Origin of the sequence: Staphylococcus chromogenes (genome assembly GCF_029024625.1) — a bacterium.
GTDB lineage: Bacteria > Bacillota > Bacilli > Staphylococcales > Staphylococcaceae > Staphylococcus > Staphylococcus chromogenes.
On sequence record NZ_CP118953.1, the window covers coordinates 403,701 to 519,043 of the forward strand.

Below are 115,343 nucleotides of genomic sequence, written 5' to 3' on the forward strand. Positions count from 1 at the left end.
GAGTACACTTATAGGCGCATTTACCATGTTTATGAATCCTAATTATTTAAATATTTTTGCGGGGCGCTCAAATTATCAAAAAGTCTCTGATGATGAAAATGGGATTTGGGTGAAAATGATAGGGACTTTTGGCTCACAGTTTCCGGATAAAATGATTTTTCAGCCCATTATTATTTTATCGATTTTGGTCATTATTTTAATGCTATTTATTAAACAAAGTGCGATGACAAAATCAAAACAATGGTTACTCATTGCTGGACTTTTTTCAGCACCGCTTTATACGATACTCGTACGGATACCATTTGATTTTGAAACAAAAAATGAAGACGTCGGAGTGGCCATTACGAATGTCATCGTTGCGCTCATTTATTACGTGGCGTTGAATATGACCTTAATGAACGTTTTACCTACTGGTCGTCTAAAACGTTATTGTTTAATACTGTTATGGGCAATTCCAGTGATGGTGGCACCGCTCTTAATTGTGCAACCGATTGGTCCCCGTAATTTTTATGCGGTGTATATGATTTACGTCATTATCACGATGGCGTTGTTTTCGCGGATGAATTTTAGACCTCATCGTGCTGTGGTGGGTCTCACTTGTAGTATGGCGTTAGGACTTATCGTCATTTTTAGTACCATTTTTGTTGCGCAAACCAACCGTATCCAAGCGCTAGAAACAGCGTTACAAGATGATCATCATATGACCGCGTACACAGTTGAACGGTTGCCTTTTGAATCTTTCATGCAACACTCTTCCCCGTATGACCAAAAAAAGACAAATATTTTCAAAACCTATTGGGGAGTTCCAGAATATGTAAAATTAAACTTCAAATGATGTTTTAAAGCTATCAATTTGTGTTATATCTATGCGCAAGTGATGGGGCGAGATGATATTACAGATGATCAAAAAGTTGCTTATGATCGTTGGTATTTAGAAAATCAATCTGCACTTTTAGATATTTATATTATTTATAAAACGATAAAAAGTACTATCAAATCAGAGGGTGTGAGTCACTAATGAAAACCCTATTAATTACTGGAAAAAACGGCTATGTTGCTAATCATTTGGCACAAGATTTAGGTGGGAAATATCGCATCTTAAGAACGGATGTGAAAACAAATGCGTGGGAACAAGAAGACTGGTCTCAGGTAGACGTCGTGATTCATGCGGCCGCATTAGTGCACAATAATCAGCCAGATGCCACGATGGAAGACTATATGAAAGTAAATTATGCACTCACTAAAAACATTGCGCAAAAGGCGAAAGCTTCAGGTGTAAAACAGTTTATTTTTATGAGTACAGCGAATGTCTATGGTCTGACGGGTCAAGTAGGGAAACCTGTGATGATTATGTCAGAAACACCAATACAACCGCGTACGGCTTATGGCATTTCGAAATGGTACGCTGAAGGGGCACTCAATGAACTCGCAAGTGCTGAATTTAAAATGGCACATTTACGTCCGCCTATGATTTATGGACCGGGAGCACCTGGAAACTTTAGTCGATTAGAAAAAGTAGCGAAACGACTTCCTATTATTCCAGATATTCAAAATCAGCGAAGTGCCATTTTTATTAAGCATTTCACACAATTTGTAGAGACTTTAATTCAAAGTGAAAACGGAGGAGTTTATCATCCTCAAGATGGGTTTGATTTAAACACGACACGTGTCATTCAAACGATACGAAAAATACAAGGCAAAAAAACACTCACGATACCTCTACCGAATCGTTTGATAAAAAGTTTAAATCGTGTAGGGATTGCTCGTAAATTATATGGGAATTTGAAATATGATCTGCATATTGATGAAGTGAGTCTGGACTATCCTCAAAAAGATTTTTATACCGTCATGGCATTGACCCTTAATCATCAATAAACCGAAGAGTCTAAAACCTGGGAAAAAGGTTTTAGGCTTTTTTGATTTGCATTTCTAATTGAAATCGATTATCATTTATAAAACGTAACTATTACGATTTGTAAGTGAGGTAGATTTATGTCGAAATGGGTAATTATTGGTGGTGGCGTACAAGCGACGACCATTGCGATACATTTGAGAGCGTTAGGGCTTTCTGAACACAATTTACATATTATTGATCCACATGACCATTTAATGGCACAGTTTGAGATGCAAACAACGCGCATTGGTATGACTTATTTACGGTCACCGATTGTGCATCATTGTCATCCCGCACCGTTTGATTTAAAAAACTTTGCACGTGACGAAAACTATGCTCAACCGTTTAAAGGACGACATCAACGGCCACGTTTGGATATGTTTTTCGACCACACCCGTCATTGGATTGAGACGTATCATTTAGAGGCATGTCATATTCAACAAGTAGCGGTGGATATCAAAAAAGAAGGGCACATATGGTCGATTGGCTTAGAAAATGGCGCATGGTTAGAGGCAAATCATGTTGTTTTGGCGATGGGCACACATCACCATCCCTTTATTCCTGAAATATTTCAAAATATTGAAGACGTCATGCATATTCATGATGCGAAGATGGCGCCTTGTTATGAAGCCTCCCATGTCGTGGGAAGCGGAATATCTGCAGGGCATTTGACGTTAAAGCTTTTAAAAGAACATTCTGAGCGAACAATTCATTTATGGATGAAAAAAGATTTTGAGATGTTTGCTTTTGATGCGGATCCTGCGTGGTTAGGTCCTAAAAATATGCGCGGGTTTCATCAAGAAACAGATATGGCCATGCGGATTAAAATCAATCAAAAAGAGCGTCATAAAGGATCGATGCCAAGAGATATGATTATGTCATTGAAACATTATCAACAAGAAGGGCGATTAGTTGTACATCAAGACCCAATTATCGCTTGTGAGAAGCATCATATTATCACTGAAAAAGAGCGGGTGCCATTTGATCGTATCCTTTTAGCAACCGGATTTAAATACGATGTCATGGAACAACCCTTGATGCGTCGCTTATGTGCGATGAAAGAGGCGCAATGTGTTGGGCAGTTTCCTAAAACGACGACAGAACTCGAATGGTTACCGAATTTATATGTTGCGGGAATGATGGCGGATTTAGAACTGGGACCGTTTGCGCGCAATATTATGGGAGGTCGACAAGCCGCATTACGCATTGGAGAGGCTTTTCAAAATGCTACGAAGCATCTCGCAAGTTAAGTTTTGAAGTTCGGGAGAGCATTACGGTATCATGAAGAAAAAAAGATTCGATTGAAAAGGAGTCGTTCACATGATACGTTGTGTATGTTTAGTGGAGCGTCGTGACCATGCATTGCGACTCGTCCAAGTGAGACATCGCAAGAAGATGTACTTTCCAGGAGGCAAAATTGATCCGGGAGAGACTTTAGAAGCCGCGCTCATTCGAGAGCTCAAAGAAGAACTTCAACTTGACTTAACTGAAGCAGACCTTGAATATATAGGTACAGTGGTGGGGCCTGCGTATCCTCAGCCAAATGAAACGACCGAGCTGAATGGTTTTCGCACACGTCAGCCGATCGATTGGGATAAGGTCTCTATTGATTCTGAAATTACACATATCGATTGGGTAGCTATGGAGGATGAAGCACGTATCGCCCCAGCGGTATTAGCGTGGATCAAACACTATGAAAAATAGCACAACGCGAACATTGTGATTCTAGCAATGTTCGCGTTGTGCTATTTTTGTTCAACATGCGTAAGATTCGGATACAAGCCCCATTGAGGCGCATTAAAGCCAATTGTTTCAATTTTAGCCGATTGTCCCTCTTTAATTTCTTTTTGAATATCTTCACTATCAAATTTTGGGCGTAATAAAATATCGGCATTCTCAATTTTTATTGTTTTGTTACCTTGTTGAACTTCTATAAAATACGTTTTCCCTGTCGTGACACTATGATTCTCAGCATATTTTTGAACAATTTTTCCTTCATACGTTTGACGATTAAGTTCAGGAATGACCGTTCCCATTCCAATGAACAAAATAAGCAAAATGAACGCAATAATGAATATCGTATTCATGGCTTTATGCCCTAATTTGTCCATGACGGTATAAATCACGTTTTTTAATTTTCGCAACATTAATCTGTCACCTCGGATCACTTTTTTTAAAGATACTATAGATTGTCAAAAAACGCTATATATACATTAAATAAGCGAAGAATCAAGACCTATAAATGAGAAAAAATTTAGTTTGGCTGTCTCAAGGTATCTAGAAAATTATGTTGTGCATTTGAATAAGCGTGCACAACTCACTTTTAAAGTAAAAGTTTCCAAAACTAAATAATTCAAAATATTTAGTTGTGCTCATTTGTGATTTTGTTTCTATAAAAAGACTGTTAAATCAATGTTTTAAGGTTTTGTTAAAACAAAGTGAAAATCGAAAAAAATATTTTTGGGAAATATTAAATGAATGTAAAGCGTGCACTAGGATGATCTAAGTAAAAATAGCGTCAAATTATTGTGCAACACGACAAATTATAAAATAGTCGAATGCTTCTATATATTAGTTAGAATTCAACATATATCAACTTATAAAACAATTATAAGCGTGTATAATCCATTCTTTAGAAAAAACAAATAAGTTTAACAATAATCATTAACGGTGATTTTTAAATAAGAAGTGGTAGACTTATAACTTGTAATATATAAATAGACACAATTATAGAGAGATATAATTGGGGAGGAATTTTTTGCATGACCAAAAAAAATAAAACGCGTTCGAGACGTTATGATTATTTACCAAATAGAGCAAATAAATATTCAATACGTAAATTTACAGTTGGGACGACATCCATTTTAATCGGGGCCACATTAGTATTTGGTATTGATCACGATGCTAAAGCGGCTGAAACGACAACACCACCTGCAACGAGCACAACGACTGCCTCTGATACGACAGCTCAGCCGGCAACGACAGATACAACAACAGTTTCCACAAATACGACAGATTCTACATCAACAGCCACAAGCACTGCACAATCGACAACAGCGGATAGCACAACACAATCGACAGACTCAACAAATACAACAAACTCAACATCGACAGCAGACACATCAACATCCGCAAGTACCGCACAATCGACAACAGCGGATAGCACAACACAATCGACAGACTCAACGAATACAACAACATCAACATCGACAGCAGACACATCAACATCCGCAAATACCGCACAATCGACAACAGCGGATAGCACAACACAATCGACAGACTCAACAAATACAACAAACTCAACATCAACAGCAGACACATCAACATCCGCAAGTACCGCACAATCGACAACAGCGGATAGCACAACACAATTGACAGACTCAACGAATACAACAACATCAACATCGACAGCAGACACATCAACATCCGCAAGTACCGCACAATCGACAACAGCGGATAGTACAACACAATCGACAGACTCAACAAATACAACAACATCAACATCCATTGCAGATACATCAGCTTCAACAAGCGCGACGTCATCAACAGTCGCTACTTCGACATCGACGAGCACCGCATCAGCAAGCACCGCGTCAACGACAGCTACATCTACCACGCTTAGTAACTTCTCGCTAATGAGTGCAGCAGCACCTATGGCAGCGACAGCAGTCGCACCTGCAACAATAGATGTAGCCGCAGAACAAAATAACATTATCACTGCAGATGCGATTGCGAATGGTTATATTAAATCAGCGACTGATGCGACAAATGCCGCGAATACGCTTTCAGGTCGAGCTTGGCTGATTAATTCAGGGACACCATCGACAATGGCTAATGGATTGACGCCTGTTCCAGAAGGTACACCTGTCTACATGCAGTGGATTGATACGGATGGCGCAGTTTCTCCAATTTATCAAGCGAATACGACGAATCAACTTAGTTCAGTTGATGGGAGTCAGGTAGGTCCAGGTGCGTATGCTTTTGACTTGCGCGAACCTTGGATCGATGCTAATGGTACAAGTCATACGTATCGTGCCATTGATGGTCAATATTACCGTTTATGGATTAATGACTTTACAACTGCAAATGGCAACACGGCAACGATGTTACGTCAAGCGGGTGGCTTTTATCCTAATACATTTGTTAACTCAGTCACAAGTAGTAACTTAGGACAGTTCCCTTTAATAGGAATCAACATGCAACGTACAGGGATATTTATGTCGATCGTGCCAACAAATAATTATATGACAACGGACAATTGGATTGTCGATAATCAAGGACCTCTAACAAATCCATCGACAACCACAAGTGTGAATGACTTCATCAGTGGTAAAGTTTGGATAGAGTCAGGGGCTGGAGACTATGCGAACTCATCAACGGGACCGAACTATAACGCACCTTCTGATGTCGCTGGTGAGGGTTACCAAGTTGTGATGTCTTCTTTAACTGCTGAAGGTGCTAAAGCGTATGACGCCTATGTAAATAGTTTACCGAAAGACCAACAAACTGCAGCAGCACGTACATTATTACAAGCCAACCCACAGTACATTTCAGCGACAGTGACAGGTTATACGGATGCCAATGGAAATTATACTTTACGATTTCCTTCTGGAGCACTTGATTTAAATCATGTTTACGGCTATGTGTTAGACCCTAAAGGAAACCTAGTCAAATCATATTCGGCATTTACAACACCATTATTCCGCCCAGCAGACGCAAACTTATCGTTCACTCCGCAAACAGCACCATACGTGAGACCTGTGAGACATGCATGGGTGAATGTCAATTTTGCGGTCGTCGGCACGAACCTTACGAATATTAATATTACGAACTTTGATGTGACTGCCAATCCTGCAAAACCAGGTGATGTGGCTTATGTTGATGTAACGACTACAGCACTTTCGCCACTCCCAACGTATGTCGAATGGCGAGATTCAGCGGGTAATGTCGTTCAACGAAGTGCACAAGTGACAACAGAACAACAAGCCGAAGCCGCTGGGACTTTTACAATTCCTACAAATGCGAAGTCAGGGGAAGTTTACACAGTTTATATCGTTTCAGGTGGCAACGATATTGCGGCGGATTCTTTGATTGTTCAAGTGGATCAAAATTCTGCGACATATCAACCGACTTATCCAACGACAACAGTCTCTCAAGGACAAACTTTAGTCGTGAATACACCATTAAATAGTGATGGTACGGCTTTACCAGCAGGGACATCTTATGAATCAGGAAATAATGTGCCAACATGGGCAACAGTCAATGCCGATGGGTCTATTACAGTGGCACCCGATGCTACAGTGACACCAGGAAGTTATAATGTTCCTGTAGTTGTATCATATCCGGATGGTTCTCGTGAAACAGTCTATGCGCCAGTGACAGTCAAAGCACCGGATGCGACAGTTTATAATCCAACAGCAACACCAGTGGACACACCATACGGCACTGCAACTACCGTAGACCAAGTGACAAGTAATGTAACGATTCCGGGATACCCAACAACAGGGCCACAACCTGTAATTACTTTGAATGATCCATCACAATTACCAGATGGGACAACACCAGGGACAGTGAACGTACCCGTGACTGTGACGTATCCAGATGGCTCAACAGATCAAATTACAGTGCCAGTGACAACAGGACAACCGCAAGCGACACAGTTTGATCCAACGGTGACACCTGTCAATAATCCATATGGAACGGCGACAACTGCAGACCAGGTGACAAGCAATGTAACGATTCCAGGTTACCCAACAACAGGTCCGCAACCTGTGATTACTGTGAATGATCCATCACAATTACCAGATGGGACAACACCAGGGACAGTGAACGTACCCGTGACTGTGACGTATCCAGACGGTTCAACAGATCAAATTACAGTTCCAGTCACAACAGGCGTTTCTCAAGCGACACAATATGACCCAACAGCAACGCCAGTGAACAATCCTTACGGTACAGCGACAACGGCTGACCAAATTACTGGAAATATTACAGTTCCAGGCTTCCCAACAACAGGATCACAACCGACGTATACGATTCCAGCGGGAACAGTGTTACCAGATGGAACAACACCAGGAACAGTGGATGTGCCAGTAACCGTGACGTATCTAGATGGCACGACAGATCAAATCACAGTGCCAGTGACAACAGGACAACCGCAAGCGACAACATATCAACCTGTAGGAGACCAAGTGAATAATCCATTTGGAACACCTACGACAGAAAATCAAATTGTTGATGCAGTGATTATTCCAGGTTATCCAACAACAGGTCCGCAACCTGTAATTAGTGTGAATGACCCATCTACACTTCCAGATGGGCAAACATCAGGCACAGTCGATGTTTCAGTGACTGTGACATATCCAGATGGTTCGACAGATCAAATTACAGTGCCAGTGACAACAGGTAATACGCAAGCGACACAATATGACCCAACAGCCACTGCTGTGACGAACCCATACGGTACACCAACGACGCAAGATCAAGTATTAACTAACGTTACTGTTCCTGGATTCCCAACAACAGGCGCACAACCAAGCTATACACTTGCAGATGGCGCGACTTTACCAGATGGCACGCAATCAGGTACTTATAATGTTCCGGTGGTTGTGACCTATCCAGATGGCTCAAAAGATACAATTTCGGTACCTGTAACAGTAGGAGACGCCCAAGCAGTCACATACGATTCAACGTCAACACCTGTAGATACACCTTTTGGTACGGTAACAACTGAAAACGATGTCGTAAGTCATGTGGCCGTTCCAGGATATCCAACAACAGGAGTACAACCGACAATCACAGTGGATAACGGAACATCATTACCAGATGGTCAAACGCCAGGCACTTACAATGTCCCAGTGACAGTGACGTACCCAGATGGTTCAGTTGACCATATCACAGTGCCGGTAAATGTGGGACAACCGCAAGCGACACAGTATGATCCAACAGCGACACCGATTTCTAACCCTTATGGTACAGCGACTACAGCAGACCAAGTCTTAGGTAATGTTTCAGTTCCAGGCTTCCCAACGAACGGGGCGCAACCAAGCTATACACTCGCAGATGGCGCAATTTTACCGAACGGTACACAATCAGGTACATTTAATGTTCCTGTCGTTGTGACCTATCCAGATGGCTCAAAAGATACGATTAATGTCCCTGTAACAGTAGGAGATGCCCAAGCGGTCACATATGAACCGAGCGCAACGCCAATCTCTAATCCGTATGGCACAGCGACGACGTCAGATCAAGTCTTAGGTAACGTCACAGTTCCAAGTTTCCCAACGAACGGGGCGCAACCAAACTATACACTCGCAGATGGCGCGACTTTACCGGACGGTACGCAATCAGGTACGTTTAATGTTCCAGTCGTGGTCACTTATCCAGATGGTACAACTGATACAATCAATGTCCCAGTCACAGTGGGAGATGCCCAAGCGGTCACATATGAACCGACATCCACACCAATTGATAAAAACTATGGTAGCGCAACTTCTGAAGCGGATGTTGTTAGTGCTGTGACAGTGCCTAATTTCCCAACAACGGGAGATCAACCGACAATTACTGTTGATGATCCATCTACACTTCCAGATGGTCAAACACCAGGAAACTATAATGTCCCAGTGACAGTCACATATCCTGACGGTTCCCAAGACCATATTTCAGTACCTATCACAGTAGGTCCAACAGAAGCGTCAACGTACCAACCAACGGCCACAGCTGTTGAAACACCATTTGGTACACCAACAACAGCGGATGAAGTGATAGGAAATGTCACGATTCCTGAATATCCAACGACAGGAGAACAACCTGTCATTACAATAGATGATCCGACGACACTTCCAGATGGTCAAACAGCAGGAAATTATACAGTTCCAGTGACAGTCACTTACCCAGATGGTTCCCAAGACCATATTTCGGTTCCAGTTACGGTGACACCATCTCAAGCGTCAACGTATAATCCGACGGCAGGGGTCGTGAATAACCCATATGGCACACCGACAACAGAAGCACAAGTGACAAGTGAAGTCACAGTAACAGGTTATCCTTCAACAGGCCCACAACCTGTCATTACCGTCGATAATCCAGCCGCTTTACCTGATGGTAGCGTTACTGGTACGGTGGACGTTCCTGTAACCATCACATATCCAGATGGCTCAGTCGATCACGTGACAGTTTCTGTGTCAACAGGAGACTCACAAGCGGTCACTTACGAACCAACCGCAACACCAATCAATAAACCATACGGTACGCGAACGACAAATCAAGATATGATTAGTCATGTGACAATCCCAGGTTATCCAACGACAGGAGAACAACCTATCATCAATGCGATTGATCCAAATACGCTACCAACAGGTTATACTTCAGGTACGTTTGAAGTCCCTGTGTTAGTGACGTATCCAGACGGCACTTCAGATTCAATCATTGTGACAGTCACAGTAGACGCTCAACCACAAAATAACCAATATGAACCAGTGACATCACAAGTGAATCAACCATATGGCACACCAACAACTGAAACAGATGTTGTGGGCAAAGTAACCATTCCAGGCTATCCAACAACAGGAGACCAACCTGTGATCACAGTAGACAATCCATCCGCATTACCAGATGGTAGTGTATCAGGCACATATGACGTGTCCGTGACGGTAACATATCCAGATGGCACTACAGATCATATTACAGTCCCAGTGGTTGTAGGCGCACAACCCCAAAACACAGCATACGAACCAACAACAACGCCATTGGAAAAACCGTACGGCACACTAACAACGACTGAAGATATTACAAGCAGTGTGACGGTTCCAGGTTATCCAACAACGGGAGACCAACCGGTGATTACAGTGGATAACCCATCAACATTACCAGATGGAACAACGCCAGGCACATATGATGTACCAGTGACGGTAACGTACCCAGACGGTACAACGGATTATGTGACAGTTCCAGTGACAGTCGGCACATCTCAAGCAACACAATTCGACCCAACTGTTACAACTGTTAATACACCATATGGTACGCCAACAACAGAAGCGGATGTTGTAGGCAATGTGACAATTCCTGGCTACCCAACAACGGGAGACCAATCGGTTATTACAGTGGATAACCCTTCATCATTACCAGATGGCACAATTCCAGGTACAGTTGATGTTCCTGTGACAGTGACGTACCCAGACGGTTCTGTAGATAAAATCACAGTGCCAGTCACAACAGGAGAAGCCCAAGCGACAACAAATGACCCAACGGTAGCGCCAGTGGAAAATCCATATGGCACACCAACAACAGTGGATGATATTACAAGCAGTGTGACAGTTCCAGGTTACCCAACAACGGGAGACCAACCTGTCATTACAGTGGATAATCCGTCATCATTACCAGATGGCACAACGCCAGGCACAGTCGATGTACCTGTAACAGTAACGTACCCAGATGGTTCTGTAGATAAGATCACAGTGCCAGTCACAACAGGAGAAGCCCAAGCGACAACTTATGAACCGACAACAACGCCAGTGGAAAAACCGTACGGCACACCAACAACGACTGACGATATTACGGGAAGCGTAACGGTTCCAGGTTACCCAACAACAGGAGACCAACCAGTTGTAACGGTAGATAATCCATCAACATTACCAGACGGAACAACACCAGGCACATATGATGTACCAGTGACAGTGACATACCCAGATGGTTCGCAAGATCATACAACAGTGACAGTAACGGTAGGTGAGTCACAAGCAACTCAATATGAACCAGTTACAGGTCCTGTCAACAATTCATATGGCACACCGACGACTGAAGAACAAGTCGTTGGTCAAGTGACGGTACCGAACTTCCCAACAACTGGCGATCAACCAGTGATTACGGTAGATAAACCATCATCCTTACCAGATGGAAGTACACCAGGTACAGTCGACGTTTCAGTGACAGTGACATATCCGGATGGCACAGTTGATCATACGACAGTGACAGTAAATACAAGTGATACACTAGCGACGCAATATGAACCAACTGCTACACCTGTCGATAATCCTTATGGTACACCGACAACAGATAACCAAGTATTAGATCACGTGACGGTTCCAAATTATCCGACAACAGGAGATCAGCCAACGTATACGATTCCAAGTGGTACGACGTTACCAGATGGTTCACAATCAGGAACATTTAACGTTCCAGTTATTGTGACATATCCAGATGGTTCACAAGATATGATTAATGTTCCAGTCACTGTAGGAGAATCACAAGCGGTTATAAATGAGCCAACAACAACACCGGTAGAAAAACCATTTGGCACACCAACAACAACTGACGATATTACAGGAAGTGTGACTGTACCGAATTTCCCAACAACGGGAGACCAACCGGTAGTAACAGTAGATAATCCATCATCATTGCCAGACGGCACAACACCAGGAACGTATGAAGTTCCAGTGACAGTGACATACCCAGATGGTTCAGAGGATCACACAACAGTGACGGTGACAGTAGGAGAAGCCCAAGCGGCTACAAATGAGCCAACAACAACACCGGTGGAAAAACCGTACGGCACACCAACAACGACTGAAGATATCACAGGAAGCGTAACGGTACCAAACTTCCCACCAACGGGAGATCAACCGGTAGTAACGGTAGATAATCCAACATCATTGCCAGACGGCACAACACCAGGAACGTATGAAGTTCCAGTGACAGTGACATACCCAGATGGTTCAGAGGATCACACAACAGTTACTGTAACGGTAGGAGAATCCCAAGCGGCTACAAATGAGCCAACAACAACGCCAGTGGAAAAACCATTTGGTACACCAACAACGACTGACGATATTACGGGAAGCGTAACTGTACCGAACTTCCCGACAACAGGAGATCAACCGGTAGTAACAGTAGATAATCCAACATCATTACCAGACGGTACAACGCCAGGCACATATGAAGTTCCAGTGACGGTAACGTACCCAGATGGTTCAGAGGATCACACAACAGTCACTGTAACGGTAGGAGAATCCCAAGCGGCTACAAATGAGCCAACAACAACGCCAGTGGAAAAACCATTTGGTACACCAACAATGACTGAAGATATCACAGGAAGCGTGACTGTACCGAACTTCCCACCAACAGGAGACCAACCAGTGATTACGGTAGATAATCCATCATCATTGCCAGACGGAACAACACCAGGAACATACGAAGTACCTGTGACAGTGACGTATCCAGATGGATCACAAGACCATACAACAGTGACGGTCACAGTAGGGGAATCCCAAGCGGCTACAAATGAACCGACAACAACACCGGTAGAAAAACCAAATGGCACACCAACAACAGTGGATGATATCACAGGAAGCGTAACTGTACCGAACTTCCCACCAACAGGGGAACAGCCTGTGATTACAGTAGATGAGCCATCAACATTGCCAGATGGAACAACACCAGGAACGTATGAAGTTCCAGTGACGGTAACGTACCCAGATGGCTCCCAAGACCACACAGTTGTGACGGTAACAGTAGGTGAGCCACAAGCAAACACTTACGAACCGACAACAACGCCAGTGGAAAAACCAAATGGCACACCAACAACAGTGGATGATGTAACAGGAAGTGTGACGGTACCAAACTTCCCACCAACAGGGGAACAACCAGTTATTACAGTGGATAACCCATCAACATTACCAGATGGTACAACACCAGGCACAGTCGAAGTTCCGGTGACAGTGACGTATCCAGATGGATCACAAGATCATACAACAGTTACTGTAACAACAGGGGTTTCTCAAGCTGAACAAAACAATCCAGGTTATCATGATGGCGTTGCTAAACCAGGTGAAACAATTCATATTCCACAAAATGGTGATTCAAATATGCCAGATGGCACAAAATATGAAGTTACGCCACATGTCCCTAGTGGTTGGAACATTACAGTAGATGAAACAACAGGAGAACTCACAGTGACGCCACCAAATAATGCACAACCAGGAACATCGATTGTGACAGAAGTTATCGTGCATTATCCAGATGGTTCAACAGAGGTTGTACAAATCATTATTACTGTAGGTGAAAAATCTGAGACACCATTACCAAGTCCAACACCACATGTTCCTTCGACACCAAATACAGACACGATTACGGGAGAACATGCGACACCAGGTCATTCAATTTGTGTGACATGGCCGAATGGCTCTGTGAAAACAGTTCCAGTGAAAAAAGATGGTTCTTGGTCAGTCGCAATTCCTAAAAATATTGAAAATCAACCAGAACAACGTATTAATATAGTAGAAATCAATCATCAAGGACAGGTTTCAAAACCAACGACAATTCAAAAAGAACATGCGCCTGAAAAAGCGGGTCAACATGAATTACCTGAAACAGGTCAAAATTCAGAAAAAACATCACCAATTTTATTAGGTGGATTGTTTGCCGCATTAGGTAGTCTGTTGTTATTTAGACGCAAAAAACAAGACAAAGAAACAAAATAAGAAGGATATAAAAAGAGGTAGCTGCGGCTGCCTCTTTTTTGGTTCTATACTTTTAATGGTGCGTGAGTGGTTCACTAGCCGTTATTTTTGTAGAAAAAGGACGCTTCATCAACTGATGTTGTTGACAAAGCGTCCTTAGTCATATTATTTCGTTTTTTTATAGAGTAACTGAGCGATGCGCAATAATACAATGCCATCGATAGTATTCGGATCCCAACCTGTAATGTCATGTATTTTTTTAATCCGATAGTTCAGTGTGTTGCGATGGATATATAAATCGTTGGCTGTTTTAACCAGCTTTCCATGATTTCGAAAATAAGCTTCCACCGTTTCGTTTAAATACTTATCCTCACCAAAATTCAGCAATTTTTTATAGTTCGTGACGAGTGACGTTTCATTACTCGGCGTATAGTGACTAATATTACGACAAATGGTTTCCAATTCATATTCTTTATACGTATGAACGCCCTCAGTTATGTCTAAACTACGAATCAGTTTTTGAAGAGAAATGGATTCATTGTAAGACTGTATCAAACCATGAATCCCAGTATTCATGGAACCTAACGTAATCAAAGATTTGTTTAAAATTTCATCTTGTTGATGTGTTTCTATAAAGTGTTTGATATCTTGTAACGTCGTGCCACGATTTTTATTGGTTTTAAAGATAAAGATGTAGTCTTGTGGCGTGATTTCAATCACATCATCGTTAGGGAGTTTCCAGTTATTAAGCGACTGTCGTAAATGTTTAATTTTTGATTTACTTATTGTATGAATTTGAATTAATCCGACAGTGAAAGTTTCATTTAAACCTAATTGTTCAAGAAGACCTTTTCGATTGTAACTTTGAATTTGACGGTCTTGGTTAAAAATAATGTGCGATAACATTTGAGTACGAGATAATTGGAAGTGATGTTCTTCTTCTCGTTCTTTTTCTTGTGTAATGATAAATTCTGCATTCAGTTTGAGTAAATGAGAATAGTCTCGCACAACGTCAGGATGATCTAAAATGATAACTGTACCATAAGCGACCCCTTCATGTTCAAAGGGTACAACAATGCATGGCGTCTCAGTTTGCCAAAATTTCATATCTTCTTCTTCTATTTCAATGGGTACATTTCGTTGAATTGAATGGAGCGCAGCCTTATGTGTATGTCCTAAAAATTCTGCTTTTGAGGCATCAATTACTTGACCGCTTTGGTTGGTGATAAGAATATCCTTCTTAATAATAGATGCTGTTTTTTTGAGTGCTTTATGTGCCCAATATTCTTTTCTCATTGAAGTTTCCATCCCCTGTCTAAAACAAAATCTGTATTTTCTAAATATTTGTTTGCTAGTATTGTTCATCGATCAAAATATATATAAATCATAGCAATATAGTAACATTTAGAGATTGAAAGGTTGAATAATATGCCCATTACCCTTTGTGCATTTATACAATTGTCTTGTATTCAAATTGATGCCTTCAATACTTTAAATAGCCCTAAAACATTGAGGGTAAACATTATTTTTAATAGAGTCAATAATCTTATTTATTAAGTAAATTTAAAAATATAATAGCCTGTTGTCAACTTTGGCCAAAATTTATGTTAAATTAAAACTATGTTGTCCTACTTATAGTTTTTAAAGTTATTAAGTAGGAAACAAAAACATTTTGGTAAAGGAGACCCATCGACTAATATGAAAAAATCAAACAAACGTCTTGATTTCTTACCGAATCGTCAGAATAAGTACTCTATTCGTAAATTTACAGTAGGTACAGCTTCTATTTTAGTGGGAGCCATTCTGTTATTCGGTGCACAAAATGACGCACAAGCTGAGGAAGCTCCAGCAGACAGTGCATCATCTACTACTGAAACTAAAGCATTAGATGTCTCTCCTGTGGAAGCGAGTACTGCAGAGGTAGCCCCAACTGCTCCAACAGAAACAACAGAAGCTACTTCTACAGAAGCAACAACAGAACCAACGACAACAGAACCAACAACAACTGAAACATCTACTACTGAAACAACAACTGAAGAAGCAACTGCAGAGAAAGCGACATCTGAAACGAAACCTGCAGATTCAACTGAAACACCATCTTCAACTGAAGAAGCGACGACAGAACCTGCATCAGCAGAACCAACGACAACAGAATCATCAACAACAGAACCAGCAACTGTTGAGCCTGCAACAACTGAACAACCTTCAAAAGAAGCAACAACTTCAAATGAAGTGACTTCAGAAGCACCATCTACTGAAAGTGCACCAGTTGATTCAACTCAAGAAGCACCTTCAGAGCCATCTACACCTGCAACTGAATCACCTGCAGTAGATGCACCGGCCATTACTAGTGAAGCAACTGCTGTTGACTATGTTGCGAATACAACATCATTATCATCAACAGAAGCAGAAACATTAGTGAGTGATTTAAATTTAGACTATAACAATTTAACACCAGAAGAATTACAAGCGGCATTAATAGATGGTTTAGTTGCTCAACAAAATGCGACGGCAACTGAGGCAACACCTCTAGATCGTCGTCAAACATCTGCATTATCTGATATTGATTCTGTAACTTATGGTACAACTGCTTTCCGTGCAGCTGTTACACCTGAGACAGCTTTAGCAGATAATGCTACTTACCAACCTTATGCGAAACAAGACCCTACAAACTATCGTTATGGTACATTAGGCGATGCAACAGAAGCGATTGCGAACACAGCTGAACTTCCAGCAGATACGCAATACACATTCAAAGATAACAATGTCTTCCAACGTGTCGGTAACCAATTAGCAACAGTTGTTGCAACTTATGCGGATGGTACAACAGACGAAGTATTAGCACCTATTTACGTAAGCTATGCTTATGAAAAAGATGGTGTTAGCTACTCAGGCGTCCCTTATTCAGCGGAAAACAACTTTACTCGTACTGAAGAAGATGTACACATCGTACCAAATTTAGAAGATTTAAGTTCAACTGAATCACGTGCAGATAATACTATTGATTTTGATTTATCAGCTGTATTCAACCTAGTACGAGTTAATTCAGGTATGGAAACATACATCGAATTAGATGAACGTATCGCACAATATGTGACTTCAATTGATGGTAATATTGCTTCAACAGCAGCAGGTGCATCACCAGATCGTCCATTTGTTTGGGAACGTGTTGTAAATGCGAAAGGTGAACTAACAAACACTTGGAAAATGCGTTCATTCAACGCCCTAGCTTATTCTGATGGAGAAACATCAGTATTCCTTGGAGACCAGCCGTCTGTTTCACAAGTAAGTAGTTCAACAATCAACTTAAGTGATACAGTAGAAAACATATTTGCGAATGATCCATTACTACAAAATGGAGATTTAGCCTTCAGAACATATACATTGACAGAAGAAGGACAAATTGTTAATACAACTGACCGTACAAATTACTTCCAAGTGGCACAAGATGAAAAAGATACGTTAACTGAAGCGACAGCACTTACAGAACGTAACTGGTTTACAGGTTCAGGTGCGATTACACGTTATGAAGCGCAAGCGGGTAACAATGGTGGTATCGTATTTGACCAATATTTCACAAAATCATCAAATGGTACATTAAATGGATATGGCGCGCAACCAAACCGTGACTGGACATATAATTTTGAAATTGATCCACGTCTATTACCATATATTGACGATGTTGAAATTCATTACTTAGACGAAAATGGTGTCGATTGGACAGCAAGTACTAAACTAAGCGATCGTTTTGCAAATGAATCTTCATTAACGAAAAACCAAGGTTGGAACAACTTTGAATATCGTTACAATAATGGTACTTCAATTGAATCTGCGTACACAACAGGCACAACATGGAACGATACACGTGACGGTGCACCTGACAAAGATGCATACACAGTTCCAGATGTAGAATTACAACCAGGTCAAGGTTACATGAGCTTAGACGCAGTAATGATTAACGTTGATTCTCGTCAGTTAAACTTTAGACCAGGCTTAATCCAACCGGCTAAAGTACGTGTTGTAGCAACGCTTAAAGATGGCGTTTCTATTAACGACGTTTTAGGTCAAAACCGTGATGAAAACTTTGGTTTCACAGGTTACTTAGTGAATGGTAAAAATGAAATCATTCCAAATACAGCAGGCACAGGTTACTACCAAGCAATGGATGTTGATGGAGATGGTATCGTTGACGAAATCGATCCAAGCATTGAAACACCTGTAGCACCACCTCAAACTGCAGATAACTTTACACCAGTAGGTCAACCTATTGAAACACCAGTGGGCGTCACACCAGATCCACGTGATGGTATTACTAACCTTGGAGAATTACCTCCAGATACGACTTACAATTGGGAAGTTGTACCAAATGTTGATACACCAACGACACCAGGTAACCCAATCCAAGCAGCAGTTATCGTAACGTATGTTGATGGTTCACAAGATCGTGTTGAAGTACCAATTACAGTAACGGACACACCAGTGGCAACACCACCGGAAGCACCAGTTGTAACTAACCCACAACCAAATGACGGAACAGTAACAGGTACATCAAATGAGCCAGGCGGTACAGTAACAGTGACATTCCCTAACGGAGAAGTCGTGACAGGTACAGTAGACGAAGATGGCACATGGACAGTAAACGTACCACCAACTGAAACGTTAGAACAAGGTGAGGTTATCACTGCTACAATCACAGATGATAATGGAAACACGTCAACACCAGGTAGTGGTACAGTGACTGATACAATCGCACCAGACGCACCAGTTGTGAACAACCCACAACCAAACGATGGTACAGTAACAGGTTCAGGAGAACCAGGTGAAACAGTAGTTGTGACATTCCCTAACGGAGATGTAGTTACAGGTACAGTTGGAGAAGACGGTACTTGGACAGTAAATGTACCACCAACAGAAACATTAGAAGAAGGCGAAGTTGTGACAGCGGTTATCACTGATGATAACGGAAATACGTCAACGCCAGGTAACGGCACAGTAACTGACACGATCGCGCCAGACGCACCAGTTGTGAACAACCCACAACCAAACGATGGTACAGTAACAGGTTCAGGAGAACCAGGTGAAACAGTAATTGTGACATTCCCTAACGGAGATGTAGTTACAGGTACAGTTGGAGAAGACGGTACTTGGACAGTAAATGTACCACCAACAGAAACATTAGAAGAAGGCGAAGTTGTGACAGCGGTTATCACTGATGATAACGGAAATACGTCAACGCCAGGTAACGGCACAGTAACTGACACAATCGCGCCAGACGCACCAGTTGTGAACAACCCACAACCAAACGATGGAACAGTAACAGGAACTGGCGAGCCAGGTGGCACAGTAACAGTAACGTTCCCTAACGGCGAAGTCGTGACAGGTACAGTTGAAGAAGATGGTACATGGACAGTGGATGTACCACCAACAGTGACATTAACTGAAGGTGACATCATTACTGCAACAGTAGAAGATGATAACGGTAACGTTTCTACACCAGGTAACGGAACAGTAACTGATACAATCGCGCCTGAGGCACCAGTTGTGAACGATCCGCAACCAAACGATGGAACAGTAACAGGAACTGGCGAGCCAGGTGGCACAGTAACAGTAACGTTCCCTAACGGCGAAGTCGTGACAGGTACAGTTGAAGAAGATGGTACATGGACAGTGGATGTACCACCAACAGAAACATTAGAAGAAGGCGAAGTTGTGACAGCGGTTATCACTGATGATAACGGAAATACGTCAACGCCAGGTAACGGAACAGTGACTGATACAATCGCACCAGATGCACCAGTTGTGAACAATCCACAACCAAACGATGGAACAGTAACAGGAACTGGCGAACCAGGTGGCACAGTAACAGTAACGTTCCCTAACGGAGAAGTCGTGACAGGTACAGTTGAAGAAGATGGTACATGGACAGTGGACGTACCACCAACAGTAACATTAACTGAAGGTGATGTAATCACTGCAACAGTAGAAGACGACAACGGTAACGTTTCTACACCAGGTAACGGCACAGTGACTGATACAATCGCACCAGACGCACCAGTTGTGAACAACCCACAACCAAACGATGGAACAGTAACAGGAACTGGCGAGCCAGGTGGCACAGTAACAGTAACATTCCCTAACGGAGAAGTCGTGACAGGTACAGTTGAAGAAGATGGTACATGGACAGTGGACGTACCACCAACAGTAACATTAACTGAAGGTGACGTGATCACAGCAACAGTAGAAGACGACAATGGTAACGTTTCTACGCCAGGTAACGGAACAGTAACTGACACGATCGCACCAGACGCACCAGTTGTGAACAATCCACAACCAAACGATGGAACAGTAACTGGTACTGGCGAACCAGGTGGCACAGTGACAGTAACGTTCCCTAACGGCGAAGTCGTGACAGGTACAGTTGAAGAAGATGGTACATGGACAGTGGATGTACCACCAACAGTAACATTAACTGAAGGTGACGTGATCACTGCAACAGTAGAAGATGACAACGGTAACGTTTCTACGCCAGGTAACGGAACAGTGACTGATACAATCGCACCAGATGCACCAGTTGTGAACAATCCACAACCAAACGATGGAACAGTAACAGGAACTGGCGAGCCAGGTGGCACAGTAACAGTAACGTTCCCTAACGGCGAAGTCGTGACAGGTACAGTTGAAGAAGATGGTACATGGACAGTGGATGTACCACCAACAGTAACATTAACTGAAGGTGACGTGATCACTGCAACAGTAGAAGATGACAACGGTAACGTTTCTACGCCAGGTAACGGCACAGTGACTGATACAATCGCACCAGACGCACCAGTTGTGAACAATCCACAACCAAACGATGGAACAGTAACAGGAACTGGCGAACCAGGTGGCACAGTGACAGTAACATTCCCTAACGGAGAAGTCGTGACAGGTACAGTTGAAGAAGATGGTACATGGACAGTGGACGTACCACCAACAGTAACATTAACTGAAGGTGACGTAATCACAGCAACAGTAGAAGATGATAACGGTAACGTTTCTACGCCAGGTAACGGCACAGTAACTGATACAATCGCTCCTGAACCACCAGTTGTAGATCCTATTAAACCAGGTGACACAGTAGTGACTGGTGAAGGTGAACCAGGTGGCACAGTAACAGTGACATTCCCTAACGGCGAAGTGGTGACTGGAACTGTAGACGAAGACGGAACTTGGACAGTGGATGTACCACCAACAGTAACAATTAAAGATGGCGACACAATTGTTGTAACGCAAACTGATAAAGGTGGAAATGAATCTGATTCAACAACTGTTGTTGTCACAGGTGATAAAGATGATTCAACAACACCACCAGTTGATAACAGTGGCAACAATGACGGTAATAATGATTGCCCTGTTGTGAAACCAATTCAAAATAATGACACTTCTGTAACTGGTCAAACAGAACCAGGTGCACCAGTGAAAGTTGAATTCCCAGGTGACACTACAGTAACAACTGAAGCTGATGATGAAGGTCAATTCACAGTATCTGTCCCTCAACATGTAGCGCTTAACGACGGTGATACAGTTAAAGTGACAGGATCTGAAGACAAACCTGCAACAGCTAAAGTAGGAGAATTACCTGAAACAGGTTCTACAACGAACCCAACATTATTCGGTGGCTTAATTGCTGCGCTTGGATCATTATTCTTATTCGGCAGACGTCGTAAAGAAAAAGAAGAGCAATAATTCATTTAAGCTCGAATAACCAGAGACCCGAAAATTTCGGGTCTCTTTTTTGTCGTTCGAACAACATTTGTGCAGTTGAACAATTATTTAGAACAACTCTATTTTTATAACTATCTATTGTGCTTGCCAATGTGTGATGTAACATAAATAAAATAAAGGTCAATATAATTGACGTTTATAAATAGATTGACTATACTGTAAGAAAAATAGAGAAAAAAGGTGAAAAAATGAAAAAGACAGTCAGTCAATTTATTTTTGATGAAATAGCGCGTCAAGGTGTAGATTCGATATTTGGCGTTCCTGGTGATTTCAATTTAGCGTTTTTAGATGAAATCATTGCACATCCGACACTCAACTGGATAGGGAATACCAATGAATTAAATGCTGCTTATGCGGCAGATGGTTATGCACGCATCAAAGGTTTAAGTGCACTAGTCACAACATTTGGTGTGGGTGAATTAAGTGCGGTGAACGGCATTGCGGGTTCCTATGCGGAGCGTGTCCCTGTCATTGCGATTACAGGTGGACCAACAACTGTGGTTGAAAATGCAGGAAAATATGTACATCATTCTTTAGGGGAAGGCCAGTTTGATGTTTATCAAAAAATGTTTGAGCCTATTACTGTCGCACAAACGTATGTGACACCAGAAAATGCGCTTACTGAAATTCCGCGTGTCATTCAAGCGGCAATAGATGATAAACGTCCGGTTCATATCCATTTGCCGATTGATACAGCGATGGTGGAAATAGAAGTGCCTGAACAAGTGGAATATCCAAAAAATCGTAGCAGTGATAAAACAGACTGGGTTTCTACAGTGGAACAAAAATTAAAACAAGCTAAACAACCGACACTGATTGTAGGCCATGAAATCAATAGCTTTCAGTTACACAATGAAGTGCGTGACCTTGTGGATCAGTTAAAACTTCCTGTTGCGCAATTATCATTGGGTAAATCAGCCTTTGATGAAACACATCCAAATTACATGGGCATTTATGATGGCAGTATTGCGCATGAACCGATTAAATCTTATGTTGATAACAGCGACTTAGTCCTAACCTTAGGCGCAAAGTTAACAGACTCTGCAACGGCAGGCTTTTCACAAAAATTTTCAAATGACAAAGTGGTTATGTTAAACCATAAGAATATACAATTCGATAATCAAACTATGTCACCGATGTCACTCTCTGACATTATTCAAACACTCAAAACAATGAATTATCAATTTGATGGTGAATTTCCTCAGTTTGCGCAATCTACTCATACTGAGGTTGACGTAGACGATAAACCGTTAACGCAAGAAAAATATTTTGAAGTAATGCAAAATTTTATCCAACCGAATGACGTGTTACTTGCCGAACAAGGGACATCATTTTTCGGCGCTTATGAGTTAGCTTTACCCAAAGATGTGACCTTTATTGGACAACCTTTATGGGGATCTATTGGTTATACATTCCCATCTACTTTGGGGACACAACTCGCTGATCGCAATCGTCGAAATGTGTTATTGATTGGGGACGGCTCACTACAATTAACTGTACAAGAACTTGCGACGATGTTGCGCCATGATTTACATCCAGTTCTTTTCATTATTAATAATGATGGATATACTGTTGAACGTAAAATTCATGGAGAGCATCAGCCTTATAATGATATTGGCTCATGGAATTATCGCTTACTTCCGACGGTATTTGGCAATGAAGATATTCCTACGTATAATGTCACAACGTCTCGTGAACTTAAAGCGGCCATGGATAAAGTCAACGAGCATCCTCAATCCATGCACCTTGTTGAAGTGCATATGGATAAACATGATGCACCTGAGAAACTCGCAAATATTGCGAAAGCTTTCGCTACACAAAATAAATAACTAAAACGTGTTGACAAGGCAAAAGGTTATCTGTATAGTATGAATTATCAAACAACTTAAGCAGATTGATAAGTAACGTTTGTAGTTGTAGCAACAAGAAAGCTAACGGGTGATGAGAGTTAGCACAATACATTCGTGAATTGGGCAATCGTTATGCTTACATTTAAATTATGTTTAAAGTGAACATGCGATGTGCATGTTAATAAAGGTGGCACCACGTTAACGCGTCCTTTCGAGAGCGTTAATGTGGTGTTTTTATATTTGTGAGGTAAGATGAAGTAGTTTTGTCATTGGGTAGTGTCAGAAAATGAACGGGTGATGCGAGTTCATACCTATACAAAATGAATTGGGTCTTACTATAAGCAACCAAATAAATATTGAGAGTGAACAGTAACAACTGTTAATGAAGGTGGTACCGCGCGTGAAGCGTCCTGATGAAGGACATTCATGTGCGGATTTTTTATTTAAAGGAGGTACAAGATGAAGATTAAATATCGAGTGGTCAACGCCCCGGTCAACCCTGAAACGTTTGCGAGACATCGTAACAAAAAAATTGTTTTAGAAAGTGCGACGACCCATCAAACGAAAGGGCGCTATTCTATTGTGGTCTTTGAGACATATGGGGAATGCACTTTATATAAAGAAAAATTATTTATCAAAACGCCACATCAAACCAAAAGTATCACTGACGCGCCATTTGATGCTTTGAAAAAATATATCGACGCGTATTATGCGAAGGTTGAAGAACCACAACTTAAAGCACTTCCATTTATTTCAGGATTTATGGGTTATTGCAGTTTTGATCTTGTGCGACATGCGTTTCCGGTTTTAAAAAAATACCCCATTGAAGGTGAGGGGTGTGATGCCTTATTTCATATGGTGGAATCGGTGTATGTTTTTGATCATTATAAAGAGCAAATCTACGTGATAACGACGAATTTGTTTTCAAATGCGACTGAATCAGAACTTGAGTCAAGATTAGACGCCATGATGTTAGAGTTTGACCAACTCCAATTGTTTGAAAATGAGGAATCCAGCGCTTTACCACAAAAGCATATTGAAACGAATGTTTCTGACGCTGATTTTATACAACGGGTTAAAATGTTTAAGCAACTGATTCAACAAGGGGATATGTTTCAAGTCGTGCCTTCGAGAGTTTATCGCTATAAACATTACTTTAATAAAGGGCTCAATACTTTATCGTATCAATTGTATCAAAAACTGAAGCGTAACAATCCAAGCCCTTATATGTTTTATTACAATATGGGCGCCCAAATATTTGTAGGAAGTTCACCTGAAAGTTTCGTGAAAGTGAAAGACCGAGAAGTCATGACTAATCCTATTGCTGGAACAATAAAGCGAGGGAAATCATCTCAAGAGGATTTAGACAATGAAGAGATACTCCTGACAGACGAAAAAGAGTTGAGTGAACATCGAATGTTGGTTGACCTCGGTCGCAATGATATTTTACGTATTGCAGAACCTGGTTCTTTGAAAATACCTAAATTAATGACGATTGAACGGTATGAACATGTGATGCACATTGTGAGCGAAGTGATTGGGACTTTAAACGTTCATGTTTCTCCGATGGATGTGATTACCTCTTTGTTACCGACAGGCACAGTCTCAGGTGCGCCTAAGGTGAGAGCGATTCAACGTATTTACGAAGCACATCCCTATCAACGCGGGGTGTATAGTGGTGGTGTCGGTTATATCAATTGTGACCATGCGCTTGATTTGGCGCTTGCGATTCGCACGATGGTCATTGATGAGACTTACGTCAATGTCGAAGCAGGGTGTGGGGTTGTCTATGATTCGATTCCAGAGAAAGAACTGGAAGAAACACGTCTCAAAGCAAAAAGTTTACTGGAGGTGACGCTATGATTCTTGTCATCGATAATTATGATTCATTTACGTACAATCTCGTGGATTTGTTCGCTCCATTTGATGAAGTGGTCATTCGTTACCCAGATGATGCGACAATTTATGATTTAAAACCAGATGTCCTTGTCATTTCGCCAGGGCCAGGCCATCCAGATGATACTTCTCACCTCAAAGACATCATTCATTATTTTAATGATTTGCCGATATTAGGGGTTTGTCTAGGTGCACAAGCACTGTACAGCTACTACGGTGGCAACGTCATCGTCGGCAAACGTGTGATGCATGGGAAAATAGATCAACTTTCCTATGACTATCCAACCGCATTGTACGAAAATATATCGGAATATTCTGATATTATGCGGTATCATTCTCTTATTTGTGAAGAAAGATCTTTACCAAAAACATTAAAGGTGACCGGTCGTACTGAAGATGCGATTCAATCATTTGAACACGATACACAATTACATTTTGGCATACAATACCATCCCGAATCATTTGCGAGTCCAAATGTTGCCCGAGTCATTCAAAATTTTATGAAGCTTGCCAAGAAAGGAGTGCTCCCACATGACATTACTTAATACATTACAACAACAACATTCACTAACACGTACAGAAACGGAGACATTTGTTCAAAATTTACTTTCAGAAACAGTCCATTTAGATGAAAAAGTCCGTCTCCTTGAAGCTTATACGGCGAAAGGTGAGACCGCAGATGAACTTTATAATTTAGCGCAATCTTTAATCCAAACAACTTATGACCCTCAACCCAAATATGCCGGCAGTATGTGTGTTTGTGGGACGGGGGGAGACGGTTCTAATAGCTTTAACATTTCAACGACCGTCTCGTTTATCGTTGCAGCGGCGGGTGTGCCTGTTATCAAACACGGGAACAAAAGTGTCACGTCACAGTCGGGGAGTGTAGATATTTTACAAGCGATGCATATTCCAACGACGCCAATGGCAAAGGTGACACAACAAGTAGCTATGACAGATTTAGCTTTTGTTAGTGCGACACAGTCCTATCCGATAATGAAACATTTACAACCTGTCCGTAAGCAAGTCGGCCGGCCGACCATTTTTAATATTGTGGGTCCTATCATTAACCCGTTTAAACTTGATTATCAAGTGATGGGGATTTACGACCCGACACGCATGCAAAAGGTGGCAGAAACGTTAAAACGACTTGGACGAAAAAAAGCAATTGTCGTTCACGGTGCTGGAGGAATGGATGAAGCGACACTTTCTGGAGAAAATCAAATCGTCGAAATTAACGCAAACGGTATACACACTTATACCTTGAATGCGACAGAACTAGGCTTACGTTATGCTGAGAATTTCGAACTGCAAGGAGGTACTCCAGAAGAAAATAAGGCGATTACTCTAGGAATTTTAAACGGGACGGACACTACGGTGCGTCGAGATGTCGTTATTTTAAACGCTGCACTTGCGCTCTATGTCGCAGAAAAGGTAATTAACATTCAAGATGGTGTCATCTTAGCAGCTAACTTAATCCAAAGTGGCCAAGCTTACTGTCAATATGAAAAAGTAACCGAGGAGGTGCCTCATGAACATATTGGATGAAATTGTTCTTTATAAAAAAAGACTATTAAATGAAGGTTATTATGAACAAAAACGTCAAACTTTACCTTCTGTAGATGTGAGTCATAAAAGCAAGCTCATAGACCAATTACGTGAGAGCGATTGTATCGAAGTCATCGCTGAAATCAAATCTAAAAGCCCAACAGTTTCAAACATTCCTGAACGCAACCTTGAAGAACAAATCTTAGCTTATCAAAAGGGCGGCGCGGCTGCGATCTCCATTTTAACGGATGAACATTATTTTAACGGTTCATTTGAACGGTTAGTCGATTTAACGAAGAAAACCACACTTGCTGTTTTATGTAAAGATTTTATAATTGATGAACGCCAAATTGATGTCGCCAAACAAGCGGGGGCGTCCATCATCTTACTGATTGTCCATATTTTAAGCGACGAAGCTTTACAGCGATTATATGATTATGCACGCCAATTAAACTTAGAAGTCTTAGTCGAAGTGCACAGTACCGAAGAACTGAAACGTGCCCATCAGCTACAACCGAATTTGATAGGTGTCAATAACCGCGATTTAGAACGGTTCATTACCGATGTGACACATACAAATACGATTTTAGAATCCAAAAGAGAGGATATCTTTTATATTTCAGAAAGCGGGATTAAAACCACGCGGGACATTGAACAACTCGTGCCTTCCGGTATTCATGGGGTGCTTATCGGGGAATCATTGATGAAAGCGTCTGACCCTGTGTCGTTACTCCAATCATTTAAATATCAAAGGATTTGAGGGATATGTATTTAAAATATTGTGGATTTACGCGAATCCAAGATGTGAGAGAAGCCAGTGCACTGAATATTAATGCGATAGGATTTATCCTTTATCCCAAAAGTGCACGTTATGTGGATTTAGATCATCTTCCCATACTTACAGAACAGGTGCCTGACCATATTGATCGCGTGGCAGTCACAGTCAATATGCCACTATCCATGATGGAACAAGTATTACGGAAAACAACGATTAATACCCTCCAATTACATGGGGAGGAACCTCCGGAGTTTGTAAGAAAATTAAAAAGACGTTATCCAGACGTCCAACTGATTAAAGCCCTTCCAGCAGCCCATGAGTTGGAACAAAATATTAAAAACTATAGGCCAGTCGTCGATAAAATCATTGTCGATACACCTACTGAAGCCTATGGAGGCTCAGGAGAAAGTTTTGATTGGCGACATTTAACAGAATTGAGCACAATCCCCATCATTGTAGCGGGGGGATTAAATTTACAAAATGTGAAAGCTTTAATGGACAATTTTCCACATATTGCTGGATTAGATGTCGCAAGTGGTATCGAACATGATAAAGGGATAAAAGATCTTACGAAAATGACACAAATCGCTATGCGCGTGAAAGGAGACCAATCATGAAAAATATTCAATTACAAGCAGATGAAAACGGGTTATTTGGAGGTTACGGAGGCCGTTATGTGCCTGAAACATTAATGCCTGCTATCCAAGAATTAAAAGCAGCTTATGATGAAGCAAAAGAAGATCCAGAGTTTATGAAAACGTATCACACATATTTGAAAGAATATGTGGGGCGTGAGACGCCATTGACGTATGCGGAATCATATACCGAGTCACTTGGAGGCGCCAAAATCTATTTAAAACGAGAAGATTTAAATCATACGGGTGCCCATAAAATCAACAATGCGATTGGGCAAGCGCTCATCGCCAAACGTATGGGTAAAAAGAAACTCGTGGCAGAAACAGGCGCTGGGCAACATGGTGTTGCGAGTGCCACTGTAGCAGCATTATTTGATATGGAATTGGTCGTATTTATGGGAGCGGAAGATATTAAGCGTCAACAACTCAATGTCTTTCGCATGGAATTACTCGGCGCAAAAGTAGAATCCGTAGAAGAAGGTCAAGGCACGTTATCCGATGCCGTGAACAAAGCGCTTCAATACTGGGTGTCTCATGTGGATGATACACACTATTTATTAGGTTCAGCCTTAGGACCAGACCCATTTCCGACAATGGTACGTGATTTCCAACGGGTAATAGGTGATGAAATTAAAGCACAACTTCAAGACAAAGAACAACGCTTACCTGATGCCGTCGTTGCGTGTATTGGCGGAGGATCTAATGCAATTGGAACGTTTTATCCCTTCATTGAAGATGATGTAAAACTCTATGGTGTTGAAGCAGCAGGAGAAGGAAAAGAGACAAATCGACATGCCTTAGCGATTTCTAAAGGGAAAAAAGGGATATTACATGGCGCTAAAATGTATTTGATTCAAAATGATCAACATCAAATTGAACTGGCGCATTCCATTTCTGCTGGATTAGACTATCCAGGTGTAGGTCCTGAGCATTGTTATTATCACGATATAGGGCGTGTCACGTATGAATCTGCCTCTGATGAAGAAGCCATGGAAGCACTCGTGCGATTTACAAAAGCGGAAGGGATTATTCCTGCGATTGAGAGTGCACATGCATTAAGTTATGTGGAAAAGCTCGCCCCTCAAATGAATAAAGATGAAATTATTGTGGTCACAGTTTCTGGACGCGGTGACAAAGATATGGAAACGATTCGTAAATATATGGAACAAAAAGGAGGTTCATCACATGCGTAAATATTTTGTAGCCTATATTATGGGAGGCCCTCAATTTATCAATGAACTCAAACTTTTAGATGAAGAAGGTGCTGATTTTGTCGAAATCGGTATTCCATTCTCCGATCCTGTTGCAGATGGTCCGACGATTAAAGCAGCCGGTGAAAAAGCTATTGAAGCGGGAATGACGGTGGAAAAGATTTTAGAGCAGTTGACGACACATCAAGATGAAATAAAAACGAAAACGATTTTAATGACGTATGCGCATATGATTGAAGCATATGGAGAAGAAGCTTTCATGCAAGCCGTCGATGAAGCGGGGGTGTATGGTTTAATTATTCCAGATATGCCTTTTGAATATGCTGAACAATTAAAAGCACGTTATCCTCAACGCCGTGTCAAAATCATTTCACTGATCGCCATGACAGCAAAAGAAGAACGCCTCAAACAAATTGCGCAACACGCTGAAGGTTTCATATATACGGTCACAATGAATGAAACGACAGGTCAAAATGGGCAGTTCCATCCTGAATTAAAAACTAAAATCCAACACATCCAAAATGAAACAGAGATTCCTGTAATGGCTGGATTTGGGATCAGAACGCCTGAGCATGTTCGAGAGATTAGCATTGTAGCAGATGGCGTTATTATAGGGAGTGAAATCGTTCGCCGTTTAGAGGAACAGGGCATCGAAGGCACACGGCCCTTTTTAAAACAAGTGCGTCAAGTGTTAGATGAAACATTATCATAAATTCCCTAACTTTTTGAGGTGATATTAAAAAATGAGAGGCGCGTAATGAAACAGAAGGCAATGGATTTGAGTTGAAATTGAGTAACATGATTTGTGTAAAAAGCATGAGAACGGGTTATAATAAAGAGTAACAAATTCATTGTCGAGAGGATGGGGCACTGATGGCATATACTTATATTTTTGATTTAGATGACACGTTGTACGATCAATTGGGTGCATTCAATGTAGCGTATCATTATCACTTTGCGGATAGCGATATTGGTGTTGAAACGTTGTACCGGCATTTTAGACATTATAGCGATATGGTGTTTGAACAAACCCAAGAAGGTCAAATGACACTGACAGAAATGCATATTTATCGGATAACCGAAGCGGTGAATGATTTTGATATCGCATTGCCAGAGAAAAAAGCACTCGATTTTCAAAAAGACTATGAAAAAGCGCAACAACATATTGCCTTGTCGCATCCTATTAAGACATTATTGTATGACTTAAAACAAAGCGGAGTTCAAGTCGGGATTATTACCAACGGTGAAGGGCATCATCAACGTATGAAATTCAAAGCGTTAGGATTAGATCATCTTATTCCAGAAGATCATCTCTTTATCTCTGCTGAAGAAGGAATGATGAAACCCGACGTCGCTTTGTTTGAACATGTCGCACAAACGTTAGAATTAAATCCTCAAAAAACGTTTTATATCGGTGACAACTTTGAAAATGATGTGGTCGGTGCCTTAGATGCAGGATGGCGAATGATATGGTTTAATCGCCGTAATCGTGCACGAACAAAGGAAGGCTATGAACCAGATTTTGAAGTAGAGTCAGAAGAAGCGCTAGTTGACTGCATTCGACAACTTCAAAATAAATAAAGGAATTTTAAAACCACCTAAGTGTGATTTCTCAACACTTGGGTGGTTTTGAATTTTATTGAAACATAAATAATTTCATAAATTTGATTGTTCCACAAAGCCTCGCTTTTCTGGGAGCATTACAGAAATCTATCTGATTTCGTAGTAATGCCTGCCGGTGCATGAAGACGTTAGGAATGTAATGAGTTACGTCTTCAGTACACCTATGAACTTGCGTGAATAGGTGGTCCTTATTTAAAGTTGCGTAAAGCTTAAAAAGCGCATGCTCAATCCAGTCAGCTACTGCCACTTTTTTATTGTAGCAAGCAAAAAACCTTAAAATGGATTTTCGGTTTCGGCTAGATGCCTCAGAAGTCTCGGCTAGGAACCAATCAAATTCGCTATATTTATTTACGAACCTAAGATATAAATCTTTTTAACGACTCGGTTTAACTGATTTAATTATTGGTGTCTTTTATGTCTAACTGCGTTTTTTTATTGTGCCATGATGTCGCGTGTGAAGCGTATGCCTTGTTCTGGTGTTTCATACATTGTAATCGCATTGAGGGACACATCGTCAGGAAGATGTGTGCTAAAAACTTCCCAAATCCAGTGAATCATATTTTCTAATGTAATATTCATATCAGGCAACGTATCATTTAAGAGCTGACCTTCTAAGTGAGGGGCAAGGTGTGTTTTATAAATTTTGTCAATAACTCTAAAATCGACACCCATGCCTAATTCATCCGTTTTCGACCATAATTCTACATCTAATAAATAGCGATTATCTTTTAAATCGTGATGCGCTGTTTCATTGAAAAAGATACGAGCATCAGCGGTAAATTCATAATGTCTTAACACTAAAATCGTTTTTTGATGACGCGCAAATTGCTTTGGCGCTTGGACATGATCAAACTTTGACATAACTTCGACCTCATTTCCTTTTTTATTAGCATAACACACGAAATGTGTCATAAGAAAATATATGAAATAGACGTAAATGTAAAAAAAATAGGCGATAATCATGCTAATCGTGTAAAATAATCGATAACATGTATATGCACTCTGTTGAAGGGAGGGCTTTGGTGCAAACTTATACTATGACGTATGAGCATCAGCTAAATGTCTATAATTGTTTAACCATGCGATATAAATGATATGGGTCATGATGAAGCGCTTGATCAATAGTAAATCCCTGCTTTTTGTAGAGTTGTTGGGCTTCTATGTTATCTTGCTTCACGGTTAAAGAGACTTTACGGTAACCATGATGATGCGCAAAGACGTCAATATGTTGTAACAGTTCAGTAGCAATGCCTTGACGATGGAATTCAGGCATCACCGCTAGGAGCGTAATGTGAAATTCGTCATCTTTTCCTTCTTCAAGTGCGAGTAATGCTCGGATATTGTTGGCATATTCATAAAGATGTTTGAAGACATTCCATTGTTTGAGTTGCAGGATATGCCAAAATGTGTAGACATCAGCTTTAACGATTTGTTTTGCAGGCATCGCCGTGATAATTCCAGCGACTTTGCCATCCACGTGAGCGACCCAACTGAAATCATAGCTAAATCGATTGTGTTTTTTCTTCCATAACGTATGAATATGCGCATAGATTTCATTTAATCGACCTGTACCAAAAAGGGGGTAACTCATTTCTTCTATGGCAAGTGTTGTTAAAAATCCAGATTCAGGAAGTTCCGGATAAGCAGGATGAATGTCAACAGTAGTCATAAAAGGGCCTCCTCCAAATTTAATGACATATATACCATGCCCTAGTTGGACATTTCTCAAACAATCAGTAATTCTTTTAATCGATAAATTATCTTATGAGTTGAGGTATAATAGTATTCACATTCATCTATCTATTTAAAGGAGGGAGACGATGAAGGTTTTTCGTGCGTTAAGCTGGTTTTTCAAACAAGAGAAATGTCGCTTTATCACTGCCTTTTTGGCCATGTTTGTGACCGCATTTTGTAGTTTGGTTCCACCTCAAATTATTGGGCGTGTCATTGACCATATGACTTCAAAAACGTTGACCTCACACTTATTAATGATGTATTTAGGTCTTATCTTATTCACAGGTCTGATGGTTTATGTGCTGAGATACTATGCACGTCTACAATTATTCGGTGCGAGTGCGAAATTAGGACGGCTACTTCGTCAGCAATTGTATGACAAATACATCAGTATGCGGGCCCAATTTTTTCAAACGTATCGTACAGGAGACTTAATGGCGCATGCGACCAATGATATTCGTGCGGTACAAAGTACGGCGGGTGTTGGGGTCATGACGATTTCAGATGCACTGATCATGGGTGGGATGACGTTAGTGATGATGGCAGTAACGGTCAGTCCTAAACTCACATTAATTGCCATGTTACCGTTGCCGATTTTAGTGATTTTGACGCAATTCTATGGGAAATTACTGCATAAAGGGTTTAAAGATGCGCAAGGTGCGTTTAGTGAACTCAATGATAAAACACAAGAAAGCATTGCGGGTGTCAAAGTGACGAAATCTTTTGGTTATGAACGTGCAGATGAAGAAGATTTCCGCGAGTTGAGTGATCGTGTTGTCGCGAAAAATCTTAAAGTGACGAAAATCGACGCACTATTTGACCCTACGATACAGCTCGTGATTGGGGCAAGTTATTTATTAAGTGTGGTATTTGGGGCTTATATGGTCATAGGAAAGGACATTACGATTGGCCAACTGATTACTTTTACGACATATCTCGGGATGATGGTTTGGCCTTTACTGGCGCTTGGATTTTTCTTTAATATTGTGCAACGTGGCAGTGCGTCGTATGAACGTATTTTAAAGTTATTGGCAGAGCCTGACGATACACATGACCAGGAGTCGTTATCGGTGGCACCAACAGGAAATATACGTTTTCAACTGAAAGAGTTTACGTTTCCAGAGGAAACGGACCCAAGTTTACACGATGTGACTTTCACAATAGAACCCGGAATGACGGTCGGCATTGTGGGGAGTACAGGTTCAGGGAAAAGTTTATTGATTCGTATACTCTTAAGAGAGTTTGATCCTCCTCGTGCTGAAGATGTCACTTTCGGGGGTTACCCTTTAAGTCAGTATCCCATTGACTTATTGAGAGCGCAGTTTGGGTATGTTCCTCAAGATCATTTTCTTTTTTCATCAACGATAAGAGGAAATATTGCGTTTAGTCAACCTGATATTGACGACGCGACACTTTATCATGCTAGCGAGATGAGCCGTATTCATCAAGATATTATGACCCTTCCTGCCCAATACGACACAGTTGTGGGAGAACGGGGCGTCTCACTTTCAGGAGGTCAAAAACAGCGGATTTCAATTGCACGGGCGCTCCTTGCAAATCCAGAAGTGCTCATCCTTGATGATTCGCTGTCTGCGGTAGATGCGGAAACAGAAACACAAATCCTCCAAAATTTAAAACAAGCGCGTCAAGGTAAAACCAACATTATTACCGCACATCGTATGAGCGCAGTTATGCATGCCGATTTAATTATTGTGATGCGAGAAGGGACAATTTTAGAACAAGGCACACATGAAACCTTGATGGCACAACAAGGTTGGTATGCGGAAACATTTCAAGCACAAGCGATGGAACACCGATTAACAGAAGCGCTCGGTGACACTGTAAAAAGGGGGGGAGGAAGATGAGTGAATCACAACCTCAAATGACGTCTAAAGATCAAATGAAAACATTAGGAAGGCTTTTAAAATATACATTCCCGTTCAAATTACTCATTACGTTAGCCCTTTCAATGTTAGTGTTAACGACAGTAGCGAGTATGTTGATACCATACATCGTAAAGGTCTTCATTGACCGTTACCTCGTCCCACAACATTTCCCGGGAAATGAAATCACCTTTTTGCTTATATTGTTTATTTTTGTAGAGCTAACAGTTGCAGTCACTGGCTATTTGAGCGTTTACTTTTTAGAGTATTTGGCATTAAAAGTCATACAACAACTTCGAATAGACGCCTTTCATGATATCTCAAGTTTGGGCATGCGTTTCTTCGATCAAACACCGAGTGGGAGTATTGTTTCACGTTTAACAAATGATACAGAAGCCATTGTGGAGATGTTTACGGGAGTTTTAGCGACCTTTTTAGTGGCCATTTTTATGGTGATTTCAAGTTTTGTGATGATGTTTGTCTTAGATTTCAAGATGGCCTTTTTTGCGTTAGGTTTCGTGCCACTCATTGCGCTCGTTTTAGGGTTATACCGTAAATATGCATCGATTTATTTTTATGAAACAAGACGCAAACTCTCAGATTTAAATGCGAAACTCGGTGAATCGATTGAGGGAATTAAAATCATTCAAGTCTTTAATCAGCAACGCCGATTGAAATCAGAATTTGCGGAGATTAATTCCTCGCATTATCACTATATGATGAAAACCATTCGGTTAGACAGTTTATTACTTAGACCTGCCATTACTTTGATTTCTACATTATCTATTATTGCGATTTTAGCGTATTTCGGCCTATTAAGTTTTAGGACAGCAGTCACAGCGGGGACAGTTTATGCCTTTATCCAATATATGCAACGTTTTTTCGAACCTATCAATCAGGTCAGTCAAAATTTAAATATTTTTCAACAAGCGGTCGTGTCCGCCAGTCGTGTGTTTCACATGATGGATAACCAAGATATTGCCCCTGCACAACACCAAGAAAACGGCCATATTCAAGAGGGGTGGATTGAATTTCGTGACGTCTCATTTAGTTATGATGGAAACCAAGACGTTCTGCACCATATCAGTTTCGTTGCTGAACCAGGACAAACAGTAGCACTGGTCGGACATACGGGGTCAGGGAAAAGTTCTATCATTAATTTGTTTATGCGCTTTTATGAATTTGAACGGGGAGATATTTTCATCGATGGACAATCGATTAAAACATTTCCGAAAGCGGAATTAAAAGAAAAAATCGGTCTCGTCCTGCAAGATCCATTTATGTTTTACGGGACAATTGAATCCAATATTAAACTCTATCACCCCACAATGACATTCGAACAAGTCGAAGCAGCCGCAAAATTTGTTCATGCGCACGAGTTTATTATGAACTTTAAAGAGGGATACCAACACCCTGTGATTGAAAAAGGGAGCACACTTTCAAGTGGCCAACGTCAACTGATCGCTTTTGCGAGAACGATGGCCATTGATCCCAAAATATTAATATTAGACGAGGCGACTGCGAATATTGATTCAGAAACGGAAGAACTTATCCAACAATCGTTGACAAAAATGCGCCACGGTCGAACAACTATCGCCATTGCCCATCGCTTATCCACAATTCAAGATGCAGATTTAATACTCGTTTTAAACCGTGGGGAAATTGTGGAACGAGGCACACACGATGAGTTAATTCGAAAAGGGGGCATTTACGAAAAAATGTATCAATTACAACGACACGGAGAAGTGACCTCGTCGGAATAACAGAATAAAAGCGCTCAAAATTCAGAAAGAATGGATTTTGAGCGCTTTTAAAATGATAAAATCTAACAAATTTCATCGAGCTTTAAAGCGAGGAGTTTAGGCATAATGGTAGATGATTTTGGCCAAAAGTTCCGGGGCACCTTCACCTGCCAGATGAGTGTAATATTGCGCAAAGCGTTCATCATGGACATAAAGGTCGGCCATTTGAAGGTGATAATTTTTAGAATAATAAGGGGCCATAGCTTTTAACCAAGATTGATGAACATTAAATATAAAGTGTGCTTTTTCATGTTTAAGTGACACGGGATTTTCTAACAAATCTTTGAGTGCCGTGCAAAGTTGACGTTCAGCTTCTTCAGCGTTTTTAAATGTAGTGTAGTCTAGGTTTAAATAATGTTGGTCGAAAGCTTCAAGTGTCGGTGCGTCATATTTTTCATTTAATTCATTCTCATATTGTGCTTTATTTTTTCTATATTCGGTTTGTTTAAAATGTTCAAAACGTTGTTCCACAGTCATAGTGGTTCCTCCTAATTGTCGTTTGATGTGTTGGATTTTTTTACTTAATTCCTCTTGTTGCTTCAATAACATCTCTAAATGATGGTGTAATGTCTGATTTAAATCACACGTTGGCTCATCCAATATTGCTTTAATTTGTGATAGTGGTACATTCATTTCTTTGTAAATTAAAATTTGTTGAAGCCGGTCTAAATGCGCATTATCATAATAGCGATAATCAGAGTTCGGGTGACGGTGTGCTTTTAATAAACCTATTTGATCGTAGTACCTTAATGTACGGGTCGAAATATTTGTTTTCCTAGCCAATGCTTTAATCTGATACATCCTGTTCACCTCACTTTCTATGATAAATGTACAGGTTGACGTCACGTCAAGGTCAAGCACAAAAAAGAGAGACGCAAAATCTTGAAGATTTACGTCTCTCTTTTAATATACGTTCAAAATAGGATTAGCTTCTAACCGCAAAGTAGTGTCCTTCGTCGTCTGAAAAATTGAAAATAGTGCCTCCTGGCATATCTACTTTATCACCGACTGTGACACCTTTTGCTTTTAATTCGTCGTACAGTTGGTCAATATCTTGCGTGACAAACATCAAGGAAGGAGTTCCGGTATTGACACCCATACCCATCGCTTCTACTTTTGCTTTATCGTGTAAGACGATAGAAGTTTGCGCGTCGGTAGTCGGGCTTAATATGATGACACGCATATCGTTCGCCACATCGTCAGAAATGACTTTGAAGTTTAATTTTTCAGTCCAAAATTGTTTTGCGTTTTCTTGATCATCTACATATAACATGACTTCTTGTAATCGTTCAATCATAGTGAGGCTCCTTTATGTTTTAAAATAAATTATGTGTTGGTCTATATATTAAAGGTTACTGACATCAATTTCAACCGGTGCACCTTGTGTTTTAGAATCATGTAACAGTATCGTTTCAGGAATGATGCGCAAAACAACTAAATCAGGATCCTCTTTGGAATCGAAAAACGTTTTGTCTTGTGATTGCCACAATTCGTCGATGATTTCTTGAGATGTAACCAATTCGATTGTGCCTTCGATTTCAACGTAAGGTAAATTATTTTGTTCTTCATAACCTAATAAAACATGTGTTTTAGGGTTGTTTTTAAGTTCTTCAAATTTGCGAGATTGCTTACTTGTTTTTGTATAAAGTTCTAAACCATCATTATAAAAAATCATATAGCGACTGTTCGGTTGATCTTGGTAAGACGTTGATAAAACACCAATGCGTGATTGTGCAATGACTTCGTTTATTTTTTGAATGGCTTGTTGTTCCATTTCATATCACCTCATTGTCTGTTTACCCTAGCCAAAGATAAAAAAACAATGCAGGGAAGTAGACTATTTTAATTATTTGATTGTTCCATAAAGCCTCGCTTTTCTAGGCGCCTTACCTCTGCATGAAGACGTTACGAATGAAATGAGTTACGTATTCAGTACACCTATGAACATACGTGAATAGCTAATCCATAGTTTAAGATTGAGCTAATCTCAATCTTAAAATGGATTTTCGGTTTCGGCTAGATGCCTCAGAAGTCTCGGCTTAGGAATCAATCAAATTTATTGTATTTGTTCATCAGTGCATATTATAAAACATAACTTATTGATTTTTTACCTAATTAATTATATTAAAAGAGCCATCAAAATTTATCTTTAGATAAATCTTGATGGCCTACTCACTTAAGATGAAATCCATAGTTCTAACTCTTAATCAAAATTATGAATTAAATTGTTTTGTTGATGGTTTGAAGTAATCTTCTGTTTCTTGGCGAATAACTTTATATAAGAATAAAATACCGATTAAGTTTGGAATCATCATGAGTGCGTTCGCTGTATCTGCAAAAGCCCATACTAAACGTAAATCAGCGACAGTACCAATAAAGGTCGCAATGACATAAATCACAGCGTAAATCATCATGAGTTTGACACCAAATAAATATTCAAAACACTTCGCCCCGTAAACAAACCAGGCAATAATTGTTGAGAATCCAAAGAAAATAACCGATAACGAAACCACATATTCACCGACAATCCCTAGTGAAGACGCAAAGGCTTGACTTGTCAGTGCACCGGCTTCAAGGCTTGGATCGTGTTTAACACCGGAGAGAAGACCTCCTGAAGGATCCCAAAAGCCCGTTACAAGTAAAACAAGAGCCGTCATTGTACAAACGATAATCGTAACGATAAAAGTACCAGTCATTGCGACAAGGGCTTGAATCACGGGGTGGCTCGTTTTCGCGTTACCAGATATTAAAGCCACCGTACCAAGACCTGCTTCGTTTGAGAAGATTCCTTTTGAAACGCCGTGTTGTAAAGCTTGCATCACCATAATACCTGAGAATCCGCCAGCAGCAGAAACAGGTGTGAAGGCGTGTTCAAAAATTAAACCAAAGGCAGGTAAAATTTTGTCGTAATTAAGCACGATGATTAAAATAGAAGCACCAATATACAAAATGGCCATCATCGGTACAAAAAATCCTGCGACATCACTGATACGTTTAATCCCACCAAAGATGATGAAAGAAATCAAAATGACTAATACAATCCCAGTGATAACGCCATTAACATTAAAGCTATTCGTCATTACGTCTGCAATTGTGTTAGATTGAACGCTATTACCAATACCTAGAGAAGCAAATGCGCCAAAAATAGCAAACGCAATGGCTAAAAATTTAAATTTTGGACCTAATCCTTTTTCTATGTAATACATGGGACCACTAATATATTCGCCAATTTGGTTTTTATCACGATATTTCATCGCAAGTAAAGCTTCGGCATATTTTGTCGTCATGCCAAGTAAACCGACGACCCACATCCAAAATACAGCACCAGGACCACCCAGCGTAACGGCTGTTGCCACACCTGCAATGTTCCCATTACCAATCATACCAGCGAGGGAAGTCATTAACGCTTTAAAGTTACTGATATCGCCTTCACTTTCATCGGTATCCTTTTTATTTGGGACGAATGCAAGTTTAAACGCATGGCCTAACTTGCTAAATTGTAAACCTTTCAGTACAAATGTTAAAAATAACCCTGTACCCACTAATAAAATTAAACTCGGTGCACCCCATAAAACCGCATTAATTTTATTTAACACTTCTAACACAAAAAACCCCTCCATTTGTCATCGTTAAAGAAAACGCTTTCATTATTATAAGATAGTTGCTCGTTGCTGTAAATTCATATTTGATGATTTTAAGTCAATGCATTTCAAGTGCTACGGACATATAAAAGGGGTGTGATTTCACATGTCGATAGGCTTGAAGGATGCTATTGATTTTCTTACGCTCTTTGACGCAAGAGATATCAATTTTAACTATGAGAAACCTCAAAATTCACATTACTAAATTTTACACTGATATGATAAAAATTGCCAATTATATTTTAAGAAAGAGAAAAATCACACTATAGCTTATAAAAGAGGGGAATCATGGGGATGACAAAGTGTCCTCAAAAATTACAAAGCCATCCCAATTTATCTGAAAATAAATTGGGATGGCTATTCTTATTAGATTATTTTTTCATATATCGATAGGCCATTAATGCTCTTAACATATCGATTTCTTTTTGGAGTTCCAGGCCTTTATTCGTATCGCGAATCAGTTTACGTTCTAATTCTTCATCAACGACACGTCTTATAGAGTGCTCATCTTCTCCCGTTTTTAAAACAGTTTCTTTTGAGTTGAACTCCTGGTGCGCCACAAGTTGCATACCGAATGAATTGTACAGTAACGTATATCCTGCGATACCTGTCGTACTTTGATAGGCTTTAGAAAATCCACCATCAATTACAAGCATTTTGCCATTCGCTTTAATAGGATTTTCACCGTCACGTTCTTTGATAGGGGTATGTCCATTGATAATACGCCCTGTTTCAGGATCCATCTCAAATTCAGCTAACATTTTCTTAACCATTTCTTCATCTTCACGAAGGTGATAGTAAGGGTTTTTGACTTCTTTATGTGTGGCTTTATCACTAATGAAATAACGTTCGAATGTCGTCATGGCACGTTTACCGAAAAGGGAAGAATATTTTCCTGTCCATAAATACCAAATTAAATCTGTCGATAAATCATCTTGCGTATCTAAGTCATTGTAGGCTTTGCGTACATGATATTCAAATTCATCAATCAATGCGCGTCCCGCATAATGTGTTCCTGCAATTTCCATGCCTTCCATGTTGCCATCCTCATCTACTGGAATACAACCATGGATTAATAAATTACCATTGTAACGCAAGTAGAGATTGCCTTTTTTCATTAAGAAATCAATATGACGACGGAGTTTCTCAGATTCTTGGAAAGAGACGATTAATTTGTCCATGACTTCTCTTTCTTCTTCAAGTAAGGCCGTTGGGTTACGGGGATCAATCGTTTTAAAACATGTGTTTTCGAGTTGATATGTTTTACCCCCGATGTCTAAAGTATGGTTTTGGTAGTTCACACGGTCGAGTAGAAGTCGACTCGCCATCTCAAATTCTGGACGACGTTTAATAATGGGTCCTTCAAGTTTGAACTGAATCATCGCGATTGCTTGATGTATTTTAGTGATTTGGAGTTGTTCTAATTCTGATGACGATTTTTCGGGATGCTTTTTAGGACGAAACGCTGGGTTATCGTCATAATATTTTTCAGCTAAGGTGAGCAAAGGACGTAAGTTAATCCCATAAGCATCTTCAATAATGTCTAAATTGTCATAACGTGCACAAATGCGCAATAAGTTCGCAAGACAGACTTGTGAACCTGCATAAGCGCCCATCCATAAAACATCGTGATTCCCCCATTGGATATCGACAGAATGATAGTCAATTAAAGTATCCATAATTTTATCAGGGTCTGGTCCACGGTCGTAAATATCTCCAACGACATGAAGATGATCTACAACAAGGCGCTGAATAGTATTAGATAAACTAATAATTAATTTATCGGCTTGATGCAGTTTAATAATTTGTCTAATGATGTTGTTGTAATAATCGTTTTTGTTATTGTACTTGTTACTTTTATAGAGTAGCTCTTCAATAATAAACACGTATTGTTTAGGTAAAGCTTTACGTAATTTTGAACGTGTATATTTAGAAGATGTATATTTAATCAATTCAACAAGACGATGAATCGTGTCTTCATACCACGAATCACGTTCTGATTTTGTATGGAAATCATTTTTAATTAATTTGATTTTGTCTTCGGGATAATACACCAAGGCTGTGAGTTGATTCATTTCGGCCACAGTTAAACGCTCGTTAAAAATATCATGAATTTTCGCTTGCACATTCCCAGAGCCGTTTCTTAACACGTGTTGAAAGGCATTAAATTCCCCGTGCAAATCACTCACAAAATGTTCCGTTCCTTTTGGTAATTCTAATATAGATTCAAGACTAATAATTTCGGTTGCTACTTTTTCTTCTGAATCAAATTTTTCAGCAAGTAAGTCTAAATATTGCTTTTTTAATTCAGATTCGTTAATCGATTGCATCAATGTGTCACCTCTGCTTCAAGTTATGTCTGTAAATCATACAGTAAAAGATTCCCATCTTTCTATGAATTGAATTGGATGTATGTATAAAAAAATTAAGCGCTTCCAACTCTATTAAATCATATTTGTGTAGGAAATTGAATTCAGATTTCTTACAATTTTGCTTTGCCATAAAAATCTCTTATTTGCAAATTATTTCACTTAGGTTTAGAATAAGACGGCAATAGTTAGTTAGGCTTACTAATTTTAGAAGGGGGGAATATGGATGGCGCATTCTAAAACGCCACTTTTAACAAAAAGTTATGTAGTGAATTTTCTCATAAGTTTATTACTCTATTTAACGATGTATTTGCTTATCGTTGTTATTACCCAATATACCGTCAATCAATATCATGTTTCTGACAGTTTGGCTGGATTAGTCATGGGATTATTTATCGTCGGTTCACTGTTAGGGCGGTTTATGATTGGCCGTTTTATTAATGTTATTGGACCTAAAAAGATTTTAGTCATTGGGTTAATCGCTTTTATATTAACGCAATGTCTTTATTTTTTTGAAGGGTCACTTATTTTCTTAATGGTGACACGCTTATTAAACGGCTTTGCCTTAGCGATCGCAACAACAGCGACAGGAACCATTGTCGCGTTAATCTCACCTGTTGACAGACGCGCTGAAGGTATCAGCTTATTTAGTCTGAGCCTTGTGGTAGGCGCTGCTGTTGGACCTTTTGTCGGTTTATTATTGTCACACATTTATCCGACGGTGGTGTTATTTGTACTTTGCGTCATTATCGCATTTATTGCGTTATTCATGTCTTTTACCTTACATATCGATTTTACGGTGGAACCCTTAAGGGCAGAGGACAAGCAATTTAAACTTTCACAATTTGTTTCTATTCCAGCTTTACCGATCGCGAGTGTCATTCTCGTTTGTGGTTTAGGTTATGCCTCGGTGTTATCTTTTATTCAAATTTATGCGGAAACGCTAAATCTCGTTACAGTGGCAAGCTATTATTTCATCGCTTATGCCATTGCTTCAGTCATTACACGTCCTATCGTAGGGAAAATTATGGATCGTTATAATGAAAACAAAATCGCTTACCCTGCACTCATTTTGTTTTGTCTCAGCTTAATTACTTTAGCAGTGGTGACGACTTCAACAGGATGGCTCTTACTCATTTCTGGCGCACTATTAGGTGTGGGATACGGTTCAATGACTGCTGTTTGTAATGTTGCAGCCATCAAAGTGTCCGACAAAGACAAAATGGGGATTGCAACCTCTACGTTTTATATTGGTCTCGATTTTGGATTAGGATTTGGTCCATTTGCCTTAGGCTTTTTAACGTCGTCTGTAGGTTTCAGTAAAATGTATGCGGTGACTGCGTTTATTTTAGTACTTTGTATCGGGTTATATTGGATGGTTCATGGCCGTCATATTCAAGCACGGGGACAGGAAAAATAAACATCAAATTGATTTGCTATTAAAGTATCCATGAGTTCTATAGACGTGTTAATTCATGATTTTTCAGATGAATGGTTTTTGAATATAATTTTTTAGACTTTTTCAAATTTGTTCATAAAATATTCAAATTTTTTATTGTAACCGCTTTCTTCATGTGGTATATTCAAAAAGCTAACTGAAAAGGTCATCTGATGACCTAATGAAAAAGAGGGGGCAAATCATGAATCAACAACGTGAAAAAAGAACTAAAGTTCGTTGGATGTTTGCAGGAATGTTTTTCTTAATTGGGGTTATTGCTTATATGGACCGTGCGAATATTTCATATATTGCAACGCCGATGATGGAGGATTTGAATTTATCAAAAACACAATTCTCCTTACTTGCAACATTCTTCTCATTGGGATATGCATTAATGCAAGTTCCGTCTGGATTTTTAGCAGAAAAATTTGGACCTAAGAGAATGTTATCCATTGCATTAGTATGGTGGAGTGCATTTACCATTTTAACAGGGGTCATCAAAAATCATGGTGTCCTTTTTGCAGCACGTTTCTTATTTGGTGTTGGGGAAGCACCAATGTATCCATCAAACGCAGTATTTAATACATTTTGGTTTACTAAAACAGAAAAAGGACGTGCCTCAAGTGCATTATTAGCAGGTTCTTATTTTGGTCCTGTACTTGCGCCATTTATTACTGTAGCGATCTATAATACATTTGGTTGGCAAGCTGTATTTTTCATCTTTGGGGCTGTCGGATTTGTAATTGCGATTCTTTGGGCAATTATAGCGAAAGATTTACCAGAACATCACAAAATGGTTAATGAAGCTGAAAAACTTTATATCATGGAAAACCGTGATGTGGTGGAAACTGAAAAGTCAGTGGCACCATGGGGACGTTTCTTCGCAAGATTTAGTTTCTATGCGATTGCAGCACAATATTTTGTCGTTCAGTTTGTGATCACTTTATTCTTAATTTGGTATCCAACATACCTAATTGAAACGTACAAGATTGATACAATGACGATGAGTAAACTCGCTGGTATTCCTTGGTTACTCATGTTTATTTTAATCATGGTTGGTGGCGCAATTTCAGATAAAATTTTAAGCACAGGCAAATCAAGATTTATTGCTCGTGCGACGATTGCCATTTTAGGCTTTGTCGTCTTCGGTATTTCTTTAGTCTTTGCAGTGTATGCCGAGTCATTAGCGATGAACATTTTCTGGATGTCACTTTGTTTAGCAGGTGTAGGTCTTTCTATGGTTATGAGCTGGGCTTCAGCGACAGACATCGGGCGTAACTTCTCAGGATCTGTTTCAGGTTGGATGAACCTTTGGGGGAATGTCGGTGCAATGGTAAGTCCACTTGTAGCTGCAGTCTTAGCTGAACGTATTGGATGGACATCAACGTTATTATCTATGCTTGTATTAGTCGTTTTAGCCATTGTGTTATGGTTCTTCGTTAGACCAGACCATCCTTTAGTAAAAGACGAATCTGAAAAAGCAGTATAATGAATTAAGTGAAAATATAATAGATGCACAAATATAGGGGACATCGCTTTCCCTATAGAGAGAAAGCCATCAAAATTTATCTGAACATAAATTTTGATGGCTATTTTATTTTTTTAAGGTGTTCGAACACTACGCACAGAATTCCGAAAGGGTTTTAATGTAAAAAAGACATCTCTTTATAATAGAATAATATTGGTCAGCCAACCTATATTAAATCCACGAGGAGATGCCATAATGGCTAAAGACATGGATAGAGTAGTACATATAAAATAAAATTGTAAGTCTCTCTTATTTAACTTAGGAGCGTTAGGTAATTTAGGTGGAAATTAAAAAAATTCCGACATCATTTAAGTGCGCTATATTAGAGAAAAGAGGATAAAAATGTTGATGTCGCAAATCTTTATTTGATTTGTTTTCTCATTTAATATGGTAAAATATAAGCAATACTTTTTAGAAAGGCGTTCGATGTATGAAACGATTATCACGAATTTTAATGCCATTATTAGGTGTCATTTTAATACTTGGTGGATTATACTTAGTTTTTCGTCCTCAAGTGGATGCATTTTTTACAAAACAAGAAAATAACAATAAAATTGAAGAATACCAAGCTTCTCAGAATAAAAGTTCATTTCAAAACACAAACATCTCTAAGGATAAGTCTAAAGTGGTAGGGGTGTTAAGCGTACCTTCAGTCGATATTAAAGAGCCTGTCTATCCAGGACCTGCCACACCTGAACAATTGGACCGAGGCGTGAGTTTTGCTGAGGAAAATGAATCTTTGAAAGATCAAAACATTTCGCTTGCAGGCCATACAGATTACTCCATGAACTATCAATTTACGAAGTTACATGGGGCAAAAAAAGGGGATGAAGTCACGCTCAAAGTCGGCAAAGAGACACGTAAATATAAAATCACCTCTATTAAAGATGTCGATCCTTATGCCGTTCAAGTGTTGGATGAGATGAATAAAGATAAACAACAACTCACATTAATTACGTGTGATGATTATGATGAAAAAACAGGAAAATGGTTAACACGTAGTATTTACGTCGCAGAGGAAGTAGCTTAATCAAAGAGACGAACCGACTCTAAATCGAGTCAGGTTCGTTTTTTTCTGTGCTATAGTAGAGAAAAGGAGAGGATCTTCATGAAACGACTACTGATAGCACCGGATTCATTTAAAGAAAGTATGACTGCACTTGAAGCGGCGTATGCGATAGAAAGTGGATTTCACCAGGTCTTTGGGAATGAAATCGAATGCATCAAAATCCCAATGGCGGATGGTGGCGAAGGGACGACACAATCTTTACATGATGCGTTACAGGGCCGATGGCGAATGGTCATAGTCACAGATCCTTTAGGACGTCCTATTCAAGCCGCATACAGTATTGCGAACAAGGGGAAGACGGCTGTCATTGAGATGGCCTCAGCTTCAGGACTAGGACTTATCGCTAGAGATGAACGCAATCCTTTAAAGACCACCACTTTTGGAACAGGCGAACTTGTGATTGATGCTTTGAATCAAGGGGTCTCTCATATTATTTTAGGGATTGGTGGGAGCGCAACGAATGATGGGGGTGCTGGGTTCATTCAAGCGTTAGGTGGACGTTTATTAGATAAACACGGTCAAGATTTACCATTCGGGGGAGCTGCGCTTGCGCAATTAGCAACGATTGATTTAACGCATTTCGACCCACGGTTAAAAGAAATCACCTTTGAAGTTGCTTGTGACGTTGATAATCCTTTATTAGGTGAAAGTGGGGCGACGATGATTTATGGGCCTCAAAAAGGCGCGTTAGCCGAGGAGATTCAAAGCCTTGAATCCGCACTGGTTCATTACAATGAAGTGATTCAACGTGATTTGCATCAATATATTGCGCATGAACCGGGAGCAGGTGCTGCCGGAGGATTAGGGGCTGCACTTCTAGCAACAATAAATGTTCAGTTACGTCCAGGCATCGATATTGTCTTGGAAATGACACGATTTAAACATCACGTTTTAAACTGTGATTTAGTCATTACAGGTGAAGGGAAAATAGACGCGCAAACGATCTATGGAAAAACGCCTATAGGCATCGCAAAAGTGGCACAATCTTATCACAAACCGGTGATTGCGGTTGCCGGCATGTTAGGTGAGGGGTATGAGGCAGTTTATGATTACGGGATTGAGGCGGTCTTTTCACTTGTTCCTGGACCAATTTCACTCGAAACCGCATTAAATGAAGGCCCACAACATTTAGAACGCTTGGCGTACAATATCGCAAAAGTGTATAAAATGCAATTTTAAAAAGCACCATCAAAATTTATCTGAGCGTAAATTTTGATGGTGCTTTAACTGAAGGTAGTGTTATGTCTTAACCTATATTTGAATGATTTTCAACTTTAGGGAATAACACATGATTTTCTAAGTGGACGTGTTGATGTGTTTCTTTTTCTAATGAAGCTAGGCGATTATAAACTAAACGCCAAGTTCCACATGCTTCCATTGGAGGTTGATAGTCGTTGGTTAAACGACGCATGTGCTCTAGTTTTTCTCCAGCGCCATCATGGTCATCCACGAGTGATTGAATAGCTGCTTCTAAGTCTTCAACTTGTTCCCCTTGATGTGCTTGAATTAATTTTGGAAAAGCACGTTGATCCTCCTCATCGGTATGTGTGAGCATCGCAGACTTAAATGAATCATAGATTTCTTTTAGTTCAACAAGATAAGGATGATTGGGCCCATGAACCCGTGCGAGTTTTGTCACATACGGTGTGAGCTGTACAAATTCTTCCTTTAATGTTTCGTGATAACGCGCTTGGATGTATTGGATAAGCGAAGGCACATCCAAATAACTTGGGTTAATCCCTTCGCCTTGAAGTTGGCTGGCTTCTTCTAATGCTTCGAGTAACTCTGGTAAAGTGATTCGTTTGGCTTGATTTGCAGCCGTTTCGATAGAGACATTGCCCCCGCAACAAAAATCAATGCCGTACTTGCGGAAAACATCAGCAGTCTTAGGATATTTCGTTACGACATCGGCTACGTGTGATTGTGCATCGATCATATTATCGCTTCCTTTACTAATATAAGTTACGCTTAGTTTAAAATGTTTGTGAGAAATTGAACATTAGGGAAAGGGCTATATCTCTCCAGGGAAATGGCCTATTTTTAACGTGTGTTTAAGCACAGTGAAATTGAATCAATATTCTGCCATTAAAACATAACAATGAATTTAATCTTAGGGTATGATAAGATAAAAAATAGAGATTGTAAACGCTTGCATACTATCGTTTTGAATCTTAATAAGGGGCTGTACGATGAGCATTCTTTGTACATAATTAAGATTGGAACGGGCGGAAACACATCTCAAGCTTGTAACATACAGAGGAGGAATGGAAATGATTTTTGAACAAATGGCACACGCAGACTATGAGCAATTAGTGTTTTGTCATGATAAAGCGACGGGACTTAAAGCAATCATTTGTATTCATGACACGACACTCGGACCTGCATTAGGAGGTTGCCGTTTTTGGAATTACGCATCAGAAGAGGAAGCGATTACCGATGTGATGCGCTTGGCTAAAGGAATGACTTACAAAAATGCGGCAGCAGGTTTGAATTTAGGCGGTGCCAAAACAGTGGTGATTGGTGATCCTAAAAAAGACAAATCTGAAGCCTTTTTTAGAGCGCTTGGCCGCTATATTAATAACTTAGATGGACGATATATTACGGCGGAAGATGTCGGGACAACGGTTGAAGATATGGATATGATTTATTTAGAAACACCACACGTTTGTGGTGTGAGTGAATCGTATGGTTCAAGTGGTAACCCAAGTCCAATGACCGCTTTAGGTGTTTTTTATGCGATGAAACGTACCGCCAAAGAAGCTTTTGGCAATGACAGTTTAAAAGGTAAAACTGTTGCGGTACAAGGTGTCGGCAATGTCGCTTATCATATGTGTCGCTTTTTACATGAAGAGGGAGCCTCTCTTATTGTGGCTGATATTAATGAAGAAGCAGTGCAACGCGCAGTTAATGATTTTGGGGCAAAAGCCGTTCATGTTGATGAAATACATCGCGTTGAAGCGGATATATTTGCACCTTGTGCCTTAGGTGGTATTTTAAATAATCAAACGATACCTGAGTTAAAGGTGAAAGTGGTTTGCGGCAGTGCCAATAATCAACTCTTAGATGAGGAAACACATGGTCAAATGTTGAAAGAACGCGGTATTATTTATGCCCCAGATTTTGTCGTCAATAGTGGTGGCGTTATCAATGTGGCTGACGAACTCAATGGTTATAACCGTGAACGTGCAACGAAAAAAGTTCAGGGCATTTATGATCAAATGGATAAAATCTTCAATATTGCGAAAGAACAAAATATTTTACCATTACAAGCAGCGGAACATTTGGCTGAGGATCGTATCGAATCAATGATGCGTGTTCATAGTAAATTTTCAGCGAAACCGAACAATCAAATTCAACGTTAATTTCACTGTTAACCATATGTCAAAGTGTGTCTGTAGAGGCACACTTTTTATTTTCAAACATAAATGTGATAAAATTCACAAAATAACTATTGAATTTTCATGGTAATTACTTTAACCTACTTGTAATACATCGTATACATTCACGATAGTATGGAACTGAGACAAAATTTGACACGATTGTCTCGTTAGACGAATACATAAAATATGAGGGGGAATGTAGATGGAAGCAACAAAGAAGAAAATGACATTTAAGACCTTTAGCTTTAATGTGTTAAATGGTCTTGCGGTAGCGATTGTAGCGGGATTAATTCCGAATGCCGTGCTCGGTGGTTTGTTTAAATATTTAGGACAATATGCCGATATTTTCAACACGTTATTTAATGTGGTCATGGGCATTCAACTTATGCTCCCGATGATGGTCGGTGTGCTCATTGCGATTCAGTTTAACTTATCAGCACTTGCGACGGTCATTGTCGGCGCGGCCTCTTATGTCGGTTCTGGGGCGGCTAAAGCGACAGAAACAGGATGGCAAATTGTAGGGATTGGTGATTTGATTAATACCATGATCACTGCAGCCATTGCGGTACTTTTAGTCTTATGGTTAGAAGATAAATTAGGAAGTTTGAAAATTATTTTACTCCCAATTATTGTGGGGGGGATTCCTGGATTAATAGGAATTTTTACACTTCCCTATGTGAGTAAGATTACGCTTGCCATTGGTGAATTGATTAATACCTTTACGACGTTACAACCGGTGTTGATGTGTATTTTGATTGCTGTTTTATTTTCGTTTATTATTGTTTCACCTGTCTCAACGGTTGCGGTCGGTTTGGCCATTGGTATTTCCGGGTTAGCTGCGGGTGCCGCTGCAGTAGGTGTTGCGACAACCGGAGTCGTACTCTTCCTATGCACAATGAAAGTGAATAAAATTGGTGTCCCTATTGCGATTTTATTAGGGGCGATGAAGATGATGATGACTAATGTGATTCGCTATCCAATCATGCTGCTCCCTATTGGTTTGTCAGCGGCGTGTGCTGGTGCTGCCGCAGGAATGATTGGAATTATCGGTACGAAAGAAGCAGCAGGATTTGGACTTGTTGGATTAGTCGGACCGATTAAAGCGATAGAAATGTTAGATGGACCTGTAGGCTTGAATATATTTTTAGTCGCACTCGTCTTTGTTATTATTCCAGGCGTCGTTGGGTTTATCCTTAACTTTGTCTTTACGAAAGTATTAAAACTCTATTCTAATGATATTTATCGCTTCCTAGCCGCAGAAGAGACTAAATCATAATTAACGCAATACGCCTCCATTGAATTGAAAGCACTCAATGGACCATCGTCGGAGGCTAAAACCTCCACCTATAATGAGAACGCCATCAAAATTTACACGTAGATAAATTTTGATGGCCATTTTTTTATTCAATTAAAGGAACGATGGGAGAATTTTTAATGTACATTGAAACTGTAGACTGAGGGCTTCCTTAGCCACAGATGCAGGTCATCGATGCCTGTCACCACACGCTCATGGTCCATTACAAAAAGCCCGGAACCATTGTGCTATGCTTCCGGGCCATCATTAAAGGAGTGATGTTAGTATTTACATGATTTTGTGTACATCAACAAGTGGGTAGGGTATAGGCTTGTTGATGAATTGAAAAACAACGCATCTATTGGACTAGTGATGTTTGTGTTGTTTTTCCTTTGAACTGAATAAGATCATAGGCTTTTTGAACATCTTCATCTGAAGGGGGCTCAACAGATGAGAGTTGATATGGAACACCAAGCGCTTGCCATTTATGCACGCCGAGTTCATGGTAAGGAAGTATTTCAAACTTTTCGACGTTATCTAGTGAATTGATAAACTCACCTAGTTTGCGCAAGTCTTCGGGGGCGTCTGTCAGACCTGGGACAAGCACATGGCGGATCCAAATGGGTTGATTGTGTTCATTCAAATATTGAATGAATTTTAAAATGGCTTTGTTAGACTTTCCAGTTAAATGCCGGTGTTTTTCATCATCGATATGTTTAATATCGACCATGAATAAATCAGTATGTTGACGTAACGCATCAAAATGATTTTTAAAAGCTTCTGTATCATTGGCACAGCCTAAGGAAGTGTCGACACATGTGTGGATTCCGTGTTCATGACACAATTTGAATAGCTCTGTAATAAACGGCATTTGGAGTAGGGGTTCTCCACCGCTCACCGTTACGCCACCACCGGAACTTTGAAAGTAGGGAAGATAAGGCGTGATCTCATGGATAAGTTCATTTGCTGATGCTTTTCTTGAGGGTGTGTTTATTTTCCACGTGTCAGGATTATGACAATATAAGCAGCGCAGCAAACACCCTTGTAAAAATAGGATGTAGCGTAGGCCTGGACCATCAACTGTTCCTAGACTTTCTACTGAATGAATATGACCTTGAATCATGATTATCTCCCCGTTTTCTCAATCTTTTTCCTGTTTTTGTTACATTGACTCGTGGAATGTTCTTGAAATGACATCTAGTTGTTGTTCACGTGTCAATTTAATAAAGTTTACTGCATAACCTGATACACGTACGGTTAATTGAGGGTATTCTTCTGGGTGTTCCATGGCATCAAGTAATGTTTCTCGGTTAAATACGTTAATGTTTAAATGGTGACCATGTTGCATTGCATAACCATCCAAAATGCTGACTAAGTTTTGTTGTTGCGTATCGTCTTCTTTACCTAATGATTTTGGAACGATACTGAATGTGTTAGAAATACCGTCTTTACAGCAGTCGTATGGTAATTTCGCAACAGAGGATAATGAAGCAAGCGCACCGTGTTCATCACGACCGTGCATTGGGTTTGCACCTGGAGCAAAAGGTTCTCCCGCTTTACGTCCATCTGGTGTGTTACCTGTTTTCTTACCGTAAACAACGTTAGAAGTAATTGTGAGTACACTCATTGTATGTTCTGAATCACGATAAGTTTTATGTTTGCGAAGTTTACGCATAAAGCTTTCTACAAGTTGTACCGCGATGTCATCGACGCGAGGATCATTATTACCATATTTAGGGTAATCGCCTGTCGTTTCAAAGTCGACCACTAAGCCATTTTCATCACGGATTGTTTTTACCTGTCCGTATTTAATTGCTGATAAAGAGTCCGCTGCAACTGAAAGCCCTGCGATACCTGTGGCCATCGTACGGTGAACATCTGTATCGTGAAGTGCCATTTCGATACGTTCGTAGCTATATTTATCATGCATGTAGTGAATGACATTGAGTGAGTTAATGTAAACACCCGCTAACCATTCCATCATTTCATCGAAACGTGCGTAGACATCGTCATAATCTAAAATTTCATCTTCAATCGCTTTGAAGTTCGGTGCGACTTGTAGGCCTGATTTTTCATCTTTACCTCCGTTAATCGCATAGAGTAAAGTTTTAGCAAGGTTGGCACGTGCACCAAAGAATTGCATTTGTTTACCGATGCGCATTGCAGATACACAACATGCAATACCGTAGTCATCGCCATAGCTTTCACGCATTAAATCATCGTTTTCATATTGGATAGAGCTTGTTTTAATACTCATTTTCGTACAATATTTTTTGAAGTTTTCAGGTAAGCGTGTAGACCAAAGAACTGTTAAGTTTGGTTCAGGTGCTGGACCTAAATTATCTAGTGAATGTAAGAAACGGAATGAGTTTTTAGTAACCATCGCACGTCCGTCAATGCCAACACCACCGATAGATTCAGTGACCCAAGTTGGATCTCCTGAGAATAATTCGTTGTAGTCTGGTGTACGTGCAAATTTAACGAGACGTAATTTCATAATAAAGTGGTCAATGATTTCTTGAACTTCAGATTCAGTGATTGTGCCATTATCTAAATCACGTTGTGCATAGATATCTAAGAAAGTAGATGTACGTCCTAAACTCATCGCTGCACCGTTTTGTTCTTTAATCGCAGCAAGGTATGCAAGGTAGAGCCATTGTACAGCCTCTTTAAAGTTTTCAGCTGGACGGCTTAAGTCAAATCCATAAATTTCACCTAATTGTTTTAACTCTTTTAATGAACGGTATTGTTCAGAGAGTTCTTCGCGTAAACGAATAATATCTTCAGACATCGTTGTTGATAAGCTTTCAAAGTCTTTTTGTTTTTCTGCCATTAAGAAATCAACACCGTATAGTGCAACACGACGATAGTCACCAATAATACGACCACGGCCATATGCATCTGGTAAACCCGTAATGATACCGGCTTTACGGCAAGCTAACATTTCCTTAGAGTAGGCATCAAAAACACCTTGGTTGTGTGTTTTACGGTATTCTGTAAAGATATGTTCTGTTTCTTTATCTAATTCATAGCCATATGCTTCACAAGCAGCTTTAGCCATACGAATACCGCCAAATGGTTGCATTGAACGTTTGAATGGTTTATCCGTTTGTACCCCTACAATTTGTTCAAGCGTTTCATTTAAATAACCTGCATCATGAGAAGTAATTGTAGAAGGCACTTTGGTATCCATATCCCACATACCACCACGTTCACGTTCTTCTTTTGAAAGTGCCATCACTTGGTCCCAAAGTTGTTTTGTCGCTTCAGTAGGTCCTTCTAAAAATGAGTCATCTCCTGTATAACCAGTAAAATTCAATTGGATGAAATCACGGACATCTACACGGTGAGACCAAAGCCCCGTTTTGAACCCTTTCCAAGCGTTTGTTTGTGTTTTAGCTTCATGTATCATGATCAAACCTCCATTGTTCATCATTTCACAATCAGTATACCAACTCTTGTGAAATTTATCACTTGAAAATTGAAAGCGTTTGCTTATTGTCATTTTTTGTATATATTTTGTATGAAAAACCGACACATTTTATTTGAAACAATCAAATTGTCTACGTAGCGTGAACATTTCTTTTTCAAAAAATGTAGAATAAAATAAGATAACTAAAGACATGCTATAAACACTTCCTTCTTTAAAGATGAGATGATATAAGTAAAACGTTGTATAAGCACATGATGTGAGTTTTTATGAAATGTGTTATACGATGGCATTATCAAATGAATGGAGGGTTTCATATGGTCAAAACAATGGTGCTCGGTGCAAATGGTGGCGTTGGACGTTATCTCGTTCAACTTTTAAAAGAAAACAACCAATCATTTACAGCTGGTGTACGTAAACAAGAGCAAAAAGAAGCGTTAGAAGCACAAGATATTCAGGCAGCATTGATTGATGTTGAACATGACAGTATTGAAACGTTACAATCGCAATTTGAAGGGTATGATCAAGTTGTATTCTCAGTCGGTTCAGGTGGAAAAACCGGTGCAGACCAAACACTCGCAGTAGATTTAGATGGTGCGGTCAAAGCCATTAAAGCGAGTGAGGCAGCGAACGTGCCTCATTTTGTTATGGTCTCTACATGGGATTCAAGACGTGAAGCGATTGAAGAAGGCGGAGATTTGAAACCATATACCATTGCCAAACATTACGCAGATGATTATTTAAGACACAGTCAATTAACAGCAACTATTGTCCATCCAGGTGGTTTAACAGACGAAGAAGGTACGGGTAAGGTGCGTATTGAAGCACTATTTGATCAACCTAAAGAACGCAAAATTGCACGTCAAGATGTTGCGCGCGTATTGTATGAAATTGTGACACAACCTGAAAATCAAGGCAAAGAGTTCCAAGTTCTAAATGGAAATCAAGATATTCAAAAAGCATTACTCGCCTATCAATCGTAAGGATGTCTTTTTGAGAAGAAAATATATATATAAATTTATGCACAGATTGCATGATGTTTTAAGCGTTTAAAGCATTCATGTTGATTTGTGCTTTTTTTGTTTTTACTTTCCTCGTGAACAACAAATTTGAGAAATTTAAATAAAGTTTCTTTATTACATTAAATGATATTAAAATGTTTAATGACAGTTCTGTATTAAAAAAAGATTTAAGCATATGTTCATTTGCATTTTATGGTACGGATAGTACAATGAAAGTAACTATTAATCGAATAGGTGATCAAAATGTCTATAAAGGATGAAGAATTGCAAACACTTTTTCAAGATAAAGAAGTCATGAAAAAGCTGAATTTGGAGAGAATGTTTATGGATTTGTTACATGGTGCGCCCAATACCATAATTAATTTACTAGGCAATCCAACGGTTAAAGAATTAAAACAATTATGTAAAGAAAATGGTGTGAAAGGCTACTCCACATTGAGGAAAGAAGAAATTGCTCATTGGTTTATTACCTCCCTCGTCACAGAAGACTATTTTAATGAAGCGGTTGCACAAATGGATGAAAATCAAAAGCGCTTATTGATTCAAGTGTATGCCTTCAATGATTTAGATACCCCGATTGAAAGTAATGTGTCATTTCCAGAGTCGTACTTAATCTTTGAGACAGAAGAAGATGACAGAGGAAAGCATTTATTATGGATTCCTGACGAAATTCTTGAGCAAGTTGGAAAGTGGATTAAAAAGCACGAAACACTCAAACGCTATCAACAAGAACAAGATTTAATTGAAGCAGCAACAAACTTATATGGATTATATTCCTTTGCGCAACTTCAAAAAGTTTTGAATCGCTATTTAGAGCACGACTACTCATTATTAGAAACGCGAAGTATCCTCATGCGTTTAAATCGCTTGATGCCCGAGATATGTAACTTTAATGTAGGTGAAGGTTTGATTTCGAGTGTCGGATTAGAGCTAGAGCCTGATGAATTGCATCATTTCTTAAGAGATGCACATTATTATGAGCCTGAGACGCTTGAAGAGATGCTTTTTTATAAAACACATGTTTTTGGCATTGATGAAGACACGTACTTTAACTTCTTATCGTGGTTAGGTAAAAACATGCGTGAAAATAACGACTACAATGTGACGCCTGATGAATTAGCGGTAGAAATTTTAACAATGATGAAGCATGCCATTGAATACGAGATGGTGGCAGATGTGATGTACTCTTTAGTACAAGATGGTATTTTACGTAAGCGCGTAGAACAGACAGCCATCAATAAAGTAAAACCTGTTTATATGAAAATGCGTAACTGGATCTATCATGGGCACACTTTTGAAGAATATATGGAAATTATGAATCAAGAAGAGCGCCATCAAAATGGGAAAGTGATTGATTTTAAAGCGTATAAGAAATAAAAAGAGAGCTACGAAAATGATTTTGCATTTTCGTAGCTCTTTTTTGTGGTGTCCTTTTTGAAATTATTGGTTACTTTCAGAGGCATAAACTTTGTTGCGCTTTTTCATTTCATACGCGTACCATAAGAAGAGAAGTAAGTACGCAATAAGTGCTAATAGTGCATAAATGATAAATTGAACTTGCCCTTCTGACGCATGACCAACAAGAAAACCTAAGAATTTTTCAATAGGTCCTTCCATAGTCGTATGAGAAATGAGTGTCGATTCAGAGAGGCCTGAAGGGAAGGCGCCCACTTTTTTAGCGGTTTGTGTCACAAAATCTGCAATCAGTGTCCCCGACCATAAGAAAATCGGCAGTTGGATTGCACCAATAACAATCATTCGAATGAGTTTTCCACGTGTCACTACGAGTAGTGCAGGGGTTAAACCCATTGCGATGATTCCGCCTAGAGGTAATAATAAATTCCCTGGTAAAATCATCGCTTCTAATAACATAATCGGCGCAAGAACGTTAGCGGCTGCCCATATTTCCGCACGCCCTGCGATAAACGGCCAGTCTAAGCCGATATTGAGTGTTCGCCCTTTAAGTTTTTGGCTCGTGAAATCTGCAATCCCTTGAGATAGAGGTTCTACAGAAGCAATAAACCAAGAACCAATGATTGAGAACAACTCTAAACACACGGCAGCTGTAAAGGCGAGTGCTAAAATTTCTGTAGGAGATTGTCCGGCAAGTAAACCTACGAAAACGCCTAAATACATCCCAATCGCAAACTTTGAACCCCAAAAACCGATCTTGCTATTTAATTTTGCGGCATCGAAATCATATTTATCCAACCAAGGGAAAAGTAAATCAAATAGTTTGTCGAAAACCATAATAATCGGATTAAGCATAAAATTCATATGTGTTGTTGTCATTGGGTTCGTTGCAGGTGCATTGAGTAAATCATTGAATGTGGGTTTCATTAAGTCTGAGTTGATGATTTTGAGTACACCAATAAATACAACAAGCAATGTGGCTATGAATAAATTAGCACCGCAATAAATGGAAAATAATCCTACAATTGATAGATGCCAAATATTAAAGATATCGACATCGAGTGTATTGGTTTTCTTGAGTAATAATAAACCAATATTTAAAAATACAGTAATTAATAGGAAATACAAAGTATAGGGCGAACCCCAAGTGATGGTTGCGAGCGGTGCCCAACCCACGTCAGTGATCGTTAATGCAAGTCCTGTGCGTTCAACGAAAGACTTTAATGCGTCTGCAAATGCGGTAGTTAATATTCCAATGATGGCCCCGATCCCTGTTAATGCAATGGCTAATTTTAAACCGCCTTCTAAAGCTTTTGAAAATTTAACTTTAAATAATAAGGCGATAATCGTTAAGATAATGGCCATTAAAGGCGCGGCTCCTAACTGGATTAATGGTTCAAAAAGGGTATTTGAAAAATCAATGATTTGTTTCATTTGGCTTCCCCCTCACGATGATGACTTAACGTTGCATACTTTTAATGATGTTTTCAATTTCATGATAAACAGGTTCTGCCATTGCTGGAATGCGATATAAAATGGCCCCGGCGTCTACAACAGGTATGTCGATGTCAAATCCTAAATCTGTATTGGCAATTTGCGCAAAAATATCGTATTTAGAAATTAAATCTTTAGTCACGTCTTTAATCATGACTGCGTCACAACTGACTTGATAACCTCTCGCTGTAAGTTCACTTTCTAAGGCAGATTTAATTTGATGGCTTGAATTCACACCTGCACCACAGGCTGCTAAAATTTTAATCATGGTCTTCACTACTTTCTTTTTAATTTGTTAGTATTTCAAAAATTTCTTGTGAATCTTCTGAGCTGAATAATTTTTGTAATTGTGCGTGATCTGTTTGATTCAAATAATCCATTATTTCTGCGAGTATATTCGCTTGAGCCTCTGTATCGTGATTCAAAATAAGAAATAAAAAAGAGACCTCTAAAGCTTTGTCTGGAGAAATCATATTCTGAAATGCTATCGATTGTTTAAGTTGAATAGGAACGATACGCGTTTCGTTCACAAACTGACTTTCAGTGTGTGGGATAGCAATATCAGGTAAATCGTGATGAATGGGTGATAAATCGAGTCCTGTCGGATAGTTTGCTTCTCTTTCGAGTAAATGCTTCAAAAAGTCTGTTTTCACTAGAGACAGGTGAGACAACTTTTCAGATATCAACTCAAAAACTTGCGACTGTGTTGTTGCATCTACAACAAATACGGTATCTGAATGAATGTACTGTTGAATAGACATCGATGGACCTCCTTTGTATCAAATTGTAAATGTTTGATATTGTTTAATAATGTTTACTTAATGATAAAGCGCTTTCATTTATTTGTCAATATAAGAGGAAAATGTTCACAAATTAAACAATTTAAGGATGGGTGTTGAAATGTGTGTGGTTTTTAAAAATATAAAAATACAAAATTATCTGAAAAAGGGTATCTTTTCAACATCTTTCGTGGTATAACATGTATAAGACAAAAAAAGGGGAACAAAGGGGTGAGATGATGCTTAAAAACTTCTTATTTTTATTTATTGCATTGGTCGTATCAACAAGTATTGCGGAGAACTATTTGATTGCAGGGACTTGGCAATATTTGTTTATGCAATCAATTTCATTGAGTATCATCATCTTTTTTATTTATCATTTTATAAGATTTAAGGTGAAAGATCGCCAAACTGAAGAACAACAGGAACACACACCGACCTTTCATCAAGAGACCTATCAGCATCACTTGTTAAAAAAAGATAAATAATAAAAAAACGGGGTTAAAGGCATCATCAGATGCCCTTAACCCCGTTTTGTTTACTGTTTATGAAAAGACTTGTTCTTGATTTGAACTGCCGAAGATTTTTTCTTTAATCGCTTGACCTGTTGGTGTTCCTGCTAAACCACCGATACCTGTTTCGCGTAAAGAAGCAGGTAAGTTACGGCCAACTTTATCCATTGCCATAATGACTTCATCAACTGGGATACGGCTTTCAACGCCTGCTAATGCAAGGTCAGCTGAAATTAAACCATTACCAGAACCGATAGCATTACGCATCACACATGGAATTTCCACAAGACCAGCAACAGGGTCACATACAAGACCTAATAAGTTACTTAAACTGATAGCAATAGCATGGCCTGCTTGTGAAGGTGTCCCTCCAAATGTTTCAACTGCAGCCGCAGCCGCAATAGCTGATGCTGTACCGACTTCAGCTTGACAACCTCCCGTTGCACCGGCAACAGAGGCATTATTGGCAATGATTAAGCCACACATTGAAGCCGAGAATAAAAATTTAATCATTTGTTCATTATCAAGGTGATGTGTTTTTTCTAATTTAAAGAGCACGCCCGGGATCGTTCCCGAGGAACCAGCTGTTGGTGTGGCACAAATGATACCCATAGCAGCGTTAACTTCATTTGTAGCAATCGCACCTTGAACGGCTGTAATCATATCATGACCAGAAAGGGCTTGGTGTGTTTCATTATATTTAGCGACTTTAATCGCATCTTGTCCTGTATAGCCAGTCACACTTTTTACGCCTTCGCCTGTTGAGCCTTTTTCCACAGCATTGCGCATTGTATCTAAATTTTGTTGCATCATTTCAAAAACTTCTTCACGTGAAAGCCCACGTGTCATCATTTCGTGTTCAATCATAATTTCTGAGAAGGATTTGGAATGTGTTTCAGCGTATTCGATTAATTCTTTCATTGAATCAAACATATCGATTCCTCCAGACTATTGTATATATGAGAATTTTAAGTTCGTATATTTTTGACGTATTTCATCTAATAATTCCGGTTTAATAGCTTTATTTAAATGTAGCGCCAGTAAACAACGATCTTGGCTCATTGTTTTAATTTCTTCGTTAATATCTACACTTTTTTCAACGAGATCATTAATTAAATGGTTGATTTGAGACATATCACATTCACCGTCAATAACTAATAAATTTGGTGTATGTGACAGTAAGATACACATGTTATTGACATGAATACTTTTGACTTTAAAAGCACCGCCACCAATGGAAATTCCATTCAGTTCAACGTGACGATCCCCTTTATCAATAATAATTAAAGCGCAGTTCGGATGTTCGCCAAGGCTCGCACCTTTTTCTTCAATAAATTCCAAAGGGATCCCTTGTTCACGTGCGATAGTTGTAGATGTTTTGATACGTGAATCAAATGTACTAAAGCCAAGTAAGCCACCGATAATTGCTAAATCTGTGCCATGTCCTTTATGTGTTTCAGCAAATGATTCATAATAATGTACTTCAATACGTTCAGGTGTATCTCCTAATACAGCTCGCGCTGCTTGTCCGATTTTAACTGCACCTGCAGTATGTGAACTAGAAGGGCCCATCATAACTGGACCAATCACGTCAAATGCACTTTGATAATCTTTCGTACGTGCCATATATATTCGCTCCTTTAATTTACTTGTTTGTTAAGTTTTGGTGTATTTAAATTAATGCCCATTTGTTTTTTATTAATGAATGTACCGATGATGAAACTTAAAATCAAACTGATGATAGCAACAACAACAATCGTAATGACTGTGCTTGTCACATCATTGAAACCTAAGGCAACAATCGGTCCTGCAATCGGTGTAGCCATACCTGGTTGGTTCACGACGATGCCCATGTAAGTGACAAAGAGTCCATTAACCATTCCGACAATGGCATTTGTACCATACAACTGAACAGGATATTTAGCAATTATATCGATTTGAGTGAGCGGTTCAATTGCAACGGCAAACGCTTTACCTGGATTGCCGATTTTAAGTTTTCTAAACATTACAAAGTTAACGAATGAGCTTCCCATACAACCTAGCGCACCGATGGCCATTGGCACACCTGTTAAGCCAAGAAGACTTGTGAATACCATTGAACTTAGAGGCGTCATACCTACGACAGGCACAATCGCACCAATCACTAAAGCTAAAGCATATGGGTTGTTATCTCCAACAGCAGTAACAGCAGTACCAATTTGTTTAAGGACAGCAGTCACACTTGGAGAGACGATAGAAGCGATACCATAAGTAATGGCAGGAGAGAGTAAAATCACAACGATGAGATCCAATCCTTCTGGTACTTTCTTTTCTAAATATTTAAGACCAAACGCTACAAAATAAGCTGCAATAAATGCAGGAAGAAGTTTAAAATCAAAAAGCACCAAACCTGTTAACACAGCAAATACTGGATTTACTCCAAATTTTAAACACGTTAAAATACCTACGGCAACACCACTTAAACTCCCAGCGATTTCACCAAGTTTTGTGAAATATTCTAAGTGAAATACGCCACCAATCGCATATTTTAAGAACGCTTCAGGTAAAAATGTCGCACATGCTGCTCCCGATAATGCTTGTAAACTGACTTTTCCATTAGGGGCAAATTTCAAAAACAAAGTCATTGCAAGTAAAACAACGAGTAATGTTCCAATACCTAAAATAAAATCCATAATCTTTCCTCATCTCAATTAAATTTTAGTTTTTTTATAAGCGCGCTTTATTTCCAAATCAAATATAGACTTTTTTGAAAGCGTATGCAATAGCCGTATTTCAAGGGATGAAGGCATTTTTATTAGTTGAAAATACTATTAATAAAAATTTTATAGAGATTGTGAAATGTTTTTCAAACAAAGGACTATTATACCGCAACGCTTTGACGCTTTTTCACATTAAAGTAATAAATTTTACCGCATTTTTATACTAAAATGACATATTTGTGACATTGAAAAGTTCTAATTATGATAATTTTCAGAAATAGATAATATGCAATATATGAGTAAAATGTAAATGGTGTCAGTATACTCTTTTCTAGTAATTGGAACGTATGAGATAATAAAAATGGAGGGGTAAAAAATGAAATTGGGTGTGATATCGGATTTACATATTGATCGTCATCAAACTTACAGTTCTGAAATATATTTAAAATATTTAATCGAAGTGATTGAAGAAGCGAGGGTCTCTTTAATCATTATTGCAGGAGATATATCGAATAACAGCGAGCGAACGCTAGCTTTCATCAATCAGCTAGATGCTGCGATTACAGCACAAGTGGCCTTTGTCCCCGGTAATCATGATATTTGGCGGAATAAAGAAGATACTACTACGACGGAGGCGATATTAAAGCGATATCGTGAGCACCCACTATGTTTAATGCATGCACCTATCATTCGAGGGGATTGGTGTATCGTTGGGCATATGGGATGGTTTGACTATGCGTATGCTGATGCGCGGTTTAGTGATGAAAAATTACAACGAGGTAAACATTATGGAGCCACTTGGCAAGATTTAGTCCATACGGATTTTACTGAGGAGGCAAGCGTGCGCGCGATGCACTATGCCGATGAAGTCAATAAGCAATTAGAGCAATATCAAGGAAAGAAAGTTATTCTTGTGACGCATTTTGTTACACACCCTGCATTTTTAGTGCCAACACCGCATCGCGTGTTCGATTTTTTTAATGGATTTATAGGGACACAAAGTTTTGATGCGCTATTTGAACGTTATCCAATACGATATAGCATCATGGGGCATGTCCATTTTAGAAAGGTGGTCCATGAGGAAAATACGAGTTATATTGCGGCATGTTTAGGTTATCCAAGAGAATGGAGAACGCCTGATTTGAAAACAGAACTAGAACGTACGATACAAGTCATTGATATAGAGGAAGAGGCGTAGACGGCAAGTCTACGCCTCTTATTTAAGGTCAACTTAGTATAAACCTTTTGTTTCATTACTTGTATCGATATAAATGTTTTTCACTTGTTGATAATTTTTAATCGCTTCTTTATAAGTTTCGCGTCCGATACCAGATTTTTTATATCCGCCAAATGGTGCCCCTTCAGGTACTTGGTTGTATGTGTTAATCCACATACGGCCTGTACGAACATTTTTAGCAATATTGAGGGCACGATTAATATTTGTTGAGAATACGCCACCGGCTAAACCGTACTCTGAATCGTTCGCAATTTCTACAGCTTCTTTGTCGTCTTTAATTTTAATAACGACAAGCACAGGTCCAAATATTTCTTCTTGTGCTAGTTTATTTTTATTATCGTTTAATTCAATAATTGTCGGTTGGAAGAAATGACCTTTATCTAAACCATTGTCAGTGATACGTTCGCCTCCAGCTAAAATGTTGGCGTTATTTTCTTTAGCGAAGTCGATATAGCTTTGGATTTTTTCGATTTGATCTGGACCAGTTTGTGAACCCATTTGTGTGTTCATATCTAATGGGTCGCCAACTTTAATTTTTTTGAAGGCTTCCACTAATTTTGGAACAAATTCATCATATATATCCTCGTGTACGAGTAAACGTGAGCCAGCACTACATACTTCACCTTGGTTAAATAAAATACCGAGTTGACTGCCTTCTAATGCCACTTCTTGATTGGCATCATCTAAAATAATGTTGGCACTTTTACCGCCAAGTTCTAATGTTGCAGGAACAATACGTTTTGCTCCAGCTTCAGCGACTTGGTAACCTACATCTGTAGATCCAGTAAATGATAATTTATCGACACCTTCATGGTTGAAAATGGCGTTTCCGGATTCAGAACCTTTACCTGTTACGACATTCACAACGCCTGGAGGTAAAACTTCTTGGAAAATTTTAGCTGTTTCAATTAAGCTCACAGGTGTTGATGATGAAGGTTGGATGACTACAGTATTACCGGCAGCAAGTGCAGGTCCGAGTTTCCATGCTGCAAGTAGACTAGGGAAGTTCCAAGCCACGACAGCGCCTACCACACCGATTGGCTCATGAGTAATAAGGCTGAGTGTATGTTCGTCCATTTGATTGACAGATCCTTCATCTAAATCTGTCACGCTCGCAAAATATTGATAATGACGTGCTGCAAGCGGAATATCTAACATAGAAGCTTCGCGTAATGCTTTACCTGTATTAATACTTTCGATTGTTGCAAGACGGTCTTTTTGATCTAAGATGCGACGACTGATTTCACGTAGTAAATCAGAACGTTCTTGTTTAGAGATACGTGACCAAGATGGAAAGGCTTCTTGTGCTGCTTTAACAGCTTTATCAACGTCTTTCTCATTGGCTTTTGCAATTTTTGTGATGACTTCACTTGTTGCTGGGTTGTGGACTTCTAAATATTCACCAGATTCTGGTGCCACAAATTCACCGTTTATAAATAAATCATATTGCTCTGAGATATAGTCTTTTACTTGAATTGACATCTATTTCAGCCCCTTAGTTTTAGAGCGATGACAAAGGTCAAAACGCTCCTTAATATTAATCTTGCTCTTTCATTATTTTAACGCTTGTAGGAAAATAGGTAAATTTATATGACTTATATACAACATAAAAGAAGATTCATATGGAAAATTTAAAATTGGTAGTGAATTAATTTTAGAATGCTAATAAAAACCCCTCTTTATGAAAGACATAGAGAGGGGATAAGTATGGGGTGGAATGAGTATTATCGCTATGAAAGATAAGTCTCGATTCCGCTTCAACTTTTCAATGGGGAAAAATTGAAAGACTCATGTTTGAAAATGACTGATTTACATCCGTTTAAAGCCATTGTGAAGAGTGTGTAAGTGTAAGTATGTTGCACAATGTCTTTAAGAGATACAACTTTTATAGAAATAAAAAATTGTATCTACTCTACATTATAAAGATTATTCTGATATTTGTAAACAGTAATTATTACGATTAATGCAACTCGAACTAAGGTCTTAGAAAAAGAGCGTTCTATTGTCCGATGTGAGTCGGAATAAAATGGGGTATTCTATGTATAGAACAGTTAATCAAACAATTCCCAATCCTAACTGTTCAATCCCAATTAAGATAAAAGATACACCCCAAAAGCAAGACCTGTAAGACCTCCTTAAATAAAGTAGAACTAAAGTTGATAAAGCGCACTGTGTTCCCCGCACAGTGCGTTTTTGTATGTATAAAACGCGTTTATGTAACTGAAAATTCAGTGTCCTCGGTTCAAAAGTTCTATGGTAATATAAAACTTGTATGGTTCAACTGTACAAATTCATTCAGGGGGAGAAGAGACATTGAAAACATTATTACATAGATGGTTTATCGAAGGGCTTAGTTTTATGACCTTAGGCCTATTTTGTTCTCTTATTATCGGGCTTATTTTAGAGACGATAGGCAAACAAACGTTATTTCCTAATATAGATTTAAGCTTTTTAGTCAGCATTGGTAATGTCGCTAAAGGGTTAACAGGTGCAGCAATTGGGGCTGCGATGGCATACGGATTTAAAAGTAAACCTTTAGTCATATTTTCAGCACTCATTGTCGGGATGATGGGATACGAAACATTTGCAGGCGGCGCTGTGGGTGCATTTTTTGCGACGCTTGTAGCCGTTGAACTGAGCCGACTATATGCACAAAAAACGAAAATTGATATTATCGTAACACCGATGATGACGTTGGTGATTGGAGGTATTGTCGCTAAACTTTTAGGACCATTGCTCAATCAATTAATGAAAGCGATAGGTGCTGTCATTATTTCAGCGACGGACCAACAACCGATCATAATGGGGATTATTGTGGCAGTTGTTTTTGGATTGTGTTTAACGGCACCCATTTCAAGCGCAGCCCTTGCGTTAATGCTAGAGTTGTCAGGACTCGCAGCAGGTGCAGCAACTATAGGATGTGCGTGTCAAATGGTGGGTTTTGCAGTAATGGGATATAAAGACAATGGCATTAGTGGTTTGATTTCAATAGGAATAGGTACAAGTATGTTACAAGTTCCGAATATCCTTTTAAAACCATTGTTATTACTTCCACCAACACTTGCGAGTGCGATGATTGCACCGATAATGACGGTCTTTTTCCCAATGACGAATAATGCTGCAGGGGCAGGCATGGGAACGAGCGGTTTTGTCGGCCAAATTATGACCATTCACACGATGGGAAGTTCTTTAAACACATGGATTTTGATAGGTGTGTTCCATTTTATATTGCCAATGATTGTCACAGGGTTAATTTACTATGTGATGTCGAAAAAACAATGGATTTGCCCAGGCGACCAAACGTTAAGAACGGTCGAATCATAAAGATAGAAAGAGATAAGGGGATGGGTTAATGTTTAAAGATTTTAAGGGGTTTACATTATATGAGAAATGGTTCTTTAGTCTTTTTCTCATATTGCAATGTTTTGTATTTGTTCTTCCTTTATTAGTTGGTGAAGCACAAGGGATTGGAAAAGAGGCGATACTTAACCTGATTGCAAGTATTTCAGGTGTGGTTTGTGTATTTATGGCCGCTAAGGGGCGTTTGTCTACCTATTTTTTCGGAGTGATTCAAGTATGTACCTATGGCTATTTAAGCTTTAAGGCCCATTTTATGGGAGAAGTGGGCATGCAAGTGATTTTTCTCATTTTTCAATTTATAGGACTCGTGGTTTGGTGGCGCCATATGAAACAAGATCCTGAAGTCAAAAATGCGAAAGTCAAAGAAGTCGATGCCAAAGGGTTAACCCCATTGACGTGGATAGTGACATTAGTGTTGACAGTTGTTCTTTATTTAGGACTTGTCGCGCTTTTATATCAACTTTCAGGCGATTTTTATGCCCAACATCCATGGGTAGACGGGGCTTCTACCGCTTTATCTATTGTGGGGCAAACGTTGATGACTCTTCGCTTTAAAGAGCAGTGGTTATTTTGGATTGCTGTCAATCTCATTACCATCGTTTTATGGGCACAAGCTTTCAATGATGCCATACAGACGCATACGGTCTCTTACGGCGCAATGGCGATGATTTTAATGTGGATGGCCTTTTTAATCAACAGTATATACGGATATAGACAATGGCGACGCAATCAAATGACTGGAAACGTTTAGAAATCCAACTTATTTTAAACTAAAAATAAATGTAAAATTTTTGTGAATGTTTGAACATGAGTGGGCGACAACCTCTATTTATTGGTACACTTAGGGTGATTAAAATAAAAGGGGTTGTTTTTTATGGCAACGGCGGCAAAAAATCAAAAAAAATCGACCTTTAAACCGCTATGGTTTGGGTTAAGTTTTGTTGTATTATTCATTATTTTACTGTTACCCACTTCTGATAGTTTACCCGTAATGGGAAAATGTGCGCTTGCCATTTTGGCATTTGCGGTTATTTTATGGGTGACTGAAGCGGTGAGCTATCCTGTATCTGCAACGATGATTGTCGTTTTAATGATTTTGTTACTTGGGTTTAGCCCAGTTCAAAACTTAACAGAAGCATTAGGCAATCCGAAAGTCGGCAAAGATGTTTTAAGTGGCGGAGATTTATTAGGGACAGCCAATGCATTGAAACTCGCATTCAGTGGTTTTTCTACAAGTGCAGTCGCCCTTGTAGCAGCAGCGCTCTTTCTAGCAACAGCGATGCAAGTGACACAATTGCATAAACGTTTAGCGTTATGGGTGCTTTCATTGGTTGGGAATAAAACGAAACGCATCGTTATTGGCGCGATTTTGGTTTCGATTATTTTAGCGTTCTTCGTGCCATCAGCAACGGCACGTGCAGGCGCAGTGGTTCCGATATTACTCGGAATGGTCGCGGCATTTGGGGCTGCAAAGCAAAGTAAATTAGCGGCGCTATTAATTATTACAGCGGTTCAAGCGGTGTCCATTTGGAATATCGGGATTAAAACCGCAGCCGCGCAAAATATCGTCGCAGTGAACTTTATTAATGAACAACTCGGACATGATATTTCATGGGGAGAATGGTTCTTATATGCGGCGCCTTGGTCAATCATTATGTCTGTCGTGCTCTATTTTGTGATGCTGAAAGTCATTCCGCCAGAACAAACGGAAATTGAAGGTGGAAAAGAGCTTGTCCAAAAACAATTACAAGAGCTTGGCCCTATTTCAGGTAAAGAGTGGCGTCTCATCATTATTTCTGTGGCTTTACTCTTATTATGGTCTACTGAAAAAATACTTCATCCAATTGATTCTTCGTCAATCACATTGATTGCTCTTGCGATTATGCTCACACCTAAAATTGGGGTCATGAGCTGGAAAGAAGCAGAAAGTCGTATTCCTTGGGGAACAATCATTGTCTTTGGTGTAGGGATTGCATTAGGTAATGTCTTACTTCAAACAAACGCTGCACAGTGGTTGAGTGATAAAACATTTGGATTAATGGGCTTACAACATATGCCTATCATTGCAACGATCGCACTCATTTCATTATTTAACATTTTAATCCATCTCGGTTTTGCGAGTGCCACAAGTTTGGCGTCGGCGTTAATACCGGTGTTTATTTCTTTAACATCTACGTTACATTTAGGAGATATGTCCATCGGTTTTGTATTGATTCAACAATTTGTGATTAGTTTTGGTTTCTTATTACCCGTCAGCTCACCACAAAGTATGTTGGCTTATGGAACTGAAACATTTACAGTTAAAGATTTCCTTAAAGCAGGGATTCCAATTACAGTCATCGGCTATATTTTAGTCATTATTTTCAGTATGACTTATTGGCAATGGCTTGGATTATTATAAAAGATTAGGGAGTTGTCCTATCCAATATAGGCAACTTCCTTCTTTTTAATTATTTTGATTGTGATAAAGTGAACTTGTATCAATCTTGAGAATGACTAAAAATGATAAAGTAGCGGTTCTAATGCATATAAACAATCTTTATCAGTGTCATTCAACTTTTAAAGTATCAGAGGTGAAAAGAATGAATCAACGCTATATGAAAGTGCTCGGGTTATATGTCTTAAGCACGGCAATTGCCACTGTAGTCACACGCATATGTCATCATGAACACTTCTTAAAATGGTTTACACAAACAACGATTGGTTACGGTGTATTTGCTTATGGTTTGAAAGCTATGAAACGTGCAAAAACAAAAGGCTAAATTTCTTGACCAACAATACAATAAGGAAAAGACTGGAACGTATTTAAGTCGGTTTAAAATAGTCATCCAAATTTATCTATAGGTAAATTTGGATGGCTTTTCCTTTTTAAATGAGTATTCTATCTCAAGGTCATTTCGGTCTTATTGATATTATGAATTGAAATGTTTTTTAAGCATATTATTCCTATTTTTAGCTGATTTTGACTATCTAGTTTAAATGTTATCTTGTAATATAAAAGGGTAGTTAAAAATGAGTGGAGGGGTATGAATATGGGAATTGAAAAACCAACAAAACACCTCAAAGATACCTATGCATCGAGAGAAATTGTAGAAGCCATTGTCAGCTCAGTGGCCATGAAAGAAGTCATGTTAGATCGTGCCTTACCAAGATACATATTGAAATCGATGATGTCTGGCTTTTTACTCGCCATTGTGACAGTTTTTATGCTTGCCATGAAAACACAATTTGCTGGGGCACTGCCTGCGGTTGTCAACTTAATGGGGGCCATAGCCTTTAGTATCGCCTTAGTTTTTATTGTATTAACGCATTCAGAATTGTTAACAAGTAACTTTATGTATCTTACTGTAGGGGCTTATTATCGCGCCATTTCAATTGGAAAAATGCTTTGGCTCTTTACAGTATGTTTTATTGGAAATATTTTAGGTGCATTCGTGTTATTTGGTTTAATGATTTTTACGAAGGTCATGACGCCTGAAATGATTCAAGCACTTTCAGCTACGGTTGATGCAAAAACGGTCGCTTCAACATGGCACGCCATACTTGTTAAAGCGATTTTTGCCAACTTCTTTATCAATATTGGAATATACGTTTCCATGATGTTTAAAGAGGGGCTCTCAAAAACATTTTTTATTGCCGTTGGTGTAATTATTTTCGTGTTTATGGGTTATGAACACGTGGTTTATAATGCGGGATTGTTTGTCGGTATGATTTTTTATAATATCGATGCCGTTTCATGGTTAGACGTGCTTAAAAATATCGTCTTTGCTTTTATCGGAAACTACATTGGTGGCGGTATTTTAGTCGGTTTACTCTATGCTTACTTCAACGGAAGTCGCAAAAAATATTAATCAGTTTAAAGTCCGAGCACTGTGCTTGGACTTTTTTGTTTTGAACGTCGATGAAATCTGTTACGCTAAGGTTAACATGACAAAGGGGGGAAACCTATGAGTTCACCACAAATTAGAATGGCCACGCTACAAGATGCACCCGAATTACAAAAACTCATGCACCGTGCGTTTACACCGTTACGTGAAGCGGGGATTGATTGGCCATCCGTGAATGCAGATTTAGAAATGATTGAAAAAAACATTAAATATAACGCAGCGTACGTCCTAGAACAAGATGGACGTTTGATTTCCACATTGTCAATTCGTTTTCCTTGGGAGCCTAAACATAAAGTATCACAATTTCCATTTGTGTGGTGGTTTGCGACTGATCCTAATTTTGGAGGCAAAGGCTACGGAAATCAACTCATGACATACATCGAAGAAACCATTTTAAGAGACACATTAAAAGCACCTGCTGTGGTTTTAGGAACTTCAGCACGTAAAATGTCATGGCTTAAAGACGTTTATGAACGTAGAGGATATACCTCCTTCTTTGAACTTGAAGAACCAAGTGGCGATCGTGGTGCCATGATGGTGAAAGTACTCATTCCAGAACGTTATAATGAATCATTGCTCACACCACCGCCGTGGTATGAAGGGGAATAAAAAGAGATAGGGAAATCCCTTAGCAATAGGAGAAGGGAATTCCCTATTTTTCATATATGTTGTGAAACCAATCACATTTAATGTCCATTTTCATTTACAATAAACATGTAGGGGGTGTCGTCATGCATAAGACCATTTTAGTCGTGCATGGGATGCGAAAAGGTAAATTAAATGAAACGTTGTTACACTTTATTGACCAAACATTTGAAGATATAGATGTGGATTATGAAGTGGCATTTTTAGAGAGTGAAACGATTCAATTGGATGAGGTCATTCAAAAAACAGTAGATGCAGGCTATACGCGTATTCATTTAGTGCCGTTGTTGTTATTTACTGCGTCACACTATTATGAAGATATCGAAGCTATTTATCATGATTTTCAACAACAAAATCCCAATGTTCAATTTGTATTAGCCAATCCATTAGGAACACATCCTAAAATGGCGGATTGGGTCGCTGATCAAATGCAAGCCTATCAAAATGACATCGATAAAGCCACGGGCATTGTGATATTGGCACATGGGAATGCGAGATTTAACGAACCAGACCTTGCATTGACTGAAATTTGTGACAAATTGTCGACGGTTGAGCATCCATGTTATCCATCCATGGTATACGGAGAACTCGAATTTACAAAAACATTGCCAAAGATTGCGAAAAAGCATCCAAAGCTACTTATTATTCCATTTTTCTTTTATGATGGTTATCTTGTCAATAAAACAAAACAACGTATTGAAGCTTTGAATTTAAGTAATACACTCGTTTTTACATCGGCGATTAATTTCCATCCTGTACTCAAAGAAATCGTTCAGATTAGAATCGCTGAATGTGAGGAGGTGCCTGATGTATCCGGTACAACTCAATCTTAAGGATAGGCATGTGGTCATCATAGGTGGTGGCAAAATTGCTTGGCGCAAGTTCAGTAAGCTAGTGACCGAGCCTTGTACAATTGACGTTGTCAGTCCCGAATTTCATGAGGCTTTTGAGACAGTTCAATCTTCAGAACGATTTCGATTGATACGAGAAAAATACGATGCGACTAAAATAGCTCATGCCGATTTAATCGTGATTGCGACGAATAATCCCCAAATCAACAACCAAGTGGCTCAAGATGCTTTACCCACGCAATGGATAAATCATACTGGAGACCAAACACAATCAGACTTTTTTAATATGTTAACGTTTGAGCACGATGGGCTGACCATCAGTGTGAGTTCAAAAGGGCAGAATATAGAACGGACGAAACGATATGCGGCGAAAATTAAAGAGATTTTAGCTGCAACTGAGGAGGATATGCATGAGTAAGACAAAACTTTTGATGATTGGTAACGGGATGGCAGGCGTACGCACAATTGAAGAAATTTTAGAACGTGACCCAGACAAATTTGACATCACGATTATCGGAAAAGAACCTTATCCGAACTACAACCGCATTATGTTATCGAATATTTTACAAAATAAAATGACGGTTGAAGAAACGATTATGAATCCGTACGAATGGTATGAAGAGCGTGGCATTCGTTTAATAACAGGAGATAAGGTCGTGAAAATTGATCGTGAGGCCCAACATGTTGAAACAGAGCAAGGCCAAATTGTGTCGTACGATCAAATGATTATTGCGACGGGTTCTGATTCATTTATTTTACCTATTGACGGATCTCGACTTGAAGGGGTCGTTGGCTTTAGAACGATTGATGATACTGAAAAAATGCTCGAAACGGCAAAAACAAAGAAAAATGCCATCGTTATCGGTGGAGGATTGCTTGGACTTGAATGTGCACGTGGACTTGTTGACCAAGGTATGAACGTGACGGTGGTGCATTTAGCAGAGTGGTTAATGGAAGTCCAACTCGATCGTAAAGCAGGAGAACTGTTAAAAGCGGATTTAGAAAAACAAGGGATTCACTTTGAACTACAAGCGAACACACAAGAGATATTAGGTGAAAAACACGTCGAAGGGATTCGTTTATCTGATGGACGCGTGCTTGAAGCGGACATGGTCGTTATGGCAGTCGGGATTCGACCTGTCACAAAAGAAGCACGTGCTGCTGGGTTAGAAATTGGCCGCGGTATTGTGGTTGATGATTTTATGAAAACAAGCGATCCTAATATTTACGCGGTCGGTGAATGTGCAGAACACCGTTCAAAAGTGTATGGTCTCGTGGCACCATTATATGAACAAGGTAAAGTTCTTGCGGATCATATTACAGGTATTCCGACTGAAGGATATAAAGGTTCGACAACCTTTACCTCTTTAAAAGTCTCTGGCTGTGATTTATTCAGTGCAGGTTGGATTACTGAAAGCGACGGTATCCGTGGGATTGAAACATTTAATGGTGTGGACAACATCTACAAAAAAGTCTTCGTCAAAGATAAAACGATTGTCGGTGCCGTATTGTATGGAGATACTGAAGAAGGGAACCGCTTCTACAATATGATGAAAAAAGGCGACACTATCGACGAATATACACTCGTGTCCCTCTTGCATAAAGCAGGAGAAGTCGATGCCATCAGTGTCGCTGACATGGACAACGATGAAACGATTTGTGGCTGTAATGGTGTTTCTAAAGGAACCATCATTGAAGCTATTCAAGACCAAGGCTTAAAGTCTGTGGCAGAAGTGACAAAAGCGACAAAAGCAGGAAATTCATGCGGTAAATGTAAAGGTCAAATTGCTGAACTATTAGAACATACCCTTGGAGAGGAGTTTGTCGCAAGTGCACCAACAGGAATTTGTGCATGTACAGACTTAACAAGAGACCAAATCGTGACCCAAATTCGTGCGAAAGGTTTAAAAACGTCTAAAGAAGTCCGTCACGTCTTAGATTTCAAAGATAAAGGTGGATGTCCAAAATGTCGTCCAGCGATCAACTACTATTTAAATATGGTGTATCCTCATGAACACGAAGATGAAAAAGCCTCTCGTTTTGCGAATGAACGCTACCATGCCAATATTCAAAATGACGGAACATTCTCAGTCATTCCACAAATGCGTGGGGGCGTAACAGACGCGGATCAATTAATACGTCTTGGAGAAGTAGCGAAAAAATATAACGTACCTTTAGTCAAAGTGACAGGTTCACAACGTATCGGGTTATATGGCGTGAAAAAAGAAGAATTACCGCAAGTATGGGAAGATTTAGATATGCGCTCAGCTTCAGCTTACGGTAAGAAAACACGTTCAGTAAAAAGCTGTGTCGGTAAAGAGTTTTGTCGTTTCGGTACACAATATACAACAAAACTCGGCATTCGTTTAGAAAAAACGTTTGAATACATCGATACACCCCACAAATTTAAAATGGGGGTTTCTGGTTGTCCACGAAGCTGTGTAGAATCAGGCGTGAAAGACTTTGGTGTAATTGGTGTTGAAAATGGTTTCCAAATTTATGTTGGGGGTAACGGCGGTACAGACGTCGTTGTCGCTGAGTTATTAACAACGGTTGAAACAGAAGACGAAGTGGTGAAATTATGTGGTGCGTACATGCAATATTATCGTGAAACAGGCATCTACGCTGAACGTACAGCCCCTTGGTTAAAACGTTTAGGATTTGACCAAGTGAAGTCCGTCGTTCTAGATCCTGAAAAACAAGAAGCATTGTACCAACGTATTATGGATGCGAAACGTGCTTATGAAAACGAACCATGGCACGAAGTAGTGAAAGACACTGAGAAACGTACAATTTTTGAAGTGGAGAAGGTGTAAGTATGGCAATAACGCATGAAAAAGTAAAAGTGGCACATATTTCTGAATTAGAACCGTTAATCGGTAAAAAAGTCATTGTCGGTGATTTACAAATCGGTTTATTTTTAACAGAAGAGGGCGACATTCGCGCGATTAATAATGTATGCCCACATAAACAAGGGCCTTTATCTGAAGGGACAGTGAGTGGACACTATGTTTATTGTCCGTTACATGATCAAAAAATTGATTTAGAAACAGGTCAAGTTCAAGAGCCTGATGAAGGATGCGTAGCAACGTACCCTGTTGAAGTGATAGATGGAGAAATTTATTTATGTCTTTAATAGCACCTCCTCAAGTCTATCTTGTAGGAGCGGGACCTGGTCATCCGTTGTTGCTCTCTAAAAAAGCAGAGCGCTGTATTCAACGGGCGGATGTGATTTTATATGATCAACTGGTTAATCCATTCATACTGCAATTTTCATCCCCGAAAACTGAATGGATTCATGTTGGGAAAACACCTTATTCGACGTCTATGCGCCAAGAAGAAATCAATGCACTCATGGTCGAGAAAACGAAAACGCATCAAACTGTGGTTCGCTTAAAAGGGGGAGACCCTGCGATATTTGGAAGATTGGCAGACGAGGTGGATGTGTTAAAAAAAGCGGGTATTTCTTTTGAAGTCGTTCCTGGCATTACTGCAGCAAGTGCCGCAATGAGTCAACTGCATCGTGGCCTCACTGAACGCGGTGTCGCACGAAATATTACATTTACGACAGGACATTTTAAAGATGACGAAGAAGCGTCCATTGATATCACAACACTAAAAAATGGAGGAACGCTCGCCATTTATATGGGAGTGAAACGACTCCCTCATTTAATGGAAGAAGTTCGTTCGACGATACAAGAAAATTTACCAGTAGCAGTTATTTTTAATGCGACATGTGTGAATCAACACGTGATTGCAGGAGACGTCTCAACCATCTCAGAAAAAGTAGCGAATGCAGAGAGAACCGGTCCAGGGATTACTATTGTAGGTCACGTCGTTCGGGATATTTTAAAAGAACTCCCCGCGAACAAAACGATGGAATATGTATGTTTTCATGGGACGCGCACGGAAAATATGGACAAAGCGTTAGATATATATGAAGCTGGCGGATGGGCCATTATCGATAATCGAGATGTGGAAGATTTGCATCCGACACAAACAGCGCTTTTGACTGAATTAATGAACACGACCACATTTACACAACATTTATAAATTTTAACCAACGTCTGCTTTTTAAGAAGGAGGCGTTGGTTTTTTTACATCTTTTTCAAGTAAATTTCATAATGGTTTCATATTTTTATAAAGAGTTGTGCTAGGATAAAAGTGTACAACCTATTTGTACGATTCTTTTAGGGAGGTTACATATGAAGCGACGAAGTTTATACAGTGTATGTTTTGTCCTCTTGTTGTTTGGGATTTTCATGTGGCTTTTACCATCACAGTCCTATGCAAAAACAACACTACAGGAGACAACAAACACGACGATAGCACCCGCCGCAACTGAGCCGTTACCACCAACGAACAATCAGACGCCATCCACAAATAATGGCACGGCGATAACAACACTGGACAATCAGACATCATCTACGAATGACAACACGGCGATAGCACCATCGAACGCTGACACAGGTGCATCAGATTCATCAGATTTATCAGAAACACAGCGGACAACGAGTGAGCGTCCAGGAACTATGAGTACGACTCAAACTGAGGCCACGCCTTCGCCCCCTTCACAACCCGTTGAAGCTGTCGAAAATAACGTGCCAAAGTCAAACGCGCCACAAGTTGCGAAAGAAGTGACTCAATCTCAGGCACCCGCAACATTAACGGATGTCCAAAGAACCGCTCAACCTAAACAAGCCGTTGCATCCGCATCCACAGAACATACTATTTTACATACGAATGATATGCATGGCCGTTTAGTTGAAGAACCGGACCGAGTTATCGGAATGGCTAAAACAAAAACGATTAAAGATCAAAATCAACCAGACCTCATGCTAGATGCTGGAGATGCTTTTCAAGGGTTGCCATTATCTAACCAATCCAAAGGGGAAGAAATGGCAAAAGCAATGAATGCGGTAGGGTATGATGCGATGGTACCCGGAAATCATGAATTTGATTTTGGGTACGATCAATTGAAGAAATTGGAAGGCATGTTGAATTTTCCGATTTTAAGTTCTAATATTTATAAAGACCATCAATTGGCGTTCAAGCCTTCCACAATCATCGAGAAAAACGGAGTGCGTTACGGCATTATCGGTGTGACCACACCGGAAACGAAAACAAAAACAAGTCCAACTGGCATTCAAGGTGTCACATTTGAAGATCCTTTGCCAAGTGTCCTACGCGAAATGAATCAACTGAATGGGAAAGTCGATGCCTTTGTCATTCTTTCACATCTAGGCGTTGATCCAACGACACAACAAACGTGGCGTTCAGATTATTTAACGCAACAAATTAGTCAAAATAAGCAGTTTACAGTGCCAACGATTGTTATTGATGGCCATTCGCACACCGTGATGCAAAATGGACAAACGTATGGCAAGGATGTATTGGCGCAAACTGGAACGGCCTTAGCTAATATTGGGAAAATTACATTTGATTTTAATCCACCTACGATTCGAAATTTAAAAGCATCCTTGATTAATGTCAATGATGTCGCAGATGTAGTGCCTGACGCAACAGTGAAAGCACAAGTGGACAAAGCTAATGCTGCGTTTTTAAAAGAAACATCAGAAGTGGTCATTCCTAATAATACTGTTGAATTCCAAGGTGAGCGTGACGATGTTCGCCGTCATGAAACAAATTTAGGAAATGCCATTGCAGATGCGATGGAAGCATATAGTCTGGAGCATTTCAGTCATCCGGCTGATTTTGCTGTGACCAATAGTGGCGGTATTCGTGCGTCTATCGGAAAAGGGAAAGTCACTTTAAACGATATTATTACCGTATTACCTTTTGGCAATACAATCTCTCAAATTCAAGTCAAAGGGAGTGACGTCCTCGCTGCATTTGAACACAGTTTAAGTGCACCTCTAGAAAATAATGAGGGCAAACAACAATTGTCTGCAAATGGGGGCTTATTACAAGTATCGAAATCCATTCGTGTCTATTTTGATATGTCTCAAGCGCCGGGACAACGTATTAAAGCCATCCATATTTTAAATAAAGCGACGGGACAATACGAAGCATTGGATCCAAATCGCACGTATCGCGTGGCGACAAATGACTTTACCGCTTCAGGTGGAGACGGATTTACAATGTTTGGTGGGCCGAGAGAAGAAGGACTGTCTTTAGATAAAGTGTTTGCGGATTATTTAAAACAAGCCGATCTATCTCAATATGAAACAACAAAACCAACAAGGATCATCAATGGAGAACCAGAAGTTTTAAAAGCAAATCAACCAGAAAAAATCATTCCATTTCCAAAACTGAGTGATAAAGCCAACTCCTCTTCCAAACAGAACCATGGCTATCACACACAAGGGCCTGGGACATGTATATTTGATCAAAAAGGGAACCTTATCCACAGAAAATCTGGAAAAATCATCATACCTGCTTCACCTGTAACGTCATCTATTCAAGAAGGTGTGATTGTCCAAAATCAACAAGTGATTTCAAAACGTACGGGAAAAGCATTGTTTCCTAAGTCTGCTTTAATACATTATCATGGTCAACCTGCCTATATAAATGACAAAGGCGCACTTGTGTCATTTAACACAGGTAAGACCATGTTAACTGCACAAGAAGTTCAACAACATTCGACGTCGACGTTACCGAATACTGGTGAGACACAACAAGCCCCTGTATTCTTAGGAGGAATATTGATTGTCAGCGGACTCGTGCTTGTGAGACGTTTTACAGCATAAAATGGATATGAAAAATTGATAAACCCCAGGTCAACAATCCCTTTAAAGAGGGACGACCTGTGAATAGAGACAAACCTTACTTACCGCAAGTAAGGTTTGTTTTTTATGTCATTTTTTATTTTTTTCTTAGTGGAATGGGAATTGAACACATCATCTGAAGAGGCACCCACAAAAGTATGTGAATTTTTTAACATTAGGGGATTTCACCTAGGAATTAGGTATTTCCCTAATGTTACGAATGGTTGAACGATTATACAATAAAAGTAATTCGGAAAGCCTATGTATTAAGGAGGATGAACATGGTTAAATTTGGATTGAATTTCTTTAAACCGACTGAAAAGTTCAATGGCAACTGGTCAGTTTTAGAACATAAAAGCCGTGAATGGGAAAAGATGTATAGAGAAAGATGGAGTCATGACAAAGTCGTTCGTACGACGCATGGTGTGAACTGTACAGGTTCATGTTCATGGAAAGTATTTGTTAAAAATGGTGTCATTACATGGGAGAACCAACAAATTGATTACCCAAGCTGTGGACCGGATATGCCTGAATTTGAACCCCGTGGTTGTCCGCGTGGCGCTTCGTTTTCATGGTATGAATACAGTCCATTACGTATTAAATATCCATATGTACGAGGAAAATTATGGGATTTATGGACGAGCGCATTAGATGAACATCATGATCCGATTAAGGCATGGGCTTCCATTGTAGAAAATGACGAAAAAGCGAAAATATATAAATCGGCACGTGGTAAGGGCGGACATGTACGTGCCAACTGGAAAGATGTTTCTCAACTCATTGCCGCACAATTAATTTATACGATCAAAAAAGACGGCCCAGACCGTATTGCTGGATTTACACCTATTCCTGCGATGTCGATGATTAGCTATGCTGCGGGTGCACGATTCATTTCATTACTTGGTGGAGAAATGTTAAGTTTCTATGATTGGTATGCGGATTTACCACCAGCTTCACCACAAATTTGGGGTGAACAAACAGACGTTCCTGAATCCAGTGACTGGTATAACTCTTCATACATTATGATGTGGGGGTCTAACGTTCCGCTTACACGTACACCAGATGCTCACTTTATGACTGAAGTCCGTTATAAAGGGGCGAAAGTCATTTCAGTTGCGCCAGACTATGCTGAAAACGTGAAGTTTGCGGATAACTGGATGGCACCTAATCCAGGGACGGATGCCGCTATTGCTCAAGCGATGACCCACGTTATTTTACAAGAATTTTATGAAGATCAACCGTCTGAAATGTTTATCAATTATGCCAAACAATATTCAGATATGCCATTTATCATTCGCTTAGACCAAGATGAAAAAGGCTATAAAGCAGGACGTTTCTTACGTTCAAGTGATTTAGGAAGCACAACGCCAAACAGCGAGTGGAAACCGGTGGTTATCGATGCTTTAACAGATACGATTCAAGTACCGAACGGGACAATGGGACAACGTTGGGAAGAAGGCAAACAATGGAATTTGAAACTTGAAAATGAACAAGGTGAAAAAATTGATCCGAGTCTATCAGTCGTAAGTGGAGACCACGACATTGTGACAATTCAATTCCCATTTTTTGATAACGCAGGCAATGGTGTTTTTGAACGTCCGATTGCGGTCAGAAAACTGACATTAGCAAACGGTGAAGAAGTGTTAGCGACAACGATTTATGACTTAATGACAAGTCAATATGGCGTTAAACGTTTTAATCATCCGCTTGAATCAAAAGGCTTAGAGGATGCGGATTCATTCTACACACCAGCATGGCAAGAAAAAGTGACAAGTGTCAAAGCAAATCTAGTGACACAAGTGGCCCGAGAATTTGCGCAAAACGCGATTGATACGGGTGGCCGTTCGATGATTATTATGGGTGCGGGGATTAACCACTGGTTCAACTCTGATATGATTTATCGTTCTATTTTAAACCTCGTCATCCTTTGCGGTTGTCAAGGGGTTAACGGCGGGGGCTGGGCACATTATGTTGGCCAAGAAAAATGTCGCCCAATTGAAGGATGGAATACGATTGCTTTTGCGAAAGACTGGCAAGCACCGCCACGTTTACAAAACGGCACAAGTTGGTTCTATTTTGCGACAGACCAATGGAAGTATGAAGAATCTGGCGTTGATCGCTTAGCTTCACCACTTGCAGACAGCGTGAAGTTACAACATCCCGCTGACTACAATGTACTCGCGGCTCGTAACGGTTGGTTGCCTTCATATCCACAATTTGATCGTAACAGTTTATTGTGGGGCGAAGAAGCAAAAGATGCAGGTGACTTTTCAAATGAAGCAATTTTACAACGTGCGTTAGAAGATGTGAAATCACGTGAAACGAAATTTGCAATTGAAGATCCAGATTTACGTAAAAATCATCCGAAAACGTTGTTCGTTTGGCGTTCAAACTTAATTTCAAGTTCTGCCAAAGGACAAGAGTATTTCATGAAACATTTACTTGGTGCCAAATCAGCATTAATGGCAGAACCGAATGAGACTGAAAAGCCAGATGAAATTACGTGGAGAGAAGATACAGTCGGAAAATTAGATTTACTTGTATCATTGGATTTCCGTATGACTGCGACACCGTTATATTCAGATATCGTGCTACCAGCAGCAACATGGTATGAAAAACATGACTTATCATCAACAGATATGCATCCTTTCATCCATCCGTTTAATCCAGCAATAGATCCATTATGGGAATCACGTTCGGACTGGGATATTTTCAAAACGATCAGTAAAACATTCTCAGAAATGTCGCGTGTCCACTTAACTGGAACATATAAAGATGTTGTGACCTCACCACTTGCACATGATTCTAAGCAAGAAATTGCGCTTGCTTATGGTAAAGTACATGACTGGACAAAAGGTGAAATTGAACCAATTCCAGGTAAAACAATGCCAGGATTTGCGGTGGTTGATCGTACGTATACAGATGTATATGACAAATTTATTTCTGTCGGTCCATTACTTGAAAATGGTAAAGTTGGCGCGCACGGCGTAAGTTTCTCAGTTAAAGAACAATACGATGAATTACGTAGCATGGTTGGCACATGGGAAGATGATACGGTTAAAAATAATAAACCAAGAATTGATACAGCACGTAAAGTGGCAGATGTCATCTTAAATGTGTCTTCTGCGTCTAATGGTCGTGTGTCACAAAAATCATATGAAGATTTAGAACAACAAACAGGCATGGAACTTAAAGATATTTCCATCGAACGTGCGTCTGAAAAAATCACGTTCTTAAATATTACATCGCAACCACGTGAAGTGATTCCGACAGCTGTGTTCCCAGGATCAAACAAACAAGGTCGTCGTTATTCACCATTCACAACAAACATTGAGCGTTTAGTTCCATTTAGAACATTAACAGGGCGTCAAAGTTATTACATCGACCATGAAGTGTTCCAACAATTCGGAGAGCAATTGCCTGTCTATAAACCGACGCTCCCACCAATGGTATTTGGTACGAAAGACAAACAAGTCAAAGGTGGACAAGATTCACTCGTCTTACGTTACTTGACACCGCATGGGAAATGGAATATTCACTCCACATATCAAGATAACCAACATATGTTAACGCTCTTCCGTGGAGGCCCAACGGTTTGGATTTCTAATGAAGATGCCGCACAACATGACATTGAAGATAATGATTGGCTAGAAGTTTATAACCGAAACGGTGTGGTGACAGCAAGAGCGGTTGTGTCACATCGTATGCCAAGAGGCACAATGTTTATGTATCATGCACAAGATAAACATATTGAAACGCCAGGATCAGAAATTTCTGGCACACGTGGAGGCTCACACAATGCGCCGACACGTATCCATTTAAAACCAACGCAGCTTATGGGAGGCTACGCACAAATCAGTTATTCATTTAACTATTATGGCCCGATTGGGAACCAACGTGATGTATACGTTGCAGTGAGAAAGATGAAAGAGGTGGATTGGCTTGAAGATTAAAGCACAAGTGGCAATGGTGTTGAACCTAGACAAATGTATCGGTTGTCATACATGTAGTGTGACATGTAAAAGCACATGGACCAATCGACCTGGTGCAGAATATATGTGGTTTAACAACGTAGAAACAAAACCAGGAATCGGTTACCCAAAACGTTGGGAAGACCAAGAGCACTACAAAGGCGGATGGACACTCAATAAAAAAGGGAAATTAGAATTAAAATCAGGGACACGTATTAATAAGATTGCACTTGGTAAAATTTTCTATAACCCGAACATGCCTGTCATAAAAGATTACTATGAACCATGGACATACAACTATGAACATTTAACAACAGCCAAAGCTTCAGAACATTCACCTGTGGCGAAAGCCCATTCTGTAATGACTGGTGAACGCATGGATATTGATTGGGGTCCAAACTGGGAAGATGACTTAGCGGGAGGTCACGTGACTGGTCCACAAGACCCTAACATTCAAAAAATTGAAGAAGAAATCAAATTTAACTTTGACCAAACTTTTATGATGTATTTACCACGTTTATGTGAACATTGCTTAAATCCAAGCTGTGTAGCGTCATGCCCTTCAGGTGCAATGTATAAACGTGATGAAGACGGTATTGTTCTTGTTGACCAAGAAGCTTGTCGTGGATGGCGCTACTGTATGACAGGTTGTCCCTACAAAAAAGTGTACTTCAACTGGAAAACAAATAAAGCTGAAAAATGTACCTTCTGTTTCCCACGTGTGGAAGCAGGGATTCCAACCGTATGTTCTGAAACATGTACTGGCCGTATGCGTTATTTAGGTGTATTACTTTATGATGCAGATCGCGTTCAAGAAGCGGCATCGACTGAAAACGAACAAGACTTATACGAAAAACAATTAGAATTATTTTTAAACCCGTTTGATGAAGCAGTTATTGAACAAGCGGAAAAAGATGGCATTTCTCAAGAGTGGATTGAAGCAGCGCAAAATTCACCGATTTATAAATTGGCCATTGAATACAAATTAGCATTTCCGCTTCACCCTGAGTACCGTACGATGCCAATGGTTTGGTATTGTCCACCACTCAGCCCAATTATGAATTACTTTGAAGGGAAAAATGCGGGGAATAATCCGGATGCCATTTTCCCAGCAATTGAAGAAATGCGCCTACCTGTTCAATATCTTGCAGAGCTCTTTACAGCAGGGGATACAACAGCTGTTAAAGGTTCATTACAACGTATGGCGATGATGCGGAGTTATATGCGTGCCCAAAATACAGGTCGTGAATTTGATATCTCTCGTTTAGAACGTGTCGGTTTAACAGAACGTCAAGCTAAAGATATGTATCGTTTATTAGCGATAGCCAAACATGAAGATCGTTTTGTTATTCCAACTTCTCACAAAGAACAATATATGGACACTTATGCTGCCCAAGGAAGTCAAGGTTACGGTGGTGAACATTTCGGCGCGAACTGTGATGGTTGTGGTGTACCTGTAGGTGCGGGCGGCAAAACAGGTCAAGAAATCTACAACGATAACTTCTATGGAGGGATTTTCCGTGATTAATCTTGAAACGCTCAAATATTATAAAGAGACTTTTGCTTATATGAGCCAACAGTTAAGTTTTCCGGAAAAATTGACCTTTCATCCTAAAACATTTGATGCGATTTTCAGTGAGGATCACCCTGCGTATCCTCACGTGAAAGCGTATCGTGAGCGCATGTACGAACTCAGTTTGTCTGAAATCAAGGCGCTTTATACGGACACATTCGATTTTAATAAAAAAACGACACTTTACATGACTTACAATAAATTTGATACACAAAAAGAACGTGGACAAATGTTGGCTAAGCTAAAAGTTTTATACGAAATGTTTGGCCTACAAATGCCTTCATCCGAGCTGTCAGATTTTCTGCCACTAATGTTGGAATTTTTATATGCGGCACCTGTGGATGGAGATGATCGTGCACAAGAAAATATGCAATTAATTATCATGATTATTGAAGATGGAACGTACCCGATGATGAAATATTTAGAGGAAAAACAAAATCCATATAGTCATTTAATAAGAGGCTTACGTGAGACGCTCAAGCGTTGTATCGTACAAGACAATGAGGTGACACAACATGTTTAATCAATTTTTATGGGTCATATTCCCATATCTTTGTCTTGCAATCTTTATCATTGGTCATATCGCACGTTATAAATTTGATCAATTTTCTTGGACTGCAAAATCAAGTGAGTTTATTGAAAAAAAGCAACTTAAATGGGGAAGTTTATTGTTTCATTTAGGGATTATTCCCGTCTTCTTTGGCCACGTGGTCGGATTACTTATTCCCGCACATTGGTTAGAGGCGGTCGGCGTGAACAATCACATTTATCATATTGGTGCTGTGTATATTGGAAGCATTTTTGGTATAATAACACTCATCGGTATGTTCTTGCTCACTGCGAGACGGGTAACGAAAGCCAATGTTCGTCGTTTAAGTTCAGCCTCAGATATTTTAGTTAATTTCTTTTTATTAGTTATTGTATTTGCTGGACTTTATGCGACTTTAGTTGTCAATGCAACGACGCCGGACTTTGATTATCGTCAAACGATTTCAATTTGGTTTAGAGGACTATTTATGTTAAGCCCAGATGCGAACTTAATGACAGCAGTTCCATTTGCGTTTAAATTACATGTATTGCTCGGTTTTTCAATTATGGCATTATGGCCATTTACACGACTTGTTCATGTATGGAGTGTGCCGTTATCCTATGCCAGCAGAAGTTATATTATTTACCGTAAACACAAAGTATAAAAAAGAGGTGAAGACCGTGAGCCCTATTGATTTTTCAAAACATGACTATCAATCAGAATTAGACCAGTTGCGCATACGTTTTGGCTTTGATTTTGCAGGACTCGCATTGCCAACCGAAGATCATGTTGGAATGAAAATCAAGTGGCGTTACGTGTCAGGTAATTTAAATAATAGATATCAACGCATCGTTCTTCGTAATGGCCGTGGCATTGCTGGAACTGTCATGAAAACAGGTAAACCGATGGCGATTGCGAATACAGATAGAGATGAAATTCAGCAATCATTATTTAATTTTCCAATACTTTTGAGTGAACAACTAACGGCGCTCATAGCGATACCGCTTTGGCACAATCATCGTGTCAAAGGGGTCTTGTTATTTGGTCAAAGAAATGGAAATCCATTGCCTAACGAGATACACGACGCCATAAGAGTTGAAGGAATTGGTGCTTTAACAAGTGAAGATAAGGTGATATTGTGATGCAACCTAAAATTGAAAGCCCAAATTTATCAAATTTACTTTTATCGCATTTTCAAAATACATCAGAAATGATTTTATTTATCAACCGTGAAGGTGAAGTCATATTTATGAATGATGCCGCAAAGCGTGTGTTATCTGAGGACAATAACCTTCAAGCGATTACTTCCAATACGATTTGTGGCCGTTGCGAAGGATTTACGAGTGAACATGCGTTAAAGACGTGTTATAATTGTTTTTTACATTCGAATGAAATGGGAGATTCAACATTTCAAGTGTTTATGAAAACACGAGAAAATAAAGTCGAACCCTTTACCGCATCTTATCAAGTAATCGATGAAGATAATGACATCAAAGCCTTTACTTTACAAAATGTGACTCCCCAATTGGAACGACATGAAAAATTGCATCAACGTCATATGATTCAAAAAACGATTGCCGCACAGGAAAATGAACGCAAGCGTATTTCTCGTGAGCTTCATGACGGGGTGGTGCAAGAGTTGATTAATGTTAATGTAGAAATGCGTTTACTTAAATATCAACAAGATATGGAAAGTATGGTGTCACAATCGCAAAATGTCGAAGGATTAATGAGTAAATTGATAGATGATATTCGCAATTTATCGTCAGAACTTAGACCTTCTTCATTAGATGATTTAGGGTTAGATGCTGCATTTAAAAGTTATTTCAAACAATTAGAAAATAATTATGGTTTAGTCGTGAATTATCATTTTGATATGCCACCGCAACGTTTCGATAGTGAAATTGAAACAGTAGTTTATCGCGTCGTACAAGAAGCTGCGTTTAATGCGATGAAATATGCGAATGTGGACGTCATTGACATTAACATTCGAAAAGATAAAAATCGCCTCTTTGCAGAAGTGTCAGACCAAGGAGAAGGTTTTAATCCGAAAGACCACCCTAAAGGTTCGGGGCTTGGTTTATATGGTATGAATGAGCGCGCAGAACTTGTGAATGGTAAACTAGAGATAAAGACAGAAAAAGGGAAAGGTACAATGGTGACATTAGAAGTACCACTCGAGTAAATTGGGAGGCGTTGATTTTGAAAATCGTCATAGCAGATGACCATGCCGTCGTACGAACAGGCTTTTCTATGATTTTAAACTTCCAAGAAGATATGGAAGTGGTCGGTACAGCCGCTGACGGTGTGGAAGCCTATCAAATGGTGATGAAATATGAACCTGACGTGTTAATTATGGATTTAAGTATGCCACCGGGGGAATCGGGACTCATTGCAACGAGCAAAATATTAGACAGTTTTCCTAAGACTAAAATTTTAATTTTAACGATGTACGATGATGAGGAATATTTATTTCACGTATTGAGAAGTGGCGCAAGAGGCTATATTTTAAAAAATGCGCCTGACGAGCAGCTTTTACTTGCGATTCGTACAGTATACAAAGGAGAAACATTTATCGATCCTAAGATGACCACATCTTTAGTGAAAGAGTTTGTGCAATCTTCGGATGATGCCTCTTATTCAAATGACCCGTTTAAAATTCTTTCTAAACGCGAATTAGAAATTTTACCTTTAATCGCAAAAGGGTATGGCAATAAAGATATTGCTGAAAAATTATTTGTTTCGGTAAAAACAGTAGAAGCCCATAAAACGAGAATTATGGATAAGTTGAACTTAAAATCAAAACCTGAGCTCGTTGAATATGCATTAAAGAAAAAATTATTGGATTTTTAAAAGAAAGCAATGGAAATCAACAATTGAGATTCCATTGCTTTTTTATGGTATTAATGAAAATCTTGTAAAGAATAGTATTTTAAGGATGCGAATGGAGCAAACATTTTATTAGGGGATGCCCCCTATGTGTTTAGGGGAAGTCCTTATGTTATAAATTTCACAAAAGAGCTAAACTGAATATGAATTAAATAACACGTATTAAAATGACAAGCAAATGGAAGAAACGCGCACATTTTAGTACATAGTGAAATTTATAAAAAAGGGTGAAAGAGAATGAATAAGTCAAAAGGTGGTCTTCAGCTCGGATTACAAACGTTAAGTCTCGTAGCTGGATTTATGGCGTGGAGTATTATCTCACCACTCATGCCATTTATTTCTCAAGATATTAAAATTTCAAGTGGACAGTTATCTATCATCTTAGCAATACCGGTTATTTTAGGATCAGTACTTCGTGTGCCATTCGGCTATTTAACAAATATTGTAGGTGCGAAATGGGTGTTTTTTACGAGTTTTATCGTATTACTCGTTCCTATTTTCTTACTTAGTCAAGCGACATCCCCTGGCGCATTAATGTTTGCCGGCTTCTTTTTAGGGGTGGGGGGCGCCATCTTTTCAGTAGGTGTAACATCCATTCCGAAATATTTTTCTAAAGATAAAGTCGGTTTAGCTAATGGGATTTACGGGATGGGGAACTTAGGTACAGCTGTATCTTCATTTTTAGCTCCGCCAATTGCTGGGCTTATTGGTTGGCAATCTACAATTAAACTTTATTTAATTGTCATGGCGGTATTTGCGATTATTATGTTCTTTTTAGGAGATAGTAAAGAACCAAAAGTGAAAGTGCCACTTGTTGAACAATCTCGTAAACTAATGGCCAATTACAAACTCTATTACTTAAGTTTTTGGTATTTCATTACATTTGGTGCTTTTGTCGCGTTTGGATTATTTTTACCGAACTATTTAGTAACACACTTTGGAATTGATAAAGTAGACGCAGGGATCCGTACAGGTGTATTCATCGCTTTAGCTACATTTTTACGTCCTGTCGGCGGCATGCTTGGAGATAAATTCAACGCGGTCACAATGTTGAAAATTTTCTTCTCAATTATGATTATTGGTTCATTTATTTTAGGTGTTTCACAAAATATCTTTTTCTTTACATTAGGCTGTTTAACTATCAGTGTATGTGCAGGTATCGGCAACGGACTTATTTTCAAACTCGTACCCCATTACTTTACGAAAGAAGCGGGTGTGGCGAATGGTATCGTTTCTATGATGGGCGGTCTCGGAGGATTCTTCCCACCCCTCGTGATTTCTGCGGTAACATCAATGACAGGTTCAAGTCATCTAGCATTTATTTTATTAAGTGTGTTTGGTATTATCGCTTTATTAACGATGATGAACTTATCAAAACGTGAAAAAGCAACGCTATCATAAAAAAAGAGGTGTGCGACAGATATCAATGAGATATCTCGGTCGCACACCTTTTATCTATTTTAAGAAATGTTTTTGAATGATTGCTTCTAAAATGACGGGTAATTCTTCAAAAGCACTTTGTTTATGAATACGTTCTGTCACTTTATGGGCATCTTTTCCGATAGGACCACAGTTGATGAGTGGAGCTTGAATGGCTTCAATCTCTTTAAAAGGGATTTTATACGTTCGATTAAACACAGGAGTATTATTTTCAAAGGCGTCAAATCCCGATCCATTAGGGGAAGGGGCCACATAACTTAAATCACTAATCCCATTAAAATAATGAATCCGCTTAGAACCACGCTTGAATTTGGATAAGGCTGTTTCACGAATCGTTTCACCAACAGCTTCTGTCATCTCATTAAATGACGTATTGGTTGCTGGATAATATGGCGGTGTAAAAAACGTAATGACTGAAGGCCCAAGGTCTCGACACATATTCATGAGCAAATCGACAATCATCATCGATTGTTGATGAGGGGCCGACTCTTGTGAAATCATATCATCAATCATTTGTTGTACCGTGTTTTCATCGTGAATATCGACCGCATGGGCATAAAGTTCTTGATACGTCATAAAATTAATATGAATGTTGGACTCTGCATTTTCAGCATGGATGCGTTCCTCATAAATCGCCATTCCTTTATTCACACCAGTCTTCACTGCTTGATTAAAGCGTTCGAACACTTCATTAGCATTACTTTTGAATAAAAAGAGATTAAATAAAGCGACCGAACGGAACGGTGTTTGTACGTCATAATAATCTTTAATGTCAGTCACTTTTAAACTGACCGGCATCGGTGTATATTCACCTTCAAAATCCTCTTTGAAATTTAGGCTATATTCGATTTCTTGTTGAATGAAACTCATTAAAAAGTTTGAACTTAAGCCGTTAGAAGGTGTGCCGACATGCGTTTCACGACCATAAACTAAGACACTCGGCATAATTTTTCCGATAGACCCCGTGTAATAATAATGATGGTCATCATCTTGCGCTTGTTGGAAAGTAGGTTCACTATTTAAATGTAAACGCATCGACAATTGATGCTGTTGTCGCAACGCATTAACGTATTCAACGGCCGCATGCATTCCTTTTGATGTGACTTCTTCGTCCGGAACAGTCATCAAGATTAAATTAACATCCCACTGTTCGAGACTCGCTTTTTCAATTAATGCCATATGTAACATTAAGCCAGGTTTCATATCCATAGCGCCACGACCAAATAAATAGTCTCCCGATTCTAAGTCTCCACGCCCCACTTCTCCCAAATACGTATTATCTTCCTTGAATGCTTGTGTTAACTGATCCATATCAAATGCTTGTCCTTGAAATGGGCCATAATCATCAATGCCAACGGTATCGAAATGACTAATGAGTGTGACAGTTTCTTTAGATTGAGGTGCTTGATAAAAAGCAACGACCGCATGGCGTTTATCGTTCGTTGCGACTAGCTTCACCAGTTCAGGTCGTGCTTTAAAATAGTCTAATGTCAAAAGTTCTTCTTGTATCATGTAGGGAAATTCCTTTTCACCTGTAGAATGTGTCACACTCGAATGTGCCACCAGTTGTTTAAGTAAAGTCTCCCGATCTGCGGCAGTTTGCCATTTCATCATCATAAATCCCCCTTGTTCTAACACTTAATCGATTATACAATTTCAATTGTAAGGGTTTTCATACTATGAAGACAACAACAAATTTACAATCTGCTTTTTGAATTTTATGTGACGCTCCTTTTACAATTACCGCCAAGAAATGATTATGTGATAAGATAGATATAATGACTATGAAGAGAAAGTTGGAGAAGAATGGCGAAGAAAATTTTAGGTTTCATTTTGGCTGCCGTACTTTTATTCGCAATTGTAGCTGTCGGCTTCTTTGCCTATAAGGGATATCAAAAAAGCCAAAATTTTAAGCTAATTGATCAATATTTAGTAGAAAAGAACTTAAAATCTAAAATCATTGATGAGAAAAGTGATTACGATCAACGTAAAGGGATTTTCTATAAAGAAGTACGTTTAAAAGGTGACGAAAAAAATATTTATATCGCACAGCCCATCCATTTAAAACGTGGATTATTCTTGCAAGGCTTTGATGCAAAAACGAAAAAGCACGATAAAAAAGCGAAATACAATTTCTTTGATGAAAATTATAAAATGAAATAACGATAAGCGAGTTGAACAGATTCAAGTTCAACTCGTTTTTTTATAGTAGTGCTTATCATCATCCATTAAAGCGTTAAATGTTTACTGTGAGTTTGTATGAGGTATCGGACAATCAATTTTTGATATACTAGTATTAAATATTTTAGGAAGGGGATACATAGCATGAAAGATACAAAAACTTTATTGAAACAACTTACAGACATTGATGGTATTGCAGGTCATGAATATGACGTTAAACAAGCGATGCGTGAGTTGATTGAACCTAACAGTGATGAAATGATTTTCGACAATTTGGGAGGCGTGTTTGGTAAAAAAAGTGCCGAATCTGGAAATAAAACGGTCATGATTGCGGGACATTTAGATGAAATTGGTTTTATGGTGACTAAAATCGACGACAATGGCTATATCAAATTTACGCCAGTCGGTGGTTGGTGGAACCAAGTCATGTTATCTCAAAAAGTGACTATTACTACAGAAAAAGGTGATAAAATTAGAGGCATCATCGGTTCAAAGCCGCCTCATGTTTTAAGTGCTGAAGAACGTAAAAACACTGTAGATATGAAGGCGATGTTTATTGATGTCGGTGCCAAAGATAAAGCTGAAGTTGAAGCAGCAGGAATCGAAATTGGAAATATGATTACACCTTATTCTGAGTTCGAAACATTACTCAACGATAATTACATGACAGCAAAAGCTTTTGACAACCGCTATGGATGTGCCTTAGCTGTCGATGTTTTAGACGAATTGAAAAATGAAAAAGTGGATGTGAATGTCGTTGCAGGCGCAAACGTTCAAGAAGAAGTCGGTCTTCGTGGCGCAAAAGTTGCAGCACACAAAATCAAACCGGACTTAGCGATTGCGGTAGATGTCTGTGTGGCTTATGATTCTCCAGGAATGGAAAAAGATGGGGATGTGAAATTAGGACAAGGACCAACAGTGATGGCGCTTGATGGCTCAAACATAGGGCATGTCGGTTTATTCCGCCACGTTAAAAAAGTCGCTAAAGCCCACAACATTGATTTACAATTTGATACGATGCCAGGTGGAGGGACAGATGCAGGTAACATTCATACGGCATTGGATGGTATTCCTTCTATCGTGATTTCAGTGCCATTGCGCTACATGCATTCTAACGTTTCTGTATTGCATCAAGACGATTACAAAAAAGCCGTTCAATTAGTCACTGAAGTGGTTAAAGCATTAAATGATGAAACGGTAGAAGATTTAATCTGGTAAATATCTCATTTATCGTCATAAGACTGTCCTCAAAGTTTTGACTTTGGGGACAGTTTTTTTATGTATTAACCTATTTTTACGGTTTTTAAAATAGTTATTGTCATTATAGGAGTATTCATGTTAGATTAATTGAAATACATCGAAGAAGGGGCGATATTATGCGACAAGCACAAAAGCGATGGATAGGCTATTTGCTCGTTATTATTGGAGCGTCGTTTTGGGGTGTTGGGGGTACTGTCTCACAATGGTTGTTTCAACATGCACACCTTGATGTCGGTTGGTTTGTCGCTGTCCGACTTATCATTTCCGGAGTGCTACTAATCGCCATCGCTTTTTTTACACAAGGCCCCAAAGTATTGATGATTTGGTGGGATAAACGCGCGTCATTCCAAATCTTCATTTATGGTATTTTTGGAATGCTCGCGGTGCAATTTACATTCATGTCCTCTATCAGTTATGGAAATGCCGCAGTGGCTACACTCTTACAATATTTAGGTCCTATTTTTATGATTTTTTATTTAGTAGTTACAAAAATGACGACTTTTGGGCGTAAGGAAGCTATTGCTGTCATATTAGCGTTGCTTGGCTCTTTTTTATTACTTACCAATGGCAATATAGAAAATTTACAAGTTCCGAAAATAGCGATTATTTGGGGGCTTTTATCGGCGATCGCTTTAGCATTTTATACGATTTATCCTGTGAAATTATTGGCCCGATGGGGATCGTTAAACGTTGTCGGTTGGGCGATGTTAATTGGGGGAATCGCTTTAAGCTTTATTCATCCGCCTTGGAATGTAGACCTTACACTTTGGACAGTTGAAACACATCTTTTCTTTTGGTTTGCGATTATTTTTGGGACGATGCTTGCGTTTTGGTTTTATATTGATAGCTTAAACTACTTATTTCCTCATGAAGCCGGTCTTCTCGGGACTATCGAACCGTTGATGGCACTTGTGACTTCTGTTATTTGGTTACATATTGGTTTTGGCGTATGGCAATTGATAGGCGTCATATGTATCATTATGATGATCGTCGTATTATCAGTGATGAAAAAATAGATTTAATGCGAAACGTATTTTTTAGACAAAGATATGAATAAGCGTAGAAGCGGTAAGAAATGGGAATAAGATTTCTTACCGCATTTTTATTTATGAACCCAACTTGATGACGTTAATGTAGCCTCTAGGTTATAGAGAAATGTTGGTTTATAGGGTATCATTCCAAAAAGTAATCTAAATGTTCACGAGGCATTAAAAAACGCAAGGTGAGAGACGATACTCAGCCTTGCGTAAAATTTAGTGGTGCATATTACCCATATCATGAATTTTCATCATTAAACCGTGGGGCACGTCGTCATGAGAGACAACTTCTTTTTTTACATAATGATGTTTGTCATATTTATCTGCAACAAGTTTTACGAAATCCCCTTTTTTAGGTTGGAAATCGCTGTCAGTTGGAAGTTTTACATTTTTTTCAACTGTTTTTTCAGATTCGCTAATCACTTTTTCTGCTGTTGTGTTATCTTTCATATAACCGTAGTAAGTTTCTTTTTGTCCTGACATCATAATTGCCACGATGACGATAATTGTTGCAAGGACCATAACTCCAATTAATATAAAACCTAATGTTTGTTTGTTTTTCATAGGTATGAAAGCTCCTTTTTTGAATATAATGCTATTGTATAGGAATATTCCTAAAAGCAAAAGGGGTTGAAATATCGACAAAATTGTGACGAACCTTTTTTGATGACAAAGATGAGTTTTTTAGTATGATTTTATTTCAAAACAATTTCATCAATGCTAAAATAAGCGTTAGCTCATCATGTAAGAGGTGATGATATGAGCTTTTATGAGTTTATGTTAGGATTTTTAGGAGATAAGACCCCTTTAGGAGAATTGGCGTCATTTGTAGTGAATGATATTGATTTTCCACGGGACTTAGTACATCCTCATGAAATACTAGCATATTTTCATAAACATACTACCGTGGATAATGATTTAATGAATATCATTAAACGCGCATTACATTTGTATAGCCAAATTTAAAGGGCGTTAAAGGGTGGTATGAGGCAGTTTTTTACATATAAGATTCACTCTTTATTGTAAAAACATGCCTTCACCTCTATAAATGTAAGGGCTTAGACAGTGTCTAAGCGCCTTATTTTTTTATGATAAAATACATATAGAAGAGTTGAAGGGGGAAGGGCGAATGGAAGGTAGAAAGGGCTCGTTAAAAATACAAGATCAGTGGTTCGTCGTCATAGGGATTGTCTTGATTGCATCCACACTACGCGCACCGCTTACAGCCGTTGGTCCTGTCATTGACAACATTCAATCTGACTTACATATCAATCATTTTATAGCGGGATTCATTACAACCATTCCTCTTATTATTTTTGGTTTGGTCTCAATGTGGGTGACACGCATTTTAAAACGGTTTGAAATGACGCATATTTTATTTGTAGCTGTCATTGTGACCATTATTGGCTTAGTCATTCGTATTTCTGGAGACTTATTGATGTTTGTGATTGGGACGATTATTATAGGCGTCTCTATTGCATTTTGTAATGTCACTCTGCCTGCTTATGCAAAGCAATATTTTCCATTGCAAATAGGTCTGATTACAGGAATTTATAGTGCCACGATGAATTTCACCGCAGGGCTAGGTGGGGGATTAAGTTATCCACTCTCGAAAGTCAGTGGTTGGGACTATCGTTTATCTCTCTCGTTTTGGGTGGTCTTTGCAGTGGTCGCAATTTTATTTTGGCTTCCTCAACTCAAAGTTAAAGTCAAAGCTGCTTTACAAAGGGACGAACCTCATGCTTATCCAATCATAAAGTCAAAACTGGCTTGGGCTGTAGCGTTATTAATGGCATTTCAGTCGATGTCATTTTACTGTATTGTCGCATGGTATCCCTCTATTTTAATAAGTAAAGGGATTTCACCTGAAACAGCAGGATATATGTTGATGCTTAACCAGTTTGCGCAACTTCCGATGACATTTACATTCCCAATCATTGCGGCAAAAATGAAAAATCAGCGTCGACTTATCCAAATGATTACAATCCTATTTTTAATAGGATTCAGCTTATTATGGAGTCAGCATGTAATGTTACTCATTCTTGCGATGATATTTTCTGGTTTGGCAATTGGTGCGTGCTTTAGTTTGTGTATGACACTATTTTCAATACGGGCAAAAACGACGCAAGGCAGTATGCAACTCTCTGGATTTGGGCAGTCTGTCGGTTATTGGATTGCGGCGATAGGCCCCTTTTTAATGGGGGCGTTATATGACTATTCGAATAATTGGAATAGCGCCATAGTGATGTTTTTAATCATGACTGTGATCATCTGTTTAGTTGGACATTATGCCACGCGAGCGGCAGTGATAGAAGATGAATTCGGAAAACAATAATGTATAAATAGAATAATGGCCACTTTCCAAATCATTCCAATTTGTGAAAGTGGCGTTTTTTTATTGGGAGGCAGTGTCTTCATTTAAGAGGTCTTTAATATATCGTGTCATTTCTTCTTTCATAGAGGGGTCATTGAGCGCAAAATGTAAGGTTGTTTTGACAAAACCAATCTTTTCACCGACATCGTAACGCGTGCCGTCAAATTCATAAGCATACACAGAATCATCTTGATTGAGACGTTCAATGGCATCGGTTAATTGAATTTCGCCACCTGCACCGACATCTTGCGTGTCCAAATATTTGAAAATCTCAGGGGTCAGGACGTATCTTCCCATAATTGCTAAGTTAGAAGGCGCAGTTCCTGGAGCCGGTTTTTCTACGAACTGGCTTACTTCATAACGTCGGCCTTGTTTTGTTTTAGGTTCTACAATACCATAACGATGGGTTTCTTCGTATGGTACTTCTTGAACGCCTATAACAGACTTTTGTGTTACTTCATATTGCTCGATTAATTGCTGAATCGCAGGTGTTTCAGACTGAACAATATCATCACCTAATAAAACGGCGAAAGGTTCATCGCCAAAAAATTGTCGTGCGGTCCATATCGCATGTCCCAACCCTTTTTGTTCTTTTTGACGAACGTAAAAAATATTTGCTAAGTCGGTGGAGTGTTGGACTTTTTCAAGTAAATCTAACTTGCCTTTATCTTTTAAGGTGGATTCGAGTTCTTTTTGATTGTCAAAATGATCTTCAATGGCACGTTTATGCTTTCCAGTAACGATAATAATATCCTCGATGCCAGCTCGTGCCGCTTCTTCAACGATATATTGAATCGTAGGGGTGTCGAGAATAGGGAGCATCTCCTTTGGCATTGCCTTTGTGGCAGGTAAAAATCTTGTGCCTAGACCTGCAGCTGGAATGATTGCTTTCTTTATTTTTGACATAAAAAAATAGCCTCCTAGCTCAATCTTTGTCATTAATTCCATTATAGTATAAAACTATGAGAATTACTAAAGGGAGCTAGAAGGCATATCTTATTCTAAATCATTGAATAAAGAAGTCGGTTGTTTATAAATATGAATGACTTTGAGTTGTGTCGGTAGCACCTTAATTTCTAAGGGGCCATTATTAAAATCATGAATACAAATATTTTTTCTTAAATGTTGCGTTTGTTGAATGTCTTGAATATGTTGTATTGGAATGTAAGTTTGATCATCATATTGTATCAAATTCCGGATGTTCATTGTTTCATCATCATAAGTCCGAATAATGACCAAATGTTTATCTCGAATAAAATCACTTGAGAGTTGATAGTAGGTGGGTTCATTTTGAAATTCTCTTTGACCGCCTAGCGTATTTGGCGTCAAAAAGATTGTATAATCAATATCTGTTTGTTTGTACATCGTATGATGCTGAATTTTAATATAATTATCTGTAAAAGGATGTAACAACTCTGAGATGAATGGCAACATCGTTTGCATATGGCGTGCGGTCAAGTAACCAAACTCATTCGTGTCGTCTGTTACTAACGGGATATTCATCGAAGTAAATGTTGGTGCCGTATGCATCATAAAATGCAACCAATCGCTAGGTTGATGAATGATATTTTTGTAAAACAATTTTTCAAACGCTGTTGATGTCAACCCGATTAAGGATAATGATGGCACGGATTTTTGAAGAGATGGATAGCTCATCAATTGTTGCCATTCATGCGTCATATGTTGGAAAGAGGTACTCGCATGAAGCTCATCATTGATAAAGTCGTTCACATCAAAAGTGTAGCCTGATATGGTCGTATTAAGTTTTTGCGCTTCTTCTAAAAAAGCATTTCGGTGATGAATCACGTCATGTGAGACGAGTAATTCGACTTCATATGTGTGAAATACACGAGCTAAGCGTTCTGATAAATAATCGATATCTTTAAATGTTAAAAAGCGCATATCAAACAATACGTTAACTTTAGGCAGCGCATGAGTTAAGGTAGGAATGCAATGTAAGAGCTTTTTCACCCCGTTTAAAAATTGTACTTCGAGTAAGTCAAACTCATAAAGTGAAGCAATCTTAAAGCTAAAATGTAAATGATGTGCGTTCATAAATTGAATGAGATGTTCTAATTGCTGACCTTTATTATGGGTGAGTGTCACATGTGATGCTTCTTCAAAATATAAGTAGTGCGGTTGTTTGGCGAGAACGTCTTGCATCGAATCGAAAAATTGTTGATAATGCCATAAGTCCTCCAAGCGATTCAAAGCGACTCTTATTTTAGGTAATTTAAATCTTGAGGGCTGAAGGATGGCATCAAGATCCAATTGAACTTTAGCCCCTTGTGTATGCGCTACAAATTGTTGATAGAGTCGTTGGAAAATATCTGAATTTTTTTGATGTATGACTATTTTTGAATTAACATTGGCTTGTGTTTTTTTATAAGTATATGGACTTACGCCAATGTAGTTTTTAAATTGTTTAGAGTAATTACTGTAATTTGAAAATCCAAAGTTCTGCGCAATATCATAAATTGAGTCATTATTCCATAGTAAATGTGGTAAGGATAAACTTAGCTTTAAAGTGACGGTATAGCTTTTAAAATTAAACCCGAGTTGTTCATTAAATAATATAGAGATGTAAGATGAAGACACAAAAAAACGTTGTGCTAAATCTTGAAGGGTGATTTTTTGTTCAATCTTTTCATGAATAATATTAAGGACATTGATGAGCATGTCAGATTCAACATGCATGTGTGGTAAGTATACGTTATCACAAGGCATGTAGCATTCTTTTAACATCAATTGAATGAGCGTATGTAACGTCTTAGATTGGTGTTCTGGGTTGTCATATATTAGCATAGACTGAATGTGTTCACGGAGTTGTTCATGTGCGTACAGTTTTGTATCATCAAAAAAGCCATTCATAAAATTAGACTGAACATCCATTAATAAATGGAGGGGGAGTGTTACTTTTATTAAAGCTTTTGCATGATGAATTTTAACCAAGTCACTATGATTGATAATGGCAACTTGGTAATATTGTTCTTTATTTAATCCGTTATGTTGAATTTTTAACTTTCCATCGAGAGAAAAATACAATTCTACAGCATTAAAGCAACGATATGAATCTGATTGAAATTGTTCAAATAATTCAATATGAACGCTTTGCATGTATGTGACCTCACTTACTCAAAATGTATTCTTTTGGATGACGTAGTTTAAATTTTTGCTATAAATAATTTGTATTATAGGACTTAATATATTGAGAAACAATATTCTCTCTTTTATTTTAATTTTTTCAGTACTTATTGATATAATTAGACATATAAACTTGACGTTCAAGTTAAGATAAGGATTATTTATTAAATTTGGATATAAAAAATAGATATGGAACTTCTATACGGAATGATGGAAATTGAATTTTAGAATAATGTATCTAAAATTAAGTTTTTGATGTAAGATTAAAGGCATTTGAGGAATGAAAACGAAGTGCAAGATGTCTAGATTTTAGTTTGTATTTTATAGAGAAGGCAAATAGCGTATTAAAGTAATATTTATGCAGCGAATTAAAAGTGATTTCTACGAGAAACTATCGTTGCGTGTGGCTATTATATATCATCAACGCACAACATAAGGTGAAAATTAAGCATGTGGGGTGCTGATTTGAAAGTTGGGAAAGAGATAAGCGAGAGGAAATAGCTGTTTTAGTGAAAAAATAACGAATTGGGAACGGCCCCAATTCGTTATTTTTATTTGAGCCGGTTACTGTGCCATAATAGAACTGAAGTTACAATGACTAAAACGAGCGAAATCGCAATGACGATAATCCAAGATAAACCTGATTGCGCATCAATTGGTAACGGCACGTTCATTCCAAAAAAGCTGAAAACAAGTGTCGGTAATGTCAGTAACACGGTAAAAATAGTTAATGTTTGCATCGTAGTATTTAATTGGTTTGAGAGCAATGAAGCATAGGAATTTGTCATACTCTCAACAATACGTAAATACAATTCTGTTGTTTCTATCGCTTGTTGATGTTCATTTAAGACGTCTTCCAACAACTCATCATCTTCAGAAAATCGCTTTAAAGTGGATATTCGGTACAACTTTCGATGAGTTGAGGCATTTGTCTTGAGTGATGCAATAAAATAAACAAGGCTTTTTTCAATTTCACTTAAAAAGTAAAGACGTAGATTTGTGACACGCTTTTGTAATTTAACATCGACTTGCAAACGTTCTTTATTAAGTAAGCGTAGTGCACGGTTAAACTCAGAAGACATTTCGTATAATAAATTTAAAGCAAAACGACTTTTGAACTTGAGATTAATACGTTGATAGAGCAAATGATCAAAATAATCAAAGTTGCGACTACAAATGGTAATGATCACTCCTTTACCGATAATAATCCCTAAGGGGGCAGTATGGTAACTTTTAATTTCATATTGATCATCTTTTAAAATAGGAAAGTCGCTAATAATAAGTGAATATCCGCTTTCATCGTTTTCAATACGTGAACTTTCCTCACTATCGAGCGCATCTTCTAAAAAGTCTTTTGGAAACGGAAAGTATTCTAATAAGGCCTGACTTTCCTCTTGCGTAGGTTTAACGACGTTAATCCATTGGGCATGAGACCATTCACTTGTTTCCACAATAGATAAATCTTCATTGTTACGATAGGCTTTAATCATGAGTGTCTCCTTCTTCATGGTTTGATTTTAAGTGACGTATATCTTGAAAGCCTTGCCTCACTTCTGCAAAGCCTTCCATTATGTCGTACCAATTCTCACCACGGGCATTTTTTATCTTTTTAAATAACTCACTTTGAGCTTGGTTTAACTTTGCAATCAATGCTTTACCTTTTTCTGTAGGATATAAACATTTTAGTCGTCGATCCCTAATATCAGGTTCTTCGTAAATCAAATCACTTTCTTTTAATAACTTTAATGTCGCATGTGAACCTTGTTTTGAAATCTCTAAGTTCTCAAGTAGTTTTTTAATTGTAATCCCTGGAAGTTTATTAATGAAAAACAAAAAGCGGTGATGTTGTCGGCTTAAACCGTATTCCTTAATGATATCATCCGCAGTTTCTGTAAAAGTCATATAGGCATAATAAAATAATAAGAGTTCATAATCATTTTGTTGGCTCATAATCGACGTCCTTTTTTTCGATAATGATTTTATTATAATGGAGTTTACGCTTGGTGTCATGGTAAAGTCGTAGGATTTTTGATTTTGGATTGTGTATTTTATGTAACTAATGTAAACTCAAAAGATGTGTCATATTTATAGTAAATTGTTAGTTAAGACGAATGACTTCACATTATTAGTGGCATAATCCACGCAATGTAATCATTTTTTACGTAATCTTAACATTAAATTTACAAATATAAGCGATAATCGAACTATAAAGCTTAATAGAGGTGAAATAATGGAAATGTCGGTTATGGAAGTCATCTTTTCCTTTTTAGGCGGTTTAGGGATTTTCCTTTACGGTTTAAAAGTTATGGGAGATGGGCTTCAAGCTTCAGCAGGAGATAGGCTACGAAATATTTTAAACAAGTTTACTTCGAATCCTATATTGGGTGTCATCGCAGGGATTGTAGTAACAGTTTTAATTCAAAGTAGCTCAGGAACAACAGTGATAACAATTGGACTCGTCACAGCAGGTTTTATGACATTGAAACAAGCCATAGGGGTCATTATGGGCGCCAATATTGGTACGACTGTCACAGCTTTTATTATTGGTATTGATTTAGGAGAATATGCAATGCCAATATTAGCACTTGGAGCTTTCTTAATCTTTTTCTTCAAACGATCTAAAGTGAACAATATCGGCCGCATATTATTTGGTTTCGGTTCTTTATTCTTTGGTTTAGAGTTTATGGGCGGTGCTGTAAAACCTTTAGCAGAGTTAGATGGATTTAAGCAATTGATGCTGGATATGTCGTCTAATCCATTACTTGGAATATTTGTGGGTACGGCATTAACAGCCGTCGTTCAAAGTTCAAGTGCAACGATTGGTATTTTGCAAGAGTTCTACCAACAAAACATGATCAGCTTAGATGCTGCGATCCCTGTGTTATTAGGAGATAACATTGGTACAACGATTACAGCCGTACTAGCAAGCTTAGCAGGCTCACTTGCAGCAAAGCGTGCTGCATTCGTACATGTTATTTTCAACGTGATTGGTGTCATCATCTTTTCAATCTTTTTACCTATCGTCACCCATCTGGTTGGGTTGTTACAAGAAACGTGGCATTTAAAACCAGCTATGGCAATTGCTTTTGCGCACGGTGCATTCAACGTGACAAATACATTAATTCAATTGCCGTTTGTGGCAGTGCTTGCATGGATTGTTACTAAGATTGTTCCAGGTAAAGATATTACTGAAGACTATAAACCGCAACATTTAAATAAAGACCTTGTTTACCATGCGCCTGGCGTGGCTTTACAAGAAACACAAAAGGAACTACAAAATGTAGGGAATATTGTGACTTCAATGTTTGATGACGTGAAACATACGTCAAAAGTTGACAAAAAGCTTGTCAAAAAACTAGAACAAAAACATCAAGCGGTTGAAACCATCAACGACAGTATTCGCAGTTATCTCGTTCGAATTTCGACTAAAGATATCAATAAAGGAGATGTCGAACGCTTAGCCGTGATGTTTGATGTGAATCGCTCAATTTTAAAAGTGGCCGATTTGATTAAAGAGTATGTTGAACAAATTGACCGCAAACATCAAAAAGAGATTTATTTAACAGATGATGCGCAACGTGGCGTTGAAAAGTTACTGCATCATGTTACGGAATCTTTTGATAAATCGATTGAAATGCTAGACGTCTATGACACAACGAAAAAAGATGAAATCGTCGAGCGCAGTCGAGAATCATTTAACATTGAACATAAATTACGTAAAGGGCACATTAAACGTCTGAATCGTGGGGAATGTTCGACTGATGGCGGTTTAATCTACATCGATATGATTGGAGTATTAGAACGTATCGGTTACCATTCACGAAATATTTCTGAATCATTAGTAGGATTAAATGATGACGTACCTACAGATGAAGAAATTGCGACACATGAAATATAAAATTTCAAGAGACTTGACTCACAAAAAGTGAGGCCAAGTCTCTTTTTTACAATTCTTTGAACGTTATTAAAAGTTATTGTTTTCAATAAAGGGTTTGATAAAATTGTGCTTATGTGAACTTTAAGGGGGGGTAAGATGAAGCATTTTCAAATGTACATAAAAGGGTTGCTTTTTGTGTTTATGCTCGTTTTTGGGATAGGAGGGCAATTCAATGTCGCGTCCGCGCATGCATCACTTGAACATGCAGAACCGTCAGAAAAAGCCGTTGTCTCTTCTTCACCAAAAGAAATCAAACTTGAAATGAGCGAACCGGTCAATATGACCTATACACATCTAACGCTGTACAATGATCGAGGAAAAGAAATCAAAGCGATTCAACCCAATGAAAAAAACTATTCCAAGGTGATTACGTTTTCCACAGAGGAATTACAAGAGGGGACTTATCTTGTGGAATGGGAAACGGTGGCACAAGATGGGCATGATATGAAAGGACACTACCTCTTTTCAGTGGGGCATGAGACGGCCTCTTCAGTTGAGCCGACCTCTTCGCTTTTAACGGATACAACATTTTGGTGGGGCGCCATGCGTTTTATTTTGCAAAGTCTCTTACTCGTACTTGTGGGATTCCATGCTGTGAATCGTCTCATGGAAAGACAAGAATTACCAACTTATTCCATCAAATCTCGTGCGATGACGTGGATTTTATTTATGGTGACCTTAGCCACAGGAATTTTGTATTTAATGACGTTACCGCAACAAGTGATTAATGAGATTCTGACGCTTAATTTTGGCACGTGGAAACAATTTCCATTTATTATTTCAGTCGTTGCGCTTATGACACTCATCATTTTATACGCTTTACGGAATATGGAAAAAATTTGGTATGATTTGATGCCGATTTTAATCATCATAGCGATGGCGATTTCTGGACATGTTTGGGCGCAAACGTATCCGATATATTCCATTCTTATTCGCTCATTGCACCTATTTGCAATAGCGTTATGGTTAGGGAGTTTAGTCTATTTAGTATTTTACATATTTGCACGACATCGTCATTCATATGTACTAATTTTGAAAGATATTTTATTTAAACTCAACGTGACTGCAGTGACAACGATTATTTTAACAGGTTTACTCATGACGTTAGATTTAACGTCTTTACCACGTTTATTAAGCCATTTCTCGACGTATAGTGGTTTATGGTACACAAAACTTATCGTGACTTTTGTGATGATGGCACTAGGAGGCTTCCAAACGTTTAAAGTCATGAAAAATAAAAAATCCATACATGGGCCATTACTCTATATTGAACTCGGATTAGGAATACTTTTAATTCTTGTCGGCGTTGTGATGAGTCAAATTGAGATTTTATAAATGAAGAGGTGGACAAATTGAAAAGTTTAAAGATGATTGGTAGTACTATTTTTGCGAGTATTTTATTAGGGACATTTTCTCAAGCGGAAGCGCATGTGACGTTAAATCCAAACCAAAGTGAACCGGGATCATATGATGAATATAACGTGCGTGTTCCAGTTGAACGCTCAGTGCCAACGACGAAACTTGAACTAGAAGTCCCAGATGAGCTCTCTTTATCTAGTGTAGAACCTGTACCAGGTTTTAAACATTCTTTTAAAAAAGACAAAAAAGACAATATTAAAAAAGTGACATGGGAAGCGACGGGAAAAGGAATTGGAGAGCATGAACATGTCGATTTTCCTATTGTGGTTGCTAATCCCGAAAAAGAAGGCGAGTATAAATGGAAAGCTATTCAAACATATAAAGATGGTAAACAAGTAAAATGGGTCGAAGATAATCCGGATAGTGAGCATCCGGCTCCCGTAACGGAAGTTAAAAAAGGAAGCGGTGATGGCAGCGGGCATTCACATCATCAGGAAGAAGAGACCAAAGCACAATCACAAGCGGTTAGTCCAGCACTGTGGATCGTTTCAATATTAGCCTTAATTTTATCGCTAGTAGCCTTATTTAAACGTTATTTACCTAGAAATAAAGACAAATAATTGACATTGACACGTCTTTGGGGAGTCGTCATAATGAATGTGAATAAGATTGGAGTTGAATCCTAAATGAAACGTATTTTGTACACATTCATGTTTTATACGACACTCGGCTTACTAAGCGGTTTTGCGTATCGTGAAATTACAGTTCATTACAATTTTACGGGTGACACACAGATGAGTGTTATGCATACCCATCTACTCACATTAGGAATGTTTATGTTTTTAATGTTAATCCCTATCGAAAAACTCTTTAAAATCAGTAGTTATTATCTGTTTAATTGGTTTTTCATCATTTATAATATCGGGGTACTTGTGACGGTAGGCATGCAGTTTACAAAAGGATTTATGCAAGTTTCGCACCAAACCATATCACCAAGTCTTGCTGGTTTTGCAGGCATCGGACATGTCACAATTACAGCAGGATTTATTTTGTTGTTCTTTTTATTAAGACAAGCGATTTTAACAGAACCTCGTGACGGCGAACCTCTCGTAAAACGAAAAAAGAAGAAAAAATAATGATGAAACATGAGAAAGCGTGGCACAGACTTCTTATCCAAGAGGTTTGTGTCACGCTTTTTTTGAAAGTAGATGAAATTTTAAGAATGGTATGTATAATGATAAGACATTCCTCTTGAGAGAGGTTCAGTCAAGCGAAAGCCAAATTGTGCGTATAAATTTTCAGCTGGATGATCTGCGATGAGGCTAACATAGGTGCCGGGAAGCTTAATGTTGTCGATATAGTTCATGATGTCTTGCATGATTTGTTTGGCATAACCGTGACCTTGATAATGGGGATGCACCGCAATATCGATAATTTGAAAAGCTGTGGCGCCATCTCCAATAATACGTCCCATTCCGATGAGTTGTGTATCGTCATAAAGCGTTACCGTATGCCAAGCGTGTTGTAGACCTATTACCGCTGCCTCAAGACTTTTTTCACTGAGCCCGCATACTTTACGTAAAGCGCAATAATCTTCTGGCATTGGAATGTGGTGGGTAAGCTGTACCGACATTGTTAATCCTCTCCTTTATTTAGGTAAAAATGCTTTGTTAGCCTGTTTGAAAACAGGGTTATGGCTAGACACATAACCTTCTTTTGGGTCTTGTGGGCTAATATAATTTTTAGCGCTATTCGCCGCATGACCGGCATCACTAAAGGCACTTGTGATGAGATGAATTTTTGCTGGGTGTTGTAAAATATCGCCACATGCAAAGACACCGTCAATATTGGTTTTAGAGTTGCCGTGACCTTGAATATAAGTGTGATCTACCATATTAATTTTGAGTGAAGCCTCGTTCAATAACTCGAGTTGGCGATCAAAACCATGGCTAATAATCACTTCGTCAGCTTGGACTTTTATCTTTTCCCCTGTGAACAGGTGCGTTAACGTAACCTTCTCAATCAAATGGGAAGCGTTTGATGGGCTTTCTAAGTCGGTAATCATCATATTCGAATGACATTTCACCTTTAAAGACTTCAAATTTTGCATCGTCGCTTCATGACCGGAGACGTCGTTACGCCGATAGACCAATGTGACTGATTGCGCAATAGGTGCGAGTGCTTCTGCCCAATCAAGCGCTGTATTGCCTCCTCCAGAAATCAAGACGTTTTTGCCTCTGAAATGCTCATATCGAGGGACTACATAGTGTAAATTCATGAGTTCAAATCGATGGGCATGTTCAATTTCAAGGCGCTGGGGCTTAATAATCCCAGCACCAATCGCAATGATGACAGATTTTGAAGTATAAACTTTCCCAGATTCAGTGACGACTTCAAAATGATGCTCGGCCATTTTTCTTATATCAGTGACTTTTGTTTCTAAAATAACTTCAGGATTGAAATGTAGCCCTTGTTCAATAATATCTTGTGTAATGGCTTCACATGTTTTAGGTGCCACACCCCCAATATCCCAAATTATTTTTTCGGGGTATAAGCGCATTTTTCCGCCTAGTTTCTCTTGAGCGTCAATGATTTGCACGTCCATTCCACGTAATCCTGCGTAAAAACTGGCATATAAACCAGCAGGGCCGCCCCCGATAATTGTGACATCTTTCATAATGATTCCCTCATTTCTTATAGTGCTTTTATTATCTTATAAATGAGAATAATTATCAATGAAGAGACTAAAAAAGCATCTGCCTACTTCACCCGAAAGTGAAAGGCAAATGCTTTGTCTAATTATTTTTGTGCAGATTGACCACGTAAATCCGCCTCAATTTGTTCTAAGCTGCGACCGCGTGTTTCCGGTAAAAACTTCATTACAAAGAAGAATGCAATAATACCAATAACAGCAAAGATGAGGAAGACTTGTTGGACGTTTAAAACACTGCTGATAATTGGGAACAAGTAAGCTACGAGTAAACTTCCGATAGATAACACAAGTGCTGCAATCCCTGTTGCCGCACCACGTGCACGCATTGGGAATAACTCTGGTAACATTACCCATAATACTGGACCCCAAGAAAGGCCAAAGAACACGATAAATAACGCTAAGCAAACAATGATAATCCATACGGAAGCATCAACGCCTAAAAGCCAAATCAGTAAACTCATCGCTAATAATGAGAAGACCATGCCTAAGTTACCCATCATTAACAATTTCTTACGGTCAATTTTATCAATGATTAAAATCGCTACAATTGTAACGAGTACATTCACTACACCGATACCTACAGTACTTAAAATAGATGCGGAGTCACCGAGACCCGCTTTATGGAAAATCGTCGGTGCATAGTGAATAATCGCATTAATTCCAATCAATTGTTGAAGTAAAGCAAACACAGAACCAATAATAATTGTTGTACGTAACCATGGTGATTTCAAGACATCCCAAGTGCTTTCTGAAATAGAACTGATTTTTTTCATGTTCGCAATTTCGATATCGATTTCATGATCAGGATATGTGAGTTTCATCACATCACGTGCTGCTTTTTCTCCACGTTTTTCTAAAAGCCAACGTGGACTTTCAGGCATAAAGATAACACCTATCATTAAGATTAAAGAAGGGACGACAGCTAAACCTAACATCCAACGCCACGCTTCAAAGGGTGATAATGCATAGTTGACGAGGTATGAAGATAAAATCCCAATCGTAATCATAAGTTGGTTTAATGAACTTAAAGAGCCACGCGCATCGGTTGGCGCAAGTTCAGATAAATACACAGGAACAATAGCTGTTGAACCCCCAACAGCGAGTCCAATAATGAAACGACCTAAAACAACGATTTCAACCGTTGGTGCTAAAGCGAGGACGAGTGTGCCAACAATAAAAATGATAGAAATTATAAAGACAAGACGACGACGTCCTAATTTTTCTGATAAGGGTCCGCTAAATCCGGAACCAAAAATAGCACCAAATAACATTGAAGCAACCACGAGTCCTTGCATACTTGGTGTTAACGGAATGTCATTTTTCAAATACAATAACGCCCCTGAAATGACGCCCATATCATACCCATAGAGCAATCCGCCTAAAGCTCCAATAAAGAATATAAGCTTTTTATTGATTTTCATCAGGTAACCTCCAATTAATTCAGTATGGATATAAGTATACGCTTTCAACAATAATACGTAAATTATAATTTTCCAACATATGAGAATAATTAGTGTTTTATTTTATCGAATTTATGACAATTGAAAACGCTAAAAATAAATACTTTCGTTTGTTAGATGTATGAAATGAAAAAGTGAAACACAAATGATATTAAAAGTGCCCTCAAAATAAGTTATGAAAACCAATGATGAGGGCAAATATACGTGGTTTAAGTTGTCATTTTAATGACAATACGACCATGGACTTGATTATCTTTTAATGCTTGGAGATGTGTTTCTAGCTCTTCAAAAGGTACAACTGTTTTTATATCATGTAACTGTTGTGGTTTTAAATCAGTAGCTAAGCGGCGCCATAGAAGAAGACGACGTTTCATTGGGAAATTCACTGAATCAACACCTAATAGTTTCACGCCGCGTAAAATGAATGGGAATACAGAACTTTGGAAATCTACACCACTTACATTCCCGCTTAATGCAATCGCACCATGGGGTAAAACATGTTTTAAACATTCTCCTACAGTAGGCCCCCCTACTGGATCGACAATCGCTTGCCATTGTGATGATTGAAGCGGTTTGTCTGTAACTTCTTCTAAACGGTCGATGACTTCACGTGCACCGAGTGATTTTAGCCAATCATACTGTTCAGTTTGACTTGAGCTTGCGGTCACTTTATAGTTTAGCGCATTGAGCATCATTGTAGCGAGCGCACCGACGCCTCCAGTTGCACCTCGGACAAGCACAGGGCCACCACCAGAAGTGATTTTATTATCTTCTAATAATTGAATCGAAACGGCTGCAGTAAATCCTGCCGTACCGATAATCATCGCTTCTTCTAATGTCAGTCCTTTTGGAAGTGGCACAAGCCAATCTCCTTTTACACGTGCGATTTCACTATATCCACCCGCATGCGCAACACCTAAATCATATCCAGTAGCAATGACTTCATCACCTTCTTTAAATGACGGATGATGTGAATCAATGACAACCCCGGCAAGGTCGATACCCGGAATCATCGGGTAATTGCGAATGATTTTGTTATCATTTTGTACTGATAACATATCTTTATAATTTAAACTTGAATAATGCACCTGAATCGTTACGTCACCTTCAGGCAAATCAGACATGGTTAATGTTTTAAAGGAACCTTTGATATTTCCGTTTTGCTCATTTAATACATAAGCTTTAAATGAATATGTCATAAGTAACCCCTCTCAAATTTTTACTTTCACACTTTACCATTTAAAATAGTGTATGACAACGATGTTGCAACATAATTTACTTTCGAATATAGTTAGGCAAAAGAATGAAGGGGATGAAAACATGGATTTTAAAATTAGAAAAGTAGAAACACATGAGATTGAAACATTAAGAAGGGTCAGTATAGAAACATTTCATGAAACTTATGCTGAAGATTATGATGAAAAATTATTTCAAGACTATTATCAAGATGAAATGTCGCACGCACAATTGTTAAAAGAATTGGAAAACCCACAATCTGTGTTTTATTTTGTATTGTACCAAGAGGAGATTGCCGGTTATTTCAAAATCAATATTGGAGAAGCACAAACAGAACCTTTTGGGGTAGATTATGCAGAACTACAAAGAATTTATTTATATCCCTCATTTCAACGTATGAAGTTAGGCCAATATATGTTTGAACAAGTAAAACAAATCGCAAAACAACTCCATAAAACCTACTTATGGTTAGGAGTGTGGAGTGAAAATCATGCAGCTATCGCATTTTATGAAAAACAAGGACTGACGAAAATAGGGGAACACGAGTTTAAAATGGGGGACCACGTAGACATTGATTGGACGATGGCACTTAAATTGTAAAAGTCTTCAGATAAATTTATAAAAAAATGTTATAATACAAACGAAAGTAATTTTTTTATCATAAAGGAGGCACAATGTTGTGAAAAAATGGTTAGCAAGTTTTATGGCACTGTCTTTGATTCTAGCTGCGTGTGGTCAAACCGATGACGATGAGACAAAGAAAAATGATTCCTCTTCATCTAAAACGGAACAACATCCATCTAAAGACCATTCAAAAACTAAGGATAGTAAAGACAAAACAACAAATGAAAAGGCGACATCTCAAGAAGATGAAAATCAAGCAACTTCTGATAGTTCTGGTCACCAAGAAACAACGCAAAGCAACTCCAGTTCTCCTCAGTCCACACAAGACAATCAAAATATGAATCGCCCAGAACAACATCAATCAAATTCTAACGCTTCAAATCAAGAGAATACACAACAGGGTCAATCCTATGTGGCGCCTTATCACGGACAAAACGTTGTTCCTGTGGCACAAAATTTAGCGCAAAATCCTGTAAATCAACAACAAGCATTAAAACAACTTCCGAATTTCCAAACCTCATTAGATGTTGCACAAAAAGAAGTGACAGCTTTAAATGGACAACAAAATCCGTACAATGATTATGCCATTCAAAGCGAAGGTGGAAAATATCATTATATTTTTAGCTTTTTAAATCAATCGCAACCCGGAACATATATGATTGTTACCGTCGATCAATCTGGAAATCCTCGTATTATTGATCCTGCATATCGTCAATAATATTGGAAACAATCTTAACAACGGGGAAGGATATTTCATCTTTCCTCGTAATTTTACATATCGCTCTATACTTGAGGGTGTCGTTTTAAAGGAAAAGAAGGGGGAGCATTGGGCATTTTCAACGTTGCCAATCTAAAATATTAAGCAAGTTACAGGTACTTTTTACACGTTCCATTCTAAATTAATTGAATTGTAAAAATAGTGTAAAAAGGGGCTAAAAAAATGCCTTCAACCTATTGAATTGTGTACAAAGCAATGGTATATTCTATATGTGAAATAATTCACATTAAAAAGTAAGTAATGACACAAATATAAAACAAAGGAAGATGATTTAGGATGTTAGTTCACAGTTATGATCCATTTCAAAACCTTGCAATTTCTGCATTAATTGCAAGTATCCCCATTATACTATTTTTACTATGTTTAACCCTATTTAAAATGAAAGGGATTTACGCAGCGATTACAACATTAGCTGTTACAATCGTTATCACATTATTTATATTTAAACTTCCAGTAGGCAATGTCTCTGGTGGTATTATTGAAGGTTTCTATCAAGGTATTTTACCTATCGGTTTCATCGTAATGATGGCAGTTTGGTTGTATAAGTTAACGACAGCAACGGGTCAATTTTCTGTCATTCAAGATAGTATTACGGCGATTTCCGAAGACCAACGTATTCAATTATTACTTATCGGTTTTGCCTTCAACGCATTTTTAGAAGGTGTTGCTGGTTTCGGTGTGCCGATTGCGATTTGTGCCGTATTATTAATTCAATTAGGATTCAAACCATTACAAGCAGCGATGCTTTGTTTAGTGGCAAATGGTGCTGCAGGTGCTTATGGTGCGATTGGTATACCAGTAGGTGTTGTTGACACATTAAATTTACCTGGTGGCATTACAGCATTAAGTGTGTCTCAAGCCTTAAACTTAACATTACCTATTTTAAGTATTGTAACACCATTCTTATTAGTCTTTATTATTGATGGTTTTAAAGGCATTAAAGAAACGCTCCCTGCAATTTTAGTCATGGTCATTCCATTTGTAGCGTTGCAAATTATTTTCAACCAATTTTTAGGACCTGAACTCGTAGATATTATTCCACCACTTGCAGCAATGGGTGCGTTGGCTTTATTCTCTAAAAAGTTCCAACCGAAACACATTTTCAGACTCAATGAAAACGAACAACATACAACGACAAAACATGCTTTCAAAGACATTGTATATGCATGGAGTCCATTTATCATATTAACAATTTTAGTATTAATTTGGAGTTCTAAATCTTTCAAAGGTTTATTCCTTGAAGGTGGCGCACTCTCGTTCTTAAACATTCAATTTCCAATTCCTGGCACAATGAATGATGTGACAAACCAACCTGTCATGTTAACATTTAACATCATTGCACAAACAGGTATGGCCTTATTAATTGCAGGTATTATTACGATTTTACTTTCAAAACAAGTGAATTTTAAACAAGCGTTCTCTCTATTAGGAGAAGCATTTAAAGAATTATGGTTACCAATTCTTACAATTTGTTTTATTTTGGCAATTGCCAAATTAACAACATACGGTGGTTTAACAAGTGCAATGGGACAAGCGATTGCTAAAACAGGTGCCGTCTTCCCATTCTTATCACCTATTTTAGGATGGATTGGGGTATTTATGACAGGTTCTGTTGTGAATAACAATGTTCTGTTCGCACCAATTCAAGCTTCAGTAGCACCGCAAGTGGGTACGAGTGGTGCATTACTTGTAGGGGCTAACACAGCGGGTGGTGCGATTGCGAAATTAATTTCACCACAGTCTATAGCGATTGCCACAGCAGCTGTTAAAGAGGTTGGTCAAGAATCAGCATTATTGAAAATGACACTTAAATACAGTGTAGGTTTACTCGTCTTCTTCTGTATTTGGACACTGATCTTATCTTTCTTCCTTAGCTAATTAAAAAAGGGTTCGGACAATGATTCGTCCGAGCCCTTTTTGGCTCTCTGTCAAATTGAACTGGTCATATTAAATTAAGGAGTTAGGCAATGATGGATTGCTTAACTCCTTTTTTCGTTATGCGAGCATAACGTCTTGAACATTTATGCCATGACATAATCAATGACTTTTTTGAACTGATGATAAATATGGTCTGGTGAATAATATTCTACGGTTTTATAAGCATTTGAAAGGACAGGTCCAATTTGTCTAGCATGATGCATCTCAATGACTTCAAGTATTTGATGCGCAAGTTTTTCGGTGCGCTTTGCCGGCACGAGAAACCCATTTTGGCGATGTGTGATGAGCGACTCAGGACCAGTATTGCCATCAAAACTGATGACGACGCTTCCTTGATTCATCGCTTCTAAAATCGTCATGCCGAAACCTTCATTTCGCGAGGGCACTACTGTAATTTTACTCATTGCGATTTTCGTACTTAATTGATCGGTCGTAGATTTGAGAAAAATTAAATCTTGTAATTGGGCGTAGCCGATATGTTGCGCTAATGCTTCTTTTTCTTTACCATCTCCGTAAATATCTAACGTATAGCCATAATCTCTTAGCTCATCTTGAATGTTGTAGATGGCATCTACTAATAAATCAAACCCCTTTTCGTATTCAAAGCGCCCAGCAGCTATAATTTTGTTCTCTTTCATTAATTTGAGACGCTTTTCATCTATCATGTTGGAGACGACAAAAATAGGGGTATTGACGGAAGATTGATAACGTTGTCGATCACTTTCAGTTAATGTCGTCACGGCATCTAATCGTGCATAGCTTTCTTTAATTTTTAATTTAAGCGCAGCCGAATGCGCATCGAAGTTCATATGTTCCATCCCAATCGTTTTTTGAGAGGTATGGGCATATTGGGCAATTAACAGATTATGACTAGGACGCGTACCGACTAAAATATCACTTTGGTGATGTTGAATCGCAGAGATGATTTTTTTCTCAACATAGCTAGAATACTGCTCGAAGCCTGGCTCAAGCTGGGTTAAAATTTTGGGCTTAAGAAGAGGGGTATATTTACGAATACGGTTGGCGAGAAGCGGTATCGTGTTACGTGGAT

89 protein-coding genes and 1 pseudogene (2 of these 90 cut by a window edge) are annotated in these 115,343 nt (G+C 38.9%); 60 read left to right on the plus strand and 30 right to left on the minus strand.

All coding sequences use genetic code 11. The features are described from left to right. The 5 genes and pseudogenes from PYW36_RS01805 to PYW36_RS01825 all read left to right on the plus strand — a co-directional run. On the plus strand, positions 1-835 hold the 3' portion of the coding sequence (locus PYW36_RS01805) for a hypothetical protein (protein WP_103159559.1). The gene continues 620 nt to the left of window position 1, outside the view; the window shows 835 of its 1,455 coding nt (coding positions 621-1,455); its start codon lies beyond the left edge, outside the window; the stop codon is at positions 833-835. Between the two features lie 33 nt (positions 836-868). Next, positions 869-1,018: pseudogene (locus tag PYW36_RS01810) on the plus strand (sugar transferase); the annotation flags it as partial. Then, positions 1,018-1,875 carry an NAD-dependent epimerase/dehydratase family protein gene (locus PYW36_RS01815; RefSeq protein ID WP_103159560.1) on the plus strand — a complete coding sequence of 286 codons (858 nt, stop codon included), beginning with the start codon at positions 1,018-1,020 and terminating at the stop codon, positions 1,873-1,875. The pseudogene PYW36_RS01810 and the gene PYW36_RS01815, both read left to right, overlap by 1 nt. A 117-nt stretch (positions 1,876-1,992) precedes the next feature. Continuing rightward, positions 1,993-3,144: an FAD/NAD(P)-binding protein gene (locus PYW36_RS01820; protein WP_103159561.1), complete on the plus strand. Its 1,152-nt coding sequence runs from the start codon at positions 1,993-1,995 to the stop codon at positions 3,142-3,144. Positions 3,145-3,214: 70 nt separating this feature from the next. Further along, on the plus strand, positions 3,215-3,598 hold the full coding sequence (locus PYW36_RS01825) for an NUDIX hydrolase (RefSeq protein ID WP_103159562.1): 384 nt from the start codon (positions 3,215-3,217) through the stop codon (positions 3,596-3,598). Between the two features lie 41 nt (positions 3,599-3,639). On the opposite strand, the gene PYW36_RS01830 is transcribed toward PYW36_RS01825, so the two are convergent. Next, the gene (locus tag PYW36_RS01830) at positions 3,640-4,041 is read right to left on the minus strand and encodes a hypothetical protein (protein WP_229717294.1); all 402 of its coding nucleotides are present in this window, start codon (positions 4,039-4,041) and stop codon (positions 3,640-3,642) included. A 615-nt stretch (positions 4,042-4,656) separates the two neighbouring features. Between PYW36_RS01830 and PYW36_RS01835 the strand changes: the two genes are divergently transcribed. Then, complete coding sequence (locus PYW36_RS01835) at positions 4,657-14,370, plus strand: Rib/alpha-like domain-containing protein (protein ID WP_115346988.1); 9,714 nt, start codon at positions 4,657-4,659, stop codon at positions 14,368-14,370. A gap of 144 nt (positions 14,371-14,514) precedes the next feature. On the opposite strand, the gene PYW36_RS01840 is transcribed toward PYW36_RS01835, so the two are convergent. After that, positions 14,515-15,645 carry a PucR family transcriptional regulator gene (locus PYW36_RS01840; RefSeq protein ID WP_037577339.1) on the minus strand — a complete coding sequence of 377 codons (1,131 nt, stop codon included), beginning with the start codon at positions 15,643-15,645 and terminating at the stop codon, positions 14,515-14,517. A gap of 402 nt (positions 15,646-16,047) precedes the next feature. On the opposite strand from PYW36_RS01840, the gene PYW36_RS01845 reads away from it, so the two are divergent. The 10 genes from PYW36_RS01845 to PYW36_RS01890 all read left to right on the plus strand — a co-directional run bounded on the left by PYW36_RS01845 (position 16,048) and on the right by PYW36_RS01890 (position 31,612). Then, positions 16,048-22,074, plus strand: a complete 6,027-nt coding sequence (locus tag PYW36_RS01845; protein ID WP_115346989.1) for an Ig-like domain-containing protein — start codon at positions 16,048-16,050, stop codon at positions 22,072-22,074. Positions 22,075-22,301: 227 nt separating this feature from the next. Continuing rightward, the gene (locus PYW36_RS01850; protein WP_103158687.1) at positions 22,302-23,942 is read left to right on the plus strand and encodes an alpha-keto acid decarboxylase family protein; all 1,641 of its coding nucleotides are present in this window, start codon (positions 22,302-22,304) and stop codon (positions 23,940-23,942) included. Between the two features lie 480 nt (positions 23,943-24,422). After that, positions 24,423-25,826, plus strand: a complete 1,404-nt coding sequence (locus tag PYW36_RS01855) for an anthranilate synthase component I (protein ID WP_103158686.1) — start codon at positions 24,423-24,425, stop codon at positions 25,824-25,826. Next, a complete protein-coding gene (locus tag PYW36_RS01860) occupies positions 25,823-26,404 on the plus strand; it encodes an anthranilate synthase component II (protein WP_103158685.1) in 582 nt (193 codons plus the stop codon). Before PYW36_RS01855 ends, PYW36_RS01860 begins: the two co-directional genes overlap by 4 nt. After that, a complete protein-coding gene (gene trpD, locus PYW36_RS01865) occupies positions 26,391-27,407 on the plus strand; it encodes an anthranilate phosphoribosyltransferase (protein ID WP_103158684.1) in 1,017 nt (338 codons plus the stop codon). The genes PYW36_RS01860 and trpD overlap by 14 nt, the downstream gene beginning before the upstream one ends. Further along, positions 27,391-28,167, plus strand: coding sequence for an indole-3-glycerol phosphate synthase TrpC (gene trpC / locus PYW36_RS01870; protein WP_103158683.1), 777 nt, complete (start codon positions 27,391-27,393; stop codon positions 28,165-28,167). Before trpD ends, trpC begins: the two co-directional genes overlap by 17 nt. A gap of 5 nt (positions 28,168-28,172) precedes the next feature. Then, positions 28,173-28,802, plus strand: a complete 630-nt coding sequence (locus PYW36_RS01875) for a phosphoribosylanthranilate isomerase (RefSeq protein ID WP_103158682.1) — start codon at positions 28,173-28,175, stop codon at positions 28,800-28,802. Next, positions 28,799-30,013, plus strand: a complete 1,215-nt coding sequence (gene trpB / locus PYW36_RS01880) for a tryptophan synthase subunit beta (RefSeq protein WP_037575225.1) — start codon at positions 28,799-28,801, stop codon at positions 30,011-30,013. Before PYW36_RS01875 ends, trpB begins: the two co-directional genes overlap by 4 nt. Next, positions 30,006-30,743 carry a tryptophan synthase subunit alpha gene (gene trpA / locus PYW36_RS01885; protein WP_103158681.1) on the plus strand — a complete coding sequence of 246 codons (738 nt, stop codon included), beginning with the start codon at positions 30,006-30,008 and terminating at the stop codon, positions 30,741-30,743. The genes trpB and trpA overlap by 8 nt, the downstream gene beginning before the upstream one ends. A gap of 161 nt (positions 30,744-30,904) precedes the next feature. Next, positions 30,905-31,612, plus strand: a complete 708-nt coding sequence (locus tag PYW36_RS01890; protein WP_037575220.1) for an HAD family hydrolase — start codon at positions 30,905-30,907, stop codon at positions 31,610-31,612. 474 nt (positions 31,613-32,086) lie between these two features. Here the strand turns inward: PYW36_RS01890 and PYW36_RS01895 are convergent, their stop codons facing one another. Together PYW36_RS01895 and PYW36_RS01900 are read right to left on the minus strand one after the other, a co-directional pair. Continuing rightward, complete coding sequence (locus PYW36_RS01895; protein ID WP_103158680.1) at positions 32,087-32,515, minus strand: 6-pyruvoyl trahydropterin synthase family protein; 429 nt, start codon at positions 32,513-32,515, stop codon at positions 32,087-32,089. A 202-nt stretch (positions 32,516-32,717) separates the two neighbouring features. Further along, on the minus strand, positions 32,718-33,323 hold the full coding sequence (locus tag PYW36_RS01900; RefSeq protein ID WP_037575216.1) for a GNAT family N-acetyltransferase: 606 nt from the start codon (positions 33,321-33,323) through the stop codon (positions 32,718-32,720). A 151-nt stretch (positions 33,324-33,474) separates the two neighbouring features. On the opposite strand from PYW36_RS01900, the gene PYW36_RS01905 reads away from it, so the two are divergent. Further along, positions 33,475-35,253, plus strand: a complete 1,779-nt coding sequence (locus PYW36_RS01905; RefSeq protein WP_103158679.1) for an ABC transporter ATP-binding protein — start codon at positions 33,475-33,477, stop codon at positions 35,251-35,253. Then, positions 35,250-37,034: an ABC transporter ATP-binding protein gene (locus PYW36_RS01910; RefSeq protein WP_103158678.1), complete on the plus strand. Its 1,785-nt coding sequence runs from the start codon at positions 35,250-35,252 to the stop codon at positions 37,032-37,034. The genes PYW36_RS01905 and PYW36_RS01910 overlap by 4 nt, the downstream gene beginning before the upstream one ends. Positions 37,035-37,130: 96 nt before the next feature. Here the strand turns inward: PYW36_RS01910 and PYW36_RS01915 are convergent, their stop codons facing one another. From PYW36_RS01915 to PYW36_RS01935, 5 genes are all read right to left on the minus strand, one after another. Next, a complete protein-coding gene (locus PYW36_RS01915) occupies positions 37,131-37,874 on the minus strand; it encodes a MerR family transcriptional regulator (RefSeq protein WP_037575207.1) in 744 nt (247 codons plus the stop codon). A gap of 124 nt (positions 37,875-37,998) precedes the next feature. Then, positions 37,999-38,370 carry a VOC family protein gene (locus PYW36_RS01920; protein ID WP_037575204.1) on the minus strand — a complete coding sequence of 124 codons (372 nt, stop codon included), beginning with the start codon at positions 38,368-38,370 and terminating at the stop codon, positions 37,999-38,001. Positions 38,371-38,418: 48 nt separating this feature from the next. After that, positions 38,419-38,847 (minus strand): pyridoxamine 5'-phosphate oxidase family protein, encoded by a 429-nt coding sequence (locus PYW36_RS01925; protein WP_037575201.1) that lies wholly within the window; start codon positions 38,845-38,847, stop codon positions 38,419-38,421. A 439-nt stretch (positions 38,848-39,286) separates the two neighbouring features. Continuing rightward, positions 39,287-40,678, minus strand: a complete 1,392-nt coding sequence (locus tag PYW36_RS01930; RefSeq protein ID WP_103158677.1) for an alanine/glycine:cation symporter family protein — start codon at positions 40,676-40,678, stop codon at positions 39,287-39,289. A gap of 407 nt (positions 40,679-41,085) precedes the next feature. After that, positions 41,086-43,044: a fructose-bisphosphatase class III gene (locus PYW36_RS01935; RefSeq protein WP_037575195.1), complete on the minus strand. Its 1,959-nt coding sequence runs from the start codon at positions 43,042-43,044 to the stop codon at positions 41,086-41,088. Positions 43,045-43,309: 265 nt separating this feature from the next. Between PYW36_RS01935 and PYW36_RS01940 the strand changes: the two genes are divergently transcribed. From PYW36_RS01940 to PYW36_RS01955, 4 genes are all read left to right on the plus strand, one after another. Next, entirely contained in the window at positions 43,310-44,503 is a 1,194-nt protein-coding gene (locus PYW36_RS01940; protein ID WP_103158676.1) for an MFS transporter, read from the plus strand. 220 nt (positions 44,504-44,723) lie between these two features. Further along, positions 44,724-46,010, plus strand: coding sequence for a pyruvate MFS transporter (locus PYW36_RS01945; RefSeq protein ID WP_103158675.1), 1,287 nt, complete (start codon positions 44,724-44,726; stop codon positions 46,008-46,010). Between the two features lie 469 nt (positions 46,011-46,479). After that, positions 46,480-47,079, plus strand: coding sequence for a class A sortase SrtA (gene srtA / locus PYW36_RS01950; protein WP_037575184.1), 600 nt, complete (start codon positions 46,480-46,482; stop codon positions 47,077-47,079). A 78-nt stretch (positions 47,080-47,157) separates the two neighbouring features. After that, positions 47,158-48,297, plus strand: coding sequence for a glycerate kinase family protein (locus tag PYW36_RS01955; RefSeq protein WP_103158674.1), 1,140 nt, complete (start codon positions 47,158-47,160; stop codon positions 48,295-48,297). Positions 48,298-48,364: 67 nt separating this feature from the next. Here PYW36_RS01955 and scdA read toward each other — a convergent pair whose 3' ends face one another. Then, the gene (scdA, locus tag PYW36_RS01960) at positions 48,365-49,054 is read right to left on the minus strand and encodes an iron-sulfur cluster repair di-iron protein ScdA (protein WP_037575178.1); all 690 of its coding nucleotides are present in this window, start codon (positions 49,052-49,054) and stop codon (positions 48,365-48,367) included. Positions 49,055-49,388: 334 nt separating this feature from the next. Between scdA and PYW36_RS01965 the strand changes: the two genes are divergently transcribed. Then, positions 49,389-50,480, plus strand: coding sequence for a Glu/Leu/Phe/Val family dehydrogenase (locus PYW36_RS01965; RefSeq protein WP_103158673.1), 1,092 nt, complete (start codon positions 49,389-49,391; stop codon positions 50,478-50,480). 220 nt (positions 50,481-50,700) lie between these two features. Continuing rightward, on the plus strand, positions 50,701-51,774 hold the full coding sequence (locus tag PYW36_RS01970) for a PTS sugar transporter subunit IIC (protein WP_103158672.1): 1,074 nt from the start codon (positions 50,701-50,703) through the stop codon (positions 51,772-51,774). A 376-nt stretch (positions 51,775-52,150) separates the two neighbouring features. Here PYW36_RS01970 and pflA read toward each other — a convergent pair whose 3' ends face one another. Both pflA and pflB read right to left on the minus strand, forming a co-directional pair. Next, entirely contained in the window at positions 52,151-52,915 is a 765-nt protein-coding gene (gene pflA / locus PYW36_RS01975) for a pyruvate formate-lyase-activating protein (protein ID WP_037575170.1), read from the minus strand. 39 nt (positions 52,916-52,954) lie between these two features. Beyond that, positions 52,955-55,204 (minus strand): formate C-acetyltransferase, encoded by a 2,250-nt coding sequence (gene pflB / locus PYW36_RS01980; protein WP_103158671.1) that lies wholly within the window; start codon positions 55,202-55,204, stop codon positions 52,955-52,957. 335 nt (positions 55,205-55,539) lie between these two features. Between pflB and PYW36_RS01985 the strand changes: the two genes are divergently transcribed. After that, entirely contained in the window at positions 55,540-56,205 is a 666-nt protein-coding gene (locus PYW36_RS01985) for an SDR family oxidoreductase (RefSeq protein ID WP_037575163.1), read from the plus strand. Positions 56,206-56,487: 282 nt separating this feature from the next. Further along, positions 56,488-57,621 carry a Rho termination factor N-terminal domain-containing protein gene (locus PYW36_RS01990; protein WP_103158670.1) on the plus strand — a complete coding sequence of 378 codons (1,134 nt, stop codon included), beginning with the start codon at positions 56,488-56,490 and terminating at the stop codon, positions 57,619-57,621. Between the two features lie 63 nt (positions 57,622-57,684). On the opposite strand, the gene PYW36_RS01995 is transcribed toward PYW36_RS01990, so the two are convergent. From PYW36_RS01995 to PYW36_RS02005, 3 genes are read right to left on the minus strand one after another with little or no spacing between them, the layout of a single operon-like run. Further along, on the minus strand, positions 57,685-59,091 hold the full coding sequence (locus PYW36_RS01995; RefSeq protein WP_103158669.1) for a PTS transporter subunit IIC: 1,407 nt from the start codon (positions 59,089-59,091) through the stop codon (positions 57,685-57,687). Between the two features lie 25 nt (positions 59,092-59,116). Continuing rightward, a complete protein-coding gene (locus tag PYW36_RS02000) occupies positions 59,117-59,419 on the minus strand; it encodes a PTS sugar transporter subunit IIB (RefSeq protein ID WP_037575156.1) in 303 nt (100 codons plus the stop codon). A gap of 19 nt (positions 59,420-59,438) precedes the next feature. Next, positions 59,439-59,912 (minus strand): PTS sugar transporter subunit IIA, encoded by a 474-nt coding sequence (locus tag PYW36_RS02005; protein WP_037575154.1) that lies wholly within the window; start codon positions 59,910-59,912, stop codon positions 59,439-59,441. A gap of 218 nt (positions 59,913-60,130) precedes the next feature. Here PYW36_RS02005 and PYW36_RS02010 point away from each other — a divergent pair, with 218 nt between their 5' ends. Next, complete coding sequence (locus PYW36_RS02010; RefSeq protein ID WP_133170497.1) at positions 60,131-60,418, plus strand: hypothetical protein; 288 nt, start codon at positions 60,131-60,133, stop codon at positions 60,416-60,418. A gap of 57 nt (positions 60,419-60,475) precedes the next feature. On the opposite strand, the gene sdaAA is transcribed toward PYW36_RS02010, so the two are convergent. The 3 genes from sdaAA to PYW36_RS02025 are packed head-to-tail and all read right to left on the minus strand — an operon-like array spanning position 60,476 to position 63,114. Continuing rightward, entirely contained in the window at positions 60,476-61,375 is a 900-nt protein-coding gene (gene sdaAA, locus PYW36_RS02015; RefSeq protein ID WP_037575152.1) for an L-serine ammonia-lyase, iron-sulfur-dependent, subunit alpha, read from the minus strand. A 15-nt stretch (positions 61,376-61,390) separates the two neighbouring features. Continuing rightward, entirely contained in the window at positions 61,391-62,068 is a 678-nt protein-coding gene (sdaAB, locus tag PYW36_RS02020; RefSeq protein WP_103158668.1) for an L-serine ammonia-lyase, iron-sulfur-dependent subunit beta, read from the minus strand. 14 nt (positions 62,069-62,082) lie between these two features. After that, complete coding sequence (locus PYW36_RS02025; protein WP_037575148.1) at positions 62,083-63,114, minus strand: PTS sugar transporter subunit IIC; 1,032 nt, start codon at positions 63,112-63,114, stop codon at positions 62,083-62,085. A 403-nt stretch (positions 63,115-63,517) separates the two neighbouring features. On the opposite strand from PYW36_RS02025, the gene PYW36_RS02030 reads away from it, so the two are divergent. Beyond that, positions 63,518-64,339 carry a metallophosphoesterase gene (locus tag PYW36_RS02030; RefSeq protein ID WP_103158667.1) on the plus strand — a complete coding sequence of 274 codons (822 nt, stop codon included), beginning with the start codon at positions 63,518-63,520 and terminating at the stop codon, positions 64,337-64,339. 33 nt (positions 64,340-64,372) lie between these two features. Here the strand turns inward: PYW36_RS02030 and PYW36_RS02035 are convergent, their stop codons facing one another. After that, a complete protein-coding gene (locus PYW36_RS02035) occupies positions 64,373-65,860 on the minus strand; it encodes an aldehyde dehydrogenase family protein (RefSeq protein WP_103158666.1) in 1,488 nt (495 codons plus the stop codon). A gap of 831 nt (positions 65,861-66,691) precedes the next feature. Between PYW36_RS02035 and PYW36_RS02040 the strand changes: the two genes are divergently transcribed. The 20 genes from PYW36_RS02040 to PYW36_RS02135 all read left to right on the plus strand — a co-directional run bounded on the left by PYW36_RS02040 (position 66,692) and on the right by PYW36_RS02135 (position 90,212). Next, positions 66,692-67,702: a PTS sugar transporter subunit IIC gene (locus PYW36_RS02040; RefSeq protein WP_103158665.1), complete on the plus strand. Its 1,011-nt coding sequence runs from the start codon at positions 66,692-66,694 to the stop codon at positions 67,700-67,702. A 28-nt stretch (positions 67,703-67,730) separates the two neighbouring features. Continuing rightward, complete coding sequence (pnuC, locus tag PYW36_RS02045) at positions 67,731-68,489, plus strand: nicotinamide riboside transporter PnuC (RefSeq protein ID WP_037575136.1); 759 nt, start codon at positions 67,731-67,733, stop codon at positions 68,487-68,489. 123 nt (positions 68,490-68,612) lie between these two features. Beyond that, the gene (locus PYW36_RS02050; protein WP_037575132.1) at positions 68,613-70,139 is read left to right on the plus strand and encodes an SLC13 family permease; all 1,527 of its coding nucleotides are present in this window, start codon (positions 68,613-68,615) and stop codon (positions 70,137-70,139) included. A gap of 181 nt (positions 70,140-70,320) precedes the next feature. Beyond that, on the plus strand, positions 70,321-70,500 hold the full coding sequence (locus PYW36_RS02055) for a hypothetical protein (protein WP_037575130.1): 180 nt from the start codon (positions 70,321-70,323) through the stop codon (positions 70,498-70,500). 270 nt (positions 70,501-70,770) lie between these two features. Next, positions 70,771-71,589, plus strand: coding sequence for a formate/nitrite transporter family protein (locus PYW36_RS02060; protein WP_037575127.1), 819 nt, complete (start codon positions 70,771-70,773; stop codon positions 71,587-71,589). 96 nt (positions 71,590-71,685) lie between these two features. Beyond that, positions 71,686-72,234 carry a GNAT family N-acetyltransferase gene (locus PYW36_RS02065; protein ID WP_037575124.1) on the plus strand — a complete coding sequence of 183 codons (549 nt, stop codon included), beginning with the start codon at positions 71,686-71,688 and terminating at the stop codon, positions 72,232-72,234. 122 nt (positions 72,235-72,356) lie between these two features. After that, positions 72,357-73,103, plus strand: coding sequence for a sirohydrochlorin chelatase (locus PYW36_RS02070; RefSeq protein WP_103158664.1), 747 nt, complete (start codon positions 72,357-72,359; stop codon positions 73,101-73,103). Then, the gene (locus PYW36_RS02075) at positions 73,078-73,539 is read left to right on the plus strand and encodes a precorrin-2 dehydrogenase/sirohydrochlorin ferrochelatase family protein (RefSeq protein WP_037575117.1); all 462 of its coding nucleotides are present in this window, start codon (positions 73,078-73,080) and stop codon (positions 73,537-73,539) included. The genes PYW36_RS02070 and PYW36_RS02075 overlap by 26 nt, the downstream gene beginning before the upstream one ends. Next, a complete protein-coding gene (nirB, locus tag PYW36_RS02080) occupies positions 73,532-75,937 on the plus strand; it encodes a nitrite reductase large subunit NirB (protein ID WP_103158663.1) in 2,406 nt (801 codons plus the stop codon). Before PYW36_RS02075 ends, nirB begins: the two co-directional genes overlap by 8 nt. Before the next feature lie 2 nt (positions 75,938-75,939). After that, on the plus strand, positions 75,940-76,257 hold the full coding sequence (nirD, locus tag PYW36_RS02085; protein ID WP_037575111.1) for a nitrite reductase small subunit NirD: 318 nt from the start codon (positions 75,940-75,942) through the stop codon (positions 76,255-76,257). Further along, complete coding sequence (gene cobA / locus PYW36_RS02090; RefSeq protein ID WP_103158662.1) at positions 76,248-77,174, plus strand: uroporphyrinogen-III C-methyltransferase; 927 nt, start codon at positions 76,248-76,250, stop codon at positions 77,172-77,174. Before nirD ends, cobA begins: the two co-directional genes overlap by 10 nt. Before the next feature lie 152 nt (positions 77,175-77,326). Then, positions 77,327-79,831 (plus strand): 5'-nucleotidase C-terminal domain-containing protein, encoded by a 2,505-nt coding sequence (locus PYW36_RS02095; RefSeq protein ID WP_103158661.1) that lies wholly within the window; start codon positions 77,327-77,329, stop codon positions 79,829-79,831. 299 nt (positions 79,832-80,130) lie between these two features. Next, complete coding sequence (locus PYW36_RS02100; protein WP_103158660.1) at positions 80,131-83,802, plus strand: nitrate reductase subunit alpha; 3,672 nt, start codon at positions 80,131-80,133, stop codon at positions 83,800-83,802. Continuing rightward, positions 83,792-85,348, plus strand: coding sequence for a nitrate reductase subunit beta (gene narH / locus PYW36_RS02105; protein ID WP_037575102.1), 1,557 nt, complete (start codon positions 83,792-83,794; stop codon positions 85,346-85,348). The genes PYW36_RS02100 and narH overlap by 11 nt, the downstream gene beginning before the upstream one ends. Next, complete coding sequence (narJ, locus tag PYW36_RS02110; RefSeq protein ID WP_037575099.1) at positions 85,341-85,916, plus strand: nitrate reductase molybdenum cofactor assembly chaperone; 576 nt, start codon at positions 85,341-85,343, stop codon at positions 85,914-85,916. Before narH ends, narJ begins: the two co-directional genes overlap by 8 nt. Next, on the plus strand, positions 85,909-86,586 hold the full coding sequence (gene narI / locus PYW36_RS02115) for a respiratory nitrate reductase subunit gamma (protein WP_037575096.1): 678 nt from the start codon (positions 85,909-85,911) through the stop codon (positions 86,584-86,586). Before narJ ends, narI begins: the two co-directional genes overlap by 8 nt. A 16-nt stretch (positions 86,587-86,602) precedes the next feature. Then, positions 86,603-87,064 carry a nitrate respiration regulation accessory nitrate sensor NreA gene (gene nreA, locus PYW36_RS02120; protein ID WP_037575092.1) on the plus strand — a complete coding sequence of 154 codons (462 nt, stop codon included), beginning with the start codon at positions 86,603-86,605 and terminating at the stop codon, positions 87,062-87,064. Further along, positions 87,064-88,107 carry a sensor histidine kinase gene (locus tag PYW36_RS02125; protein ID WP_037575089.1) on the plus strand — a complete coding sequence of 348 codons (1,044 nt, stop codon included), beginning with the start codon at positions 87,064-87,066 and terminating at the stop codon, positions 88,105-88,107. Before nreA ends, PYW36_RS02125 begins: the two co-directional genes overlap by 1 nt. 17 nt (positions 88,108-88,124) lie before the next feature. Then, a complete protein-coding gene (gene nreC, locus PYW36_RS02130) occupies positions 88,125-88,775 on the plus strand; it encodes a nitrate respiration regulation response regulator NreC (RefSeq protein WP_103158659.1) in 651 nt (216 codons plus the stop codon). Between the two features lie 273 nt (positions 88,776-89,048). After that, a complete protein-coding gene (locus PYW36_RS02135) occupies positions 89,049-90,212 on the plus strand; it encodes a nitrate/nitrite transporter (protein WP_037575083.1) in 1,164 nt (387 codons plus the stop codon). 54 nt (positions 90,213-90,266) lie between these two features. Here the strand turns inward: PYW36_RS02135 and PYW36_RS02140 are convergent, their stop codons facing one another. Beyond that, positions 90,267-91,868, minus strand: a complete 1,602-nt coding sequence (locus PYW36_RS02140; RefSeq protein WP_103158658.1) for a M20/M25/M40 family metallo-hydrolase — start codon at positions 91,866-91,868, stop codon at positions 90,267-90,269. A 189-nt stretch (positions 91,869-92,057) separates the two neighbouring features. Here PYW36_RS02140 and PYW36_RS02145 point away from each other — a divergent pair, with 189 nt between their 5' ends. The 3 genes from PYW36_RS02145 to PYW36_RS02155 all read left to right on the plus strand — a co-directional run bounded on the left by PYW36_RS02145 (position 92,058) and on the right by PYW36_RS02155 (position 94,708). Then, complete coding sequence (locus PYW36_RS02145) at positions 92,058-92,414, plus strand: DUF3139 domain-containing protein (protein WP_103158657.1); 357 nt, start codon at positions 92,058-92,060, stop codon at positions 92,412-92,414. 162 nt (positions 92,415-92,576) lie between these two features. Continuing rightward, positions 92,577-93,650 carry a M42 family metallopeptidase gene (locus PYW36_RS02150; RefSeq protein ID WP_037575074.1) on the plus strand — a complete coding sequence of 358 codons (1,074 nt, stop codon included), beginning with the start codon at positions 92,577-92,579 and terminating at the stop codon, positions 93,648-93,650. Positions 93,651-93,805: 155 nt separating this feature from the next. After that, entirely contained in the window at positions 93,806-94,708 is a 903-nt protein-coding gene (locus tag PYW36_RS02155; RefSeq protein WP_103158656.1) for an EamA family transporter, read from the plus strand. Positions 94,709-94,945: 237 nt separating this feature from the next. On the opposite strand, the gene PYW36_RS02160 is transcribed toward PYW36_RS02155, so the two are convergent. Beyond that, positions 94,946-95,293, minus strand: a complete 348-nt coding sequence (locus PYW36_RS02160; protein ID WP_103158655.1) for a DUF4889 domain-containing protein — start codon at positions 95,291-95,293, stop codon at positions 94,946-94,948. 195 nt (positions 95,294-95,488) lie between these two features. Here PYW36_RS02160 and PYW36_RS02165 point away from each other — a divergent pair, with 195 nt between their 5' ends. After that, complete coding sequence (locus PYW36_RS02165; RefSeq protein WP_103158654.1) at positions 95,489-95,695, plus strand: sterile alpha motif-like domain-containing protein; 207 nt, start codon at positions 95,489-95,491, stop codon at positions 95,693-95,695. A gap of 163 nt (positions 95,696-95,858) precedes the next feature. Then, entirely contained in the window at positions 95,859-97,064 is a 1,206-nt protein-coding gene (locus PYW36_RS02170; RefSeq protein ID WP_105963205.1) for a CynX/NimT family MFS transporter, read from the plus strand. 60 nt (positions 97,065-97,124) lie between these two features. Here the strand turns inward: PYW36_RS02170 and galU are convergent, their stop codons facing one another. From galU to PYW36_RS02190, 4 genes are all read right to left on the minus strand, one after another. Then, on the minus strand, positions 97,125-98,009 hold the full coding sequence (gene galU / locus PYW36_RS02175; protein WP_037575060.1) for a UTP--glucose-1-phosphate uridylyltransferase GalU: 885 nt from the start codon (positions 98,007-98,009) through the stop codon (positions 97,125-97,127). 90 nt (positions 98,010-98,099) lie between these two features. After that, positions 98,100-100,220: a helix-turn-helix domain-containing protein gene (locus PYW36_RS02180; protein ID WP_103159532.1), complete on the minus strand. Its 2,121-nt coding sequence runs from the start codon at positions 100,218-100,220 to the stop codon at positions 98,100-98,102. Between the two features lie 578 nt (positions 100,221-100,798). Continuing rightward, positions 100,799-101,737: a magnesium transporter CorA family protein gene (locus tag PYW36_RS02185; RefSeq protein ID WP_103159531.1), complete on the minus strand. Its 939-nt coding sequence runs from the start codon at positions 101,735-101,737 to the stop codon at positions 100,799-100,801. Next, a complete protein-coding gene (locus tag PYW36_RS02190; protein WP_103159530.1) occupies positions 101,730-102,197 on the minus strand; it encodes a MarR family winged helix-turn-helix transcriptional regulator in 468 nt (155 codons plus the stop codon). Before PYW36_RS02190 ends, PYW36_RS02185 begins: the two co-directional genes overlap by 8 nt. A 286-nt stretch (positions 102,198-102,483) precedes the next feature. Between PYW36_RS02190 and PYW36_RS02195 the strand changes: the two genes are divergently transcribed. The 4 genes from PYW36_RS02195 to PYW36_RS02210 all read left to right on the plus strand — a co-directional run bounded on the left by PYW36_RS02195 (position 102,484) and on the right by PYW36_RS02210 (position 106,679). Next, the gene (locus PYW36_RS02195) at positions 102,484-104,145 is read left to right on the plus strand and encodes a Na/Pi cotransporter family protein (protein ID WP_103159534.1); all 1,662 of its coding nucleotides are present in this window, start codon (positions 102,484-102,486) and stop codon (positions 104,143-104,145) included. A 135-nt stretch (positions 104,146-104,280) separates the two neighbouring features. Next, the gene (locus PYW36_RS02200) at positions 104,281-105,519 is read left to right on the plus strand and encodes a copper resistance CopC/CopD family protein (RefSeq protein ID WP_103159529.1); all 1,239 of its coding nucleotides are present in this window, start codon (positions 104,281-104,283) and stop codon (positions 105,517-105,519) included. A gap of 32 nt (positions 105,520-105,551) precedes the next feature. Continuing rightward, positions 105,552-106,163 (plus strand): YcnI family protein, encoded by a 612-nt coding sequence (locus PYW36_RS02205; protein WP_037575261.1) that lies wholly within the window; start codon positions 105,552-105,554, stop codon positions 106,161-106,163. Between the two features lie 66 nt (positions 106,164-106,229). Further along, on the plus strand, positions 106,230-106,679 hold the full coding sequence (locus PYW36_RS02210; protein WP_037575041.1) for a DUF2871 domain-containing protein: 450 nt from the start codon (positions 106,230-106,232) through the stop codon (positions 106,677-106,679). An 80-nt stretch (positions 106,680-106,759) separates the two neighbouring features. Here the strand turns inward: PYW36_RS02210 and PYW36_RS02215 are convergent, their stop codons facing one another. The 4 genes from PYW36_RS02215 to PYW36_RS02230 all read right to left on the minus strand — a co-directional run bounded on the left by PYW36_RS02215 (position 106,760) and on the right by PYW36_RS02230 (position 110,915). Further along, positions 106,760-107,176 (minus strand): GNAT family N-acetyltransferase, encoded by a 417-nt coding sequence (locus PYW36_RS02215; RefSeq protein WP_103159528.1) that lies wholly within the window; start codon positions 107,174-107,176, stop codon positions 106,760-106,762. A 15-nt stretch (positions 107,177-107,191) separates the two neighbouring features. Further along, on the minus strand, positions 107,192-108,220 hold the full coding sequence (locus PYW36_RS02220; protein WP_103159527.1) for an NAD(P)/FAD-dependent oxidoreductase: 1,029 nt from the start codon (positions 108,218-108,220) through the stop codon (positions 107,192-107,194). A gap of 122 nt (positions 108,221-108,342) precedes the next feature. Beyond that, entirely contained in the window at positions 108,343-109,677 is a 1,335-nt protein-coding gene (glcP, locus tag PYW36_RS02225; RefSeq protein ID WP_103159526.1) for a glucose transporter GlcP, read from the minus strand. Positions 109,678-109,925: 248 nt separating this feature from the next. Next, positions 109,926-110,915: an acrylyl-CoA reductase family protein gene (locus PYW36_RS02230; protein WP_103159525.1), complete on the minus strand. Its 990-nt coding sequence runs from the start codon at positions 110,913-110,915 to the stop codon at positions 109,926-109,928. A gap of 121 nt (positions 110,916-111,036) precedes the next feature. Between PYW36_RS02230 and PYW36_RS02235 the strand changes: the two genes are divergently transcribed. The 3 genes from PYW36_RS02235 to PYW36_RS02245 all read left to right on the plus strand — a co-directional run bounded on the left by PYW36_RS02235 (position 111,037) and on the right by PYW36_RS02245 (position 114,232). Next, a complete protein-coding gene (locus PYW36_RS02235; protein ID WP_103159524.1) occupies positions 111,037-111,552 on the plus strand; it encodes a GNAT family N-acetyltransferase in 516 nt (171 codons plus the stop codon). Positions 111,553-111,631: 79 nt separating this feature from the next. After that, positions 111,632-112,294, plus strand: coding sequence for a hypothetical protein (locus PYW36_RS02240; RefSeq protein WP_103159523.1), 663 nt, complete (start codon positions 111,632-111,634; stop codon positions 112,292-112,294). Between the two features lie 336 nt (positions 112,295-112,630). Beyond that, the gene (locus tag PYW36_RS02245) at positions 112,631-114,232 is read left to right on the plus strand and encodes an L-lactate permease (protein WP_103159522.1); all 1,602 of its coding nucleotides are present in this window, start codon (positions 112,631-112,633) and stop codon (positions 114,230-114,232) included. Between the two features lie 143 nt (positions 114,233-114,375). On the opposite strand, the gene PYW36_RS02250 is transcribed toward PYW36_RS02245, so the two are convergent. After that, positions 114,376-115,343, minus strand: the 3' portion of a protein-coding gene (locus PYW36_RS02250; protein WP_103159521.1) for a glycosyltransferase family 4 protein. The gene runs 196 nt beyond the window's last position; 968 of the gene's 1,164 nt are visible here — the last part of the coding sequence; the start codon falls outside the window, past its right edge; it ends in the stop codon at positions 114,376-114,378.

Bases quoted from the DNA above. Each gene is read 5' to 3' on its own strand.
- PYW36_RS01815 (WP_103159560.1), top strand. From the start codon at position 1,018: ATGAAAACCCTATTAATTACTGGAAAAAACGGCTATGTTGCTAATCAT.
- PYW36_RS01820 (WP_103159561.1), top strand. From the start codon at position 1,993: ATGTCGAAATGGGTAATTATTGGTGGTGGCGTACAAGCGACGACCATT.
- PYW36_RS01825 (WP_103159562.1), top strand. From the start codon at position 3,215: ATGATACGTTGTGTATGTTTAGTGGAGCGTCGTGACCATGCATTGCGA.
- PYW36_RS01830 (WP_229717294.1), bottom strand. From the start codon at position 4,041: ATGTTGCGAAAATTAAAAAACGTGATTTATACCGTCATGGACAAATTA.
- PYW36_RS01835 (WP_115346988.1), top strand. From the start codon at position 4,657: ATGACCAAAAAAAATAAAACGCGTTCGAGACGTTATGATTATTTACCA.
- PYW36_RS01840 (WP_037577339.1), bottom strand. From the start codon at position 15,645: ATGAGAAAAGAATATTGGGCACATAAAGCACTCAAAAAAACAGCATCT.
- PYW36_RS01845 (WP_115346989.1), top strand. From the start codon at position 16,048: ATGAAAAAATCAAACAAACGTCTTGATTTCTTACCGAATCGTCAGAAT.
- PYW36_RS01850 (WP_103158687.1), top strand. From the start codon at position 22,302: ATGAAAAAGACAGTCAGTCAATTTATTTTTGATGAAATAGCGCGTCAA.
- PYW36_RS01855 (WP_103158686.1), top strand. From the start codon at position 24,423: ATGAAGATTAAATATCGAGTGGTCAACGCCCCGGTCAACCCTGAAACG.
- PYW36_RS01860 (WP_103158685.1), top strand. From the start codon at position 25,823: ATGATTCTTGTCATCGATAATTATGATTCATTTACGTACAATCTCGTG.
- trpD (WP_103158684.1), top strand. From the start codon at position 26,391: ATGACATTACTTAATACATTACAACAACAACATTCACTAACACGTACA.
- trpC (WP_103158683.1), top strand. From the start codon at position 27,391: ATGAACATATTGGATGAAATTGTTCTTTATAAAAAAAGACTATTAAAT.
- PYW36_RS01875 (WP_103158682.1), top strand. From the start codon at position 28,173: ATGTATTTAAAATATTGTGGATTTACGCGAATCCAAGATGTGAGAGAA.
- trpB (WP_037575225.1), top strand. From the start codon at position 28,799: ATGAAAAATATTCAATTACAAGCAGATGAAAACGGGTTATTTGGAGGT.
- trpA (WP_103158681.1), top strand. From the start codon at position 30,006: ATGCGTAAATATTTTGTAGCCTATATTATGGGAGGCCCTCAATTTATC.
- PYW36_RS01890 (WP_037575220.1), top strand. From the start codon at position 30,905: ATGGCATATACTTATATTTTTGATTTAGATGACACGTTGTACGATCAA.
- PYW36_RS01895 (WP_103158680.1), bottom strand. From the start codon at position 32,515: ATGTCAAAGTTTGATCATGTCCAAGCGCCAAAGCAATTTGCGCGTCAT.
- PYW36_RS01900 (WP_037575216.1), bottom strand. From the start codon at position 33,323: ATGACTACTGTTGACATTCATCCTGCTTATCCGGAACTTCCTGAATCT.
- PYW36_RS01905 (WP_103158679.1), top strand. From the start codon at position 33,475: ATGAAGGTTTTTCGTGCGTTAAGCTGGTTTTTCAAACAAGAGAAATGT.
- PYW36_RS01910 (WP_103158678.1), top strand. From the start codon at position 35,250: ATGAGTGAATCACAACCTCAAATGACGTCTAAAGATCAAATGAAAACA.
- PYW36_RS01915 (WP_037575207.1), bottom strand. From the start codon at position 37,874: ATGTATCAGATTAAAGCATTGGCTAGGAAAACAAATATTTCGACCCGT.
- PYW36_RS01920 (WP_037575204.1), bottom strand. From the start codon at position 38,370: ATGATTGAACGATTACAAGAAGTCATGTTATATGTAGATGATCAAGAA.
- PYW36_RS01925 (WP_037575201.1), bottom strand. From the start codon at position 38,847: ATGGAACAACAAGCCATTCAAAAAATAAACGAAGTCATTGCACAATCA.
- PYW36_RS01935 (WP_037575195.1), bottom strand. From the start codon at position 43,044: ATGCAATCGATTAACGAATCTGAATTAAAAAAGCAATATTTAGACTTA.
- PYW36_RS01940 (WP_103158676.1), top strand. From the start codon at position 43,310: ATGGCGCATTCTAAAACGCCACTTTTAACAAAAAGTTATGTAGTGAAT.
- PYW36_RS01945 (WP_103158675.1), top strand. From the start codon at position 44,724: ATGAATCAACAACGTGAAAAAAGAACTAAAGTTCGTTGGATGTTTGCA.
- srtA (WP_037575184.1), top strand. From the start codon at position 46,480: ATGAAACGATTATCACGAATTTTAATGCCATTATTAGGTGTCATTTTA.
- PYW36_RS01955 (WP_103158674.1), top strand. From the start codon at position 47,158: ATGAAACGACTACTGATAGCACCGGATTCATTTAAAGAAAGTATGACT.
- scdA (WP_037575178.1), bottom strand. From the start codon at position 49,054: ATGATCGATGCACAATCACACGTAGCCGATGTCGTAACGAAATATCCT.
- PYW36_RS01965 (WP_103158673.1), top strand. From the start codon at position 49,389: ATGATTTTTGAACAAATGGCACACGCAGACTATGAGCAATTAGTGTTT.
- PYW36_RS01970 (WP_103158672.1), top strand. From the start codon at position 50,701: ATGGAAGCAACAAAGAAGAAAATGACATTTAAGACCTTTAGCTTTAAT.
- pflA (WP_037575170.1), bottom strand. From the start codon at position 52,915: ATGATTCAAGGTCATATTCATTCAGTAGAAAGTCTAGGAACAGTTGAT.
- pflB (WP_103158671.1), bottom strand. From the start codon at position 55,204: ATGATACATGAAGCTAAAACACAAACAAACGCTTGGAAAGGGTTCAAA.
- PYW36_RS01985 (WP_037575163.1), top strand. From the start codon at position 55,540: ATGGTCAAAACAATGGTGCTCGGTGCAAATGGTGGCGTTGGACGTTAT.
- PYW36_RS01990 (WP_103158670.1), top strand. From the start codon at position 56,488: ATGTCTATAAAGGATGAAGAATTGCAAACACTTTTTCAAGATAAAGAA.
- PYW36_RS01995 (WP_103158669.1), bottom strand. From the start codon at position 59,091: ATGAAACAAATCATTGATTTTTCAAATACCCTTTTTGAACCATTAATC.
- PYW36_RS02000 (WP_037575156.1), bottom strand. From the start codon at position 59,419: ATGATTAAAATTTTAGCAGCCTGTGGTGCAGGTGTGAATTCAAGCCAT.
- PYW36_RS02005 (WP_037575154.1), bottom strand. From the start codon at position 59,912: ATGTCTATTCAACAGTACATTCATTCAGATACCGTATTTGTTGTAGAT.
- PYW36_RS02010 (WP_133170497.1), top strand. From the start codon at position 60,131: ATGTATAAGACAAAAAAAGGGGAACAAAGGGGTGAGATGATGCTTAAA.
- sdaAA (WP_037575152.1), bottom strand. From the start codon at position 61,375: ATGTTTGATTCAATGAAAGAATTAATCGAATACGCTGAAACACATTCC.
- sdaAB (WP_103158668.1), bottom strand. From the start codon at position 62,068: ATGGCACGTACGAAAGATTATCAAAGTGCATTTGACGTGATTGGTCCA.
- PYW36_RS02025 (WP_037575148.1), bottom strand. From the start codon at position 63,114: ATGGATTTTATTTTAGGTATTGGAACATTACTCGTTGTTTTACTTGCA.
- PYW36_RS02030 (WP_103158667.1), top strand. From the start codon at position 63,518: ATGAAATTGGGTGTGATATCGGATTTACATATTGATCGTCATCAAACT.
- PYW36_RS02035 (WP_103158666.1), bottom strand. From the start codon at position 65,860: ATGTCAATTCAAGTAAAAGACTATATCTCAGAGCAATATGATTTATTT.
- pnuC (WP_037575136.1), top strand. From the start codon at position 67,731: ATGTTTAAAGATTTTAAGGGGTTTACATTATATGAGAAATGGTTCTTT.
- PYW36_RS02050 (WP_037575132.1), top strand. From the start codon at position 68,613: ATGGCAACGGCGGCAAAAAATCAAAAAAAATCGACCTTTAAACCGCTA.
- PYW36_RS02055 (WP_037575130.1), top strand. From the start codon at position 70,321: ATGAATCAACGCTATATGAAAGTGCTCGGGTTATATGTCTTAAGCACG.
- PYW36_RS02060 (WP_037575127.1), top strand. From the start codon at position 70,771: ATGGGAATTGAAAAACCAACAAAACACCTCAAAGATACCTATGCATCG.
- PYW36_RS02065 (WP_037575124.1), top strand. From the start codon at position 71,686: ATGAGTTCACCACAAATTAGAATGGCCACGCTACAAGATGCACCCGAA.
- PYW36_RS02070 (WP_103158664.1), top strand. From the start codon at position 72,357: ATGCATAAGACCATTTTAGTCGTGCATGGGATGCGAAAAGGTAAATTA.
- PYW36_RS02075 (WP_037575117.1), top strand. From the start codon at position 73,078: ATGTATCCGGTACAACTCAATCTTAAGGATAGGCATGTGGTCATCATA.
- nirB (WP_103158663.1), top strand. From the start codon at position 73,532: ATGAGTAAGACAAAACTTTTGATGATTGGTAACGGGATGGCAGGCGTA.
- nirD (WP_037575111.1), top strand. From the start codon at position 75,940: ATGGCAATAACGCATGAAAAAGTAAAAGTGGCACATATTTCTGAATTA.
- cobA (WP_103158662.1), top strand. From the start codon at position 76,248: ATGTCTTTAATAGCACCTCCTCAAGTCTATCTTGTAGGAGCGGGACCT.
- PYW36_RS02095 (WP_103158661.1), top strand. From the start codon at position 77,327: ATGAAGCGACGAAGTTTATACAGTGTATGTTTTGTCCTCTTGTTGTTT.
- PYW36_RS02100 (WP_103158660.1), top strand. From the start codon at position 80,131: ATGGTTAAATTTGGATTGAATTTCTTTAAACCGACTGAAAAGTTCAAT.
- narI (WP_037575096.1), top strand. From the start codon at position 85,909: ATGTTTAATCAATTTTTATGGGTCATATTCCCATATCTTTGTCTTGCA.
- PYW36_RS02125 (WP_037575089.1), top strand. From the start codon at position 87,064: ATGCAACCTAAAATTGAAAGCCCAAATTTATCAAATTTACTTTTATCG.
- PYW36_RS02135 (WP_037575083.1), top strand. From the start codon at position 89,049: ATGAATAAGTCAAAAGGTGGTCTTCAGCTCGGATTACAAACGTTAAGT.
- PYW36_RS02140 (WP_103158658.1), bottom strand. From the start codon at position 91,868: ATGATGATGAAATGGCAAACTGCCGCAGATCGGGAGACTTTACTTAAA.
- PYW36_RS02145 (WP_103158657.1), top strand. From the start codon at position 92,058: ATGGCGAAGAAAATTTTAGGTTTCATTTTGGCTGCCGTACTTTTATTC.
- PYW36_RS02150 (WP_037575074.1), top strand. From the start codon at position 92,577: ATGAAAGATACAAAAACTTTATTGAAACAACTTACAGACATTGATGGT.
- PYW36_RS02160 (WP_103158655.1), bottom strand. From the start codon at position 95,293: ATGAAAAACAAACAAACATTAGGTTTTATATTAATTGGAGTTATGGTC.
- PYW36_RS02165 (WP_103158654.1), top strand. From the start codon at position 95,489: ATGAGCTTTTATGAGTTTATGTTAGGATTTTTAGGAGATAAGACCCCT.
- PYW36_RS02170 (WP_105963205.1), top strand. From the start codon at position 95,859: ATGGAAGGTAGAAAGGGCTCGTTAAAAATACAAGATCAGTGGTTCGTC.
- galU (WP_037575060.1), bottom strand. From the start codon at position 98,009: ATGTCAAAAATAAAGAAAGCAATCATTCCAGCTGCAGGTCTAGGCACA.
- PYW36_RS02180 (WP_103159532.1), bottom strand. From the start codon at position 100,220: ATGCAAAGCGTTCATATTGAATTATTTGAACAATTTCAATCAGATTCA.
- PYW36_RS02185 (WP_103159531.1), bottom strand. From the start codon at position 101,737: ATGATTAAAGCCTATCGTAACAATGAAGATTTATCTATTGTGGAAACA.
- PYW36_RS02190 (WP_103159530.1), bottom strand. From the start codon at position 102,197: ATGAGCCAACAAAATGATTATGAACTCTTATTATTTTATTATGCCTAT.
- PYW36_RS02195 (WP_103159534.1), top strand. From the start codon at position 102,484: ATGTCGGTTATGGAAGTCATCTTTTCCTTTTTAGGCGGTTTAGGGATT.
- PYW36_RS02200 (WP_103159529.1), top strand. From the start codon at position 104,281: ATGAAGCATTTTCAAATGTACATAAAAGGGTTGCTTTTTGTGTTTATG.
- PYW36_RS02205 (WP_037575261.1), top strand. From the start codon at position 105,552: ATGATTGGTAGTACTATTTTTGCGAGTATTTTATTAGGGACATTTTCT.
- PYW36_RS02210 (WP_037575041.1), top strand. From the start codon at position 106,230: ATGAAACGTATTTTGTACACATTCATGTTTTATACGACACTCGGCTTA.
- PYW36_RS02215 (WP_103159528.1), bottom strand. From the start codon at position 107,176: ATGTCGGTACAGCTTACCCACCACATTCCAATGCCAGAAGATTATTGC.
- PYW36_RS02220 (WP_103159527.1), bottom strand. From the start codon at position 108,220: ATGAAAGATGTCACAATTATCGGGGGCGGCCCTGCTGGTTTATATGCC.
- glcP (WP_103159526.1), bottom strand. From the start codon at position 109,677: ATGAAAATCAATAAAAAGCTTATATTCTTTATTGGAGCTTTAGGCGGA.
- PYW36_RS02230 (WP_103159525.1), bottom strand. From the start codon at position 110,915: ATGACATATTCATTTAAAGCTTATGTATTAAATGAGCAAAACGGAAAT.
- PYW36_RS02235 (WP_103159524.1), top strand. From the start codon at position 111,037: ATGGATTTTAAAATTAGAAAAGTAGAAACACATGAGATTGAAACATTA.
- PYW36_RS02245 (WP_103159522.1), top strand. From the start codon at position 112,631: ATGTTAGTTCACAGTTATGATCCATTTCAAAACCTTGCAATTTCTGCA.